At 66.8% G+C, this 115,343-nt stretch carries 87 protein-coding genes, 1 pseudogene and 1 riboswitch (2 of these 89 only partly in view); of the genes and pseudogenes, 49 read left to right on the top strand and 39 right to left on the bottom strand.

Going from position 1 to position 115,343, the window contains the following annotated elements:
* Together ACNJ7K_RS01990 and ACNJ7K_RS01985 are read left to right on the top strand one after the other, a co-directional pair.
* Positions 1-526, top strand: partial view of a DUF5602 domain-containing protein gene (locus ACNJ7K_RS01990; RefSeq protein ID WP_487041112.1) — the 3' portion only. It extends 275 nt beyond the left edge of the window; 526 of the gene's 801 nt are visible here — the last part of the coding sequence; its start codon lies beyond the left edge, outside the window; it ends in the stop codon at positions 524-526.
* A 75-nt stretch (positions 527-601) separates the two neighbouring features.
* Positions 602-1,057 (top strand): SRPBCC family protein, encoded by a 456-nt coding sequence (locus ACNJ7K_RS01985; protein ID WP_120281929.1) that lies wholly within the window; start codon positions 602-604, stop codon positions 1,055-1,057.
* Positions 1,058-1,106: 49 nt separating this feature from the next.
* Here the strand turns inward: ACNJ7K_RS01985 and ACNJ7K_RS01980 are convergent, their stop codons facing one another.
* From ACNJ7K_RS01980 to ACNJ7K_RS01965, 4 genes are all read right to left on the bottom strand, one after another.
* Positions 1,107-2,210, bottom strand: coding sequence for a glycosyltransferase (locus ACNJ7K_RS01980; RefSeq protein WP_487041111.1), 1,104 nt, complete (start codon positions 2,208-2,210; stop codon positions 1,107-1,109).
* Positions 2,211-2,213: 3 nt separating this feature from the next.
* Positions 2,214-3,371, bottom strand: a complete 1,158-nt coding sequence (locus ACNJ7K_RS01975; RefSeq protein ID WP_120281931.1) for a helix-turn-helix transcriptional regulator — start codon at positions 3,369-3,371, stop codon at positions 2,214-2,216.
* A 148-nt stretch (positions 3,372-3,519) separates the two neighbouring features.
* Complete coding sequence (locus ACNJ7K_RS01970; protein WP_120281932.1) at positions 3,520-4,716, bottom strand: FAD-dependent monooxygenase; 1,197 nt, start codon at positions 4,714-4,716, stop codon at positions 3,520-3,522.
* A 76-nt stretch (positions 4,717-4,792) separates the two neighbouring features.
* Positions 4,793-6,049: an MFS transporter gene (locus ACNJ7K_RS01965; protein ID WP_487041110.1), complete on the bottom strand. Its 1,257-nt coding sequence runs from the start codon at positions 6,047-6,049 to the stop codon at positions 4,793-4,795.
* A 48-nt stretch (positions 6,050-6,097) separates the two neighbouring features.
* Here ACNJ7K_RS01965 and ACNJ7K_RS01960 point away from each other — a divergent pair, with 48 nt between their 5' ends.
* From ACNJ7K_RS01960 to ACNJ7K_RS01945, 4 genes are read left to right on the top strand one after another with little or no spacing between them, the layout of a single operon-like run.
* On the top strand, positions 6,098-6,955 hold the full coding sequence (locus tag ACNJ7K_RS01960) for an IclR family transcriptional regulator (protein WP_120281933.1): 858 nt from the start codon (positions 6,098-6,100) through the stop codon (positions 6,953-6,955).
* 58 nt (positions 6,956-7,013) lie between these two features.
* Complete coding sequence (locus tag ACNJ7K_RS01955; protein ID WP_120281934.1) at positions 7,014-8,084, top strand: cupin domain-containing protein; 1,071 nt, start codon at positions 7,014-7,016, stop codon at positions 8,082-8,084.
* 5 nt (positions 8,085-8,089) lie between these two features.
* Positions 8,090-8,911, top strand: a complete 822-nt coding sequence (locus tag ACNJ7K_RS01950) for a fumarylacetoacetate hydrolase family protein (protein ID WP_159418842.1) — start codon at positions 8,090-8,092, stop codon at positions 8,909-8,911.
* A 13-nt stretch (positions 8,912-8,924) separates the two neighbouring features.
* On the top strand, positions 8,925-9,638 hold the full coding sequence (locus ACNJ7K_RS01945; RefSeq protein ID WP_159418841.1) for a maleylpyruvate isomerase family mycothiol-dependent enzyme: 714 nt from the start codon (positions 8,925-8,927) through the stop codon (positions 9,636-9,638).
* Positions 9,639-9,746: 108 nt separating this feature from the next.
* Here the strand turns inward: ACNJ7K_RS01945 and ACNJ7K_RS01940 are convergent, their stop codons facing one another.
* The 3 genes from ACNJ7K_RS01940 to ACNJ7K_RS01930 all read right to left on the bottom strand — a co-directional run bounded on the left by ACNJ7K_RS01940 (position 9,747) and on the right by ACNJ7K_RS01930 (position 13,082).
* Positions 9,747-10,127 carry an excalibur calcium-binding domain-containing protein gene (locus ACNJ7K_RS01940; RefSeq protein WP_120281937.1) on the bottom strand — a complete coding sequence of 127 codons (381 nt, stop codon included), beginning with the start codon at positions 10,125-10,127 and terminating at the stop codon, positions 9,747-9,749.
* Between the two features lie 191 nt (positions 10,128-10,318).
* The gene (locus ACNJ7K_RS01935; protein WP_159418839.1) at positions 10,319-12,202 is read right to left on the bottom strand and encodes a ketoacyl-ACP synthase III; all 1,884 of its coding nucleotides are present in this window, start codon (positions 12,200-12,202) and stop codon (positions 10,319-10,321) included.
* 46 nt (positions 12,203-12,248) lie between these two features.
* Entirely contained in the window at positions 12,249-13,082 is an 834-nt protein-coding gene (locus ACNJ7K_RS01930) for a 3-oxoacyl-ACP reductase family protein (protein WP_120281939.1), read from the bottom strand.
* A gap of 673 nt (positions 13,083-13,755) precedes the next feature.
* Here ACNJ7K_RS01930 and ACNJ7K_RS01925 point away from each other — a divergent pair.
* Positions 13,756-14,535, top strand: coding sequence for an alpha/beta fold hydrolase (locus tag ACNJ7K_RS01925; RefSeq protein WP_159418838.1), 780 nt, complete (start codon positions 13,756-13,758; stop codon positions 14,533-14,535).
* Positions 14,536-14,632: 97 nt separating this feature from the next.
* Positions 14,633-15,058: a hypothetical protein gene (locus ACNJ7K_RS01920; protein WP_174247062.1), complete on the top strand. Its 426-nt coding sequence runs from the start codon at positions 14,633-14,635 to the stop codon at positions 15,056-15,058.
* A 73-nt stretch (positions 15,059-15,131) separates the two neighbouring features.
* Here ACNJ7K_RS01920 and ACNJ7K_RS01915 read toward each other — a convergent pair whose 3' ends face one another.
* The gene (locus ACNJ7K_RS01915; RefSeq protein WP_487041241.1) at positions 15,132-20,609 is read right to left on the bottom strand and encodes an ATP-binding protein; all 5,478 of its coding nucleotides are present in this window, start codon (positions 20,607-20,609) and stop codon (positions 15,132-15,134) included.
* A 792-nt stretch (positions 20,610-21,401) separates the two neighbouring features.
* On the opposite strand from ACNJ7K_RS01915, the gene ACNJ7K_RS01910 reads away from it, so the two are divergent.
* From ACNJ7K_RS01910 to ACNJ7K_RS01885, 6 genes are all read left to right on the top strand, one after another.
* A complete protein-coding gene (locus tag ACNJ7K_RS01910; protein WP_487041109.1) occupies positions 21,402-22,604 on the top strand; it encodes a hypothetical protein in 1,203 nt (400 codons plus the stop codon).
* Between the two features lie 167 nt (positions 22,605-22,771).
* On the top strand, positions 22,772-23,215 hold the full coding sequence (locus ACNJ7K_RS01905; RefSeq protein ID WP_455408386.1) for a hypothetical protein: 444 nt from the start codon (positions 22,772-22,774) through the stop codon (positions 23,213-23,215).
* Between the two features lie 94 nt (positions 23,216-23,309).
* Positions 23,310-24,167, top strand: coding sequence for a ParA family protein (locus ACNJ7K_RS01900; RefSeq protein WP_268655403.1), 858 nt, complete (start codon positions 23,310-23,312; stop codon positions 24,165-24,167).
* On the top strand, positions 24,164-24,682 hold the full coding sequence (locus ACNJ7K_RS01895) for a hypothetical protein (RefSeq protein ID WP_487041108.1): 519 nt from the start codon (positions 24,164-24,166) through the stop codon (positions 24,680-24,682). Before ACNJ7K_RS01900 ends, ACNJ7K_RS01895 begins: the two co-directional genes overlap by 4 nt.
* Before the next feature lie 144 nt (positions 24,683-24,826).
* Entirely contained in the window at positions 24,827-25,552 is a 726-nt protein-coding gene (locus ACNJ7K_RS01890; protein ID WP_487041107.1) for a hypothetical protein, read from the top strand.
* 165 nt (positions 25,553-25,717) lie between these two features.
* Entirely contained in the window at positions 25,718-26,701 is a 984-nt protein-coding gene (locus tag ACNJ7K_RS01885) for a TauD/TfdA dioxygenase family protein (protein ID WP_487041106.1), read from the top strand.
* A gap of 72 nt (positions 26,702-26,773) precedes the next feature.
* Here the strand turns inward: ACNJ7K_RS01885 and fadD1 are convergent, their stop codons facing one another.
* From fadD1 to ACNJ7K_RS01870, 3 genes are read right to left on the bottom strand one after another with little or no spacing between them, the layout of a single operon-like run.
* Positions 26,774-28,342: a fatty-acid--CoA ligase FadD1 gene (gene fadD1 / locus ACNJ7K_RS01880; RefSeq protein ID WP_487041105.1), complete on the bottom strand. Its 1,569-nt coding sequence runs from the start codon at positions 28,340-28,342 to the stop codon at positions 26,774-26,776.
* Positions 28,343-28,395: 53 nt separating this feature from the next.
* Positions 28,396-29,304: an alpha/beta hydrolase gene (locus ACNJ7K_RS01875; protein WP_487041104.1), complete on the bottom strand. Its 909-nt coding sequence runs from the start codon at positions 29,302-29,304 to the stop codon at positions 28,396-28,398.
* Entirely contained in the window at positions 29,286-30,638 is a 1,353-nt protein-coding gene (locus ACNJ7K_RS01870) for a flavin-containing monooxygenase (RefSeq protein ID WP_487041103.1), read from the bottom strand. Before ACNJ7K_RS01870 ends, ACNJ7K_RS01875 begins: the two co-directional genes overlap by 19 nt.
* Before the next feature lie 267 nt (positions 30,639-30,905).
* On the opposite strand from ACNJ7K_RS01870, the gene ctaD reads away from it, so the two are divergent.
* Both ctaD and ACNJ7K_RS01860 read left to right on the top strand, forming a co-directional pair.
* Positions 30,906-32,654, top strand: a complete 1,749-nt coding sequence (ctaD, locus tag ACNJ7K_RS01865; protein WP_487041102.1) for an aa3-type cytochrome oxidase subunit I — start codon at positions 30,906-30,908, stop codon at positions 32,652-32,654.
* Positions 32,655-32,712: 58 nt separating this feature from the next.
* Positions 32,713-34,284: a flavin-containing monooxygenase gene (locus ACNJ7K_RS01860; RefSeq protein WP_487041101.1), complete on the top strand. Its 1,572-nt coding sequence runs from the start codon at positions 32,713-32,715 to the stop codon at positions 34,282-34,284.
* Here the strand turns inward: ACNJ7K_RS01860 and ACNJ7K_RS01855 are convergent.
* Positions 34,181-34,867 (bottom strand): TetR/AcrR family transcriptional regulator, encoded by a 687-nt coding sequence (locus ACNJ7K_RS01855; RefSeq protein WP_268655409.1) that lies wholly within the window; start codon positions 34,865-34,867, stop codon positions 34,181-34,183. The two genes, ACNJ7K_RS01860 and ACNJ7K_RS01855, sit on opposite strands and share 104 nt — an antisense overlap.
* A 173-nt stretch (positions 34,868-35,040) precedes the next feature.
* Between ACNJ7K_RS01855 and ACNJ7K_RS01850 the strand changes: the two genes are divergently transcribed.
* The 4 genes from ACNJ7K_RS01850 (at position 35,041) to ACNJ7K_RS01835 (ending at position 40,219) form a co-directional block, all read left to right on the top strand.
* Positions 35,041-35,889: an urea amidolyase associated protein UAAP1 gene (locus ACNJ7K_RS01850; RefSeq protein ID WP_268655410.1), complete on the top strand. Its 849-nt coding sequence runs from the start codon at positions 35,041-35,043 to the stop codon at positions 35,887-35,889.
* Positions 35,886-36,536 carry an urea amidolyase associated protein UAAP2 gene (locus ACNJ7K_RS01845; protein ID WP_487041100.1) on the top strand — a complete coding sequence of 217 codons (651 nt, stop codon included), beginning with the start codon at positions 35,886-35,888 and terminating at the stop codon, positions 36,534-36,536. Before ACNJ7K_RS01850 ends, ACNJ7K_RS01845 begins: the two co-directional genes overlap by 4 nt.
* A gap of 7 nt (positions 36,537-36,543) precedes the next feature.
* Positions 36,544-38,514 (top strand): 5-oxoprolinase/urea amidolyase family protein, encoded by a 1,971-nt coding sequence (locus ACNJ7K_RS01840; protein ID WP_487041099.1) that lies wholly within the window; start codon positions 36,544-36,546, stop codon positions 38,512-38,514.
* Between the two features lie 226 nt (positions 38,515-38,740).
* Complete coding sequence (locus ACNJ7K_RS01835; protein ID WP_059382892.1) at positions 38,741-40,219, top strand: high affinity choline transporter 1; 1,479 nt, start codon at positions 38,741-38,743, stop codon at positions 40,217-40,219.
* Positions 40,220-40,388: 169 nt separating this feature from the next.
* On the opposite strand, the gene ACNJ7K_RS01830 is transcribed toward ACNJ7K_RS01835, so the two are convergent.
* The 6 genes from ACNJ7K_RS01830 to ACNJ7K_RS01805 form a co-directional block, all read right to left on the bottom strand.
* Positions 40,389-41,282, bottom strand: a complete 894-nt coding sequence (locus ACNJ7K_RS01830; RefSeq protein ID WP_059383048.1) for a type IV toxin-antitoxin system AbiEi family antitoxin domain-containing protein — start codon at positions 41,280-41,282, stop codon at positions 40,389-40,391.
* 174 nt (positions 41,283-41,456) lie between these two features.
* Positions 41,457-41,768: an antibiotic biosynthesis monooxygenase family protein gene (locus tag ACNJ7K_RS01825; protein ID WP_059382891.1), complete on the bottom strand. Its 312-nt coding sequence runs from the start codon at positions 41,766-41,768 to the stop codon at positions 41,457-41,459.
* Positions 41,769-41,856: 88 nt separating this feature from the next.
* Entirely contained in the window at positions 41,857-43,581 is a 1,725-nt protein-coding gene (locus ACNJ7K_RS01820) for an ABC transporter ATP-binding protein (RefSeq protein WP_159418822.1), read from the bottom strand.
* Positions 43,578-45,350 carry an ABC transporter ATP-binding protein gene (locus ACNJ7K_RS01815; protein WP_085470369.1) on the bottom strand — a complete coding sequence of 591 codons (1,773 nt, stop codon included), beginning with the start codon at positions 45,348-45,350 and terminating at the stop codon, positions 43,578-43,580. The genes ACNJ7K_RS01820 and ACNJ7K_RS01815 overlap by 4 nt, the downstream gene beginning before the upstream one ends.
* Complete coding sequence (locus tag ACNJ7K_RS01810) at positions 45,347-46,792, bottom strand: MFS transporter (RefSeq protein ID WP_159418820.1); 1,446 nt, start codon at positions 46,790-46,792, stop codon at positions 45,347-45,349. The genes ACNJ7K_RS01815 and ACNJ7K_RS01810 overlap by 4 nt, the downstream gene beginning before the upstream one ends.
* The gene (locus ACNJ7K_RS01805) at positions 46,785-47,270 is read right to left on the bottom strand and encodes a hypothetical protein (RefSeq protein WP_159418819.1); all 486 of its coding nucleotides are present in this window, start codon (positions 47,268-47,270) and stop codon (positions 46,785-46,787) included. The genes ACNJ7K_RS01810 and ACNJ7K_RS01805 overlap by 8 nt, the downstream gene beginning before the upstream one ends.
* Positions 47,271-47,348: 78 nt before the next feature.
* Here ACNJ7K_RS01805 and ACNJ7K_RS01800 point away from each other — a divergent pair, with 78 nt between their 5' ends.
* Complete coding sequence (locus tag ACNJ7K_RS01800) at positions 47,349-47,981, top strand: TetR/AcrR family transcriptional regulator C-terminal domain-containing protein (protein ID WP_145708807.1); 633 nt, start codon at positions 47,349-47,351, stop codon at positions 47,979-47,981.
* Between the two features lie 135 nt (positions 47,982-48,116).
* On the opposite strand, the gene ACNJ7K_RS01795 is transcribed toward ACNJ7K_RS01800, so the two are convergent.
* Together ACNJ7K_RS01795 and ACNJ7K_RS01790 are read right to left on the bottom strand one after the other, a co-directional pair.
* Positions 48,117-49,145: an esterase/lipase family protein gene (locus tag ACNJ7K_RS01795; RefSeq protein ID WP_085470365.1), complete on the bottom strand. Its 1,029-nt coding sequence runs from the start codon at positions 49,143-49,145 to the stop codon at positions 48,117-48,119.
* An 86-nt stretch (positions 49,146-49,231) separates the two neighbouring features.
* On the bottom strand, positions 49,232-49,699 hold the full coding sequence (locus ACNJ7K_RS01790; RefSeq protein ID WP_145708808.1) for a MarR family winged helix-turn-helix transcriptional regulator: 468 nt from the start codon (positions 49,697-49,699) through the stop codon (positions 49,232-49,234).
* 78 nt (positions 49,700-49,777) lie between these two features.
* Between ACNJ7K_RS01790 and ACNJ7K_RS01785 the strand changes: the two genes are divergently transcribed.
* Both ACNJ7K_RS01785 and ACNJ7K_RS01780 read left to right on the top strand, forming a co-directional pair.
* A complete protein-coding gene (locus tag ACNJ7K_RS01785) occupies positions 49,778-50,695 on the top strand; it encodes an alpha/beta fold hydrolase (RefSeq protein ID WP_487041098.1) in 918 nt (305 codons plus the stop codon).
* A gap of 162 nt (positions 50,696-50,857) precedes the next feature.
* Positions 50,858-51,778 carry a phosphodiesterase gene (locus ACNJ7K_RS01780; RefSeq protein WP_145708809.1) on the top strand — a complete coding sequence of 307 codons (921 nt, stop codon included), beginning with the start codon at positions 50,858-50,860 and terminating at the stop codon, positions 51,776-51,778.
* Here ACNJ7K_RS01780 and ACNJ7K_RS01775 read toward each other — a convergent pair.
* On the bottom strand, positions 51,775-53,271 hold the full coding sequence (locus ACNJ7K_RS01775) for a stealth family protein (protein WP_059383046.1): 1,497 nt from the start codon (positions 53,269-53,271) through the stop codon (positions 51,775-51,777). The genes ACNJ7K_RS01780 and ACNJ7K_RS01775 overlap by 4 nt on opposite strands.
* 261 nt (positions 53,272-53,532) lie before the next feature.
* Positions 53,533-53,624: riboswitch (TPP riboswitch) on the top strand.
* 54 nt (positions 53,625-53,678) lie between these two features.
* On the opposite strand from ACNJ7K_RS01775, the gene ACNJ7K_RS01770 reads away from it, so the two are divergent.
* Together ACNJ7K_RS01770 and ACNJ7K_RS01765 are read left to right on the top strand one after the other, a co-directional pair.
* Positions 53,679-54,443 (top strand): 3-oxoacyl-ACP reductase, encoded by a 765-nt coding sequence (locus ACNJ7K_RS01770; RefSeq protein WP_059382882.1) that lies wholly within the window; start codon positions 53,679-53,681, stop codon positions 54,441-54,443.
* Positions 54,443-55,747, top strand: coding sequence for an LLM class flavin-dependent oxidoreductase (locus tag ACNJ7K_RS01765; RefSeq protein WP_487041097.1), 1,305 nt, complete (start codon positions 54,443-54,445; stop codon positions 55,745-55,747). Before ACNJ7K_RS01770 ends, ACNJ7K_RS01765 begins: the two co-directional genes overlap by 1 nt.
* Before the next feature lie 364 nt (positions 55,748-56,111).
* Here the strand turns inward: ACNJ7K_RS01765 and ACNJ7K_RS01760 are convergent, their stop codons facing one another.
* The 3 genes from ACNJ7K_RS01760 to ACNJ7K_RS01750 form a co-directional block, all read right to left on the bottom strand.
* Positions 56,112-57,392: a serine hydrolase domain-containing protein gene (locus ACNJ7K_RS01760; protein WP_487041096.1), complete on the bottom strand. Its 1,281-nt coding sequence runs from the start codon at positions 57,390-57,392 to the stop codon at positions 56,112-56,114.
* A gap of 139 nt (positions 57,393-57,531) precedes the next feature.
* Entirely contained in the window at positions 57,532-57,993 is a 462-nt protein-coding gene (locus ACNJ7K_RS01755; protein WP_064060096.1) for a DUF5994 family protein, read from the bottom strand.
* A 31-nt stretch (positions 57,994-58,024) separates the two neighbouring features.
* Positions 58,025-58,582 carry a DUF5994 family protein gene (locus ACNJ7K_RS01750; RefSeq protein ID WP_228044967.1) on the bottom strand — a complete coding sequence of 186 codons (558 nt, stop codon included), beginning with the start codon at positions 58,580-58,582 and terminating at the stop codon, positions 58,025-58,027.
* Between the two features lie 137 nt (positions 58,583-58,719).
* Here ACNJ7K_RS01750 and ACNJ7K_RS01745 point away from each other — a divergent pair.
* The 3 genes and pseudogenes from ACNJ7K_RS01745 to ACNJ7K_RS01735 form a co-directional block, all read left to right on the top strand.
* Positions 58,720-59,402 (top strand): annotated as a pseudogene (locus tag ACNJ7K_RS01745) (phosphatidylinositol mannoside acyltransferase); the annotation flags it as partial.
* Positions 59,403-59,563: 161 nt separating this feature from the next.
* A complete protein-coding gene (locus tag ACNJ7K_RS01740) occupies positions 59,564-59,866 on the top strand; it encodes a DUF5994 family protein (RefSeq protein WP_487041095.1) in 303 nt (100 codons plus the stop codon).
* Positions 59,867-59,974: 108 nt separating this feature from the next.
* Positions 59,975-61,021: a zinc-dependent alcohol dehydrogenase family protein gene (locus ACNJ7K_RS01735; protein WP_129978083.1), complete on the top strand. Its 1,047-nt coding sequence runs from the start codon at positions 59,975-59,977 to the stop codon at positions 61,019-61,021.
* 3 nt (positions 61,022-61,024) lie between these two features.
* Here ACNJ7K_RS01735 and ACNJ7K_RS01730 read toward each other — a convergent pair whose 3' ends face one another.
* The 5 genes from ACNJ7K_RS01730 to ACNJ7K_RS01710 are packed head-to-tail and all read right to left on the bottom strand — an operon-like array spanning position 61,025 to position 69,843.
* Positions 61,025-63,262 carry a glycoside hydrolase family 3 C-terminal domain-containing protein gene (locus ACNJ7K_RS01730; protein ID WP_487041094.1) on the bottom strand — a complete coding sequence of 746 codons (2,238 nt, stop codon included), beginning with the start codon at positions 63,260-63,262 and terminating at the stop codon, positions 61,025-61,027.
* Complete coding sequence (locus ACNJ7K_RS01725; protein WP_231782095.1) at positions 63,259-64,452, bottom strand: DUF3322 domain-containing protein; 1,194 nt, start codon at positions 64,450-64,452, stop codon at positions 63,259-63,261. The genes ACNJ7K_RS01730 and ACNJ7K_RS01725 overlap by 4 nt, the downstream gene beginning before the upstream one ends.
* Positions 64,453-64,463: 11 nt before the next feature.
* A complete protein-coding gene (locus tag ACNJ7K_RS01720) occupies positions 64,464-67,772 on the bottom strand; it encodes an ATP-binding protein (RefSeq protein WP_487041093.1) in 3,309 nt (1,102 codons plus the stop codon).
* The gene (locus ACNJ7K_RS01715; protein ID WP_033097366.1) at positions 67,769-68,368 is read right to left on the bottom strand and encodes a DUF4194 domain-containing protein; all 600 of its coding nucleotides are present in this window, start codon (positions 68,366-68,368) and stop codon (positions 67,769-67,771) included. Before ACNJ7K_RS01715 ends, ACNJ7K_RS01720 begins: the two co-directional genes overlap by 4 nt.
* Positions 68,365-69,843: a DUF3375 domain-containing protein gene (locus ACNJ7K_RS01710; RefSeq protein WP_230825962.1), complete on the bottom strand. Its 1,479-nt coding sequence runs from the start codon at positions 69,841-69,843 to the stop codon at positions 68,365-68,367. The genes ACNJ7K_RS01715 and ACNJ7K_RS01710 overlap by 4 nt, the downstream gene beginning before the upstream one ends.
* Positions 69,844-70,009: 166 nt before the next feature.
* Here ACNJ7K_RS01710 and ACNJ7K_RS01705 point away from each other — a divergent pair, with 166 nt between their 5' ends.
* The gene (locus ACNJ7K_RS01705; protein WP_487041092.1) at positions 70,010-71,812 is read left to right on the top strand and encodes a TerD family protein; all 1,803 of its coding nucleotides are present in this window, start codon (positions 70,010-70,012) and stop codon (positions 71,810-71,812) included.
* A 220-nt stretch (positions 71,813-72,032) separates the two neighbouring features.
* Here the strand turns inward: ACNJ7K_RS01705 and ACNJ7K_RS01700 are convergent, their stop codons facing one another.
* Both ACNJ7K_RS01700 and ACNJ7K_RS01695 read right to left on the bottom strand, forming a co-directional pair.
* Positions 72,033-72,392: a hypothetical protein gene (locus ACNJ7K_RS01700; protein WP_247848736.1), complete on the bottom strand. Its 360-nt coding sequence runs from the start codon at positions 72,390-72,392 to the stop codon at positions 72,033-72,035.
* A gap of 19 nt (positions 72,393-72,411) precedes the next feature.
* On the bottom strand, positions 72,412-72,999 hold the full coding sequence (locus ACNJ7K_RS01695) for a DUF3558 domain-containing protein (RefSeq protein ID WP_258913638.1): 588 nt from the start codon (positions 72,997-72,999) through the stop codon (positions 72,412-72,414).
* A 237-nt stretch (positions 73,000-73,236) separates the two neighbouring features.
* Between ACNJ7K_RS01695 and ACNJ7K_RS01690 the strand changes: the two genes are divergently transcribed.
* The 4 genes from ACNJ7K_RS01690 to ACNJ7K_RS01675 all read left to right on the top strand — a co-directional run bounded on the left by ACNJ7K_RS01690 (position 73,237) and on the right by ACNJ7K_RS01675 (position 76,912).
* Positions 73,237-73,998, top strand: coding sequence for an IclR family transcriptional regulator (locus ACNJ7K_RS01690; protein WP_085470354.1), 762 nt, complete (start codon positions 73,237-73,239; stop codon positions 73,996-73,998).
* Between the two features lies 1 nt (position 73,999).
* Positions 74,000-74,719: an IclR family transcriptional regulator gene (locus ACNJ7K_RS01685; RefSeq protein ID WP_487041091.1), complete on the top strand. Its 720-nt coding sequence runs from the start codon at positions 74,000-74,002 to the stop codon at positions 74,717-74,719.
* Positions 74,720-74,871: 152 nt separating this feature from the next.
* Positions 74,872-75,723: an alpha/beta fold hydrolase gene (locus ACNJ7K_RS01680; protein ID WP_016694251.1), complete on the top strand. Its 852-nt coding sequence runs from the start codon at positions 74,872-74,874 to the stop codon at positions 75,721-75,723.
* 16 nt (positions 75,724-75,739) lie between these two features.
* Entirely contained in the window at positions 75,740-76,912 is a 1,173-nt protein-coding gene (locus tag ACNJ7K_RS01675; protein ID WP_487041090.1) for an acyl-CoA dehydrogenase family protein, read from the top strand.
* Between the two features lie 44 nt (positions 76,913-76,956).
* On the opposite strand, the gene ACNJ7K_RS01670 is transcribed toward ACNJ7K_RS01675, so the two are convergent.
* Positions 76,957-77,760, bottom strand: coding sequence for an IclR family transcriptional regulator (locus ACNJ7K_RS01670; protein ID WP_159418807.1), 804 nt, complete (start codon positions 77,758-77,760; stop codon positions 76,957-76,959).
* Between the two features lie 259 nt (positions 77,761-78,019).
* Here ACNJ7K_RS01670 and ACNJ7K_RS01665 point away from each other — a divergent pair, with 259 nt between their 5' ends.
* Genes ACNJ7K_RS01665 through ACNJ7K_RS01640 form a run of 6 tightly spaced genes read left to right on the top strand, consistent with a single transcriptional unit; the run spans position 78,020 to position 83,514 of the window.
* The gene (locus ACNJ7K_RS01665) at positions 78,020-79,000 is read left to right on the top strand and encodes an ABC transporter substrate-binding protein (protein ID WP_487041089.1); all 981 of its coding nucleotides are present in this window, start codon (positions 78,020-78,022) and stop codon (positions 78,998-79,000) included.
* Between the two features lies 1 nt (position 79,001).
* Positions 79,002-79,880 (top strand): ABC transporter permease, encoded by an 879-nt coding sequence (locus tag ACNJ7K_RS01660; protein ID WP_229567655.1) that lies wholly within the window; start codon positions 79,002-79,004, stop codon positions 79,878-79,880.
* Positions 79,877-80,653 carry an ABC transporter permease gene (locus tag ACNJ7K_RS01655; protein WP_088896756.1) on the top strand — a complete coding sequence of 259 codons (777 nt, stop codon included), beginning with the start codon at positions 79,877-79,879 and terminating at the stop codon, positions 80,651-80,653. The genes ACNJ7K_RS01660 and ACNJ7K_RS01655 overlap by 4 nt, the downstream gene beginning before the upstream one ends.
* On the top strand, positions 80,653-81,453 hold the full coding sequence (locus tag ACNJ7K_RS01650) for an ABC transporter ATP-binding protein (protein ID WP_016694258.1): 801 nt from the start codon (positions 80,653-80,655) through the stop codon (positions 81,451-81,453). Before ACNJ7K_RS01655 ends, ACNJ7K_RS01650 begins: the two co-directional genes overlap by 1 nt.
* 10 nt (positions 81,454-81,463) lie before the next feature.
* Positions 81,464-82,642 (top strand): flavin reductase, encoded by a 1,179-nt coding sequence (locus ACNJ7K_RS01645; protein WP_016694259.1) that lies wholly within the window; start codon positions 81,464-81,466, stop codon positions 82,640-82,642.
* Positions 82,642-83,514: a VOC family protein gene (locus ACNJ7K_RS01640; RefSeq protein WP_487041088.1), complete on the top strand. Its 873-nt coding sequence runs from the start codon at positions 82,642-82,644 to the stop codon at positions 83,512-83,514. Before ACNJ7K_RS01645 ends, ACNJ7K_RS01640 begins: the two co-directional genes overlap by 1 nt.
* Positions 83,515-83,710: 196 nt before the next feature.
* Here ACNJ7K_RS01640 and ACNJ7K_RS01635 read toward each other — a convergent pair whose 3' ends face one another.
* The 3 genes from ACNJ7K_RS01635 to ACNJ7K_RS01625 form a co-directional block, all read right to left on the bottom strand.
* Positions 83,711-84,070, bottom strand: a complete 360-nt coding sequence (locus ACNJ7K_RS01635) for a hypothetical protein (RefSeq protein WP_487041087.1) — start codon at positions 84,068-84,070, stop codon at positions 83,711-83,713.
* Positions 84,071-84,095: 25 nt separating this feature from the next.
* Positions 84,096-84,683 carry a DUF3558 domain-containing protein gene (locus ACNJ7K_RS01630; RefSeq protein WP_487041086.1) on the bottom strand — a complete coding sequence of 196 codons (588 nt, stop codon included), beginning with the start codon at positions 84,681-84,683 and terminating at the stop codon, positions 84,096-84,098.
* Between the two features lie 197 nt (positions 84,684-84,880).
* Entirely contained in the window at positions 84,881-85,312 is a 432-nt protein-coding gene (locus ACNJ7K_RS01625) for a hypothetical protein (RefSeq protein WP_268655431.1), read from the bottom strand.
* A 537-nt stretch (positions 85,313-85,849) separates the two neighbouring features.
* Between ACNJ7K_RS01625 and acnA the strand changes: the two genes are divergently transcribed.
* Complete coding sequence (gene acnA, locus ACNJ7K_RS01620) at positions 85,850-88,648, top strand: aconitate hydratase AcnA (RefSeq protein WP_487041085.1); 2,799 nt, start codon at positions 85,850-85,852, stop codon at positions 88,646-88,648.
* Positions 88,649-88,672: 24 nt separating this feature from the next.
* Here the strand turns inward: acnA and ACNJ7K_RS01615 are convergent, their stop codons facing one another.
* Positions 88,673-89,584 carry a LysR family transcriptional regulator gene (locus ACNJ7K_RS01615; protein WP_037215803.1) on the bottom strand — a complete coding sequence of 304 codons (912 nt, stop codon included), beginning with the start codon at positions 89,582-89,584 and terminating at the stop codon, positions 88,673-88,675.
* A gap of 175 nt (positions 89,585-89,759) precedes the next feature.
* Between ACNJ7K_RS01615 and ACNJ7K_RS01610 the strand changes: the two genes are divergently transcribed.
* Both ACNJ7K_RS01610 and ACNJ7K_RS01605 read left to right on the top strand, forming a co-directional pair.
* Positions 89,760-90,965: a glutamate dehydrogenase gene (locus ACNJ7K_RS01610; protein WP_487041084.1), complete on the top strand. Its 1,206-nt coding sequence runs from the start codon at positions 89,760-89,762 to the stop codon at positions 90,963-90,965.
* A gap of 213 nt (positions 90,966-91,178) precedes the next feature.
* Entirely contained in the window at positions 91,179-95,588 is a 4,410-nt protein-coding gene (locus tag ACNJ7K_RS01605) for an AAA domain-containing protein (protein WP_487041083.1), read from the top strand.
* Positions 95,589-96,260: 672 nt separating this feature from the next.
* Here the strand turns inward: ACNJ7K_RS01605 and ACNJ7K_RS01600 are convergent.
* Positions 96,261-97,979: an alpha/beta hydrolase gene (locus tag ACNJ7K_RS01600; protein ID WP_487041082.1), complete on the bottom strand. Its 1,719-nt coding sequence runs from the start codon at positions 97,977-97,979 to the stop codon at positions 96,261-96,263.
* 111 nt (positions 97,980-98,090) lie between these two features.
* Here ACNJ7K_RS01600 and ACNJ7K_RS01595 point away from each other — a divergent pair, with 111 nt between their 5' ends.
* Complete coding sequence (locus ACNJ7K_RS01595) at positions 98,091-99,338, top strand: protein NO VEIN domain-containing protein (RefSeq protein ID WP_487041081.1); 1,248 nt, start codon at positions 98,091-98,093, stop codon at positions 99,336-99,338.
* Between the two features lie 94 nt (positions 99,339-99,432).
* Here ACNJ7K_RS01595 and ACNJ7K_RS01590 read toward each other — a convergent pair whose 3' ends face one another.
* Both ACNJ7K_RS01590 and ACNJ7K_RS01585 read right to left on the bottom strand, forming a co-directional pair.
* A complete protein-coding gene (locus tag ACNJ7K_RS01590) occupies positions 99,433-99,873 on the bottom strand; it encodes a hypothetical protein (protein ID WP_487041080.1) in 441 nt (146 codons plus the stop codon).
* The gene (locus ACNJ7K_RS01585) at positions 99,854-100,855 is read right to left on the bottom strand and encodes a hypothetical protein (protein ID WP_487041079.1); all 1,002 of its coding nucleotides are present in this window, start codon (positions 100,853-100,855) and stop codon (positions 99,854-99,856) included. The genes ACNJ7K_RS01590 and ACNJ7K_RS01585 overlap by 20 nt, the downstream gene beginning before the upstream one ends.
* A gap of 483 nt (positions 100,856-101,338) precedes the next feature.
* Here ACNJ7K_RS01585 and ACNJ7K_RS01580 point away from each other — a divergent pair, with 483 nt between their 5' ends.
* The 6 genes in view from ACNJ7K_RS01580 to ACNJ7K_RS01555 are tightly spaced (at most 42 nt apart) and all read left to right on the top strand, a layout consistent with a single transcriptional unit that may run on beyond the window.
* Positions 101,339-101,686, top strand: coding sequence for a hypothetical protein (locus ACNJ7K_RS01580; protein WP_258260378.1), 348 nt, complete (start codon positions 101,339-101,341; stop codon positions 101,684-101,686).
* Positions 101,683-104,433, top strand: coding sequence for a vWA domain-containing protein (locus ACNJ7K_RS01575; RefSeq protein WP_487041078.1), 2,751 nt, complete (start codon positions 101,683-101,685; stop codon positions 104,431-104,433). The genes ACNJ7K_RS01580 and ACNJ7K_RS01575 overlap by 4 nt, the downstream gene beginning before the upstream one ends.
* A 42-nt stretch (positions 104,434-104,475) precedes the next feature.
* Positions 104,476-108,051, top strand: coding sequence for a tubulin-like doman-containing protein (locus ACNJ7K_RS01570; protein ID WP_487041077.1), 3,576 nt, complete (start codon positions 104,476-104,478; stop codon positions 108,049-108,051).
* Position 108,052: 1 nt separating this feature from the next.
* On the top strand, positions 108,053-110,782 hold the full coding sequence (locus ACNJ7K_RS01565; RefSeq protein ID WP_487041076.1) for a magnesium transporter: 2,730 nt from the start codon (positions 108,053-108,055) through the stop codon (positions 110,780-110,782).
* 14 nt (positions 110,783-110,796) lie between these two features.
* On the top strand, positions 110,797-112,809 hold the full coding sequence (locus ACNJ7K_RS01560; RefSeq protein WP_487041075.1) for a SaeA-related protein: 2,013 nt from the start codon (positions 110,797-110,799) through the stop codon (positions 112,807-112,809).
* A 1-nt stretch (position 112,810) separates the two neighbouring features.
* Positions 112,811-115,343: the 5' portion of a GAP1-N2 domain-containing protein gene (locus tag ACNJ7K_RS01555; protein WP_487041074.1), read on the top strand. Its footprint extends 197 nt past the window's final position; the window shows 2,533 of its 2,730 coding nt (coding positions 1-2,533); the start codon lies at positions 112,811-112,813; the stop codon falls past the right edge of the window.

Genomic DNA, 115,343 nt, shown 5'->3' with positions numbered 1-115,343 from the left:
CACTGTGTTCGACCACGTCATGCTGAACTGGAATCCGCGTGGGCACGACCCGACCGTGCTGTTCGGGAAACCCCATTTCGACGTGCACTTCTACATGACCGACATGGCGGCGATCGAGGCAATCGACCCGGCCGCACCGGATTACGCCGCTCGCGCCGAACGATTCCCGGACCCGAAGTACATGCCCGGCGACTACGTGACTCCGCCGGGGATGCTCGCGTCGCAACTCGCGGTGCCGTTCATGGGTGTGCACTGGCTCGACATCACGGAAGGAATGGTTCCCGGTGTCTACGACTTCACCGAGACGTTCGTCAACGGCTCGTGGGACGGCGACTACACCTTCATGGAACCGATGATCACGCGGGAGTGGCTGCTGACCCGTCCGACGATCCGCGAACAGATCAAGTTGCCGGCCGCCTATCAGCACTCGGCCTGGTATCCCACCGTCTACAGCGTCGGATTCGACGAGCAGGCGCAGGAATACGACATCGCACTCGGTGGGATGGTTCCGCGGCAGGCGTCCTGACCGGGAAATCTGCGAAAACTGTTGCAGGGCATCAGGAAGAGTTTACTGCGACACCGATCCGAACGGAGGAAAGTCATGCCCGTAACCGAGGAATCCGTCGTCATCGACAAGCCGGTCGACGAAGTCTTCGCCTTCTTCGCCGACCCGGAGAACGCCCCGGTGTACATGACGAACGTGATGGACTACGAGCTGGTCTCGGGCGAGGGCGGCAAGGAGGGATCGCTCGCGCGTGCCACCGTCAAGGTTGCCGGGCGGCGAATCGAACTCACCGAGGAACTGGCCCGCGTCGAGCCCGGCAGAGCCCAGCACCGCCGCAGTGTGAAGAGCCCGATCCGGTACGAGACCGTCTATCGCTTCGAGCCGGTGGAGACGGGAACCCGCGTCACCTTCCACCAGGACACCGAGGACGTCGGGAGCTTCTTCGGCAAGTTCACCCAGCCGGTCGTGGAGAAGCTGTACGCGCGTGATGTGCGGAACAACCTCGAACACGCGAAACAGCTTCTGGAGGAGGGAGATGCGGTCGAAGGGTGATGCGGAGGATCGACCGGCACCCACGGGGTGCCGGTCCTTCGTGTGTCCGTCAGTGGTCGACGAGCGCCAGCACCCGGTCGGCCGCAGCCGACGCACCGTCGACGGTTCGGAGACGGGCGCCGAGTTCTGCTGCCGCCGTGCGATAACCGTCGTCGGTCAGCAGACTCTCCAGAGCTGCGCGTATCTGCTCGGGCGAAGCGGTCTTCCGGAGACGGATGCCCGCACCCGCCTTCGCGACCTCGCGGCCGATGATCGCCTGATCCGTGACCGCCGACATGGGCATGATCAGTATCGGAAGTCCGTGTGCGAGAGCCCGGAAAGCGGTCGCGTGCCCGCCGTGCCCGACGACCGCCGAGCAGGTCGGCATCAGTTCGTGGTGCGGAACGTATCGGTGGACGGTCGCATTGGGTGGTACGCGCAACCCGGTGGGGTCGATCGCCGGCCCGGTCGTGACGACGAACTCCGCGTCCATCTCCGCCGCGGCGTCGAAGATGTTCTGGTAGGTGCGGCGCTGACCCGGGAAGCCGGCGGTGCTCAGACTGATCAGCACGCGCGGCGGTGTTCGTCCGACCGCGGCAGCCGTCGCGTCGTGGATCGCACCGGTCCAGGTCAGCGAGTCGTCCGTGGGCCGGCGCGCGGCCGGGTCGAGCACTGGGTCCGAGCACACGAGTCGCATGTCGGCCTGTTCCCACAGTCGCTTCGGACCCAGACCGCGTAGTCGCGAACCGATCCCGAAAGGTCCGTGCCGGAAGGCGCCGTCGAATGCGGCGAAGAAGGAATGGAACAGCACCACGTGCGGCACCCCGGTGCGTGCCGCAGCGTCCTGGGCGTTGAACAGCATGCAATCGACGATCACCAGATCGGTCGGCTCCCTCGTGATCTCGTCCTCCACATCCCGCGCGACGGCGGGGTCGGTCATCATGGCGTAGGCCATGGTCAGCACTTTCGGGGTGCTCAGTTCTACGTGCGGGGTCCAGGTCGGCGAGTGCCGGTAGCCGCAGAAGACGAAGCCGGCATCCTCTGCGACCTTCCGTTGCGATTCGTGACCGAGAACCCGAACGTGATGTCCGCGGCGGTGCAACTCGCATCCGAGCGCTGCTTCGGGCGGGTAGTTCCCGCCGCCTTCCAGGGTGACGATCAGGATGCGTGCCACGGTTCACCTCTTCCGATGTGCACCGACCGGGACGTTCGTCGGCGCCGGCTTCTCGACGAACCACCCGTCCGGCCCGATCTCCGTACCGACCCGGGGGAGGCAGTGCGTGAAGAACAGTCGTGCGACGAGTTCCTGGCGACTGTTCACACCCGTCTTCGCATAGATGCTCTTCAAGTGGTCCTGTGCGGTGTACGGACTGATGAACAGTCCACGTGCGATCTCGGTGCGTGTCTCGCCCGCGAGAACGCGGGCGAGGACATCGGTCTCCCGTTCGGTGAGACCGTGAAGGGCAGCGGTCAGAGCCACGAGCTGACCGGGCTGCGCCGGTTCGATCGCGACGACGATCCGGGCCGATTCTCCTCGGCCGTCGAGCAACCCGGCCCGCAGGACGAGCCACTGACCGTCCTCCGTACGGGCACGGACGACGCGCGCGGCAGCCCCCTCGTAGCGGAAGCGGACGGCGACGACCACCGCGGGGAGCATGAAGGAACCTTCGGCACCGAGTCGCTCGAGATACTCCACCGCCTGGGGAGTGGCCGATTCGATCTCGTTGTCCGCGCCCACGACCACGACTGCGGGACCGGAACCGCCGGGCGATGCGTCCGCCGCGAGTCGAGGGGATTCGCGGAGCAACGACAACCGCAGTCCGTCGCTGATCTCGCCCACGCATCCCGCGAGTGCCGCCACGTCGTCGGCGTCGAAGCGTCGGCCGGGGCCGCGCATGAGAGTGCCGCCGCCCCAGACGCGCCCGTCACGGCCTCGGAAGACGAGGCGCACCTCGTCGTCCATCCCCTGCGGTTCGAGGATCTCGCTGTAGGGCAGGGAATCGCGGATGTCGCAGTCGATCGCCTCGCGGATCGTCTGGACACCGGTGCGCGTCCGGGCGAGCTTGCGGTAGGTGTTCGCGAAACGCGACGTGCCGTACTCGATGTGCGCCACCGTCTCCGCGGCACGTCCGGCCGGGGCGTCGGCGTCGAGCATGGTCACGGACGTGAACAACATGCTCGCCGGATCGACGAGAGCGATACATCCGATGTCGTAGCGGATGCGCCGCCGGATCGTGTCGAGGACGGCGTGCCGGAACTCGACCGGGTCGGCGGTTCCGAGTGCGATGTCCCGAACCTCGCTGCGGAGCGCCGACGCCTGCCGTGACGCGGTCATGCTCCCAGTATGTGCTGGTCACGGCCGCTTCGGCACCTTTCGGTGCAGGACGAACGACGCATATACGGCGAATGCCGTCCCCGATCGGTGGATCGGGGACGGCATTGTCCGGAACGGGACGAATTCCTCTGCGGCGCTGTGTGAGTTCTCAGCGGTTGCGATCGGAGCTGTAGCCCCAGAGCCAGTCCGTGTACTTGTAGCTCGAGGTGTCGCGGGTGCGGAACAGTTCGTTGCGGGCCTCGCGGCCGGCACCGTCGAGGTGCCACAGGTCGCCCCACATGCGTCCCGTGGTGAGGATGCGGTTGCAGCGCGGTGCGCGTTCGGCGTTGACGTCCCTCAGGATCTTCGGCCAGTTCGCGCTGTCGCCCTGCAGGTCCTCGGCGGCGTAGTCGGCGAAGCACTTCGCATCCTCGAGGGCCATCACGGCCCCGGAGGCGAGGTACTGCAGCGGCGGGTGCGCGGCGTCGCCGAGCAGGATCATGCGGCCGTCGACCCAGTTGTCGATGGGGTCGCGGTCGAACATCGGCCACCAACGGTCGGTCCACAGGTACTTCAGTGCGGCCTGCACGCTCTCGTGGCAGTGGTCGTAGGCGTGCGCGAGTTCGTCGGGGCTGCCCCAAATTTCCTCACCGCGGAGGAAGGCGGGGGACTGGAAGACCGCCACCTGGTTGAGCATCTCGCCCTGGCGCAGCGGGTACTGGATGAAGTGGCAGCGCGGGCCGATGTAGCCCACGACATCCTCGATCTCCTCCTCGAGCGGAACCTCGTTCATCGGGAAGGTGCCGCGGAAGGCGACGTAACCCGAGCCGACGGGCTTGTCGTCGGACAACTTCGGGCGCAGGTGCGAGTGCAGGCCGTCCATGCCGAGAGCGACGTCACCGACGTGCTCCTCACCGTTCTCCAGCACGACCCGCACGGTGTCGCCCTCGGTGACCACGTCGGTCACCGTCGAGTTCGTCCGCAGATCCGCACCGGCCTCGCGGGCCGCCTCGACGAGCACCGAGTGCAGATCCGAACGGTGCACCACGAAGTACACGCCGCCGTAGTGCTGCTGGTAGTCGTGTCCGAGATCGACCTTCGTGAGGATCTCCGCGGTCACGGCATCACGGAAGACGAGGTTCTTGGGCAGCACGCCCTTCGCGATGACTTCGTCGTAGACACCGAGCGACTGCAGGATGCGCGAACCGTGCGGGCCGATCTGAAGGCCCGCGCCCACCTCGCCGAACTCGGGAGCACGCTCGAACAACGTGACCTGAGCACCCTTCTGCGCGAGGGCGAGGGCATTGGCGACACCGCCGATGCCGCCACCGGCAATGAGAACTCGTGCGTCCTTCAGATCGGACATGACACTCCTTCGTATCGTGTGAAGCAGAGGGGAAGGTCGGGCGCGGTGCGATCAGTGCGCGGCGATCGCGGTGCGATCAGTGCGCGGCGATCGGGCGGAGCGAATCGTGACGTGCGGGGAACTTCTTCCAGACCACCGTCAGCAGCAGCGACGAGATCAGTGCGCTGACGCCGAAGAGGACGAAGTTGGAGTCGGCGCCGAGGCCGGCGGCAAGCAACCAGCCACCGATCTGCGGGGCCGCCACCGCGCCGATACGGCCGACACCGAGGGCCCAGCCGAGCGCGGTACCGCGCAGGTGGTCGGGATAGTAGGACGCGACCGCAGCGATGATCAGGGCCTGCGTGCCGTGGGTGCCCACACCGGCGAACACGAAGATCAGGTACACCGCGGCGACCGGAGGGTCGAGCAGCAGGGTCAGCAGCGCGACACCGGCGATCAGCGCGGCGATGATGCTGGTCGGGACCGAACCCCACCGCACGCCACCCCAGGCGGTGATGAAGGATCCGGCGACCGCACCGAGGTTCAGGGCCAGCGAGAACGTGAGAGCGTTGCCGAGGTCGGTGCCCTCACCCTGCATGAGCTTGGGTAGCCAGGTCCCGAGGCCGTACCAGGCGAGCAGTGTCACGACGGTGACGGCCGCGAACATGATGCTGATGGTGCGGAAACGGGACCCGAGCAGTTCCTTGAAACCACCCTGAGAGTTGTCCGGATGGGTCTTCGGCACGGCATGCGCGGGCAGCACCTTGAGCGCCAGCGGAACGAGGACGAACAGGGGGATCAACGCGAAGGCGAACATCGGACGCCAGCCCCAGTTGGGGATCACCGGGATACCGACGAGAGCGGCGATCGAGCCGCCGATCGGGACGCCCGACATCATCATCGTCGCGACCGCGGCGCGCCACTTGTCCGGCACCAGTTCGGCGGCAAGTGCGTTCGAGGTCGGCACGAGTCCGCCGAGTCCGATGCCGGCGACGAGACGCAGCAGACCGAAGATCACGGGGCCGGGCGCTACCGCGCACAGGGCGGTGAAGACGGAGAGGACGACGACGCACCCGATGACGGCGTTCTTGCGGCCGATCGCGTCGGAGAGTCGGCCTGCGAGGACCGCGCCGATCATCATGCCCACGAACGCGAGGCTTCCCAGTGTGCCGGCGGTGGAGGCGCTGATGCCCCATTCGTCCTGGAGGCTCGATATGACGTTGCCGTAGACGATGAGGTCGTATCCGTCGAAGACGACGAACAGCCAGCAGACGATCACCGCGATGACGTGGGCCCGGGGGAGGGTGATGTTGCCACCGGCCCGCGTCGGTGAAGCCTCGTTGGGGAGATGCATTCCTCAACGGTGGGCGCGCGCCACCCGGCGATGCAATAAAGTTCTGCTATGCAGAACAAGCCGATGGGCACGATCCGCAAGCCGACCTACATGCTCGAGTCGGTCGACAACGCGCTGCTACTGCTCCAGCTGCTCCGCGATGCAGGTGCGATCCGGCTCAAGGATGCGGCCGCGGAACTCGGGACGGCGCCATCCACCGCGCACCGCCTGCTCGCCATGCTCGTCTACCGCGGCTTCGCCGTGCAGGACGAGAAACGGATGTACCACCCGGGCCCGGCGCTCGGTGTCGGGCCGGCGAGTCAGGGGTGGACGCGGGACTTCACCGACCTCTGCCGCCCGCACATGGAAGCCCTCGCCGCGCTCGCCGACGAGACCGTCAACCTCGTGATCCGGGTGGGATCGCAAGCGCGCTTCCTGTGGACGGCAGAGGCGGCATCGATCCTGCGTGTGGGTGATCGCCGAGGTCAGGTGCTCCCCGCCGAGCTCACGGCGGGCGGACGCATCCTCCTGGCCGAGCTTCCTCGCGCGGTACTCGAACAGCTCTATCTACGGCCCGCGGACGAGCCCCACATCAGTCACGGGCCGAGCCCCGCCTACGAGACCGACCGCCGGATGGCGATCGGGGAGTTCGAGGAGTTCGCACACGAACTCGAGGCGGCACGGAAGCTGGGTTTCGCGGTCAATGTCGAGCAGACGGAGGAGGGTGTCGCGGCGCTCGGGGTGGTGATCCGCAACGGTCGGGGCGCGGCTGTCGGTGCCCTCACGGTGGCCGTGCCCATCAACCGCTACCGCCAGCATCTGCGCGGCAAATTGGTCGCGCAGATGCAGGCGGCGGTGCGGGGCATCGAGGTCGACGTCGCCGATATCGCCGGACCGGACGTCTCGAATTCCACTGTGCAGAAATAGATGGATTCCCCGGTTCCGGCGCCCCTAGTTTGGAGACAACGCCGGACAAGGAGATTTCATGACTGCCACCGAGCCTGTCGATCCCGAGCTCCAGAAGCTGTACGACGACTTCGAGACCGAACACCTGAACCCGTTGTGGACCCAGCTCGGCGATCTGATGCCGATGGCCCCGACATCCAAGGCGGTTCCGTTCGTCTGGAAATGGTCGACGCTGTACCCGCTGGCCCAGCGCGCCGGTGATCTCGTGCCGGTCGGCCGCGGCGGTGAGCGTCGCGCGATCGCGCTCGCGAACCCCGGCCTCGGTGGTGTCCCGCACGTCACCCCCACGCTGTGGGCGGCGATCCAGTACCTCGGCCCGAAGGAAACCGCTCCCGAGCACCGGCACTCCCAGAATGCCTTCCGCTTCGTCGTCGAGGGCGAAGGGGTGTGGACCGTGGTCAACGGCGACCCGGTCGCCATGCGCCGCGGTGACTTCCTGCTCACTCCGGGCTGGAACTTCCATGGTCACCACAACGAGACCGATCAGCCGATGGCGTGGATCGACGGCCTCGACATCCCGTTCGTGCACTACACCGACACCGGCTTCTTCGAGTTCGGCTCCGACGGTGTCACCGACGAGGGCACCCCGGACATCTCCCGGTCCGAGCGACTGTGGGTCCACCCCGGTCTGCGCCCGCTCGTGGGCCTCGACCGCAAGACCAGCTCGCCGATCGCGTGCTACCGCTGGGAGCACACCGACCGTGCGCTGAACGAGCAGCTCGCCCTCGAGGACGAGGGTTACGCCGCCACCCCGGAACCCGGCCACGCCGCCGTCCGCTACACCAACCCCACCACCGGCGGCGACGTCATGCCGACGATCCGCGCCGAGTTCCACCGACTGCGCGCCGGCGCGCACACCCGCGCCCGCCGTGACGTCGGATCCGTGGTCTTCCAGGTCTTCGACGGTGAGGGCCGCTTCCATCTCGCAGACAAGAGCCACGACGTCACCAAGGGCGACATGATCGTCGTCCCGTCCTGGGTCGAGTGGTCGCTCGAGACCGACAAGGGTGTCGATCTCTTCGCCTTCTCCGACGCGCCGATCGTCGAGCGTCTGCACTTCAACCGCACCATCATCTCCGAAGGAGCCTGAACCCCATGCGTCTCGCCACCCTCCGCCTCGACGGCGGCACCGCCGCCGTCCGTGTCGACAGCGACTCCAGCGCCACCGTCATCGACGGTTACGCCGATCTGTCCGCGCTGCTCGCCGATTCGAACTGGAAGTCGGTCGCCGAGCAGGCATCCGGAAAGACCGTCGACCTCGGCTCCGCCGACTACGCCCCGGTCGTCCCCGCGCCGGGCAAGATCGTGTGCGTCGGCCTGAACTACGCGACCCACATCAAGGAGATGGGCCGCGACCTGCCGGAGTACCCGACCCTGTTCTCGAAGTTCAAGGAAGCCCTCACCGGCCCCTACGACGATGTGGTCGTTCCCTCCTACGCGGGGTCGCAGCTCGACTGGGAGGCCGAACTCGCCGTGGTCATCGGCAAGCAGGCCTACCAGGTCTCCGAGGCCGACGCCGCCGAGTACATCGCCGGCTACTCCGTGATCAACGACTACACGATGCGCGACTACCAGTACCGCACGCTGCAGTGGGATCAGGGCAAGACCTTCGAGAAGACCAGCGGTTTCGGTCCCTTCCTCGACACCGACTACCAGCTCGGCACCGCCATCGAGACCCGCCTCGAGGGCGAGGTCATGCAGTCGTCGAACACCAACGATCTGGTGTTCACCCCGGCCAAGCTCGTCGACTACATCTCGCACATCGTGACCTTGCAGCCGGGCGATGTCATCATCACCGGCACCACCGGCGGTGTCGGCCACGCCCGCAAGCCTGCTCGCTACATCCAGAACGGTGAAATCTGCGAGGTCACCATCGAGGGCCTCGGCACCGTCCGGAACAAGACGATCATCAAGTAGGAGAAGCCGAACCGTGGGATTCAACGATCTCGACCTGTCCGAGCGGCTCCTCATCGCCCGGCGGGGCACGGCGTACCTGTCGCAGCGGCTCGCCGAGCTCACCGACGACGAACTCGACGGTCCCACCCTGCTCGAAGGGTGGACGCGCCGGCATCTCGTCGCGCACATCGGCTACAACGCCGCAGCATTGTGCCGCCTCATGGACTGGGCGGCGACCGGTGTCGAGACCCCGATGTACTCCTCCACCGAGCAGCGGGCGCAGGAGATCGCCGAGGGCGCGACGCTGAATCCCGCCGCTCTGCGGAACCTGTTCTCGCACACCGTTGCCCGCCTCGACGAGAAGTGGCGGCACCTGCCGGAGGCGGCGTGGCAGTCGCAGGTGCGCACCGCGCAGGGCCGGCTCGTGCCGGCCGAGGAGACCGCCTGGATGCGCACGCGCGAAGTGTGGATCCACGCGGTCGATCTCGACAACGGTGGACGCTTCGGCGACTTCCCGCCCGTCGTCCTCGATTCGCTGCTCGACGACATCGTCGGCATGTGGCGCAAGAAGGAGCTCGGTGCGGGCATCGCGCTCGAGGTCGAGGGACGCGACGCGGTCCGGGTGAACGGCGACGCCGAGACCATCCACACCGTCCGAGGCGATCTCGCCGGTGTCGTCCGCTGGGCGGCCGGTCGCGGCGCCGTCGGCGTCACCGGCGGAGAACTCACGCCGCCGCGCTGGCTCTGAGGTTTCTGCACGTACGAACGACGAAGGCCCTTCCATCCCCGAGGATGGAAGGGCCTTCGCCCTTCTGCGGGAATGGAAGAGCTCTCGTCCGTCTGCCGGACGGACCGATCAGCGCGGATCGCGCTCGCAGCCGATCCCGTCGTTGTCGCGGTCGAGACGCGGAGCGTATCCGGGGTCGTTGCGGTGGACCGGAGCAGCGCCCGCATTCCATGCCTCGGTGCAGTTCTCGAACCCACCGCTCGGTGCGGCCGGAGCCTGACGGGCCGGGGGTGCCGGCGCGACCTGCGGAGCCGCCTGGGGTGCCGGCGGGGCAGGGGGAGCCGGAGGTGCCGGCGGCGGAGCGAACGGATTGAACGATCCGCTCGGAACGAGATCGGCGATGCCCTTCGGGAGCAGGTCCACGAGAGGGAAGGCGGTGGCGGTCGACGGTGCGGCGACCGTCAGAGCCACACACCCCAGCGTCGCAGCGACGATGCGGCGGAACTTCATGCGCGAGGCCTTTCTGTACTTCGTCCGGATCCGATTTGCCGGATCCGATCGAAATGTCGGCCTGGGCGGCGCGGGTGTTACGTCGCCCGGTCGCAAACGACGATCGGCCCGCTCGCGACCGGATGTCGCGAACGGGCCGATGTACTCCGGGCCTGCCGGGGGACGGCCCGGATGCCTGTCGTACGCCGGGATCAGCCGGCGTCAGTCTCCTCGAACGGCACGACCACCTTCGGGTCGATCCGCATGACGGTGTACCCCGCCACCGCTCCGGCACCGAAGCCGGGAGCGAAGATGCGAACCGGTTCGGTGATGACCCCGTCGCGGACCGCGTCGTGGATCGCGAGCGGGATGCTCGCCGACGACGTGTTGCCGACCTTCTCGATGTTGAAGTACAACCGGTCGGCCGAGAGTCCGGCGTTCGCGGCGAGCTCGATGACCATCGTCTTGTTCGCCTGGTGGGGAACGATGAGATCGATGTCGTCGAGCAGCGAACGCTCGGCGTCGTCGGGGGACGGGAGGGCCTTGATCTCGTCGAGCATCTGCGTCAGATAGCGACCGGCGAGCGTCTTCACTTCGGGTCCGTAGACCGTGATGAAGTTGTCGAAGTCCGGATTCGGCCAGATGATCGAGTTGACCTCGCTCGTCGGTCCGCTCGCGTAGCTGTTGAAGAACTCGAGATCGGGTGCCTCGCCCTCGGCGGCCGGCGAGATCACCATTGCTGCGGCGCCGTCACCGAAGATCATGCGGGACGGCCGGACCGTGCCGATCTTGTCCGAGAACTTCTCGACGCACACCACGAGGACGGGACGCTTGACCTGCTGGAGGATGCGGGTCGCCTCGGCCAGGCCGTAGGGCAATCCCGCGCACGCCGCGATCAGGTCGAACGAGGCATGGGTCTGCCCGATGCCCAGTTCGCCCGAGATCCACGTGGCCAGCGACGGGATCAGCCGCCCGCTCGTGCACGTGCAGGTGATGACCGCGCCGATGTCCTGCGGGCCGACACCGGCGTGGGCGACCGCCTGCTTCGCCGCCGTCAGGGCCAGGTCCTCGAAGGTTCCCGAGGTGTACCGGCGCTGCTCGATCCCGGTCTTGGCCGTGATCTCGTCGGCCGACATGGGCGACCAGTTGTAGGCGGTGTTGCGGATCAGGTCCTCGTTGGTGCACACCTGGTCGCCGTGCGCGACCGCAATCGCGTCGATGCGGGGTGCGATCGCGAACTCCGAGCGCACGTCGACGGCCGGGTAGGGCGCAGACGGTGCCACCGGTTCGTGCCGCGTGTACGAGGTGGCCTTGCGGGTCTTGCCCGACATGACCCGGTTGATGAACCGCTGGACCTCGCGATTGCGCGGATGGGAGACCACGACGTAGTCGTCGTCCTTCAGGTCCGCGACCCGGACGAGTTCGGTTTCGCTTCCGTCCCAGGGCTGCTGGTTGTGCAGAACCATCGACCAGCGGCTCAGGGCCTCGAGTTCGGCGACGTCCTCGTGGCAGTCGAGGATCTCGTCGTATCCGAAGACGGGATGGTTCGGATCGTAGTGGCGAACACGCAGGGTGATGTTCTCCGGATCGGAGACCAGCTGCGGCACAGTCGGCTTGACCGTGGGCAGGTCGCCGGCGAAGTGGCGACGCGAACCGAAGACCGCGAAGAGCCGATCGAAGATGCGGTCCTCGGCGGCACTGTCCCACGCGCGGGGGAGAGCGCGGTAGGCCTCCTCGACCGCGCCCAGCCGCTCTTCGGCCTCGGGCCAGGGAGTCAGGCGCGGCATGTAGACGTCGTCGCGGTTGCGGGGCACGTCGCCCCAGCGGGTGACGCGCCGCTCGAACATCATCAGCGGGAAGCGGTCGGCCCAGAAGACGTTGAGGGCCATGTCCCGCATGATCTCGAACTTCGAACCGTACTTGCCCAGTTCGTGCCGGGAGAGGATCTCCGAGACCGTGGGTGCCTTGGTGTCGAAGTCGCGACGGATGACGGCGTCGAGGTGGTCGACGCTGCTCAGCGTGGAGAAGTCGAGTTCGGGAACAAAGTTGGAAGGGAAGACTATTCGGCCGTGCCGATTGAGCTCGAATGGCTGCATGTGCGAGGGGACCGTTCGATTCGAAGTAATGGGTGGGGAGGGCGGATCACATGTCCAGGCCGCCGTTGACGCCCCACACCTGACCGGTGATGTACGAGGAGGCGTCCGCGGCGAGGAAATGCACGACCCGGGCGATCTCCTGCGGGTCGGCGAGTCGCTTCACGGGGATGGTGTCGGTGATGCGCGCGAGAACCTTCTCGGGGATGGACTCGACCATCTCGGTGGCGACGAAGCCCGGGGTGACGGTGTTGACGGTGACGCCGATGCCGTTCGGGTCCAGTTTGTCGTTCTTGGCCAGATGGAAGGCCGCTTCCTTGGCGAGGGTCTTGGTGAGACCGAACAGGCCGGCCTTCGATGCCGCGTAGTTGGCCTGCCCGATGTTGCCGGTCTCGCCGATGACGGAGGAGACGTTGACGATGCGTCCGGTGCCGCGCTCGAGCATGTGCCGCAACGCGGCCTGTGCCAGGTAGAACGCGCCCGAGAGGTTCACGCCGAGGACGGTGTCCCAGTCCTCGTCCTGCATCTTCAGCACCGTGCGGTCGATGGTGATGCCGGCGTTGTTGACCAGGATGTCGAGGCGACCGTGCGTGTCGATGACCTCATCGATGGTGCGGCGGCAGTCGTCGGCGTTCGCGACGTCGCCGCGGTGCACCGAGTAACGGACGTCCTTGCGGCCCTTCTCGTTCAGGTCTGCGAGGAACTGATCCGCCTGAGCCGTGTTGCGTCCGTAGCCTGCGGCGACGGTGGCACCCTGGCTCGCCAGGCTGCGGCTGATCGCCGCACCGATGCCGCGCGTGCCGCCGGTGACGAAGGCGACGCGTCCGCGGAGCTTGTTTCCGCCGGCAGCGATCTGCGAAGTGGGTTCGATGGTGCTGGTCATGCTGATCTCCTCGCTGTGCGAGGGGGCGACGGGCGCGGCTGTTCGCCGACGTCGCACACACGCCCCCTGCGCGTTGATTTCCCTGTGGAGGAGCACGTTTCGAATCCCCCTGATTCGAACGCGTGTCCCCTGATACGGGCCTTCATCGGCTCGTAACTCCCTGCAGCAACAATCATGCACCACCTCGATCATGTTGTCACCAGGAACAATTCGAGCCTCGAATTTCGGCAATTTGTCCGAATAGATCGAGAATTGTTGTAGCGCAGTCGAATTAGGTGAAGATTCAGGGTTACTTCATGGTACGAACATGCTGAATGTTCGTACCGGTCTTGGACGTACAGCCTGTACGAATCAGATCGTTCCAGAATGGCACAACGTGCTACCGGGGAGTCAGGTACAACTGTGTGCACATGGCGTGGATGCGAATGGCCTTCGACGTTTATATCGAAAGACGTTGCAGGAAAATCAGTTCGGAGTCGATCGCCTGACAGGGGCGGCCGCTCGGCACCCGTCGCGGAGAGGCGCACTCCGTGCCGCGGAAGCTCGACCGAGGCGAGCCTCCCTGTATTCCCCTTTCGAAAATGCGCCACACCTCGCATCGGTGTGATTCTCGACACTACGGCGGGGGATTGTGTCGAAGCACAGTTCTTTCCGGTGGTGAGAGGATGGCCGCGTGAGCAACACTCGTCTTGTCGAAACACCGGTGGCCGAACTCGAGGTACGTCTCGACGGGGAAGGGCCGGCAGTCGTCCTGCTTCCCTCCCTCGGACGCGATTCCTACGAATTCGATCCGATCGCGAGCGACCTTGCGGCAGCGGGATTCACCGCTCTGCGACCGCAACCCCGAGGAATCGGCAGCAGCCGTGGACCCATGACCGGCCTCGATCTGCACGACCTCGCGGGTGACGTCGCCGCCGTCGTCGAGCATTTCGACGCCGCACCCGCCGTGGTGGCCGGCCACGCATTCGGGCACTACGTGGCCCGGGTGCTCGCAGCCGATCGGCCCGAACTCGTCCGGGGGGTCGCCGTGCTCGCCGCCGGTGCCCGCCGGTTCCCGGCCTCGCTGACCGAGCGTGTCGCCAAGTGTTCCGACCTCTCGCTTCCCGATCATGAACGACTCGTGCACCTGCGCGACGTCTTCTTCGCCGAAGGACACGATCCGGCGGTGTGGCTCGACGGGTGGTGGCCCGAGGCGATCGTGTCGCAACGGGCAGCGATGGCTGCGACCGACAAGGAATCGTGGTGGACGGTGGCGCCGTCACCTCTGCTCGACGTACAAGCAGGAGAGGACGTCTTCCGGCCCGCGGAGACCCGCGGTGAGCTCGTCGACGAGTTCGGGAGCGAACTCGTTTCCACGGCCGTCGTGCCGGGTTGCGGGCACGCCCTCGTCCCGGAGGCTCCTCACGAGGTGGCCCGGATCCTGGTCGAGTGGATCCGTACGCGTCTCGGATGAAGATTTCGTCATCTTCGACTCATCGACCCCTCATCGTCGTGCGCCAGAGTTATCGGCGACCAGGACGAACACCGAGTCGAGGAGAACGATCATGGCGATGAGCCGCACCGCATGGGCCGTGACCGCTGTGGCGGTCGCGATGACCGCCGGCACAGTCGGTTTCGTGTCGGCGAACCGGGGTGGGTCCGCTCCCTCCGAACCGTCGTCGTTCACCGTCGCCCGTGTGGCCGACGAGACGACGACCGGCGGCCCGGACGGAACCGTTCGGGCGGGCGTCGACCCGGCCCGGGATGCGCGGCCGGGAGAACTGCCCACCGACATCCCCTACATCGACGTCACGACGTGCGATGCGTGGTTCGAGGACTGGGACGACACGGTGCCGGACCACGTCGAGGACTTCTACGACGAGTGGGACGACCGCTGCGACGATCTGCACGACGACGACCACGACGACTGGGACGACGACCACGACGACGATTGGGACGACCACGACGACGACTGGGACGACGACCACGACGATTGACCGGCACGACGGCCCCACGACGACGAGACCCCACCGGAAGTGTTCCGGTGGGGTCTCGGTCCGTCTGCGTGGGTTACGCGAGCGTGCGTGCCATGCCGCGCTCGACGGCCGCAATGATCTGCGGCCGCAGCTCGACCGCCGGCACGATCGCGTCGACCGAGCCGACCTGCTGTGCGCGCTGGATGTTGTGGATCGCCTCGAACTCGGCTGCCACCTCACCGAGCTTCTCCGACCGCACCGCGGTGCGCAGAGCGGTGAGCTCGACACCCAGTCGCGCCTTGTCGCCGTCCTCGGCGGCCCGCAGCTGGGCCTCGAGTTCCACGACCCGCGGATCGCTCGCGGTGCGCTTGTTGACGTCACGGGTGAAGACCACCGCGGCCGCCGGAGCGCCACCGAGCACCGAGGCGAACGAACCCTCCACGGCGAGGACTTCCATGTTCTCGTTCAGTGCGCCCGAGAACACCACGAAGGCACCACCGTGGTAGCGGGAGACCACGACGAACACGATCGGACCGTCGAAGTTGACGATGGCCCGGCCGATCTCGGCACCGTACTCGAGCTGAAGGTTGCGCAGCGACTCGGGGGAGCCGTCGAAGCCCGACAGGTTGGCGAGCACCACGAGCGGACGGTTGCCGCTCGCCGCGTTGATCGCCCGCGCCGTCTTCTTCGACGACTTGGGGAACAACGTGCCCGAGGTCCACTGGTCCGGTCCGTCGGCCGGGAACCAGCCCTTGCGCGGGATCGCGCGGGACTCGATGCCGATGACCGTCACCGGGTTTCCGCCCAGGTGCGCGTCGAAGACGACCGAGGTGTCGGCGTCGGCCATGTCGGCCCACCGCTCGAGCACCGCGTGGTCCTGGTCGACCACCGAGCGCATCACCGTGCGGATGTCGAACGGCTTCTTGCGATCCGGGTTGGTCTCGGACGAGAAGATGTCGCCCACGGTGGTGAAGTCGCTGGACGGATGCACGTGCGGGTACACGCACACGTTGCGGTCGACCGGGTCGGTGGACGTGGCCTTGCGCGGGAAGCGCTCGCCCGGCGCGACGTAGGCGTGGGCATAGTGCGCGAACAGCGTCTCGATGGCGGCACTGAGGTTGGGAGCCCAGTACTGCGCCTGACCGTTGGGGCCCATGACGCGGTCGTAGCCACCGATACCGAAGTTGTCCTCGGCGGAGACGCCACCCGAGTAGTCGAGCGACTGCTTGCCGGTGAGCACCATGGCGCTGTCCGGGGTCATCACGAGGATGCCCTTGGTGTGCATGAGCATCGTCGCCTCGGCGTTCCAGTACGGCTGCGCGCCGACGTTGATGCCGGTGACCACGACGTTGATCTCGCCGCCGTTCTGCGTGAACGTGATGATGCGACGCAGACCGCGCGACACCCAGTCCATGTTCTCGGTGCCCGAGTCCATGGAGATCGTCGCGCCGGACGACAGCGCGAACCACTCGACGGGGGCATCGAGGCTCTCCGCCAGGTCGATCGCGGCGACCACGCGGGAGCACTCGGCCTCCGCGACGGTGCCCAGCGCCTTCGTGGGATCACCGAACAGCGCGACGCGCTTCATGCCCTCGGGGTAGCGCGGGGTCGGGGTGTCGACGACACCGACGATCAGACCCGCGGTGTTGCGGCCGTAGGGGCGGTCGACGGGCACGAGGGCGCCCTGCTCGTCGAAGTCGTACTCGACGAAGGTGCCCTCGCTGCCGGTGAGCAGCGGGATCAGCTCGTACGGGTAGACGGTGCCGCGGGCACGGGACCGCTGGACCTTCTGGGTGTACTCGTCGAGCGGCTTCAGCGGCTCCTTCGGCGGCTCGGTGACCCGCACGATGACGCCCGCACCGGAGCGGTACGAGAAGCGCAGGGCGACCTCGCGTGCCGGCTCGTCCTGACGATCACGCCACGACCCGATGACGGTGATCTCCTCGAGACCGGCGCCCACGGTCAGCGGCGCGGCGTTGCGGCCGATGCGGCGCAGATCCTCCATGTCGAGATCGACGGCGGGCCACACGTAGAGCACCACGCGGTTCGCGTCGAGACGTCGCCCGCCGCGGGTGGCCTGGGCGCGGCGCATGCCGTCGAGCGAGCTCGCGAGAGCACGTTCGAAGGCCGGCAGTCCGACGATGCGGCCGGACTCGTCGCGCTGCGGCGTCAGGTCGCGCACCTCGGCGAGGGCGATGAACCGCTCGTCGGACGGATTGTCCTGCGACACCAGGTGATACAGGTAGGTGTCCGGGTTGGCGGGCAGGCGGGTGCCGTCGAAGTTCTTCAGGCGCCAGAGATCCAGACGCTGACCCGTGAGCGGGTGGATGTCGCGGATGTTGGCCTCTTCCGCGTACCCGGTCTCGTAGGGGCGGAAGGTGAACACGTGCTCTTCTGCCGTGTCGGTGTGGCAGACCGTCACCGTCACGCGACGGGCCGCACCGGTCACCGGGCGAGCGGCGAGTTCGGCGCGCAGCGCGTCGGCCTGGGCGTCGGCATCGGCCGGAGCGTCGTCCCACGCGAGGTACAGGTCGATCACGAGGTTCTTCGTGTCGGGAACCGAAGCCGCCGACTCCTCGACGGCGTCGAGCAGCGACGCGAACTCCGCCTGCGGAGCCTCCGCGGACATCAGGTACAGACGCGTGCCGCGCAGATCGAAGTTGCCGGTGACGAACTGGTGCCCGCCGACCGTGCACGAACGCACGTCCTCGAGGGTGCGGATCTTGTACGCCCGTCGGACGATGACCTCGAGCAGCGGGCCCGGAACGGACTCGGGACGCGTGATCTGCTGTGCGAGAAGGTCGATCAGCGGCTCGGGCGTGGCGACGAGCGAATCGATGCGCTGCGCGTAGTCCGTCGCCTGCGGATGCTCGGCGAGGTACGCGAGCGAACCGCGGACCCCGTCGTAGGCCTGCTCGCGGGCCTTGCGGATCACCGGCTCCTCGAAGTAGCGGTACCGCAGGTTGCGGGCGGTGTCGCCGATGACCGGGAAGCGGACCTGGGTCGCGACGATCAGTCGGTCGAGGACCTCGTTGAGCTCGTGGGAGATCCCCACCTCGGTGTCGTCGCGCTCGACCCAGCGGTCGAGCAGCGAGGTGACCACGGGGACGTGGGCCTCGATGCGCTCGAGCGCGAGGAACAACCGGTAGACGGCCTCTTCGAGCTCCGGGGTGCGATCGAGTTCGAGGACGTCGTAGTGCCGCAGGGCGCGGGCGAGGCGCGCGCGGAAGCTGTCGGGCAGACCCCCGACCTCGACGTCGAGCGACTGCAGGTAGCCGTGGAAGAACTCGCGGGGGCTGTGGACCCGGTCGTCGCTGTTCTTCTCCTCCTCGGTCGGACGGTTGCGCGACAGTTCGCACACGTCCGCGAAGGTCGTCAGCAGCGCGAGCTCGGCGCGGACGAGCGCGCACGAATCGACGGAACCGGAGAGACGCTCGTACTCGGCGAGCAGCGCCGCGGTGCGCTTGGCGGACACGTCGTATCCGGTGACCAGAGCGGCGAGCGAGTCGAGGCGGGCGAGAGCGTCGGCCGCGACGTCGTCGCTGACCGAGGGCGCCGGTGCGGCGAACTCGACGCGCTCGACGGTCTCGGTGACGACCTCTTCGACGATCTGGTCGACCCGCAGGAGCGGGGCGCCCGCGTCGACCTGCGCGTTGACGACGCCGAGGATCTCGCGGACCTTGCCGGCGAAGGGAGCGCGGACCGCGGTCTCCATCTTCATCGACTCGAGCACGACGAGCGTCTGACCGGCCTCGACCTCGTCACCGACGGCGACGGGAACCGCGACGACCACGGCCGGGGCGGGCGTGCGCACCACGCCGGCCTCGTCCTGGCTGATCTGGTGGCTGATGCCGTCGACCTCGACGAGGAAGTGGGCGGGACCGGCGATCGACACCACGTTGTGGCGGCGTCCACCGAGGGTCAGGCGCGACTCGTAGTCACCCAGCCGCTCGACGTCGACATCGAACTCGGCGGATCCGGTGTCGACCCGGTAGCGGTGCGGGCCGACCTGGCCGACGACGAGTTCGTAGGCCTGGCCCTGGTAGCTGAGCTCGATCTTGCGTCCGACGGCGTGTCCGGCACGCGGGCGACCGCCGCGGGCCGAGGCGAGGAAGGCGGAGCGCTCGCGGGCCTCGTCGGTGTCGTAGACGTCGACGGCGGTCGCGATCAGAGCGACGTCGGCGACCTTGGACGGACCGGTCTCGGTGCCTGCGCCGGTGCGGTCGAGCCAGCCGGTGTCGGCGGAGGCGTCGACGACCTCGGGACGGTCGAGCAGATCGAGCAGGAACGACTTGGTCGTCGTGCCACCGTCGAGGACGACGGTGGTCTCGCGCAGAGCGGTGCGCAGGCGGGCGAGTGCCTCGTCGCGGTCGCGGCCCCACGCGATGATCTTGGCGACCATCGAATCGTAGTCGGGCGGGATGACGTCGCCCTGGGCGATGCCGGTGTCGACACGCAGACCGGACCCGAGCGGGAACTTCAGCAGCTGCACGGTGCCGGGGGCGGGTGCGAAGCCGTTGGCGGCGTCCTCGGCGTTCAGGCGGGCCTCGACGGCGTGGCCGAACTCGGAGGGGCACTCGCCGGGCAGCTTCTCGCCGGAGGCGACGAGGATCTGCAGCTTCACGAGGTCGATGCCGGTCGTGGCCTCGGTGATGGGGTGCTCGACCTGGAGGCGCGTGTTGACCTCGAGGAAGGTGAAGATCTTCAGGTCGGGCTGGTAGAGGTACTCGACGGTGCCGGCACCGGCGTAGCCGGCGGCGCGGACGAGATCGGCCGAGACCGCGCGCAGGTGGTCGGACTGCTCCTTGGTGAGCAGCGGCGAGGCGGACTCCTCGATGACCTTCTGGTTCTTGCGCTGGATCGAGCAGTCGCGCACACCCGGGGCCCACACGTTGCCGTGCTTGTCGGCGATGACCTGGACCTCGACGTGGCGCGCGTCGGTGACGAGACGCTCGATGAACACGACGGGGTCGCCGAAGGAACGCTCGGCCTCACCCTGGGTGCGCTCGAGGGCGAGCTCGAGCTCGTCCTCGGCGTAGACCTTGCGGATGCCGCGGCCACCGCCACCGGAGCGGGCCTTGATGATCAGCGGGTAGCCGATGGCCTGCGCATGACGGCGCGCGTCGGCGCGGGAATCGACCGGTCCACCGGACCACGGTGCGACGGGAACGCCGACCTTCTCGGCGAGGATCTTCGCCTCGACCTTGTCGCCGAGCAGACGCATGGCGTCGGCGGAGGGGCCGATGAAGGTGATCCCGAGGCGGGCGCACAACTCGGCGAAGGCGGGGTCCTCGGCGACGAAGCCCCAGCCGACCCACACGGCGTCGGCCTTCGCCTCGAGAAGCGCGCGCTCGAGTTCTGCATGATCGAGGTAGGGGGTCGCCGCCGTCGTCGACGGACGGAGGGTCACTCCTTCGTCGGCCTGACGGACGAACATCGCCCGTCGTTCGGCGTCGGTGTGCAGAGCGATGGTCCTGATGTCGTAACCGTGCTCGGAGTTGAGCTCCCGGACTGCCCGGATGAGGCGTACGGCCGCCTCACCACGATTGACCACTGCGATCCGCTTGAACATACTCGTTGCCACCGTTCTCCATGGTTTGTGCACGCACCGGGCGCGCGTCTCGAAGCTCCACCCCAATGAGGAGGTCAAACTAACCGGTCCTACGTCCCACGTCTCGGGTTGGCGACGCGAGCGGGAACATGTAGCGGTCGGCTCCTCGTGGTTGGCATGGGCATGCGTGTTCGTCGTCGATCCACCGGGCAACATCCGCGGTGTCCGAAGGACCGTTTCGAACAGGTCTCCGCAGCTACGGCCGTCGGTTGTGACGGTCACGTCCCCCTGGGCGAAGGCTCCGTTCGGATAACAGCATGGAGGAAACATGAGGGTTTGTCACGTTTTGCTTCCATGCGGGGCGATCGGCGGCCTTCTCGTGACCGGCTTCTCCCACAGGTATTCGCGCGCAGAGGCTTTCGCTCGGGAACGGGTGTCGGGGCGGGGATCTCCGGTTCCGGGCGCCGCCGGTACTGTGCAGTAACACCGATCGGTAACTTCCGGAGGTGTCAGGGACCCGTCTTCGACGACCCCTCGTTTCTGCTGGTACGCACCGTTTTTCGCGCGCCTCGGATCGGGCGCGAGCCGGGATCGGGCAAAACGTTCCGAGCTGCCTCGACAATGCTGTGACATCCGTCACGAGGCGCGAAAAGGTGAAGGTCTCAACCGAACCGGAGCGCGGTCGTCGACGCGTCGGATCGGGACCGTCGAGCGCGCGGTATCGGGGCCGTTACCGGGCATTTCTCCGAGTCCGCGCGGAATCTGGAACAGTGGACAGCACATGCCTGCGGACGAGCCGCGAGGAGGATCCCCGTGTCCGAAGCCGATCGACCCCACCTCCCGGGGCGCGACGACGCGCCCGGTCAGGACTCCCCGTCGGTGGACCGGCGGACACGTATCGCCGGGCAGGTCCGCCGGTGGTGCGAGACCGGCAGCATCGAGGGCGGGCACGCTCCGCTGTCGGATGCCGCGGCGGTCGCGCTGGCCGCCGGCCACCTCGACGAATCGGCGCGTGCGGTGCTGGCGAACCGCCGACGGGTCGGCCGCCGGCTGCCCGCGCTCGACGGATTCGGTGAGCTGCGCCGACTGTCCGACGAGCACGCCCGCCTCCGCGCCCGCATCGACGGTCTGCGCCCCGGTGCCGCGCGACTCGCACTCGAGTACCGGGCCAACGAGCTCGGCAAACGCATCCGGGCGGCGCGGCAGACCGTCGTGCACTCCCCGCTGCACTACGCCCAGGGCGTCCGCGCCGTGCGCCGCGACCGGCGCGACGGACTGCACCTCGAGATCGACCAACGCGAGGCGCTGTTCGCCGCGCTGCAACGCACCCCCGCGCCCCTGCCCGTCGCGCCCGTCGAGCAGGCCCGAGGGATGGTGCTCGGTGTCGCCGTCGACCGAGTGGGTCGCTGGTCCGAGCGCACTCCGCTCGCCGACGCGGGTCGTCGCGTCGCCGAGCGGCTCGGACGCGAGGTGCCCTCCGGTGACGACCGCTTCGTCGACCGCTACGACACCCTGCTCTTCCTCGCCGGGTCCCTGTACGACCGCATCGAGGCGTCGGCGGCATGGCGTTCGGAGTACTTCGAGGTTCAACGAGCCCAGCTCGACCTCGCCGAGGAACTCACCCAGATCGCGGTGGACACCGTCGCCCTGCGCGACCTGCTCGACGAGCTGCAGTCCGCGATCCGATCGGCGCCCGAGGCGCGGTCCGGTCTCGAATCCCGTGTGGCAGCTCTCGAACCGGTATGGGATCAGATCCTTGCGCGTGTCACTGCGCTCGCACGCATCGGCGACCTGCTCACGCGGGCGGAGGACCATCTGCATCTCGCGCACATCGCGCAGCGCACCGCGAGTCTCGACCAGCGGATCGACGATCTGATCGGCAGGTCGGGTGCGCGCGAGTTGTCCGCCGAGAACACCGATTTCGTCGGCGACCAGCTCGGTGCTGCGGCCGAACCGATGGTCGCGCTCCGCAGCGCTCTGTGGACGGACATCGCCGAGCTCACCGCGAAGGAGTAACCCGGAGTTACTGTCATCGGTCACATCGATTCGGCTGCGCTTCGGGCCGGATCCCCGAACTCGCGAAAAGTGATCGGCTTCACTGGTGCATTTGTCCGAACCGGTGGTAGCTTCCTCGCGTCCGGTCGGGGGTCGATACACAGGGGGACGCGGTGGCGTCGCGGTTCGTGCGTACGGGTTTTGCGCTGGCTGTCGCTGCGGCGCTGGGGGTCTCGGGTTGCTCGGAGGCGACGAGCGTGTCCGTCGTCGACGACCCGAGGCTCGAGGCGGAGTTCGAATCGGTGCTCGTCTCCGGACGGTCCCGAACGCTCGGGGAGGTCGCGGCCGCAGCGGGTGTCGAGTCGTGGGACCGGATGTACTACTTCCGTGTCCCGGTGTTGATGAGCGAACTCAACCGCGTGATGCACACCCCGGGAACCACCTGGCGGAACATGCCGGGATCCGATGCCGAAGGGCTCATCGTCTTCGTCTCGGAAGGGCAGATCGTGCGCGCGGTCGCCGACCGTGAGCCGCCACTGTACCTGAGCGGTTTCGCGACCTCCGATTCGTACGTCACCCCCGATGAACTCGCCGGCATGCCTCGTCTCGCGGTCGAGTCGAGGGGGCGTTGACCCGGCAGCTGCCACCCGGCTGCCCCGTATGTCCGCCTTCGGGTAGTTTGCTCGCAACAACGAGTAGTGAATTTCTTTCCCGAAGAGGTGTGGGGTGGCACGGGTAATCGCGACGATCAACCTGAAGGGTGGAGTCGGCAAGACCACGACGACGGCCGCTCTGGGCGAATTCATGGCGGCGGAGTTCGGGCAGCGGGTGCTCATGATCGATCTCGACCCGCAGACCAACCTCACCACGATGATGGTGGGGGAGGAGCGCTGGCGCGAACTGAACGAGCTCGGTCTGACTCTCAAGACGCTCTTCAACAAGGCGATCGCGCCCGACGCCGACGCGTTCGACATCGAGAAGGCCGTCCAGAAGGGCGTCTCGCCCGTGAGTGCGGTGCGCGATCTGGACTTGCTCGCGTCGTCGCTGGATCTCATGGACATCCAGGAGGGCCTCACCCACCAGCAGTACGCCGATCCCGGCTCGCATCGTCCCGTCGAGGTACTGCTCTCCGCTGTCCGGCCCATCGCCGACCGGTACGACTACATCCTCGTCGACTGCCCGCCGAATCTCGGGATCCTCACCCTCAACGGGTTGCGTCTCGCCGACGGCTATCTCATCCCCACGATTCCCGACATCCTGTCCACCTACGGAATCCCGCAGCTGCAGACGAAGATCCAGCAATTCGCGAAGCGGACCGGGCACACGGTGCGGGAGATCGGCCTCGTCATCACGAAGTACCGCAGTGCCTCGAATCTGCACCGCACGATCATCGAACAGCTCCAGCGCGACGAGCGAATCGCGAACGTCGTTCCCGCCTGGGTGCCCGAGGCCAACCAGATCGCGGCGTCCGCCGAGTTCGTGCCCTACGGCACCCTCAAGCGCAAGTACGGCAACACCGGTCAGTACGACGCACTGCGAATCCTCACCGAGACGATCATGATGAATGCGCAGGTGTACTTGTGACGAATCCCGGCCCCGATATCGACATGGCACAGGCGCGTCTGCGGGTGCGCATCGGCGAGGCGAGCTCGGCGTTGCTCCGTCTCGACGAGGCGGCCCCCGGCACGGCCGGCGCGCTCGTCGCTCTCGTCCAGGTGATCGCCGACGAGGCCGCACGCACGCCGCGCTTCGCGAAGGCACTCGCGGGAGCGCTCTCGGTCACCGCAGACCCGAGTGCCCCGACACCCGTTGCCGCTCCCGCTCCTGCTGCGCGCCCCGCCGCAGCCCGGACGTCTGCGCGTCGCAGCCGTCGCGCACCCGGGGCCTTCGATCCGTTCGTGGTGTTCCGCGAGAGCGGGGAGGCGACTCTGCGGGAGCAGCTGTCGACCCTCGGGGTCGAACAACTCAAGGACATCATCGCCGAGCACGCCATGGACTACGACAAACTCGCGATGCGCTGGCGTACCCCCTCCAAGCTGCAGGACCGCGTCGTCGAACGGGTCAAGGCGCTCACCACGAAGGGTGATGCTTTCCGGTGATCGGTCACAGACGGTTCTTCTTCTGCTTTTAGCAACGTATGGTCGCACCATGCCTCCGGTCTCGACGAGACTGCGCAGGCGTGGGCACATCGTGCGTCGATCCCGAGTCGCCGCTCGATGTGTGCACCGAGAAGAGGAGTCGATATGGGGGACATCGTTCGACAGGGAGTCGTGGCCTTCGTGGCCGAGGTTCTGGCGCGCGGCGGCCGGGCCGAACCGATTCCCGGACAGCGGGACGTGCGCGTACACGGCGCGGACGGATCCGAACGTGTGGTGCGGGTGTGCTCGACGGCGAGCGGTCCGTGGCTCGCGCGCCGCCGCGACGGGGTTCCCACTGTCGACGGTGCGGGCGTGTCTCACTGGGTCTTCGTCGATCTCGCACCCGCGGCACCGGAGTTCTACGTGGTGGACGCGGACGACATCGAAGGGGGAATCGAGGAGGAGGTCGCGCTCTGGCTCGCCGACCGACCCGGCCGCACCCCGACCGGCAGCCATCCCATCCAACGCAGCAACGTCGTTCACGGTCACGATCATTGGGATCTGCTCGGTCTCGACACCGTCAAGGATCCCGGCCACGACGCGGCGCCGGTGCCGGCAGCGCGGGTCCGCGCCGAACGTCCGGCCGTACGTACGGTCGCGGAACCCGAGGTCGTCGACGAGCGGCGCGCAGTGGTGGCGGACATCGGCGGGTATCGCGTGCAGGGGCGCCTCGATCCGGCCTCGGGGACGCTCGAGATCACCCGGGGACCGATGGAGGGGCGCCGATTCCCGGACGCCGCGACAGCTGCACGGGCGCTCGTCACCTTCTTCGACGACCACGAGACCGTCCCCGACGGCGACACCTTCTGGCGGAGCGAGATCCTCAGGTGAGAACGCACTCCCGATAGCGACTTCGGCTCGTTTCGATCTCCCGTAAGCGAGCTCGGCTCGTTTCGATCTCGCTGACCACAACCGTCGACTCTGTCGACGGATGGCGGTGAACTGAACCGGCGAAAGCGACAACGCCAGGTTCAGATCATCGAAGGGGGAGATCGCATGACCATCACCGAACTCGATCGCGACACGACCACCGCCGAATCCGTCTACACCGCCGGGGGCGTCGTCGTCACCAAGCTGGGGGAGCACATCGGTGCGCGGATCGACGGGGTGCGGTTGTCCGGCTCGTTGGCGCCCGAGACCGTCGAGGCCATTCGCTACGCACTCGCCGTGCACAAGGCGATCGTATTCCGCGACCAGCATCACCTCGACGACGAGCAGCAGTGGGCCTTCGCCGGCCTGCTCGGCACGCAGACGCAGTCGCACCCCACGGTCCACTCGAAGGGCAAGCGGCTGCTGCCGATCGAGGGTGCCGCGAGCAGCTGGCACACCGATGTCAGTTTCGTCGACCGCATTCCGAAGGCGTCGATCCTGCGGGCGGTGACCTTGCCGCCGTACGGCGGTGCGACGACGTGGGCCTCCACGACCGCGGCCTACGAGCAGTTGCCGGACGCGCTGAAGGCGCTCGTCGACAACGTGTGGGCACTGCACACCAATCTCTACGACTACGCCGAGAAGCTCGACGCGGGCAGCTCGGATCCGGCGCTGACCGAGGAGCGACGCCGCTACCAGGACGAGTTCCGTCGCAACACCTACGAGACGATCCACCCGGTGGTGCGGGTCCATCCCGAGACGGGTGAGCGCACCCTGTTGCTCGGTCACTTCGTCAAGGAGTTCGTCGGCCTCGAGCCGTCGGAGACCGCTGCGCTGCTTCAGCTCCTGCAGAACCGGATCACGAAGCTGGAGAACACCTTCCGCTGGTCGTGGGAGAGTGGCGACGTCGCGATCTGGGACAATCGCGCCACGCAGCACTACGGCATCGCCGACTTCGGCGACCACACCCGCCGCCTGCACCGCATCACCCTCGCCGGCGACATCCCCGTCGGTGTCGACGGCGCGCGCAGCCGGGTCGTGCAGGGTGACGCGAGCGAGTACTCGGTGGTCGAGGAACCGTCGCGACTGCCGGGCTTCGACGAGCGCTGAGACAGCAGAGCGCGAAACGGTCGTAGGAGCACGAAAAATCCCGCGCCGACGACCGCTTCGCGCTCCGCGGCGTCAGGCCACGACGTACTTCTCGTTCTCGCGGACCCACAGCACGCCATCGCCCGCTGTGGGTCCTTCCTTCTCGAGTGCGCGCTTGAGGATCTTGTTGGTGGCGGTGGTGGGCAGATCCGCAGCGATCCGTACGTATCTCGGCCACGCCTTGGGGGAGAGGTCCGCCTGCTCCGAGAGGAACTTCTCGAATTCCTCGGGGACGAGCGACGTCTCGTCGCGCAGTACGATTGCGGTCATGACCTGATCGCCCACGTGTTCGTCGGGCACACCGTAGACGGCGACGCGACTCAGCTGCGGCAGCCGTTGGAGGATCCGCTCGATGGGGGCGGCGGCGAGGTTCTCACCGTCCACGCGCATCCAGTCGGCCGTGCGGCCGGCGAGGTAGATCCAGCCGTCCGCGTCCTTGTAGGCGAGATCGCCCGACCAGAACATGCCACCCCGCAGACACTCGTCGGTGGCTGCCTTGTCGTTGTAGTAACCGGTGAAGAATCCGGCGCCCTGCGTGTTCACGAGTTGACCGACGGCCTTGTCGGCGTTGATCAGGGCGCCGTTGTCGTCGAACTCCGCGTGGGCGCACGGGGTGAGGGTCTCCGGATCGTAGACGTCCACGCCCGGCAGTCCTCGGCCGATCGATCCGGGTGGGGTGCCCGGGTCACGGGTGATGATCACCGCGGCCTCGGTCGACCCGAAACCGTCCCAGACGGTGCAGTCGAAGCGCCGGCCGAACTCCTCGATGTCGCGGTCGGTGGCCTCGTTGCCGAACGCCACCCGGAGCGGGTTGTCGGCGTCGTCGGGTCGTTCGACGGTCGCGAGGATGTAGGCGAGGGGTTTGCCGACGTAGTTCATGTAGGTCGCGCCGTAGCGGCGCACGTCGTCGAGGAAGTGCGAGGGGGAGAACGACGCCGGTGCCATCGCTGCGCCGCTGCACAGCGACACGCACCACCCGGCGAGAATGGCGTTGGAGTGGAACAACGGCATCGACAGGTAGACGACGTCGTCGCTCGTGATCGAGAACCGCGGGACGAGCGTGCTGCCCGAGAACAACACCATCATGTGGGCGAGCATCACCGGCTTCGGATCTCCGCTCGTTCCCGAGGTGAAGATCAGCATGAACGGATCGGTCGGCCCGACCTCCCGGTACGGCTCGAGCGGACCGGCCCCGTCGACGAGCGCCCGCCACTCGGGGCTCGCGACGTCGAAGACGGTGACGTCGCCGAGATCCAGGCCGTCGAGCAGAGGGGCGTGCTCGGCATCGGTCAGCAGGATCTGGCAGTCCGCCCTCAGGATGTCGCGGGCCAGACCCTCACCGCGTCGGGTGTTGTTGATACCGACGAGCGGGAACCCCGCGAGCCCGGCCCCGGCGATCGCGTGGAGGAAGGCGGGGGTGTTGCCGAGCAGCGCACCGACGTGCACCGGCCGTTCGCGGTCCATCAGCGACAGCAGGGCCGCCGCCTGAGCGGACGCCTCCTGCAGGTGCTCGCGCCAGGTCCACCTGCCGGTGTCGTGGACGATGGCCGCGGTGTCGTTCTCGAGCAGGTCGCGGAGTGACTGCTGGACGGTCTCTGCCATGGCTACCTCGGATTCGCGAAGGGAAGGGATCGGCGAAGACGGATCCCTCGGGGTTACTGCGCAGCGAGATGTCGGGTCAGGAAGTGGATCTGATGCTCGACGGCCCGGTCGAACCAGTCCTTGCCGGGCCAGACGTCGAAGTGGTCGCACGGATAGTGGCGTACCTCGGCACGAGCGCGGAAGGCTGCACGCGCCGCGGCGTGCGGGGGAGCGCTGCGATCGAAGTCCGCGATCTGCACGAGGACGGGACATGCGACGGACGACGCGTGTCGCGCGGGCCGGTAGGTGCCGAGCGACAACACGACGTCGGCGTCGATCTCGTTGCGCCAGGTCGGGCCGGCCAGGGAGAGATAGTCCTCGTGGTAGCCGTCCAGTGACAGGGCGGCGACCGTGCCGGGTGGTCCCACGATCGGGATGGTGGTCGACGAGCGCCGCGCAATCGATCCCACCCGGCTGCGGAGACCTGTCGCCGTCGAACGGGCGAGCGCAGAAGGCGCGTGATGCCGTGCGGCGAGAACCCCCGCAGCCGGTCCGTCGACGAGCGGTGTCACGGACACGACGGCCGCGACGTCCCGGTCCTGGGCCGCGACGGACAGGACGTGGCCGCCCGACAACGACACGCCCCACAGCGCGGCGCGACGGGGATCGGCACCGTTCAGTCGTCGCGCAGTCGCGACGGCTGCGCGGTAATCGGCAATCTGTCCCGCGACGTCGACGCGTTGACGGTCGGTGCCTCCGGACTCGCCGAATCCTCGGTAGTCGAAGGCGAGCACGTGCATGCCCGCGGCGGCGAGCCGTTCGGCGAACGGCACGAGCCCGGAGTCCTTCGTCCCGCCCAGACCGTGGGCCATGACCACGACCGGCGCCCCGTCGGCGCTGTCGAGCACGCCGGATCCGGGAGTGAAGTGCCAGGCGTGGACCGTCTCACCCTCGGAGGGGAAGGTCAGTGAACGCGGGTGCACGAGGCGTCCTCCTTCGATGCCCGGCCGGCGCGGGCGATTCCGGCGGGCATCTCACGCGTCCGGATGTCGAACTCGTAGGCGAAATAGTCGAGCTGTTGCGTGTGGCGGGGACGGTCGAGCATGTGTCCGGTGAACTTGCGCTGGTCCTCGACGATGATGCGGTGCATCTCGTCCTCGGGCGGAAGTGCGTAGCGGCCGATCGCATAGGCCGCGATCAGTCGCGCCTGGCATTCGACGAACGGGAACAGGGTGGGCGTGGCCTGGGCGAAACCGGCGAAGGCGAGATCGGGGATGCCCGGCGCGAAGATCCGCTTGTACAGCGCGATGTGGTTGTCGGGAGCGCTGATGAACTCCGGATCGAAGAACGGGAAGGTGATGTTGTAGCCGGTCGCGTAGATGACGACGTCGAACTCCGCCGACGTACCGTCCACGAAGCGGACCGTGTGGTCGTCGAACCGTTCGATGTCGGGTTTCGCGACGATGTCGCCCGAGCCGAGGCGGAGCGGCAGTTCCACCGACTGCGTGGGGTGCGCCTCGAAGAACTTGTGGTTCGGAGTGGGCAGCCCGTACCGCTCGGGACGTCCCGACAGCAGCGGCTGGCCCCACTGCGCGATCTTCCGCTGCCACGACATCGGTATGTAGGGGACGGTGCGGTAGAACTTGTCCGCCGGCCGGCCCGCGATGTACTTCGGAACGATCCACGCGCTCGACCGGGTCGACAGCGTCACCTCGGTCTGCAACGCCTTGGACGACAGCTCCACGGCGATGTCGGCTGCGCTGTTGCCGAGCCCCACCACGAGGATGCGCTTGCCCGCGAAATCCATCGGGGTGCGCGGGTCGATGTAGTGGTGGGAGTGGAGCGACTCGCCGGCGAAGTGCCCGGGGAACTTCGGCACACGGGGATCCCAGTGGTGACCGTTGGCGACGACGAGGAACTCGAACGCGCGCGTGCTGCCGTCCTCGAGATCGAGCTCCCACCCGCCTTCGGACCGTCGCCGCGCGTGGCGGACGCCGTTGCGGAACTCGATGTTCCCCCGCAGACCGAAGGCGTCGGTGTAGCCGTCGAGATACTCCTTGATCTGTGTGTGGTGCGGGAAGTCGGGATAGGACTGCGGCATCGGGTAGTCCTTGAACGACAGCTGGTGCTTCGACGTGTCGATGTGCAGCGATCGGTAGGCGCTGCTGTGGCCGTTGGGATTGCCGAACGCCCAGTTGCCGCCGATGCGATCGGAGCTCTCGAAACAGGTGTAGGGCACCCCGTAGTCGCACAGCATCTTTCCGGCGGTCAACCCGCTGATACCGGCGCCGATGACCGCGGTGGTAGGTGCCGACATGGTGTCCCTTCGAGGCTGCGATGCAGGTGCTCGGAGCGATTTCCTGCAGTGACGACGGTCACAATGTAGAACAGGTTCTCTTCCGTGTACACGGGTTGTTCCGGTCGCCCGTCGTCGCGTCGCAATTCGGTCCGCGAACCCGGTGCGCGTGTGAGGTGGAACGCCTACTCTGAGTTCACCTGCAGCATCGCGGGTGGTGATCGCCGCGCGCCGTCGATCCCGTCCGCGCCGCACCGTTGTCGCCTCACGGCGGCTCGAGGAGGCCCGATGAACGCGGTTGTCGCTCCCGTCAAGCCCACGCGGCCGTATCCGCCGCGGTTCCACTCCAAGGGTGCCGTCCTCTACGACCTGATCACCACGACGGATCCGAAGAAGCTCGGGCTGATGTACATCTTCACATCGTTCGCGTTCTTCCTGTTCGGTGGTCTGCTCGCTCTGCTGATGCGCGCGGAGCTGGCGGTGCCCGGCCTGCAGTTCCTGTCGAACGAGCAGTACAACCAGCTGTTCACCAACCACGGCGGCATCATGCTGCTGATGTACGCGACGCCGGTCGTCTTCGGTTTCGCGAACTACATCCTGCCGCTGCAGATCGGCGCCCCCGACGTCGCCTTCCCCCGTCTGAACGCCTTCAGCTACTGGCTGTTCCTCTTCGGCGCACTCACCGTGGCGTTCGGGTTCATCACCCCGGGTGGTGCCGCCGACTTCGGCTGGACGTCCTACATGCCGCTCGCCGACGAGATCCATTCCCCGGGTATCGGCGGCAATCTCTGGTTCCTCGGACTGGTCGTCATGGGTCTGGGCACCATCCTCGGCGGCGTCAACATGATCACCACCGTGGTGTGTATGCGCGCACCGGGCATGACCATGTTCCGGATGCCGATCTTCACGTGGAACATCTTCATCACGATGCTCCTCGTGCTCCTCGTCTTCCCCCTGCTCGCCGCGGCGTTCATGGGCGCCTTCGTCGACCGGGTGATCGGCGGGAACATCTACGATCCCGCCACCGGCGGCGTGATCCTGTTCCAGCACCTGTTCTGGTTCTTCGGTCACCCCGAGGTGTACGTCATCGCGCTGCCGTTCTTCGGCATCGTCTCGGAGATCTTCCCAGTCTTCTCGCGCAAGCCGATCTTCGGATACAGCGGCCTCGTCTACGCGACCATCGCCATCGCGGCGCTGTCCATCGCGGTGTGGGCGCACCACATGTACGCCACCGGCGCCGTGCTGCTGCCGTACTTCTCCTTCATGACCTTCCTGATCGCGGTGCCGACCGGTGTGAAGTTCTTCAACTGGATCGGCACGATGTGGAAGGGTCAGATCACCTTCGAGACGCCGATGCTCTTCGCGGTGGGCTTCATCGTGACCTTCCTCTTCGGTGGTCTGACCGGTGTCATCCTGGCGAGCCCGCCGCTGGACTTCCACCTGCACGACTCGTACTTCGTGGTGGCGCACTTCCACTACGTGCTCTTCGGCACCATCGTGTTCGCGACCTACGCCGGCATCTACTTCTGGTTCCCGAAGATGACCGGCAGGTTGATGGACGAGCAGCTCGGCCGCTGGCACTTCTGGCTGACCTTCATCGGCTTCCACACCACCTTCCTGGTGCAGCACTGGCTCGGTAACGAAGGCATGCCGCGTCGTTACGCCGACTACCTGCCGTCCGACGGGTTCACCACCTTGAACACGATCTCGTCGATCGGGGCCTTCGTCGTGGGCGCGTCGACGCTGCCGTTCGTGTGGAACGTCTTCAAGAGCTACCGTTACGGCCAGGTCGTCACGGTCGACGATCCATGGGGCTACGGCAACTCGCTCGAATGGGCGACGACCTGCCCGCCGCCGCGGCACAACTTCTACGAGCTGCCGCGGATCCGCTCGGAGCGTCCCGCCTTCGAACTGCACTATCCCGACATGGTCGAGCGGATGCGAGCCGAGGCGCACGTGGGTCCCGGTAGCGACAAGCACGAGGTGAATGTGCTCGAAGGTGCCGACCGCACTCCGGGCGACGTCCCCCGTGAGTGATCGACCGGAGTAGCTCCGCGCGTCGAACGAACCCGCCGAGGGACGGAGTCGAGCGAACATGACCGCAGTCGAACCCGGCGGGAGCGTGCCCGCCGAGGTGGATGTCCTGATCGTCGGCGCCGGTATCTCCGGCATCGGCACGGCCTACCACCTGAAGACGAAGAGACCGGGGACGAGTTTCGCGATCGTCGAGGCACGCGACGCGCTCGGCGGCACATGGGACCTGTTCCGATATCCGGGCGTGCGCTCCGACTCCGACCTCCACACCCTCGGGTACGAGTTCAAGCCGTGGCGGAAGAAGCACGCGTATGCCGGAGGTAGCGAGATCCTCGGCTATCTCCACGAGACGGTGGACGAGCACGGACTGCGTCCCTATCTGCACCTCGGGCACCGCGTCGTCGGCGCGTCCTTCTCGTCCGATACCGGCAGGTGGACGGTCACGCTCCTGCGCACGAGCGACGACACCACGCTCACGGTTACCTGCTCGTTCTTCTTCTCCGCGACCGGCTACTACGACTACGACGAGGGGTACAGCCCGGAGTTCGAGGGCAGCGACGACTTCCGCGGCACGATCGTCCATCCCCAGCACTGGCCCGAGGATCTCGACTGTGCGGGCAAGCGCGTCGTCGTCATCGGCAGCGGCGCCACCGCGGTGACGCTCATTCCGGCGCTGGCCGGGGTCGCCGAGCATGTGACGATGCTGCAGCGTTCCCCGTCCTACGTCCTGGGATGGCCGAAGGAGAACAAGGTCGCCAACGCGTTGCGAAGTGCTCTCCCGACATCAGCGGCCGACCGCGTCGTCCGCTCCCTGAGCATCCGTCTGCTGCACGAGATGTACCGGACGAGCCGACGAGCGCCGAACCTCTTCCGTCGGCTGCTGCGTCTGCGGATGAACAGTGTGCTGCCCGACGACTATCCCGTCGACGTGCACTTCAACCCGTCCTACGATCCCTGGGATCAACGCCTGTGCGTCGCGACCGACAGCGATCTCTTCCATGCCATCGCCACCGGTGAGGCGTCGGTGGTCACCGATCGGATCGTCCGGTTCACACCCACGGGGATCGCCCTCGAATCGGGGCGCGAGATCGAGGTCGACGTCATCGTCACCGCGACCGGGCTGAAGATGGTGCCGTTCGGGCGGGTCGCACTCGACGTCGACGGCGTCCCGGTCGACTGGCACGAATGCATCACCTACAAGGCGTCGATGCTCACCGGCATACCCAACTTCGTCTTCGCTTTCGGCTACGCCAACTACTCGTGGACTCTCAAGGTCGACCTCACCGGACATTATCTGTGCCGGTTGCTCGACCACATGGACGACCACGGCTACGACGTCGTCACCCCGGTCTGCGACGATCCGACCGTTGGTGGGGGACCGTTCTGGGACCTCACGTCGAACTATCTCCGGCGATCGGCCGACGTGTTCCCCACGTCCGGGGAGGACGGCCCGTGGTCGATGGAGCAGAACTACTATCTCGACCGCAGACGGCTGCGCCGCGGACCGGTCGACGATCCCGCCCTGCGCTTCACGCGGGTGGCCGAGACGACGGGGCCATCGAGCCCAGCAGGTCGCCGGGAACCCCCACCACGAGTGCCCGAGCAGCGCTCGTCACTGCCGCAACGTCGCTGACACCGAGAACCGTCAGTGACGCCGTCGCGAGCGCCTCGGGTAGCCCGGCATCGACGTCTCCGTCGTCGGCCCGCATGCCGATGACCGATTCGACGATCCGGAACGGCAGGTGCGCGCGGGGATCGCCGTCGCCGACGATCTGCGTCGCGAGACTTCGGTAGCGCTCCATCAGTTGCCGGCGCTCGTCCCGGAACCTGTCGAACGGCTCGGTGCGAATCTCCGGAAGATGGTACAGGGCACCGAGATTCCATCGGCCCGCGGATAATTGGGCCGTGTCGAACCAGGCGAGTGCGCACAGGCGCACCTCGGGCGGCAGCGCGTCGTCGAGATTGTCGTCGAAGTCGAGGGTCGGTTCGACGGTGTCCTCGAGCAATGCCACGAGGATGTCGTTCTTCGTCGCGAAGTGGTTGTACAGCGATGCCTGTCGGATCCCCACCGCCTCGGCGATCGTGCGTGTCGACGTGGGGGAGAACCCGCGGGTGGTGAACAGCTCCGCGGCGGCGTCGAGGATCTCGGCACGCGCGGTCGGTCCGGGCCGTCGCGGCGCGTGGAGGCGGGGGCGTCCTGGTCCTGCATGGGTCACCCCTCCACTGTGACACGACGAAAGACGCTGCAGCACCACGGTCTTCGGGCGTGAAGTTTTCGTCACACGGACGAAACACACGTCACGGACTCGTTACGCCGTGGACATTCCCCGAAGATGCGCGATCGGAAAACTGTCGATCGACAGTTTCCCCGACCGCCGATCGGAGCACCATGACCGAGACCCTCGCGACCGCCACCACGCACGCTGCTCGCGCCCATGCCCGAGCGCAGGCAGGAACCGTCACCGACGCCATGCCGATCGTCCCGGCATCCTCGTGGCCGGCTCCGCCCAGCGGTCGCGCGGCGTCGATGACCTGGGCCGAGACTGTTCCCGGTGGCCGTTACACCAGCAAGGTCCTCGCCCGCGGCACCCGCCTGCGCCTGCGGGACGTCCACGGCTCCGCCTGCGCCAACCTCCTGTTGTTCCGCGCCGACGCCCCGCACGAGCGGCTCAACGTCGCCGACACGGTGAAGGTGCCGTGGCAGGCCTATCTCGGTGTCGGGCACCCACTGCTCTCCGATCAGGGCCGCGTGCTCGCCACGATCGTCGCCGACACCTCCGGTCGCCACGACGCGCTGTGCGGCACGACCCACCTCGCGGGGAACACCGCGAAATACGGTGAGGGATCGCTCCATTCGAGTTCTCCTGCGGGTCGTGAACTGTTCACGGTCGCCGCGGCCAAGCACGACCTGCAGCCGCGCGACCTGCCGCCCTCGCTGTCCTTCTTCCACGGCGTCCGCGTCGAGAAGGACGGCAGCCTCGTCAGCACCGGCAACGCCGGTCCGGGCGCCGTCGTCGACCTGCTGATCCACTTGCCGGTCATCGCGTTGATCGCCAACACCGCACACCCGCTCGACCCGAACCCCGAGTTCACCACCGGCAGCCTCGAAGTCCTCGCCTGGCGGGCGCCCGGCGAACTGAACTCGCTGCCGAACACCGACCCCGAATACCAGCGCGCCGTGCTCAACACCGACGACGCCTGGGCCGCCGCCACGTCCGAAACGGAGATCCGCCGATGACCATCACCGCCGACACCGCAGACCTCGCCCTCGTTCCCGGTCGCGTCGTCCTCGACGAGATCGTCGGACTCCGCGGCCCCTGGTCGGCCGTCGTCGCCGCCGGCGACATCCTCACCATCGTCGACCTGCACGGCAACCAGGCCGTCGACACCCTCGTCTACGACGCCGCCGACCACACCCGCCGCTACAGCGCCGCAGCCACCGTCTCCGCCCAGCAGAACCTCTTCATCTCCACCGGTTCGGTTCTGCGCGATGCCGACGGTGAGCCGCTGATGACGCTCGTCGCCGACGAGGTGGGCAGCCACGACACCGTCGGCGGTGCGTGCTCGCAGGAGTCCAACACTCTGCGCTACGGCCACCACACCAAGCACCAGCACGCCTGCGTCGAGAACTTCCTCATCGAGGGCGCCAAGTGGGGACTCGGCAAGCGCGACCTCGTCTCCAACATCAACTTCTTCATGAACGTGCCGGTCGAGGCCGACGGCACCCTCGGCATCGTCGACGGTCTGTCCGCACCTGGCAAGCGACTCGCGATCCGCGCCGAGCGCGACGTGCTCGTCCTCGTCTCCAACTGCCCCCAGATCAACAACCCGTGCAACGGTTTCGACCCCACGCCGGTCCGCATGATCGTCACCCGCGGGGAATGAGGTAGTCATGACCACCAAGATCACCGTCGAGCGTCCCGGAATGCTCACCACCGTCCAGGACTATCCCGGACGCGCCGGTTACTGGCAGATCGGTGTGCCACCCTCCGGCCCGATGGACGACCTGTCGTTCCGCCTCGGCAACGTCGCCCTCGGCAACGACGAGGGTGCTGCCGGCCTCGAGACCACCATGGCCGGCCCCGCCCTGCGGTTCACGGAGGCGAGCGAGGTGTGCGTGACGGGCGCACCCGTCACCGTGCGCGTCGACGGCGTCGTCGTCCCGCAGTGGCGCCCCGTCACCGTTCCGGCGGGCGGCCTGCTCGACGTCGGAGCGGTCTCCGGGCCGGGGCTGCGCGTCTACGTCCTCGTCCGCGGTGGTCTCGACGTCCCCGAATTCCTCGGCAGCGCATCGACCTTCACTCTCGGCACGTTCGGTGGTCACGAGGGTCGCACGCTGCGCGAGGGTGACGTCCTCGTCGTGGGGGAGAATGCTCCCGGTACGAGTGCGCCGGTCCCGTCCGAGCACGTGCCCGCACTGAGCACGCGCTGGGAGATCGCGGTCACCGAAGGTCCGCACGGCGCACCGGAATTCTTCACCCGCGCCGACATCGACGCCCTCTACGCCACCGACTACGAGGTGCACTTCAACTCCGACCGCACCGGCGTGCGGCTCATCGGCCCCAAGCCCGAATGGGCACGCACCGACGGCGGGGAGGCGGGCCTGCATCCGTCGAATATCCACGACAACGCGTATTCCGTCGGCGCACTCGACTTCACCGGCGACACCCCGATCCTGCTCGGTCCCGACGGTCCCAGCCTCGGCGGGTTCGTGTGCCCGGTGACCGTCGTGGCCGCCGACCGCTGGAAGCTCGGGCAGCTCGCTCCCGGCAACACGGTCCGGTTCGTGCCCGTGAAGTCCCAGCACACCGCCTCCCGTCGCGAACTGGGTGTCGCGCGTCGCGCCGGACTATCACTGGTCACCTCGGCCGGCGGCGACGGCGACGACGGGGTGCTCACCCGCCGTGACGGCCACACCGCCGTCACCTACCGCCGCAGCGGCGACGACAACGTCCTCGTCGAGTACGGCGACATGACCCTCGACCTGGCGCTGCGGGCCCGCGTGCACGCGCTGCACCAGCGCCTCGAAGCAGACCGCCCCGCCGGTCTCCTCGAACTCACCCCGGGTATCCGGTCGCTGCAGGTCAAGGTCGACCCCGACGTCCTGTCCGTGACGACCCTGCTCGGCCTGCTCGGCGAGGTCGAGGACACCATCGGCGACAGCGACGAACTCGAGGTCCCCAGCCGACAGGTGCGACTCCCGCTGTCCTGGGACGACCCCGCCACCCGCGAGGCCATCCAGCGCTACATGCACGGCGTGCGCTCCGACGCCCCGTGGTGCCCGTGGAACATCGAGTTCATCCGCCGCATGAACGGCCTCGACACCGTCGCGGACGTCTTCGACACCGTTTTCGCCGCCGACTACATGGTCCTCGGTCTCGGCGACGTCTACCTCGGCGCACCGGTCGCGACGCCGCTCGACCCGCGGCACCGCCTCGTCACCACCAAGTACAACCCCGCCCGCACCTGGACTCCGGAGAACGCCGTGGGCATCGGCGGCGCCTACCTGTGCATCTACGGTATGGAGGGCCCCGGCGGCTACCAGTTCGTCGGCCGCACCACCCAGGTGTGGAATCACCGGCACCCGCAGCCCGCCGGCCCGTTCGAGGACGGCACCCCGTGGCTGCTGCGCTTCTTCGACCGCATCTCGTGGTACCCCGTCGACCCCGACGAACTGCTCGATCTGCGAGCGGATCTCGCTGCGGGTCGCGGTGGGGGAGTGGAGATCACCGACGGCACCTTCTCCCTGGCCGAGCACCGGAAGTTCCTCGCGGACAACGCTGCTTCGATCGGCGAGTTCCAGGCGACGCAGTCCGTCGCCTTCGGTCAGGAGCGCGCGCGGTGGAAGGCGAACGGTGTCTGACGGGAATCGTGCCGAAAACCGTTGATCCGAAGTACATCTGACCGAAGAGATCTTTACAGCGACGTCACATCGGGTGCGTAAGGTTCCCTGTGAACGGTGTTCGTCACCCCGTCGCCTCGCCGGGGCCGAGATCATTCGGCTCGGCCCCGCACAAGCCCTCTACTCGCTCGGACGCGAAGCACAACGAAGCGCTCCTGCCGTCTGACCCTCTCCTTACGGAGCTGCCATGATCATCACCGGTGTCGCCGTGTGCCTCGTCGTCCTTCTCGGGGCCGGCTTCTACTCCACCCGCAAGGTCCGCGGGGAGGCCGGGAACTTCCTCCTCGCCGGCCGTTCCCTGAGTGCCCCCGTCCTGGCCGTCCTGCTCATGTCCCAGGTCGTCGACTCCAACGCGACGCTCGGATCCGCCGACCTCGCCGCAGGATTCGGCTTCTGGGCGGGCGCGGCGATGCCGCTCGGCATGGCCGTCAGCATCCTGCTCGTCGGAGTGTTCTTCGCGAAACGTCTGCGCGCCACCGGCGTCGTGACGCTGCCCGAGTTCTTCGCGCGCCGCTTCGGCCGCGGCACCGAGATCACCGCCTCGGCGCTCACCGTCGGCAGCTTCGGCATCCTGCTCGCCGGCAACCTCGTCGCCCTCGGGTACCTGCTGCAGTACTTCCTCGGCCTGAACTACACGGCCGCGGTGCTGGTGATCATCCCGTTCGTGCTCGCCTACACCATGGCCGGTGGCATGTTCGCCAGCGTCTACACCGGTCTCGTGCAGTTCGCCGTCATGGCGGTCGGCATCGTCTCGCTCCTCGCCTGGACGGCCTTCGGGCCCGGCTTCACGCACGGCGAGGGCCTGGGCATCGGCGATATCGGTCAGCTCACCGATCCGGCGCAGGGGGCCGCGATCAACTGGGCGACCATCACCGCCCTCGGTCTCGGCAACCTCGTCGCCATCGACTTGATGCAGCGCGTCTTCTCCGCCAAGTCCCCGGCCGCTGCCCAGCGTGCCTGTTTCGGTGCGGCGACCGGCATCCTCGTCCTGTGCGTGCCGCTGTCCTTCGTGGCCCTCGCTGCGGTGTCCATCGTCGGCGACACGGCGGGTGCGCCGATCCTCTACGTCCTGCTCGGTGAGTACACCCCGAAGGTGCTGTCGATCCTGGTGCTGTCCGGTCTGGTGACGGCCTCGCTGACCACCATCAGCGGCGTGCTGCTGTCCACCGCAACGGTTCTGGTGCGCAACGTCTTCCGGGTCGGCGGCGAGAACGCCGCGATGTCGTCGGACGTCATGAAGGCCACCCGCCTGCTCATGCTCCCGATGGCCGCCTTCGGTGCCCTTGTCGCCCTGCGGGTCCCGCAGACCGGCATCCTGCTCACCCTCACCTTCGACCTGCTGCTCGCCTCGCTGGTCGTGCCGTTCATCCTCGGACTGTTCTGGTCGCGCGGTGACGGTCGCGCCGTGGCCGCCGCAGCGATCGCCGGCATCACGGTGCGCGCCGGCTTCTTCGTCCTCACCCCGACGATCTACGGCGTCGACAACACCCTGCTGTACATCCCGAACTCTCTGGTCACTTCGAGCGTCGACGGCTGGACGACCTTCCTCGGCTTCCTGGTCTCGCTGGTCGCATACGTGACCGTCGCGCTGGTGCGCCGTCCGGTCCCGACGATCACGGTGCCGGAACCCGTCGTCGTCCCCGCGAAGCAGCCGGTCGCGGTGTAGTTCGCGCGCCGAACCGGGGCTTGCTACCGCAACACGCGGGGCGAGCCCCGGTTCATCGCGTCAGCCTTTGTGCGGGATCTCCACGTCGGAACCTCGATCCGTTTCCGTCGACGGTCGTCCGCACGCCGAACCGGGGCTTGCTACCGCAACACGCGGGGCGAGCCCCGGTTCAGCGCGTCAGCTTCGCAGCGCGACGCGCAGCCTGCCGGAGTCTCTCCGCCACGACGTCGAACCGCTCCAATTCCGCCCAGGTCCAGCGCACCACTTCGTAGCCTGCGTCGCGGATCGCGTCCTGCCGGAGCTTCTCGTCGAACACATCGCGCGGATCGGAATACTTGATCCGCCCGTCGAACTCGCCGACGACGCCGTTCTCCCAGAAGAAGTCGACGCGGTAGCGTCGCCCGTTTCCGCCCACGATCTCGTACTGGAGGATCGGTCGCGGCAGTCCTGCTTCCGCAATGCGTAGACGCGACAGCGATTCGCCCGCACTCTCGCTGCGACCGTCCAGGAACGGCACCACCGTGCGGGCGCGGGCGAGTCCGTGGCGAGTGCGGGCATCGACCAGCTCGCGTGAAACCTGTTCACGCATTCCGGGATGCAGACGAAGCGCGGAATCACCGGCAATGACGGCCTGCTCCTTCGGGAGCGTGCGTGCAAGGTCGACGACGGTCCGTGCGACCGAGGTGACGGACACTCCGTCGACGACCGCCACGTCACCGAGTTCGGTCGGATGCACATGGATCTGAGAAGTGACGCGACCGCGCCGCGTAGCGGGCCGGGAGATGTGGACGAGATCGAGCGGGACATCCCAGAGTTCGAGGCCGTGCAGGGCTGCAGCCGACGTGTGGCTGAGTGCTTCTTCGGGGCCGAGGGTCGCTCCGACATGTCGGGCACGGACACGGTGGACGCCAACCGGCCCGAGGGCGTCGACGTCGCAACGGTGCAGATAGCAGCCGCGCCCGACCCGTACGAGTGCGCCGGTGCGAACGGCAGTGCGGATGTCGGTGTCCGAGAGACCCGCGACGGTGAGCGAGGTGTTGGTGAGGATGTTCGGATCTGTCACGACGACGATCCTGCGCGGGACGACACCCACCGAACCCGCCACGACCTCCCGATCCGGCGCACCTGTGGATCGATCGTGGGGTTGGGGACAAACCGGAGTTCGAAGGGCGTCGACGCGCCGAACCGAGGTTCGCGCGTGCTACAGCGGCGGCGAATCCCGGTTCGGCGCGTTTTTCTACTTCTCGAAGACGATGTCCTCGATGAGCGTGTGCTGCTCCACCGCGGAGGGTGCCTGCATGCCCGGCGCCTGGTCGTCCGAGTGCGACGCCTTGAACGAGTCCGAACGCAGCCATGCGAGGAAGTCGTCCTTGGAATCGAACTCCATGGTGGACACATAGGGCAGGCCGTCGGCTGCGGGACGCATCAGCGTCGTGCGGTTGAGGCCCGGCACTCCGTCGAGCGTCGAACGCATGCTCTCGACGAAGACCTTTTCGAATGCTTCGGTGGTGTCGGCAGGAACGTCGATGCGGTTGGTGATGACGTACACGGTGACCCTTTCTGAGAAGTCGTGGCGGACCCGGGAGCCCTCGGAAATTATAACGACACCCTGTCGAGAACCTGCGGTCCGTGCCCGCTCACGATGCGCGGACCGGTGAAGCCACCCCGACCGACATCTCCCAGAACTGCGCGTAGCGACCGCCGCGACGCACCAGTTCGTCGTGGGTTCCCTGCTCGACGATCCGTCCCCGGTCCAGGAACACGATCCGGTCGGCGTCGCGCACGGTGTGCAACCGATGCGCGACCATCAGCACCGTCCGTCCCGCAGTGAGTCGTTCCAATCCGGCGCGGACGACCGCCTCGTTCTCCGGGTCCAGGGCGGACGTCGTCTCGTCCAGCAGGACGATCGGCGCATCCTTGAGCAGCGCTCGCGCGATCGACACCCGCTGCCGTTCCCCACCGGACAACATCGCGCCGCCTTCACCGACCCGCGACGACCAGCCGTCGGGGAGGCGTTCGATCACCTCGTCCAGTCCCGCGGCGGCGCCGGCGGCGCGCACCTTGTCGTCGGTCGCATCCGGACGTCCGAGTCGCACGTTCTCCTCGAGGGTCCCCTCGAACAGGTAGACGTCCTGGAAGACCACTGCGATCTGCGACATCAGCACGTCGGTCGCGATGTCCCGCACATCCACACCGCCGATGCGCACGGAGCCCGCATCCACGTCGTGGAACCGTGCGAGCAGTTGCAGCAGCGTGCTCTTCCCGGCGCCGGACGGCCCGACCACCGCGAACCGCCGGCCCTGCGGCACCGCCAGCGACAACCCGTCGATCACCGCGCGACCGTCCCGACGGAAGACCACCGAGTCGAACTCGATGTCGTGACCCTGCGGTCGCATCGGACGAGCCGGCTCGGGGAGGGGAGGGGTGCTCAGGAAGGCGTCCAGTCGGGTCAGTTCGCCGCGGGCGGCGCGCAGCTTCCCGCCGATCTCCGACAGTGACAACAGCGGTTCGGCGCAACAGCCTGCGAGGACGACGAGTGCCAGCATGTCCGGCACTGCGAGGTCCCCGCCGATCGCGAGATAGGTGCCCAGCGCCAGAAGGGCGGTGAACGCCGTCTGCACGGTCACCGTCGTAGCGACCATTCCCGGCACGGCTGCGATCGTCGATCGTCGCGATGCGCGCCGGATACCGTCGAGAGAGTCGTCGAGCAGCCGGAAACGTTCGGCGGTTCGTCCGCCTGCACGCAGAACGGGCTGCGCCTGGAGGTATTCGACGACGCGAGCGGTGGCCTCGTGATCGCGTGCGGCCCGTTCGGCATCGGTCGCCGCGGTGGCGCGTGCCGACCACAGCTGCACCGCCGTCACCACGGGGATCGCGGCAGCGGCCGCCAGACCCATCCGCAGGTCGTAGGCGGTTATCACCACCACGATGGTCAGCGGGGTCAGGCACGCCGAGACGAACGGCGCGAGCATGTGGGCGATCACGCTCATCGATTGCAGGACACCGCGACTCGCCGTCGCCGACAGTTCGCCGACCCGGTCGGCGCGATACCAGCCGAGCGGCAACCGTACGAGTTGGTCGCCCAGTCGGTGATAGACGCCGCGCAGCAGGGAGGTACCGACGCGGAAGCCCGACAGGTCGCTGACGTAGCGCAGCACCGCGTAGACGGCGACCGACGCTCCGAATCCGATCAGCCAGGGTCCGATGTCCGAGGGGGTGTCCCCGAACAGGATGCGCAGCACCGGGACGAGGAAGGCGTACGACAACCCCTCGGCGATCGCGCATCCCACCATGAGCGCAAGAGTCCGGCGCAGCGGGCCGGCGTGTTCGCGTCCGAGTGTGCGGAACAGTGTGGTGATCATCGTGCTCTGCTTCCTTGCAGGTCGGAACCGACGGATGGGTACAGGGAGCCATTACGGACGAGAACGTCCTCCGGTGATCCCTGTTCGACGATTGCCCCGTCCTCGAGAACCACGACCGTGTCCGCCCCGGTGATCGTCTCCGAGCGGTGCGTGACGGTCAGGATGGTCCGGTTGCCGCGCAGACGGGCGAGGGCGGCGTGGATCGCACCTTCGGTCCGGGGATCGGCGAAGGCCGTCGCCTCGTCGAGCACCAGCACCGGTGCATCGGTGAGCAGTGCCCGAGCGAGCGACAGGCGTTGTCTCTCCCCGCCGGACAGTTCGACCTCCTCGCCGAGGATCGTGTCGTATCCGTGGGGCAGTTCGACGATCCGTTCGTGGATGTCGGCCGCAACGGCTGCGCGGACCACGTCGTCGCGGTCGGCGTGGGGCACGGCCAGGGCGATGTTGTCGGCGATCGACGCGCGCAGCAGGCGAACGTCCTGGAAGACACACGAGATCGTGCGGTAGAGCGTCCTGCTTCCGACCTCCCGCAGGTCGACGCCACCGAGGGTGATCGTGCCGTGGGTCGGGTCGAAGAAGCGCAGCAACAGTTTCGCCAGGGTGGACTTCCCGCTGCCGGACGGACCCACCAGCGCGGTGACCGTCCCCGGTTCCAGGGTCAGGTCGATGCCCCGGAGGACCTCGTGCGCATCCGGATAGCCGAACCGGACGTCGTGCAGGTCGATCCGGTGCCCGGTCGGCGTAACCGGCCGCTCGGGTTCCGGCACCGGTGGCACGTCCAGCACCTCCCGGATCCGCTCGACGGCGCGCCGGGCGGCCAGGATGTCGTCGAATCCGTGGCCCAACGCCGCGATCGGGGCGGTCAGCCCCACGCCGAGGAGCACGAAGGGCAGCAGATCCGCCGCGGGCATACTGCCGCCCGTGATCAGGATGGAACCGCCGATCAACACGGTCAGGAGCACGAACGGCGGTGAGAGGGCGAGTTGCATTCCCGCTGCCACGCCGGACACGCCGCGGACCCATCGGGTGAAGGTCGAGACGAAATCGTCTGCCGCCGAGACGAATCTGTTCCGGGACCGGCGGGCGTTCCCGAAGACCTTCACGACCGAGATGCCGTTCACGAATTCGACGACCACATCGGCGATGCGTCCCATCGCTTCGTCGAACTCCTCCTGCTCCCGGCGTCGGGTCGCCGTGGACAGCAGGGGAACCAGCGACATGGCCAGGACGATCGGGATCATGGTGATCAGCGTCAGCCGCCAGTCGACGGTGAACAGGTAGACCGCCGACACGGCCGGAACGAGGAAGGCGTTGACCATCTCGCCGGGCGTGTGCGCGATGAACGGGTGCACGGCGGAGACGTCGTCGCCGACGACCTTCGCGAGTTCGCCGGTCCGGCGGCGGGAGAACCAGCCGATCGGGACCCGGCCGAGGTGACGTGCGAGTTCGCGGCGGAACGCCAACTGCACGGAGCCGTCGAGGCCGTGTGCGAGTCCGGATCCGATCGATGTCAGGACGAGCCGGGCGAAGAGTCCGAGTGCGCCGACAGCGACGGCGGTCCACGCGCGGGACTGGTCGACCGGTCCCGGCGCGAGGAGGGTTCGGCCGACCTCGGCGACGGCGAGAAGTGGAACGAGACCCGCGATACCGCCCGCGGCCTGTAGGGCAACGCTCGCGGTGAACCTGCCGACGAACGGCCGTAGCAGCGACGACAGTGTTCGCCGCGATGCCGAGTCCCTTTCGGAGAAGGATGTTTCGGTGGATGTCATGATGTCCGCGCTTTCGTCGGTCTTCGGTTCGGGGCGACGTCGCCGGTAGGCTCGGCGGGCGCGCCGGTCCGGGGGAGAACGGTGAATGCGATCACGGCAGCGACGACGAGAAGCACTGCACCGAAGGCGAATCCGAGTGCGTAGCCACTGTTCATGCTCTCGGGCGTCGCGAGCGTACCGATGCGGTGGTGTGCAGCGGTACCGAGAACGGCGAGTCCGAGCGACGCGCCGATCTGCCGCGACGTGTTGAGAAGTCCGGAGGCCGTGCCCATCTCGTGTGTGGCCACCCCCGAAGTTGCGACCGATACCACCGGACCGAGGCAGAGTCCGAAACCGATGCCGACGACGACGGCCGGTCCCAGAACGTCGGTGACGAACGATCCGTCGGCGCTGATCAGACCGAACCATGCGAACCCGGACGCGCTGACGAGTCCACCGGCCACGAGGAGTGTGCGTGCTGCCACGCGGTAGCCGAGCTTGACGGCGACCACCGATCCGGCGATCACGCCCACGGCCACCGGCAGGGTCATCAACCCCGTGGCGGCCGGGCTGTTGCCGAGCACCTGCTGCAGATACAGCGAGACGAAATAGAACGCCGACCCGATGGTGGCGCCCACCAGCAGGTTGAAGGCGTTCGCCCCGCTCACCGACCGATTGGTGAAGAGGCCGAGCGGGATCAACGGGTCGCGGCGGGTGGTCCGCTCGACGTGGACGAACACCACCAGGAGGGCGATCGCCGCGGCGAGGGTGACCAGCGTGATCGTCGAGGTCCACCCGTGGTGGTCGGTGCGTACGAGTGCGAACACCAGGGCTGTCGTTCCTGCGGTGCCGAGAATCGCGCCGAGCACGTCCGGGCGACCGCGCCGCGCGGGTACTCCGTCGGCTCCCACGCCCAGACAGGTCAGTGCGAGTGCTGCAGCCGCCATGGGCACGTTGACGAACATGACCCACCGCCACCCGGCGTATTCGGTGAGGACGCCGCCGAGGACGAGACCGAAGGCGGCACCTCCGGCGTTCATGGCGCTCCATATCCCGAAGGCACGGACCCTGGCGCGACCCTCGGAGAAGGTCGACGACAGCAGTGCCAACGCGGCCGGCGCGAGGGCCGCAGCCCCGACACCCTGCATCGCTCGTGCGGCGACGAGGTGGCCGGGTACCGCAGCGAACCCGCCGAGCAGCGAGGCGAGGCCGAACACGCCCAGTCCTACGAGGAGAGTGCGCTTGTGCCCGTAGAGATCGGCCGCGCGTCCTCCGAGGAGGAGCAGACCGCCGAAGAACAGTGCGTAGGCGTGGATCACCCACGTCGCGCCCACCGGATCGAAGTGCAACCCCTCGGTGATCCGGGGGAGTCCGATGTTCGCAACGGACAGATCCAGCGACACCATGAACTGCACCGTTGCGACGGCTGCAAGGGTGTATCCGGGCCTCGTTGCGTCAGTCATGCCGGTCGGCCCTTTCGGTCGGGGGCAGGACCCAGGCGGCCATGACCGCGGTGATCCCCGGCAGCAGTGGGATCACCAGCAGGGTGACGCCCAGCCACAGCGGGACGATCGGGTCGTAGTGTTCGCCCGCGTATCCGACGTCGAACAGCAGCACGCACGTTCCGACCACGAACAGTGTCGTCACCACCGCGCGGACTGCGACGTCCTTCTTCGCGCTCCACAGCGCGCCGAGCCAACCGGCCAGGCCGAGGACGCCCACGATCACGAGGTACCCGGCGATCGCGTTCCGGTCGAGGTTCACATTGTCGGGTCCCCATTCGGGATATGCGTTCTGTACGTGTTGTTCGATCGATCCGATCATCCACACGTCCAGCAGTGGGAGTGCGATGCAGAGGATCTGCAGGCACGCGCCGATCGTGAGGGCCTGGACAAGGTTGGGCCGGCGTTTCGTCGTACGAATTTCGGTATGGACGGTCATGCCGGACTCCTCTCTTACGGTGTATGACTTACGTCGGCGATGCTAGTCTTACGGCGTAAGAGTGGTCAAGGAGGTTTCGTGGGACCGACGCGCGCACAAGGTCGACATGCCGGGCTGACCCGGCAACAGGTGCTACATGCAGCGGTGCAGATGGTCGACCGGGACGGTGCGGCCGCGCTGTCGATGCGGAAGCTGGCACGTGAGCTGGACGTGGAGGCGATGACGCTGTACCACCACGTGAAGAACAAACAGGGACTCGAGGACGCCATCGTCCAGTACGTGATGGACGAAGCGTTCACCGGAGCCGAAACCGATGCTCCGTGGCGGACGGTTCTCGAGGGTTACGGCCGGGCCTTCCATCGTGGCCTGCTCGCGCACCCGGGGGCGGTGCCGTTCTTCGCGTCCCGTCCGGCGATCACCCCGGGCAATGTCGTGCACCTGGAGAAGATGCTCCGGGTGTTGCGGGACGCCGGATTCGCACCGCAGGATGCGCTTCTCGTGATCCAGACACTGGCCGCCGTCGTCCTCGGTCAGCACAGCGCGCCGCCGGCAGACGACGGCGATCCGGGTATCGATACCGAAGCCCTCGCCGAGTTCCCGCTGTTCGTCGAAGCGATGGGGTCCGGTGCGCCGTCCGTGGAGTCGCGGGTGGAGTTCGCGCTGCAGGCGTTCATCGCAGGGCTGAAGGAACCGAGCGGCGCCGCAATATAGTTCGCGCGCCGAACCGGGGTTCGCTACCGCAACACGCGGGGCGAGCTCCGGTTCGGCGCGTCGGCTTCGTGACGTGGCCACACTCGGCACAGAGTTGTCTGGGATGGGAACCGCGACGTAAGAGGATCGAACGGCTCAGGCGCCGGGGCGACTCGCGACCACAGCGTCCTTGGTTGTGGGATTGCTGATCGTCGGATCCGGGCTCCAGCCGAGGATCGGCGGCACGAAGACGCACTCCAGCGGCCCTGCCGAACTCGGGTCGAGCGCGTCGAGGACGAACCATGCCGCGTTCGGATCGTTGACGATGCCGGCATGCTCGACGAAGTCGTTCGCACAGTGGTCCTGCAGCACGATGTTCGTCGCGTTGGGTGCCTCGTGGTAGCCACTGGTGTACGGGAGGACGATCTCCTCGTAGCGGGTCATGATGTTCGTGTACGTCACCTCGTCGGCATAGATGCCCGCCTCCTGGATCGTGTGGATCCAGTCCGATCCGGCAAGAACCTGCGGGCACGCACCGCATCCGAGGAAGTGGACGAGATTCTCCACGTCCTGCCGCACACCGACGTGCTCGAACAGTTCGAACGACGCCGCGAGCAGGAAGGCGTGGCTGCCCTCGTAGACCGGTCCGAGCGAGACGTAGTCGTCGACCTTCTCGTTGCCGCCGAGGAACTTCACGTACCAGACGGGCATCAGGGTGCCCTGCGAGTGACCGACGAGGTCGACCTTCTCCGCACCGGTCGCGGCAAGGACTTCGTCGACGAACTCGGAGAGTTGCTGTGCGCTGTCCTCCATCGGCAGCAGCCCGCCGACGGAACTCAACGGCCAGGGGAGGTCGGCGTGGTTGCCGTAAGTGAGGGCGAAGACGCAGTAGCCCTCGTTCGCGAGGAGAGGTCCGAGATACGACCAGTTGTTGTGACGGTTGAGCACCGTGCCGTGGACGAGCACGACGGGATCCGGGTGTTCCTCCGACGGGACGCAGTCCCAGTCGTTCGTGCCGACCGCGCTTCCGTTCGGGTCGCCGAACTCGTGGGCGAAGCCGTCCAGGAACGTCTTTCCGACGGGCAGGGGAGGAGCGGGCTCCTCCGCGGCTGCCGTTCCCGCCCCGACCACAGTGAAGGCGACCGCGAGTGCCGCGGCGGCCCATGAACGTATCTGCATTCCCATCCCCCCGAAGTATGTGGATGGGCAAGGAAGTTAACAGAAATTCTCCCCGCTGGGGAGTGCGTTTCCCGCGCGGGGTCGGGACCGCGTCAGCCCTCGGTGTCCTCCGGGGAGCGGGCGGCTTCCACTGCGGCAGTCATGGAGCCGAGGAATTCCCGCACGACGTCCAATTGCGGCTCGGAGAAGGACTCGAGCGCGGCGGAGGCCCGGGCGAAGAGCGGGCCGAAGAAATCCCAACCGAGTTTCTCGGCGGCCGGGGTCACGCGCAGGATCACGCGTCGCCGGTCGTCGCTGTCGCGATCCCGCCTCACGTGGCCGGCCCGTTCGAGCCTGTCGACGAGTGCGGTGACCGATGCCGTGTTGAGCCGCAGGTGCTCGGCGAGCCAGCCGGGTGTCGCGATCTCCCCGGCCCGCTCCCGGTCGAGAAGTCCGATCAGTGCTCGCAGATCGGTGGGGTGCAGCGCGTGTTTCTGTGCGAATTCGGCGCCGAGCAGATCGAGTTGCACCGTGAGCGCGCGCAACCGGTGGATCATGTCGAGTCTGCCGTCGTCCGTCATGTCACCTCCGCCTCTCGACAGACTCTACTCGCCCACCTAGTATCTCGATCATCGAGATATTCGACGGTGGAGGTTCCGATGCTCCGGTCACGACGCAGATCGTTCGACGAGTCCGACGAGGGCCGCGCCTTCCACGCCGCGTACGACGCACTTCTCGCGAAATGGCCGCACGGCACCGTGATCCACGATCTCGACTCCCGTTTCGGCACCACCCGCGTCACCGAGTACGGCCCGCCCGGCGCACCGCCGGTCCTGCTCCTCCCGGGCGCCGGCGCCACGTCGATGGTCTGGTTCGCCAACGCCGCGGCACTGGGGGAGGCTCACCGGCTACTGGCCGTCGACATCATCGGCGACGTCGGACGCAGCGTCACCGGCGGTGATCCCGTCCGCAGCGTCGACGATCTGCTCGAATGGCTCGGCTCCGTCGCCGATGCCCTCGGAGTGACGCGGTGTGCGGTCGTCGGTCACTCGTACGGCGCGATGATCGCGCTCGCGGCAGCCGTTCGCGCATCCCACCGGGTCGACCGGCTCGTGCTGCTCGATCCCAACTCGTGCTTCGCCGGGATGCGGCCCGGATACCTCCTGCGGGCGCTTCCCGTCCTCCTGCGGCCCACGGCCGCCCGCGAACGGGCATTTCTCGGGTGGGAAACCCGAGGGGCACAACTCGATCCCGACTGGATCACCTTGATGGCGCTCGGCGCGGAGCATTTCCCGACCGCGAAGACGATCGTGCCCCGGCGGCCGTCACCCGAAGAGCTTGGGCGGTGCACGGCCGAGACCACGGTGGTGCTCGCGCCGTTCGGGCGCGTCCACGACCCCGACGAGGTGGGCCGCGCAGCGCGGAAGGCGCTCCCGTCCTGCCGGGTCGTCACCCTCACCGCCGGTACCCATCACACCCTGCCGATGTCCCCGAGCGACGAGATCGACACCGTGCTACGGGATGCGCTGGGGACCGGTGCTCCCGCCGATCGGAATTGTGATCCAGATCACCGATGAATGTCGGATTGTTCGTTTCCGCAGGTCACCACGTAGTAACGGACTGTTCGCCGCAGGTTCGGGGTCTCGATGTGAGCCGGAAGTCGTGGAGCCGTAGAAACACACTCGCTACGGTTGAAGGCGACGAAGTGCCCCGAAACGGGCGAATGGAAGTGAGAGATCATGGGCAGTTCTCCGGCCCCTGAGCGAATTGCCGAATACCCCAGACCTTCGCACACGCTGCTCCATCTCACCGACACCCATCTCGTCGGTGGAGACGAACTCCTCTACGGCACCGTCGACGCCGACACCCGCCTCGGGCTGATCCTCGACGACATCCGTGCCTCCCGGGTCCGACCCGACGCCCTGGTGTTCACCGGCGACCTCGCCGATCGCGGCCAGCCCGATGCCTACCGCAAGCTCCGCGGACTCGTCGAACCACTGGCCGCAGCACTCGACGCCGAGATCGTGTGGGCGATGGGCAACCACGACGACCGCGCGACCTTCCGTGAAGAGCTGCTCGACGAAGCGCCCCTCGGCGCACCGATCGACGCCGTCCACGCCGTGGGCGGACTTCGGATCGTCAGCCTCGACACCTCGGTCCCGGGCCACCACCACGGTGAGGTGACCGACGACCAGCTCGCCTGGCTGGCCGACGAACTCGCGACACCCTCGCCTTTCGGTACCGTTCTCGCACTGCATCATCCGCCCGTGCCGAGCGTGTTCGACATGGCCGTCCTCGTCGAACTGCGCGACCAGGCCGGTCTGGCCGAAGTACTGCGCGGCACCGATGTCCGCGCCATCCTCGGCGGTCATCTGCACTACTCGACCTCGGCCACGTTCGCGGGCATCCCGGTGTCCGTCGCCTCGTCGACCTGCTACACGCAGGACCTGAACGTCCCGGTCGGTTCGCAGCGCGGGCACGACGGCGCGCAGGGTTTCAACCTCGTGCACGTCTATCCCGACACGATCGTGCACTCCGTGGTGCCCAGCGGAAGCTACGCCACCGCCGGGCAACCCCACACGGCCGAGGACGCGGCGCGGTGTCTGGCCGAGGCCGGCATCCGCATCCCCGAGAACCCCGACCTCACCGTTCGGATCTAGCCGACGTCCGGTCGGCCCGGGTGGTCGGTCTCCCAGGGCGCCGGAATCGGGTAGTACCGCTCCAGGAACTGCGTGACCTTCGCGGTGCGCAGCTCCAGGTCGACCTCGGGCGTGCTGCCGTCGTTGAGGCAGAACAGGTCGAGATTGCGACGCGCCAGGATCGTGTCCAGATGTCGCAGACCGGACTTCACGGTGGTGTCGACGTACTCCACCTTCGCCGTGGTCTGCTGCACCGCGCGGCCGGTCAGCAGCGTGTAGTAGTGGTAGAAGGAGTTCGTCACCGAGATGTTGTCTGCCGCCCGGAACGGGCTCGCCGCCGTCGCAGCGAACTCGTCCGCGAACTCGCGTTCCATCTCCGCCATGATCGACCTGCGCAACGGGACCGGCGTGTGTTCGAGGTGCCGAGTGATGGTGACCCCGAAGCGATCCTGCAGGAGCTTGCGGTTCATGCGGGCGGAGTTCTCGAATCCGCTGCGCGACGGGTCGTTCCGGCCGAGCCCGATCCGCACGTCGCACTCGATGAACTTGCTGACACCCCCGCCGGAGAAGAACAGGCTCGGGCTCACCCGGCGACCGAAGAACATGTCGTCGTTCGAATACAGGAAGTGCTCGGACAGCCCCGGGATGTGGTGCAGTTGCGACTCGACCGCCATCGAGTTGTAGGTGGGCAGCGCCGACGGGTCGGCGAAGAACTCCTCGCTCCGCACGAACGTCACACGCGGGTCGTCGGCGAGCCACGCCGGTCGCGGCGAGTCGGTGGCGACGAAGATCCGCCGCACCCACGGCGCGTACATGTGGACCGAACGCAGGGCGTACTTGAGTTCGTTGATCTGCCGGTAGCGCGCCGGCGAGTCGTCGCCTTCGCCGACGACGTAGTTCTGCATCAGCTTCGCGCGCTTGGCCTGGAACGACTTCGACGACCCGTCCACCCACGAGAACACGAGGTCGATCTCGAACGGGATGTCGCCGGGGTGGCGGTCGAACATGCCCTCGATCGTGGGCCACAGCTGTCCGTACCGCTCGACCGTCGTGCGGCGCATCTCGTCGCGCAGGGCGACCGTGCGGGTGAGGGCGTTCGGGCGAGGCATGATCACCTCGTCGTCGGTGTAGGTCCACAGTTCGATGTCCACACCGTTCGACGCGCCGTACCGCATCCCGCTGGTCAGTTCGACGCGCGGGCGGAACAGCCGGAACACACGGTCCTTCCTGTCGCGTGAGAGCCGTCCGTCCGACACCGGGACCGGGCGTCGCTTCGAGCCGACGGCCTTCGAGTAGAACGGCTCGTCGGCGCACCCCTCGGCGAGCGCGGCACGCAGCCTCTTCCGATCGGCGCGGTCGATCGCCAGGATCGGGCGGTCGCTGTCGTCGCGCACGAGCAGGTAGTCGATGTGCGCCCGATCGAGGACGCGGCGCAGGAACAGCACGTCCTCGATCTGCGCTTCGTCGGGCGTCGTGGTGGTGATCGGGATGGCGTAGCGATCCTCGAACCACACCACTTCCTGGTGTTTCGCCGGCCCGCGGACCGTGGAGCGGCCGAGGGGAGGAGCGTCTCCGAACTGCGGAGAAAGGGAGACGTAGGGAGCGTTGTGGGTGGCCGGCATGTGCGTCGGAATCTCCTTTCACGAGTCGGGGACGAGAACGATCATTTTAACGTCGATCTGAGCTAAGTTCTCGCGTAGGCGATGTGACGATCCTGTGAACGCCGACCCTGCCGGCTCTCGAAGGCCGAACCGGTGCCGTGTAGCCTGTCCGCAGGACTCGACACGGGGTGCCGGAAACGGCTGAGAGAACACCCGTCGAACCTGATCTCGATTATGCGAGCGAAGGGATGCCGAGCCGGCGCCGGGCCACAGGTCTGTCGCCCTCACGCACCCTTCCCCACACAGGGAAGGCACAGAAGATGTCATTGCAGAACCAGGTCGTCCTCGTCACCGGCGCCGGTCGCGGCCTCGGCCGCAGCATCGCGCAGGCGTTCGCCGACGAAGGAGCCGCCGTCGTCCTCGACTACCGGCGCAGCGGCGAGGGCGCTCACGAACTGGCCGACAAGATCGGACCCGAGCGGGCGGTCGCGCTGAAGGCCGATGTCACCGACCGCGCCGACGTCGAAGCGCTGTTCACCCGGGCCCGCGAGCACTTCGGACGTCCCGTCACCACGGTCGTCAACAACGCCCTGCCCGATTTCTCCTTCAACGGCGACGCTCGGCCCAAGGCAGACGAGATCGGATACGACCGGTTCGGAGCCCAGTTCGACGGTGTCGTCGGCGGCGCGGTCAACATCATCCAGGCGGCTCTGCCGGGCATGCGCGAGGCCGGTGGCGGCAGCATCGTCAACATCGGCACCAACCTGTTCCAGCACCCCGTCGTCCCGTACCACGACTACACCGCGGCCAAGGCCGCGCTGCTGTCGCTGACCCGCACCTTCGCCGCCGACCTCGGCCCCGACGGGATCCGCGTCAACATGGTCTCCGGCGGTCTGCTGCGCACGACCGACGCATCGTCGGCGACCCCCGAAGCGGTGTTCGACCTCATCGCGTCGTCGACGCCGCTGCGGAAGGTCACCACGCCCGAGGACTTCGCGGCGGCGGTGCTGTTCTTCGCCTCCGACTGGTCGCGGGCCGTCACCGGACAGAACCTGGTGGTCGACGGGGGACTGGTGATGAACTGATGGCCGGACCACGCACCCTTCACCTCAACGCCTTCCTCTACGGCGTCGGGCATCATTCGTCGGCGTGGCGGCATCCCGACTCCGCGGCCGGACGCATCGGCGACATCACGTATTTCGAGGAACTCGCCCGCACCGCCGAACGGGGATGCCTCGACGCGGTGTTCTTCGCCGACGGTCACAGCGTCAACCCGAAGTACACGGCAGGCACCACCTGGTTCCTCGAACCGCTGACTGCGCTGTCGGCGATGGCGCGCGCGACCGAGCACATCGGTCTCGTCACCACCGTCTCCGCGAGTTTCTTCACGCCCTTCCATGCCGCACGGATGCTCGCCTCGCTCGATCACATCAGCGGGGGACGGGTGGGCGCGAACATCGTCACCTCGATGTTCGACGAGGAAGCGCGCAACCACGGATTCGACGCCCTGCCTCCGCACGCCGAACGGTATGCGCGGGCCGAGGAATTCATCGAGGTGCTCTGCGCTCTGTGGGATTCGTGGGGTGACGGCGGTGTCCTCGTCGACCGGGCGGGTGGCAGCTTCCTGGACTCCGACGCGATCCGCCCGATCCATCACCGGGGCAGTCATTTCCGCGTCGACGGTCCGCTGACCGTGCCGCGGTGCCCGCAGGGTCGTCCGGTGCTGTTCCAGGCCGGCGCCTCGGAGACCGGACGCAACCTGGCGGCCCGTCACGCCGAGGCCGTCTACTCCGTCGCGTGGGACATGACCGCGGCGCTCGAGTACGTCACCGACCTGCGTGCGCGGATCGCCGCGGCCGGCAGGGATCCCGGGACGGTCGCCATCCTGCCCGGACTCGTCACCTACGTCGGTCGCACCGAAGCGGAGGCGTGGGCGAAGAAGGCCGAACTCGATGCGCTCCTCGACGTCGACGCCGCCATCACCCAGCTCGGCGTGTTCACGGGTCAGGACTACACCGGTCACGACCTCGACGCCCCCGTCGCCGACCTGCCGCCCATCGAGGAGTTCAGCGGTCCGCAGGGTCGCTATGCGACGGTGCAGCGCATCATCGAGACCCGTCGTCCCACCCTGCGCGAGCTGCTCGGCTACCTCGCCGCGGGTGGTGGTCACGCGACCATGATCGGCACCGCCGAATCCGTCGCCGACAGCATCGAGGAATGGTTCACCGCGGGCGCCTGCGACGGTTTCAACCTGATGTGTCCCGCCTATCCGGATTCCCTCGACGACTTCGTCGACCTCGTGGTCCCGGAACTGCAGCGCCGCGGCCTGTTCCGGACCGAATACCCCGGGTCGACCCTGCGCGACTCGCTCGGTCTGAAGGCGGTGTAACAGAGCGCGAACCGGTCATCGGAGCGGGTTGTAGAGCGCACCGATGACCGTTTCGCGCTCTGGAGCTCCCGACGACGGTACGAGCGAGCGACGTGACGCGCAGACCGTCCACGTCGACGACGTCGCCGCCCAGGTCGGCGGTGTGGATGTGCAGATCGTCGCTCGCCCGGCAGCTGCGCGTCGGCGGACGCGCGACGTGGATGCGGCCCAGCGGCGCGTCCCACACGTCGAGGCCGTGGACGACCGCGGCCGTCACATGACCGAGCGCCTCGTCGGCGTCGAGACGGGAAGCGACGAGGCGTGCCCGGGCGAGGTGAACTCCGGCGGGGCCGAGGCCGTGCCTGCCCACCGGACGCCGGTACGATCAGCCTCCCGGCGTCGGCGCGGGTGCGCTCTCCTCTGCGTCGGGAGCGCGTGCCGGATCGCCCGGCGCCTGATAATCGGAGCCGTAGAAGATCGGCAGGATGCCCTTGACGAGGGTCAGCGCCGAACCTTCACCCGACGGCACCGTCGACAGATTCGTGGCGATGACGATCGTCAGATCGGTGTCCGGGTCGTGGCCCATGAAGGTCATGAAGCCAGGAAGCTGCCCGTCGTGTCCGAGCAGCGGACCGAACCGGGCCATGCCGAGCCCGTATCCGGCGGTTCCCCCGCCCACCGACTGCACGCTGTCGAGCCGGGTCTGCTGCATCTGTTGGTCGAGCAACCCACCGTCGACCAGCGCCTTCACATAGCTGGTCATGTCGTCGACGGTGGAGATCGCAGCGCCCGCCGTCCACGCCCAGGAGGGATTGTCGTCGGTCACGTCGTTCGGCTTCAGTGTTCCTGCGACCACCGCGGCCTGCTGGTCGTCCGGCAGTTCGAAGGTGTCGATGGTGGAGACGTTGGTGCCGAACATGTAGCCCTGCGGATGCGGATCCGGGATCGACGCGTCCTCGATCGCCGGGAACGAGGTGTTCCCGAGTTCGAGCGGAGCGAAAATGCGCTCGTCGAACGCATCCGCCACCGGCATGCCCGTCAGTTCCTCGATGACGAGTCCGAGCAGCACCGTATTGGTGTTGCTGTATTCGAACTGTTCCCCGGGCGGGAAGTTCACGGGTCGAGAGAACGCGATCTGCAGCAACTCCTCCTGCGTCCACGCTTTCTCGGGTTCGCGGTCCAGTGTCGCGTTGAACTCCGGGTCGAAGGTGTAGCTGTACAGGCCGCTCCGCATCTCGGCGAGCTGAGCGATGGTGATCGTGTCGCCGTTCGGGACACCGTCGATGTACTTCGAGACCGGGTCCTCGAGCGACATGCGACCTTCCTGCACCAATTGCAGGATGGCGGTGACGGTCATCGTCTTCGTGTTGCTGCCGATACGGACATGGTCGTCGGCGGAGATCGGATCGTCGGTGTCGAGGGTGGACGTGCCGAAGGTACCGGTCCAGTCACCGCGGTCGGGGGAGCTGATCTGTATCACCGCGCCGGGAATGGCGTTGTCGCGCATCAACTGGTCGATGGTGGATTCCAACTCGGCCACGTACGCGGGTTGCGCTTGATCCGCCGGGGTGGAGGAAGGATCCGTACCGGACTCGGTGTCGCCGGAGCTACACGCCGAGGTTGCCAGTAGGGCGACCGCCGTGATCGACGCTGCGAGTGTCTTCATAGGTCGTCTGCTTTCGGGATCTGGGGCCCAGAGAACGGGGTTTCTGTGACGTTGTCACGGAATTCGTGTATTTCCCGATGTGGAGACGAATTTTCACCCTCTCGAAGGAGGGCGGTCGATTTTCGAATGCGGAGAGCGATCAGATCTTTCCGAGATCCGGTGCCACGGCCTTCTGCATGTCCTCGTACGCGCGGTCGGCGTCGAGCGTGGGCGCGATGATGAGCAGGCGGAGACGGAGTTCGCCGCTGCCGTAGACGTACATCAGGCCGGAAGGTTGATCCGGAGCGGGGCCGACGATGTCGATTCCGTCCGGAGCATCGATGCCTCGCTGGGACACGCTGAGCGCATTCCAGTCGAACGCGATCCGCTCGGTTCGTCCCAGGCGTGGGGTCAGTGCGGACACCAGATCGTGCAACTCGGCGGTGAGATTGTCGCCTCGCGGCCACCATGCACCGTCGACGCCGGGGGAGTGCTCATCGGGGTCGCGGAGAAGCAGACGCACCGTGCGAGTCGGGACGTCGAAGGGCTGTCCGCCGTCGGCGGCGGCCTGGAAACGTCCCAGGCCGCGGCCGGTGAACGGGTGTCGTGGGCTTTCTGTCATGTCACACTCCGGTGCGGGAAACGGATCGAGGTCAGTAGAGGCATCCGATGTCCGCTTCGGTGGGTGAGGCGTGACCTCCCTCGCTGTCCCAACTCTGCAGTGCTTCGGAGGTGCCGGAGACGGCTCGGCTCGCGGCGGTCAACAACTCCTCCGCAGTGAGCATGTTCGACCGTTCCGACGCTCGATAGAGCAGCGCCCGAGCGGATACGGGGTCGGTCTCCGGCGGTACGACCACCAGAATGCGACGAGTTCCGTCCAGGCTGCGGACACCGAGTGTGCCGACGGACTGGTAGTGATACCCGTCGAGACGGACGGGATGGTCCTTGACGCGTCTGCGCCCTTCGATGGGCTGCCACGCAGTCATGCAGTAGGTGAGACGGGCGAGTACGCCGGCTCGGCCCGCCAGCAGCGTTTCGAGTCCGTCGAGTTCGGCGGACAGGTCGTCCGAGTGCGGCCACCAAGCCCCGTCCACGGGACCCATGGTCGGGTGCCCGGGTGTCAGCGACAACCGCGCCGGAGGCGTGGATGCGTGGTGAGAGGGCGAAGAAATGGGTCGATCCGAACGGAGTCGGTCGTGGTGCAGCGTCATGGCGACGCTCCTGACTAGGCCGCTCAGCGGCCTGCTCATTGGACGGTGACGACGAGAGCGGATGGTCTCGTGCTCACCGACATCTCCCAGCCTACCCGCGTCGCGATCGCGAGCGGTCGGTGCATGCTCGAACATTACGGTTGCCGTCGATGGATCCGTGCAGCTTGCCGAGACCATCGACTCTGCAGCCACCGGACTCGACCACATCCACGAAGCGGCCGCTCGTGGACGCGGCATGGTGCTGGCGTTGCTGCACAGGCGGTAACTGGGACCTGGCGGGAGTGTGGATTGTCCAGAGGGCCGGCACACCGACCGTCGTGGCCGAGCGGTTACAACCGGAATCACTGTTCCGGCGCTTCGTCCGGTTTCGTGAAGGCCTGGGATTCGAGATCGTTCCGCTCACCGGTGGCACACTGCGCCACCGTTGGAACAGCTGACCGCCCGGGTTCGACAGGGACGGATAGTCGGGCTGCTCGGTGAGCGTGATCTGTCCGGAACCGACGTGCCGGTTTCCTTCTTCGGTGAACCGGTGTGCATGCCGCCCGGTCCGGCTCGGCTTGCGATCGACACCGGTGCGCCTCTGCTCCCCATGCGCTGCTGGTTCACCACCGACGGGTGGGGGTTCCACGTCGACGCGCCGATTGCGACCGTCGGCGGTGTGCAGGCCACGACCCAGGCCCTGGCCGACCGGTTCGCCGCCCATCCGGCCGACAGACGCATGCTGCAACCGGTATGGACCGCCGATCGGCGTGTCCACGGCGATGCGCGATCCGGATCGAGTCGATTCTGCTGCACTCCGGTCGCGTACACGGAGGCGTAGGCTCGGCTGTATCCGACGGCATCATGCGCAAACCACCCAGTTGCGCCATGCCGGAGTCGACGAGCCGGTCTTCCCGGAGGCCACGACGGGAGCGTCCCATGACGCCAGCACCTCGGTCCACGCCATCCCTACCGCCGCGCACGCCTACCCCGACCCCGCGAGTGCATCTACGTACGGACCCGAAGGATTACATCGACGCCACCTGGTGGCCGCGAACGAACAACCTTGCCACCGAACTTCCCGATCTGATCACCGCACTGCAGCTACGGACAGGCCCGATATCCCGCGTCGTCTACGACCCGAGTGCCTGGTCTCCTACCGACTCGCCGTTGATCGTGGGCGAGCGCCGCGTCCGCCTCGACCCGTACCCGTTCGAGTTGTCCGACACCGTGTATGTCTACGGAGTCAACGGCAGGGTGATGGTGCTGCAGGCCGTTCGCCCGATCGGCTCGATCGAATCGTAGCCTCCGAAGGCAACGGCCGGAGATGCTCGTTGCCCCGAAAGGTTCCGATCCCTGTATCGCTCGTGGCACCCTGAAATAGGACCGAAACCGTCGGCGAAAGGCCTGACTGTGAAGGCACTGGTATTTCACGGACCGGGAAAACGATCGTGGGAGGACGTTCCCGCCGCAACCATCCAGGACAGTACCGACGCGGTGGTGCGGGTCGACGCGGTCACCATCTGCGGCACCGACCTGCACATCCTCGGAGGGGATGTGCCCGAGGTGACCGACGGCCGGATCCTCGGCCACGAGGCCGTCGGCACCGTGGTCGAGGTGGGGGACGGAGTGCAGACACTCGCTCCCGGCGACCGAGTGCTCGTCTCGTGTATCACCGCGTGCGGTACGTGCCGCTTCTGTCGCGAGAGCCGGTACGGGCAGTGCCTCGGAGGCGGCGGCTGGATCCTCGGGCACCTGATCGACGGCACCCAGGCCGAACTGGTCCGAGTTCCGTACGCCGACAATTCGACCCACCGCATTCCCGACGGCGTGAGCGACGAGCAGATGCTCATGCTCGCCGACATTCTGCCCACCTCCTACGAGGTCGGCGTACTCAACGGCTGTCTTCGACCGGCCGACGTCGTCGTCGTCATCGGAGCCGGACCCATCGGACTCGCCGCGATCCTCGCCGCACGACTGTTCAGCCCGAGCCGCATCGTCGCCGTCGACCTCGCCGACAGTCGCCTCGACGCGGCGAAGGCGTTCGGGGCTAACGTCGTGGTCAACAGCGGTCGCGAGGACGCGGCGGCCGTCGTCCGAGATCTCACGGGAGGTCTCGGCGCCGATGTCACCGTGGAGGCCGTCGGCTATCCCGAAACGTTCGAGCAGGCGGTCGCGCTCGTCAGGCCGTGCGGACACGTCGCGAACATCGGCGTGCACGGCAAACCTGCGACCCTGCACCTCGAGGACATCTGGATCAAGAACCTGACGATCACCACCGGCCTGGTCGACACCTACTCGACGCCCACACTGATCGGTCTCGTGAGCAGTGGTCAGCTCGACACGTCGCCGATGATCACGCACCGGTTCGCGCTCGACGAGTTCGAACAGGCCTACGACGTGTTCTCCCGTGCCGGCGAGACCGGTGCGCTGAAAGTACTCCTCACGGCCGGGTCGTGACGCTCATTCCTGCTGATCGGCGATATCGAGAAGCTGCTGGATCTGCTCCGGCTCGACCCCCGGAGCGAACCCGGCGAGACGACCGAGCGGCATCGACGCCGCCATCTTCAGAACACTCTCGTCGACCCCGACCTCGCCGCCGAGCGAACCGAACGCCTGCAGGACGATCTCGGCGGCCGCGGGGTTCTGGAACAGTTCTCCGAGAGACGACTCCATCGTCAGCGGAATTCGCACCGCGTCGCCCGTCATGTCGACGGTGAGCGTCTGCCGGATGTCGCGGCTCGACGCACCGATGTCGATGCTGTACGTGCCATCTTCGACCACCCAGGAATCGACGCGGGTGTCCCAGTAGGCGAGGTCGTCGCGTCGGATACTCACGGCGACACGTTGCGATTCGCCGGAATCCAGACGGACCTTGGTGAAGCCCTTCAACTCTCGCGGCGCCCGCGCAACGGACGAACCGGGTGCACCGGCGTACACCTGCACGACCTCGGCGCCCGCACGCCCACCCGTGTTGGTGACGGTGACGTGCACCGTGAGATCGCCGTCGGATTCCACAGCGGCATCGGAGTATTCGAACGTCGTGTACGACAAGCCGTGACCGAAGGGGAAGGACACGTCGAGGCGACGCGCGTCGTACGAGCGGTATCCGACGAACAGCCCTTCGCCGTACCGTACGTGGCCGTGCTCGCCCGGGAAGTTCGTGTGTGCCGGGGTGTCCTCGAGACGGATCGGGACGGTCTCTGCGAGTCGCCCACTCGGATTCACCTGCCCGTAGAGCACGTCGGCGACCGCACCGCCACCGGCCTGCCCGAGCAACCACCCTTCGACGATCGCAGGAACACGATGGGCGAAGCCGCTCAACCGCACGACACCACCGTTGGACAACACGACGACGACCTTCGGGTTCGCCACCAGCACCGCGTCGAGCAGTGCGATCTGGCTGTGCGGGAGTTCGAGATCGTCACGGTCGAAGCCCTCGGATTCGAGTTCGGCGGGTACACCGAGGAACACGACCGCGATATCGGCGTCTGCGGCACGCTTCACCGCCTCGTCGACGAGTGCGGCCGAGTCCGATCCGTCGAGCGCGTAACCGGCGGCGAAGGGAACGTCCCGGCCGGACAGCGACCGGATCTCGTCGAGCGCGTTGTCGAGGCGCGTCGGTTCGATCCGGGACGATCCGGCGCCCTGGTAGCGCGGCGTGCGGGCCAGTTCGCCGATCACCGCGATGTTCGCGTCGGTGGCGAGGGGAAGCAGGTCGTTCTCGTTGCGGAGCAGCACGATGCTCTGCCCGGCCACCTCGCGTGCGAGGGCGTGATGGGCATCGGCGTCGAAGGTCGCGCGGGGATCGGACGCAGCGACGGCCTTCTGCACCAGTTCGATCACCCGCGCGGCTGCCGTGTCGAGGACCGATTCGTCGACCGTGCCCGCCCGTACCGCCGCGACGATCTCGGCGTCCGTACGACCTCCTGTGGACGGCATCTCGAGATCCAGACCTGCCGCGAGGGACGCGACGCGGTCGTCGACAGCACCCCAATCGCTCACGACCAGACCCTCGAAACCCCACTCGTCGCGCAGGACGTCGGTGAGCAGCCACGGGTTACGGGACGAGTACACCCCGTTGATCCGGTTGTACGAGCACATCACCGTCCACGGCTGCGCGTCGCGCACGACCCGCTCGAAGGCACGCAGATAGATCTCCCGCAGTGGCCGCGGGTCGACGTCGGCGGAGACCCGCATCCGGTCGGTCTCCTGGTTGTTCGCCGCGAAATGCTTGAGCGACGCACCGACACCCTGCGACTGCAGGCCGCGCACGAGCGCGGCGCCCAGAACACCGGAGAGCAGCGGGTCCTCAGACAGGTATTCGAAGTTCCGCCCGCACAGCGGGGAGCGCTTGATGTTGATACCGGGCCCGAGCAGGACACCGACCTGCAGTGCACGGGCCTCCGCGCCCAACGCCGCGCCGACGCGCTCGAGCAACTCCGGGTCGAAGGAACACCCCAGCGCGACGGCAGGCGGGAAGCAGGTCGCGGGCACGGACGAGTGCAGACCGAGATGGTCGCCCTCGGCGGTCTGTTTCCGCACACCGTGTGGCCCGTCGGTGAGCATGATCGAGGGGATATTCTCGCGCGCAATCGGTTCGGTGTGCCAGAAGTCGAGGCCGCTGGTGAGCGACGCCCTCTCCTCGACGGTCAGTCGCGCCACGATCTCGAGGGGTGAGCGGAGGGCCGGTTCGGTCATGAGACTCCTTCTCCAAGCGCGGTCGGATCCATCCTGGTCGAGTCTCGATCATGTCCGATCGCGCCGGTGAAGGCGCGGGCAAGTTCCTCCATCACGTGCGGCCACGGAATCCGCTCCTGCTCGAGGCGGAGTCGTTCCACGCGCAACCGCGTGAAGACCTCATTTTCCGCGGGCGTCAGTCGCATCGGCACGTGCGAGCTGGGGGACGGTTCCTCTACCGCGAGAGCACTCCACGCTTCCAGGGTGTGGAGGTCCATGAGGAAACTGCGCACGTCAGGCAGGTAAGCGCGGAAACGGTCGAGAATCACGAAGCCGTGCGTGTCGAGATCACCCCAGTAAACGACATCCGAGTCGGCGAGCCAGGATAGTGCGGCCAGTTCGTGCACTGCGTAACCACTGCCGTGTACGGCCACGGTGCCCGGCAGATCAGGCAGCGCATGGAGGCCCTCTTTGTTCTCGAGGACCAGTATGCGCTCCGGGTGGAGCGGCAACTCGGCGAGCTCGTCCAGCGGCGCTGCACAATGTCGCGGTGCCGTGGGTAGCAAGGTGCGGTCACAAACCGCAATTTCGCACAATCGAGGCACCGAACGCACACCGAGGTCACGATTCCCCACAGCGCCTTCGAGAAGTACCTCGACCAGTCCGCGATGCCGCGAAATCCACTTGGTATCCACACCGGGCACCGGAAGCTGCCGAATGAAAACGTCCGAAGCCGGATGGTCGGCCAGCCACCGGACCACGCCGACAAGGCGCACGAAGTCGGCTTCGCCGAGTTCGAGCCACCGTGAAAGCGTCGAGCCGATCGCGTCGGCAAGCGCGGGGGTACCGGGTGCCAGAATCTCCACCAACTGCACCCGCCGGGCGGTGAGCCTGTGCCATTCGGACATCCGGCCTGCCGCGGCGGCAATCTCACCGGGACCTGCAAACACGACCCGCACCGGCACATCCTGCGTGCCGAAGCTCGGCCAGCGCCGCGTCTCCCAGTGCACGCGACCGATTCCGCGGTGCATCTGCCAGGCGCGCACCCATGCGACCACGGCGTCGGGATCCTCCGCGACCTGCCGTTCCGAGGGTGGGTGCAACGCAATCGACAGTGAATCGGATTCGGCTGCAATTGGATCGGCCACCCACTTGCTGCGACGATTCCGGTAGGCCGTCTCTGCCCTGGTACTTACGGCTGACGGCGGCACGCACACTGTACTCACTCGCGGGGCTCCTCCGCGCTGCGGATCGGCAACAAGGCCAGCTGCGAGTACTTCTTGTCCCTGATGCTCACCGCGGCCACCCCATCAATGTAATCGTCGAGGGTTTGCAGCAACTTCAGCGGCGTCGCGAGCACCATATGGAAACCGAATCGGGTGAACACGTCGAGTGCTCGCCGCGTGTACGCAGGATCTGCACGGTCGAATGCCTCGTCGAGGATCACCGTGCCGTAGCGCGGCAACTCTTCCCCCGATGCCGCCAGCTGATAGCGCAGGGCGGCGGCGAGACAGAAGAACACCAGTTTCTGGGCCTGCCCACCCGACAGGCCGGAGCTGGAGTCGTGGAAATTGACGTCCACGCCCTCCCCGTCGACCTCGACTCCGATGAAGCCGACGTGCAGGCGGGTGTCCAGTACCAACTGCCGCCAGCGCCGGTCGGCGGGTTCGCCCGAGTCGAGGCGTTCGAGGATCCGCTCCATCTGTTCGAACCGTTGCTCGGCGGCGACCCGGTCCTCTTCCTTGAACGAGCCGCTGACAATGCGCTGCAGTTCCGCGAGGAAATCGGCCGCGGCAGGCGAACGCCGATCCTTCACATCGATCCGCAGAGTCCGGTCGGTGTCGAACGGAGAACGCCGGAGCGATTCGTTCACCGGCTCGATACGGGAACGGATCTCGCCCGGTGCCCTGCGGATCGCGCGGGCCAGCTCTCCGATGTTGCGGCTCGATTGGTCGTTGAGTAGCCGGAAGAACTCGTCCTCGTATGCGGGTAATCCGTCGTTGCGCAGTCGAGTGAGCACCGCGAGAGCATCGTCTACGTACTCTGCGTCGGAGCGCATCTCGGCGCGTCGTGACTCCCATTCGGCGAGATAGGCGGTGAGGATCGCGGTGATGCGCCGCTCGGCGTCCGTGGTTCTCGTGAGCGCCGCACGGTGCTCGTCCGTGATGGTTCGTCCGACGGTATGCAGCAACCGGTCGATGTTCTCGCTCGTCGGTCGACGTGCGGCAGCATCGAAGCGTGCGCGGATGCGCTTGTCGATCCCGTTGGGAACCGCCGAATCGGCGTGTGCTTCCACTTCTGCAAGCCGCTGCCGAGTGTGCTCCACATCGCCACGGTGGCGTTCGAGACCGGATCCGGCTGCGGTATACGCTGCGCGGGCCTCCTTCTCCTCGGTTTCCGCACGGGCAAGATCGAGCGTGAGCGAGGCGTACTCGGCATTGCCCTGCAACCATCCCTCGAGTCGATGCTCGATCGCGCCAACCGCTGCCTCGGCCGCTTCGACGTCGATGTCGGCCCAGGTCGTGTCGAGGATGATCTCCGCCGCGTGTCGACGCTGCTGTACCGTGCACTCTGCGTGCTCGAGCAACTCCTGCCGACGTTGCAGGCGGGCGATCTCGGATTCGACCTCGCCGATGCGGCGACGCAGATCGGAGAGCTTGGTTTCGTTGTCGAACCCGAGCGCCCATCGGCTGCGGTCGTCGACGCGGTACCTGTCGTCCTTCTCGTGCCGCTCGCCGCCGTGCTTGACCTGACCGGCCCGGGTCACGCCGCGCGGCACACCTCTCAGGTCGTCGACGGTCGCCACGCACGCATAGTCGAAACGCTCGGCGAGGTGGTGCTGCAGCCACGCTGCGAGCGGTCCCGGCCGCACGTCCAGTTTTCGAACCAGCGATTCATCACCGCTCGCCGGGGTGGCAGGTCGGCCGGAACGAGTACGCACCCGGCGGTACACCAACCGGGTGCCGAGATGCTGCGCGTCGACCACTGCTGCAACGCGTGAATAATATTCGTCGGGTACGAGCATCGTGCGAGCAAGCCCGCCGAGTACGCGCTCGATGGGGCCGGTCCACTCGGCATGCTCGGAGCGCACTTCGAGGAGTTCGCCCGCGAAGTGCAACATGTCTTCGCTGAGACCAGCTGCGGTGCAGACCAGTTCGCGTATCCGCAGTAGAGCGGGATCGAGATTGGAGCGTCGCCGGGCGAGCAGCTCTCGGTCGGCGATGAGTTGTCGGTGTTCGGAACGCAGTGTGCCGAGTGCTCGCACCACCTCGTACACATCGTTTCTGCGTGTACCGACTGTCGCGTCGAGCTCACGCAACTCCGTTTCGAGCTGGGCTCGCAGATGCGCGAACTCCTCAGCGGTGGTCGGTGCCTCTGCTTCCCACGATCCGACGGCGGTGTCGAACCTGCTCCGTGACTGTACGGTCCGAGTCAGGTCGGCTTCCGCCGCGTCGCGTTGCAGCCTGAGAGTGGACAACCGTCCACCGTCGGTGGTTTCGAGCCGCACCCGCAGATCGAGGGTGCGCTCGGCCGCGCGCTCGGCTTCCACCGAGGTCTTGTCGACGGCAGTCTGCAACAGTCCGATCTGTGCGTAGGCCTCGTCGAGCTTCTCTCGCAGCAGATCCACCGTCATCCGGGCATGCACGGCGTCGAGGTGGTCGTTCTCTTCCTGTAGTTCGCGTTGTTGCTGGAGGCCTCGGCGGCGAACCTCCGCGAGACCGACAAGGGGATCGAGTGCCTCGACTTGCCGACGCGCGTCGACGACGACACGGTGCGCCTCGCGCAGGTCGCGGAACTGGGACGTCGCGCGATCGGCCATCGCGAAGGTGTCGGGTTCGTCGAGCATGTAGTCGCGCAGCAACTGATCGAGACTGTTCAGACTCTTGGCCGACAGTGTTCGGTGCAACAACCGTTGGGCCGCCTCCGACGAAATGCCCAGCTTCGCGCGGAAGGCGCGAGCGAACGGCGTGTAACTGGGATTGACAGTAGCCCCGGGCCAACGCTTTCGGATGCCCCGGGTGTCGATACCGCGGCCGGCGAACGGCTCGAGATCGATCAGGTCGAAATCAAAATCGAAGATCAGATGCAGGTGAGAGACATCGTTGTTCGCGTTGGCTCCACGCCGCAGGTGCATGAGCTTGACGAGCGTCACGGGCGCGGCACCGTCGCCGGTGCGGTAGGTGAGCGCGACGGCACTCCAGGTGGCGCCCGTACGTAGATAGGAAGCGGTCAGGGAGTCGGTATCGACATCGGCTTCGCGCCGCCACGCACCGCGGATGTAACTGACGAAGTTGCGCCCGGAACCGGCCGCGGATTCCTGCGCGGCCGCGTTGAATCGGACACTGCCGCCCGGCATGAGCACCGTGGAGATCGCATCGATGAGAGTGGATTTTCCGGATCCCGACGCGCCGGTGATCAGGAAACCCTTGCGCGCAATCGGAATGTCGTGGTGACCGTGTAAGGTTCCCCAATTCACCACCTGCACGCGGGCAAGCCGGAACTGGGACGGGTGGGGAGGGGTGGCCGTCACGGCTGACTCTCCGCGACGATGTGCCGGAACTCCGCTTCCACAGCAGCAACCTGATCGGCATCGAACAACTGCCGCAACACCGGAGAGACTTCCATCCGACCCTCCGTCGACGTCGACGCGAGAAGGCTGTACTTCTTCAACTTCTCCCACGAAGCGTTGACCCTGCGCCGGAAACCGGCCGGGTCGGTACTCGTGGCCGCACGGTACATCTCGAGCTGCCCGGCCATTTCGTCGAAATCGACAATGACCCGATCACCGGGTTGTGCGCGGAGGAGCAGCTGCCGCAGCGACAACAGCATCACGGTGTCCATGAATGTCAATCGCTCGGTGCGCAACACTGCGGGGGCCTTGTGATCGCCGGTTTCGGCGGGACGGGTGAATGCGAGCTGTTCGTCCTCGTCGACGACGAGATCGAGAAACACATCGGCCAACCGAGAACGCAGCACGCGCTCGTCGCGGATCACCGTCCGCCACACCTCGGGATGCTTGCCGGCGGTAATGAGCGGACCCTTGAGGAGCTGGACCAATGCGCGCCGGGTGTCGAGTTCGAGTTCGCCGGTGTCGCCGGGATACAGCCCGGTCGTGGTGTCGGTCATAGGCTGTCCTGTTCCAAGGTGGTGAAGGCAGGATCGGTGGGATCGAACAGATGCCGGCGTACCGTGGCCACCCGTTCGACGCCGGATGGGGAGCTCCAGCAAATCTCCTCATCGCCCTCCACGCGGTGTCCGTGCTCGGCGGCGAGAACCAGAAGCCCGATGGCGCTTGCCAACCCTTGGGTTGCGGGATGTTCGCGCAGGACCTCGCCGATCGTCGCGCTACCGCGCACGCGCAGTGTGGCCGCTATGCTACCGACCAGCTCGTCCATGTCGATTTCCGATTCGCGGACGATGCGCCGCAGATCGTCGAGGTCGACCTCACCTGGCGTCTGCGACACCACCGGTTCGGACACCAGATCGTCTGCGGGATTGTGCAACTGTAATGCCGCGACCGATTCGATACTCATGCCGATCCGCACCAGGTCGAGGTCGAGCGGTTCATAAGGCTTGCGGTGGGGTGCCACCTGCAGAGCGTGCTGTTGCGCCGAGCGCAACAGACGTTGCAATCGGCGATGTTCCTCGTAATGGCGGGACTGCACGAAATGCCGCAGTGAGCGTGACAGCGACGTCATCGTCGCATGCACTTCGCCACCTGCGTCCTCCATCTCGGTGAGCAAGGATCGGAACCGATGACGTTGCTCGGGAGACAGGCTTCGGGCGAACGGACGAGTCAGTACCGCCTCGATCCAGTCGTCGAGCTGTGCAGACCGTTCAGGATCGATGATCATGTCGTAGAACCCGGTGAAGCTGCGTCCTGCATCGGAACTGCCGATGAGGTCGACACCTCGGAAGACCTCGCCCAGAGTGTCGCCGCGGTCGCCTTCGTCGTCGAGGATCCGTGCGCGCAACTCGCGATTGAGCCCTTCGAGTGCGGCCCGTACTCGTGCGAAATCCCCGGGGATCTCGCCGGCAAGCGCGAGGATCTCCGACACGCGTTCCGCGGCCCGTGGGCCATCGAGGACAGGGAAGTCGCCGGATTCCACCGCTGCGATCTGCCGGTCGAGTGCGTCGCGCTCGGCCCGCAGCGTTGCCAGACGGGTTTCGCTCCGTGGGTCCGAATCGCGAGCCAGCGCCTGCAACTGGCTCGACAGGGTTGTCAGTCGTGATTCCGTGATCGAACTGGTGTCGGTCGTCAGTTGCGCAACGAAATTCAGTGCGACGAATGCGGACTCGGTCGGCTCCAGCGTCTCTTCGCGCGAGCCCGTATCGGCACGTCGGAGCAGAAATCCGGCGCGCACCCAATCTGCGCAGTAGGCCTGGGCGGTGCGTGGAAGGTCGAATCCCTGGTCGCGGAGGTCCTGCAGGTCTGCGTCGAGGCGGGCGAACAGTTCGGGGGCGGGAAGTCGCCGGGTTCCCCGATCGAAGTGTCGTCCCAGCATCCCGAGGATTGCGGGGGCGTGGTCGGCGCGCAGCAGCGTCCACGCGGCGTGCTGATCGCGCAGCCGCGTCAGGCGGTACAGGTCGGCAGTCGACACAGCTTCCCTCTCGCTTCGATCGCGCCCATGGTGGCACACGCCTACGACAACCGTCTCCTACGGGATCGGCTCGGTGTCGGGGCGGTGACGACAGTGTCGGTAACAAGGGCCACAATGTCCGACCGTGTCGGTTTTCGTCGGGGGATGAAAGCGATCGGAGGATGACGTGATCGAAGTGCACGCACCCGCGGAGGGCGCCGTGACGTTGCCCCGCGACCATCGATGGGTGGTGGTCGACGTCGAAACCTCGGGTGTGCGGTCCAACGCCCACAGGGTCCTGAGCGTGGCCGCCCTTGTGTTGCGCGAGGACGGCTCTGTCGAGCAGGAGTTCTCGACCCTCGTCGACCCCGGCTGCGACCCGGGACCGGTGCACATCCACAACCTCACGCGGGAGCGCCTCACCGGGTCGCCGCGCTTCGAGGACATCGCCGGTGAACTGGCCGGGATTCTCGACGGCGCCACGATCGTCGCCCACAACGCGTCGTTCGACTACGGATTCCTCGACGCCGAGTTCCGTCGGGCCGGCACGTCGCTGCCGGCGGAGCACCGTCTGTGCACGCTCGCGTTGTCGCGCCGACTCGAACTCGACGTCCCCAACTACCGGCTTGCCACGCTCGCGCAGCACTGGCAGGTCCAGCAGCTGCAGGAGCACGACGCCTACGACGACGCGCGGGTCCTGTCGGAGATCTTCCTGCGCAGCGCCGCGATGGCCGACAACCTGCAGTTGCCGTTGCCCGTCGTCAACTGTCGCAGCCGCAAGTCGGTGTATCCCGCCTCCGTCCCGCGAGTCGCGTGCGAGTGGAAGAACCCGGGTCGCCTCGGCGACGACGGCCTCGTCCAGGGCATGAAGGTCGTGATCAGCGGTTCCACCGTCACCCCGCGGGTCGCGCTCGCGAACCGGCTGACCGAGGCCGGACTCGACGTCATGAACAATGCGAGCAAGCAGACCAGCGTCGTGGTGTGCAACGACCCCACGGTGCAGACCGCCAAGGTCCGCAAGGCGATGGCCGAGGGCATCCCCGTGATCAGCGAACAGCAGCTCGAGAATCTCCTGACACGGGTGCGGCCGGGTGAACCGAAGGTGGCGACGGTCGTCGACATCATTCCGCCGCCGGAACCGCAGGTCGCGGTGGCGCCCCCGGTCCGGCCGTCGACCGGACAGAAGCCCAAGCTGTGGACCGGACGCAAGGTGCTGCTGCTCGGTGGCACGCACCTGCAGGCGGTCATGATGCGCTCGCGTCTCACCCAGCTCGGTGCCCGCCCGGCCCTCAACTTCACGGCCGCCGTCACCGACGTGCTCGTGCTCGACGGGGGAGAGGCCGACAAGCGGATGGCGCGGGTCGCGGCGCGGGAGCTGCCCGTCCTCCGGCCCGACGACGTCGATGCCGCGGTGGAGAAGGGCGTCGTGCCCCCGCACATGCGTGTGGAGTCGTGGCTGACGGCGCCGGTGCTGTCGCGCGGCGAGGTGATCGACCTGCCGTCCGACAGTCACCGCTGGGCGGTGAACGTCGCGTGGAAGGCCGAGACGGCCGGCGACGAGTTCGACCTCGACGTCGTGGCTTTCCTGCTCGGCGCCGACGAGAAGGTCGACACCGACGACGATTTCGTCTTCTACAACAACCCGCTCTACGACGACGGCGTCGTCGAACTGACCATCGACGGTTCGAGTGAGCACTGCATCCGCGTCGACCTCGCGGAGCTTCCCGCCGATTGCGAACGCATCGCGATCGCCGCGGCCATCGACGGCAACCGCACCTTCGGCGAACTCGGCGCGGTGTCGGTCGGAGTCGACAGCGACAGTGGAACCGCCGCGACGTTCGTGCTCGACGCCGGCACCACCGAACGCACCATGGTCCTCGCCGAGATCTACCGCCGCGCCGGCAAGTGGCGGCTGCGCGCGGTGGGGCAGGGGTACGACGACGACCTCGCGGCCCTCGCACGCCGATACGGGGTGGATGTCGACGACTGACTTCTGCTCCGCTGTCGGGTTCGGTGTCGGTGCTTGGGGCACCTTCTCAATGCATCCGCTCGCGAAATTGCTATCTGCACCTGCCGTAACCGTAGCGAATGACGAACCTGCGAGCGGATGGAAGTCGAATCAGCTGCGCCCCTTGCCTATTCGGCCCCGATCGATTGTCGGCCGACACCAACACAACTGCTCGAACGCGCGAAATGGTCATCGGTGCGCGTTATTGCGCGCTCTGATGACCATTTCCCGCTCCGCTGTCGGGGTCGGTGGCGGCGAGTTGGCGGGCCCAGTCGGATTCGGTGTCGAGGAAGGCTTCTCCGCCGGTTGCGAAAGCGTCGCGGAGTTGGGTAAGCACTTCTATGAATTGCTCGACGCGCTCTTTGGCCGACTCGGGCATTCCAGCTGCCTTGCGGCGATATCCGGCGGCGAGCTGCTGTGCGGAATCGAAATCGCCGAAACCATGAGTTGCACTCAGGGCGTCCGCTGTTCGCCTCGTGCTCCGGAACTCGGAAAGCATGACGTTGCAGATCCTGACAATCTCGTCGACAACTTCTGGTTCAAGCCTTGTGAAGTCGGGCATGCGCACCTGCCAGTCTTGTTCAGTTCTGAATGAAGGGCTCGATCGTAGAAACGGTCTGTTCGAATCCGTCGCACCATTCGGACTGCGGTACCGGTCCTGAATGGTCTTTCTGGTAGAGCCTGCTCAATATCACCATGCCGAAGTTTGTTTCGAGGACGTACCTGCATGTTTCGACATTGCCCGGATCGACCTCGAGTAATGCTGGTCGCCCGTTGATAGTGGTTGGTACGGCCGCATGGCCGTTCTTGTCACGTTCTTCTTCCAGCGTGACATTGCCGGATAGGACGTTCAGGTCGTAACGAGCCAGGACCCCGGGGACGCTGACAGTTCCTTCATAAGCGCAGCCGAGGAATGTGTACGTCCCCATCGGCATGTCCGCGAGCTCCTTCTTCCCCGCGTCGTACCCGGCCGCGTTCATGACGTCGTCGGGGATGTCGTAGCAGGGGTCGAAGGTGACCGGTGGTCGGCCGGAGTCGTCGGTGATGCGCGGGGTGCGGGTGGTCGACGTGGATGCTTCGTCGCTCATCACGTCGTCTGCAGCGCTCGGGCTGCACGCCGTCGCCACGACCGCGAGTGCTGCGAGCGCGACTGTTCCCCACCTACCCATGCGACCCCCCGATCGATTCGTCGGGAGACGCTAACACAACGGATCGGTCGGGCACTCCGGCGCGCGAAGTGGTCACAAGAGCGCGTTGTTGCGCGTTCCGATGACCGATTCCCGCTCCGCGCGCAGACAAAGCAACGGTGCTGTGCTTCACAAGATCAGTTTGATTGTGACTGCAATCGCATCTACTGTCTGCATCGTTCCGAATAGTAGAACGACGTTCCGAACTGCGAGGCCGCTATGACCCACTCCGCCGCTGTCACCACCGACGAGAACCGTCGATCCGTCTTGGGGCGCGCATTCGACATCCTCGAGTGCTTCACCGACGCCGAGCCGGAGCAGACGATCGGGTCGCTGTGCGCGGCGACCGGTCTCCCGCCGGCGACCGTCCACCGGATGCTGGCCAGCCTCGTGGAGTGGGGAGCCGTCGAGCGCGCGGCACGCGGCAAGTACCGGTTGGGTATGCGCCTGTGGCGTCTCGGGTGGGGTGTCCCCGGCGCGCGGACCCTCAAGGACGTCGCACGCCCGCACCTGGTCGACCTGCACACCAGCACGCGGGAAGCCGTTGCCCTGGCCTCCCGCGACGGGGACAGTGTGGTGCTGGCCGATGTCATCGCCGGCAGCTCCACTCGCACGGGTCGGATCCTTCCCCGGCGCCTGGACCTCGTGAACTCGGCGCCCGGATCGGTCTTCATGGCCTACATGTCCCCGGACGAAGTGTCGGAGCTGACCGCCCACACCCAGCACGACCACAACGACGCCTTCCGCCTGCGGCAGGAACTGTGCGAGATCCGGCGCACCGGCGCAGCCGTCGTCCAGAGCGCCGACGGTATGTACTGGATCGCGTCGCCGGTCTTCGCGAAGCCCCGGGAGGTGCGGTCGGTCGTGTGCATCGCGGTGCATCGTCCTCGGTTCAACATCGGTGCGCTGGTCCATGCCGTGGTCGACACGGCGCGCGCCGTCAGCGACGGTCTGCCTCCTTCTCTCCGTTCGGTGGGCTGAGGTGTCCGTTCTCGACAAGGCCGTGCAGCTCGTCGACACCCTCGGTCGCGCTCCCGGGCCGATGCGTCTCGGGGCGCTCGCCGAGGAGATCTCCATCCCCAAGTCGTCGGCGCACCGGCTCCTCGTCGAACTCGCGCGTCACGGACTGGTCCGCAGATGCGGCGACGGCGAGTACACGATGGGGTACCGGCTGGTCGAGTGGGGGAGACTCGCCGACCGGTCCGTCGGAATCCGCGACATCGCCGCACCCGTGATGGCGACCTTGCGCGACCAGGTCCGCGAGAGCGTGCACCTCTACGTCCGCGACGGTGACTCGCGGGTCTGCGTCCATGCAGTGGAGGGCCCGCACGCGCTGCGCCCGGTGGTAGTCCTGGGCAGAGCGTTGCCATTGGGCTACGGGGCGGCGGGGAAGTTGCTCCTCGCCTATGCCGACGACGCGACCGTCCGCAGAGTGTCTCAACAGTTCCCGGTGCACCGCAACAGAACTCTGCCCACGTCCGACGATCTCGCGACGATCCGGGCAGGAGGGTGGTCCGTGTCCGTCGACGAGATGGAAGACGGACTCACCTCTCTCGCCGCGCCCATCTCCGCACCTGGTGGGGGAGTACCAGCGGCGCTGGCCATCGCCGGCGCCACCACCAGGATCGCGCCGGAGAGATACGACGAGGTGCGCGACCTCGTTGTCGATGCCTGCCGCGAAATCGCCTTGTGCAGCTCCTGAATGGTGTCGCCGGAACAGATTTCGGCAATCTTTCGAAATGTGCCGCATATCGGAACGATCCGATGGAAGGGCTTCGGCAGGGATGTGACGCTCCTTACCAAGAGCCGCGCACCTCTTCTTGCGGCACACAAGCTGAGACGAAAGGGGCAGTCATGCCAGCCCACCTCTCGGAGGCCGAAACCAGCCGGTACATCGACACTCCCCACGGGAAGATCCACCTGCATCAGGCCGGTGCGGGACATCCGATCGTGATGCTGCACGGCAGCGGCCCGGGGGCCACCGGTTGGAGCAACTTCAACCCCAACATGGCGCAGCTCGCCGAGGACTTCCAGGTCATCGCGCCGGACATGCCGGGCTGGGGCAAGTCCGATTCCGTCACCTACGAGGATCGCGACCACGTCACCTCCGCGATCCACCTGCTCGACGCCCTCGGAATCGAGAAGGCCGCTTTCGTCGGCAACTCGATGGGCGGCGCTACCTCGTTGAAGGTTGCTGCGCGCCATCCCGATCGCGTGTCGCACGTCGTCTCGATGGGTGCCGGCGCCCCGGGCCCGCGCATCTTCAGCCCCGGCAACGGCCCCTCGGAGGGTCTCAAGGTTCTGCACCGTGGCTACCTCGATCCGTCGCCGGAGACGATGCGCGCGCTGGTCGACATCATGACCTTCGACAAGGAGTTCGCGACCGAGGAGCTGGTTCTGCAGCGCTCGGAGAACGCCCGCGCACGTCAGGACCACCTCGACAACTTCGCTGCCGGACTGGGTCGCCCGCGCCGCGGTGAGGCGTCGATGGACGAGATCGCGTCGATCAAGGCTCCCACGCTGGTCATCCACGGTCGCGACGACCGAGTGGTGCACTTCGAAGCCGGCCTCCGCCTGGTGTCGATGATCTCCGACTCGCGTCTGCTGCTCCTCAACCGGTGCGGCCATTGGGCGCAGCTCGAGCATGCCGACGAATTCAACCGCGTCGTGCGCGATTTCATCCTCAACACCGCCCCGAACGCCTGAGACCGGAGAGACAACGATGAGCGAACTGGTGCAGCGGGTCGAGGAACTCGCCGACTTCTTCGAATCCCAGGCCGAGGAATCCGACAAGATCGGTCACCTCACCGAACCCACCCACAAGACCCTCCGTGAGGTCGGCATCGTCCGCGCCTTACAGCCCAAGGACTTCGGCGGATCGGAACTCCACCCGCGCGAGTTCTTCGAGGCCGTGCTGGCGGTGGGAAGCCGCTACGCGTCTGCCGGATGGGTCTCGTCGGTCGTGGGCGTCCACTCCTTCGAACTGGCGCAGGGAACGCGTCAGGCCCAGGAGGAGATCTGGGGCGAGGATCCCGACACCTGGGTGGCCTCGCCGTACGCTCCCATCGGGCGGGCACGTCGCACCGAGGGTGGTTGGATCTTCTCGGGCCGCTGGCCGTTCTCGTCGGGCACCGACCTGTGCGACTGGGTCGTCCTCGGCGGCATGCTCACCGACGACGACGGCAATGTCCGTCCGGACGGTCTGCGTCACTTCATCATTCCCCGCAAGGACTACACGATCCTCCACGACTCGTGGGACGTCGTCGGCCTCAAGGGCACGGGTAGCAAGGACGTCGTGATCGACGGCGCCTTCGTGCCCGACCACCGGATCATCGACCCCGAGGATCTCGGATCCGGAGCAGCCGCAAGCCAGGCAGGCCGCGGCGACGTGGCGCTGTACCGGATGCCGTTCCACTCGATGTTCAGCGGGGCCATCACCGCCGGCACCCTCGCTGCCGCCGAAGGCGCTCTCGCACACTGGATCAATTACACGCGGACCCGCGTGTCGGCGCGCGGTGTCACCGCTGCGACCGACCCGCGTCAGCTGCACGCACTCGGCGAAGCGGCATCGGACCTGCAGGCCAGCCGCATGCAGTTCCTCGCCGACATCGACCGCCTGTACGAGGTGGCGCAGTCGGGCAAGCCGATCGACATCGCTCTGCGGGCCGAGGTGCGACGCAATCAGGCACGCGTGTCCCGACGCGCGGGTGCCGCCGTGGACAAGCTCGTCTCCCACGCGGGCGGCTCCGCGATGCGCATGGACAACCCGATCCAGCGGTTCTGGCGCGACATGCACATCGCCCTCGGGCACGGCGCGAACGTCGCCGAGCCGATCTACGAGGCCGCGGGCACCGTCACCTTCGGTGGCGAACCCCCCAAGAACGTCCGGATGTGACGAAGCGGGGGACGGTGCGCACCGTCCCCCGCCTCGAGAAAAGTTCAGATCTGTGAGCTCGCGTTCCGACCGCGAGCAGCCGAGATATCCGCTGCGGCACGACGAACGAGCATCTCGGTCCGGTCCCACCGGACACCCGCGGTCGGTCCGGACACCGACACGGCCGCTTCGATCGTCCCGTGAACGATGATCGGGGCAGCGACGCAGACGAGTTCGCGCGAGAGCTCTTGACGGTTGTAGGCGACGCCCGATTCCCTGATCCGTTTCAGCTCGGACATGAAACGACGAGGGTCGGTGATCGAATGCGGCGTGAAACGAGGCAGACCGGCGTCGAGCGCGGTACGGACGCCCTCGGAATCGCCGAAAGCGAGAAGTGCCTTGCCGAGTGCCGTGCAGGATGCGGGATGGCGTTGGCCCGGCATCGTGAGAACCACAGGGTTGTTCGGGCCCTGGACCTTCTCGACATGCAGGATCTCGGGACCGTCGAGGACAGCGAGATGAGCCGTGAGACCGGTAGCCGTGTGGAGGTGACTGAGGAAATGACTTGCCGTGTCGCGCAGACCGTTCGGACGACACATGCTGTAACGTGCGCCGAGTTCGAAGCAGGACAGTCCGAGCCGGTATTTCGTACCGTTGCGGGCGACGAAACCGGACTGTTCGAGCTCGGCGAGCAGACGGAAGGCCGTCGACTTCGGCACATCGGCGCGACGCGCGAGTTCGCTCAGACTCATGTCGGCGCGTGCCTTGCGGAATGCGTCGAGCAACTGCAGGGCCTTCGCCACCGACGTCATCTGGCGGCCGGCCCGCTCCTCGCGGGCCCCGTTCGGGGTGTCGTCGAGAACGGTCAACGGTTCCTCCACTCAGCGATGGACACGATCGAATCGCTTGCCATGCGGTCCACGTTAAGGGGCGGCCCACCCGGATTTCGTGGTTGCAATCACCCAATGGAATTTCGGTTCCCCCGCCGCCCCGGCCCTGGCAGATTCAGCAGCATTCGTTGCGGTGCTGCCGGTGCCGACCGGGCCTGATGTCGACGAACGGACGAGCAGTCCCGCCCCCTCGACGCCCGTTCCCCACCTGTACAGCGACTTCTTCCCAAGGAGCCCCATGAACATCACGAACTTCCCGCGCCCGCTCAAGGTGCTGGCCCTCGGTGCACTGGCCTCGCTCGCGCTGACTGCGTGCGGCGGATCCAGCGACGCCGACACCGCCGGCGACGGCACCGTGCGCGTCGCCGTGTTCCCGAGCTTCAACGCCCTCGGACCGCGCACCGCCGATCTCGAAGGAGTCTTCGACAAGCACGGCCTCGACGTCGAGCTCGTCACCGTCGCGACGCCCGGCGAGGCCACTCCTCAGCTGCTCGGCGGGAAGATCGACTTCGCCCTGATGGACATGGTCAGCCCGATCATCGCCAAGACCGAAGGCGTCGACCTCGTGATGGCCGCTCCGGGTGCCGTGGGCGCCCCCGCGAAGGACGACGGTCTGACCAGCGGTCGCTTCTGGGTCCGCGCGGACAGCCCCATCCAGAGCGTCGCCGACCTCGAGAACGCCACCTTCGGTATCCCGCAGACCAAGGGCCAGCTGTGGCTCGACGTGCGCGAGGCCATCGACAACGCCGGTGGTGACTCCTCGAAGACCGAGTTCGTCGAGGTCCCCAACACCCTCGCCGCACTCCGCTCCGGCAGCGTCGACGTCGTCACCACCGCGGAGCCCTCCGGCACCGCCACCCTCAACGATCCGGATCTGCGCGTCCTCGACCACTTCGTCAACGCCGGCGGCGACCTGTCGTACGCCTACGTGACCACCCCGCGCTACGCCGCGGAGAACGCCGAGAACGTCGAGAAGTTCCGCGACGCGGTCGTCGAGGCCAACACCATGCTCGCCGAGCAGGACGGTCTCGCCGCCGAGGTCGCCGCGACCTACATCGAGGTCGATCCCGCGATCCTGTCGCAGGCCATCTACCCGAAGTTCCCGACGACCCCGATCACCGAGGACAACATCAACTCCACCCTCGACCGGATGGTCCGTTACGGCCTGGTCCAGGAGGCGGACGCTCCCGCTCCCGGCGACATGATCGTGGGTGGCTGACATGAGCCCCACCGCCACCGCGAATGCGCCCGGGGCAGCTCGGGAGGTGACCCCACCGCGCCCCGCCGGTTCGATCGGACGTGCCGCAGCACGCAAGCGCAAGACGATGTCCGCGCGGCTCACCTCCGCTGCCGGCAAGCTCGTCGCCCTCGCGATCGTCGTCGTCGCCTGGCACGTGTTCGTCACCGGACCGGGCAAGGCCTCGGGCATCCCGACGCCACTCCAGCTGATCGAGACCGGCGCCGACCTCGTCGTCACCGGCCAGTACTGGGACGCCGTCGGCAACACCCTGCTGACCGCCCTGATCGGCTTCGGGCTCTCCGTGCTGATCGGTGTTCCGCTCGGTTTGGTCAACGGCACCTACCGCAAGGTCGAGCAGAGCACCTCGTTCGTCGTCGACTTCGGACGCACGATCCCCGGTGTCGCGATCCTGCCGCTGGTGCTGCTGCTGTTCGGCGGCACCCGCACCATGGCCGTCGTCCTGGTGATGTTCAGCGCCGTCTGGCCGATCCTCGTCCAGTCGACCTACGCAGCACAGCAGCTGTCGTCGCAGATGAAGCAGGTGGCCCGGGCGTTCCGCCTGTCGCCGGCGAGCCGCATCCGGGACATCTACCTCCCGTCGTCGATGCCGTTCCTCATGACGGGTCTGCGTATCGCCGCGACCATCAGCCTCCTGATCACGATCTCCGCCGAATTCCTCGGTGGTGCGGACGGCATCGGCCAGCGCCTCTACCAAGCCCTGACCGTCGACGACACCCAGCGGATGTTCGTCTACGTGTTCACCGCCGGTGTACTCGGTATCTGCCTGAACCGTCTTCTCGTTCTCGCACAGAGCCGCGTGCTGTGGTGGCACCCGTCCGAAAGGGTGAACAAGCCGTGACCGTCGTACGCCGCCTCGCATGGGAGCTGTGGCTCCCCGTCCTGCTCATCGCACTGTGGGCAATCTTCAGTGCCACCAGCACCGACCCCTACTTCCCGCCGCTGTCGGAGATCCTCGACAAGTTCGCCGACGTGTGGTTCTTCGAGGGCATCCGCACCGAGATCTGGCCGAGTCTCCAGCGACTGTTCGTCGGCTTCGCACTCGCCTGCGTCGCCGGTGTCGGCCTCGGACTGGCGCTCGGCGTCATGACCCGCGTCGACAACGCGGTGCGACCCATCGTCGAATTCCTCCGTGCCACACCGGGCGTCGCGATCCTTCCCGTGATGATCCTGCTGCTCGGCCTCGGTGACTCGATGAAGATCGCCATCATCGCCCTCGTCGCGACCTGGCCGATCCTGCTCAACACCATCGACGGTGTCCGCTCCGTCGAACCCGTCCTGCACCAGGTCACCGCCAGCTACCGCATCACGCTCGCGGACCGGATCCGCTTCGTGATCCTGCCCGCCGCGTCGCCGCAGATCTTCGCGGGTGCACGCACCGCGCTGGCGATCTCCATCGTCGCGATGGTCGTCGCCGAGATGGTCGGTACCCCCGGCGGCATCGGCTACTACATCCTCGACGCACAACGTGGATTCAAGATCACCTCGATGTGGGCGGGAATCATCGCGCTGGGGATCCTCGGCTACCTGCTCAACAAGCTCTTCGCGCTCGTCGAGCGTCGCGTGCTGGCCTGGCATGCGGGCATGACCGCGCACAACCGTGGAGGCAAATGATGACCACTACCGAAGCGACCAAGCCCGAGACCCGCACGGGTACGGTGCTCGAAGTACGCGGTCTCGGACACAGCTACGGCGGACCGCAGATCTTCGAAGGCCTCGACTTCACCGTCGGCAAGGGTGAATTCGTGTGCATCGTCGGCCCGTCCGGCGTCGGCAAGAGCACCCTGCTGCAGTGCCTGACCGGACTCATCCGCCCCAGCGAAGGCGACATCCTCTTCGAGGGCAAGCGCGTCACCGAACCCCCGGAAGGCCTCGCGATCGTCTTCCAGGACTACAGCCGGTCGCTGATGCCGTGGCTGTCGGTCATCGACAACGTCGCCCTGCCGCTGCGCTCGGCCGGCGTCAAGAAGGCCGAACGCCTCAAGCAGGCACGGCAGGCGCTCGTCGAGGTCGGCCTGAGCGACGTCGCCCAGGCGTACCCGTGGCAGCTGTCCGGCGGCATGCAGCAGCGCGTCGCCATCGCCCGCGCCCTCGCGTCGAACCCGCGCGCGATCATCATGGACGAGCCGTTCGCCTCCGTCGACGCGCAGACCCGCGCCGACCTCGAGGACCTCGTGCTGCGTGTCCGCGACCATCTCGGACTGACGGTCATGCTGGTCACCCACGACATCGACGAGGCCGTCTACCTCGCCGACACCGTGCTCGCACTGTCCGGTCGTCCCGCGCGCGTCACCGCGATGCTCCCGATCGACCTGCCGCAGCCGCGCGACCAGCTGTCGACGAAGGCGCTGCCGGAGTTCGCCGACCTGCGCGCCGAGGTCTACACCCTCATCCGCAACCCGGCGACCGCGTAGGGGAGAGGTCATGCAGATCCACGGCACGATCGACCCCGCGCGCTTCCGCCAGACCCTCGGGCACTATCCGACCGGCGTCGCGGTCATCACCGCGATCGACGCCGACGGGCAGCCCGTGGGCATGGTGGTCGGTTCGTTCACCTCGGTGTCGCTGGACCCACCGATCGTGGCGTACCTGCCCACCCGCGAGTCGCGCACCTACGCGCGGCTCCGCACGAGCAGCCACTTCTGCGTCAACGTGCTCGCCGCCGACCAGCGTGAACTCTGCGGGCGGTTCGCCGCCCGCGGCGACGACAAGTTCGCGGGTGTCGAGTGGACGCCGGCGCCGTCGGGATCCCCCATCCTCGACGGAGCCGTCACCTGGATCGACTGCGAGGTCGCCGACGAACTCGAAGGTGGCGATCACTTCATCGTCATGGGTCGCGTGCAGGATCTCGACGTGGCCCGCCCGACGCTGCCGCTGCTGTTCTTCCAGGGCGGATACGGAAGGTTCTCCCTCCCGACCTCCGTCGCACCCGCCGACCCGGAACTCATCCGAGGCGTGCGCATGGCGGAGGCGGCCCGCGACGGACTCGAAGCGCTCGCCGCCGGCGTCGGCGCGGACTGCGGTGTGCTCGCACGCGTCGGCGACGAAGCGGTCTTCGTGATGACCGAGAACCATTCCGGTGATCCCGATGCCGTCGAGATCGGACAGCGGATTCCTCTGATCCCGCCGCTCGGCACCGTCTTCCACAGCCAGGCCTCCGACGACGAAGTGCAGCAGTGGCTCGGCCGTGCCGGAAGGAACGACGACACAACAGCTTTCGTCTCGAACCTCGAGAAGGTTCGTGAACGCGGCTACTCGATGTCGCTCATGCCCGAAACCGAGCTCGCTCGCGTGTCGGTGATGAACGACTACTCGGGATGCGACGTCCTGCCCGAGCACGACCGCCGGATGAAGCAGATGATCTCCGGCACCGCGTCGCTGTACGAACCCGACATCGAACCCGACGGCACGTATGACCTGCACTCGGTCGTCGTCCCCGTCCCCGACCCTGAGGGACGCACCCGCATCGCACTGCGACTGTCCCGGCTTCCGCGCGCCGCGTCCGGTGACCAGGTGCTGCGCTGGATCGACGACCTACGATCCGTCGCCGCCGACACCGCCGAGGCCCTCGCCGCGCGCACCCCATCGACCAAGGAGAAATGATGAACGCTCGAGTCAGGGCACTGGGATACGCGGTCGTCCGCGCGAAGGACCTCGACGAGTGGGTTTCCTTCGGCTCCGAACTCCTCGGCCTGCAGGTCGCCTACCGCGACGACGACCGGATGCTGATGCGGATGGACGAGTACGCCTACCGCCTCGACGTGCGACGCTCCGACGACCCGGGTGTCACCGCGCTCGGCTGGGACGTCGGTGGACCGGAAGCGCTCGAGGAGTTGTCCAAGCGCCTCGTCGATGCCGGCTACCACGTCGAGTCGGTGGACTCCTCGGTGATCGAGGAGCGGCAGGTCATGGACCTCGTCCGCTTCCGCGACCCCGAGGACGTCCTCGACCACGAGTTGTTCTGGGGTCTGCGCAACGCCATCGACAAGTTCGTCTCGCCGACGGGCGCGAACTTCGTCGCGAGCGACATCGGTTTCGGGCACGCCTTCCAGGCGCTGCACGGCGATGCGAAGGTCTACGACCGTCTGTTCCGCGACATCCTCGGTTTCCGGCTCAGCGACCACATCGACATGCCGGGCTCGGTGGGCACCTTCCTGCACTGCAACCCGCGCCATCACTCGTTCGCGTTCGCCCATGCGCCGCACCGGAATCAGGGCATCGGGCACCTGATGTTCGAGATCGACGACCTCGATCTGCTGGGTCGCCAGTGGGACAAGGTGGAGGACAGCGACATCCCGATCCTCTCCACCCTCGGCAAGCACACGAACGACAAGATGATCTCGTTCTACGTCCGCAGCCCTTCGGGTTTCGGCATCGAGTACGGCGTCGGCGGCATTCTCATCGACGACGAGAACTGGCTCCCCACCCGCTACGGTTCCGCCCACTACTGGGGTCACCGCCGTCCACAGGGGTAGCTGTGCAGTTATAGGAGCGTGAAATGGTCATCGGTGCGCGTTATTGCCTGCGCTGGTGACTATTTCGCGCTTCGCTGTTGAGGTCGGTGGCGGCGCGGTCCGCGGGCCTCGGACTGCACCCCGTCGCTGCAGCCGGGCTGCACGGCGGGAGACGCCGGGTCAGTGCTCCGGAGCGCGAATTGGTCAGAGGTGCGCGTTATTGCGCGCTCTGATGACCATTTCCCGCTCCGCTGTTGGGGTCGGTGGCGGCGAGTTGTCGCGCCCAGTCAGATTCGGTGTCGAGGAACGCTTCTCCGCCGGTTGCGAAGGCGTCGCGGAGTTGGGTGAGGGCAAGAGTGAATTGTTCAATACGTTCAACTGCGGATTCAGGGGTGCCGGAGGCTTTGCGTCTATAGCCGGCGGCGAGTTGTTGGGCGGACGCGAAGTCGCCGAAGCCGCGAACGTCAGGGAGCTTTGCTGCTGTTGTTTGGGCGTCCTCGAACTCCCGAAGCATCACCTCGCAGATGCGGACAATCTCATCGACGACGTGTGGTTCGAGCCTGGCGAAGTCCCTCATCGAAGACCCTTCGAGTAGTTGACGGTCACGCAGAGATGAAAGGTTCGATCGAGGTAACAAGTTCCTCCAAGCCTGTGCACCATTCCTCGATCGGAGCAGATCCTGGGTAATCCGTGTGATAGATCCGGGTGAGCATGACGAGGCCGAAGCCAGTCTCTACGACGTACTTACAGGTGTCGTCACGATCTGGATCGACCTCGAGGAGAGCACGCCTGCCATTAATGGAAACTGCTGTGGCGATGTGCGCGTTGTTGCTGAGTTCTTCATCGAGGGTCACGTTTCCAGCAAGGATGTTGAGGCCATATCCACGTCTGATGCCAGGAACTTTGTTGTCATCGCGATATGTGCATCCGAGGAAGGTGTACGTCCCCATCGGCATGTCCGCGAGCTCTTTCTTTGCCGCGTCATACCCCGCCGCGTTCATGACGTCGTCGGGGATGTCGTAGCAGGGGTCGAAGGTGACTGGCGGTCTGCCGGAGTCGTCGGTGATGCGTGGGGTGCGGGTGGTCGACGTAGTCGTCTCGTCTTCAGCGGCGTCGTCCGCGGCGCTCGGACTGCACGCCGTCGCCACTACCGCCGCTGCAGCGAGCGCGACTGTTCCCCACCTGCTCATGCGACCCCCCGATCGATTGTCGGGCAGACGTTAACACAGCGGCTTAGGGCGGCACTCGAGCGCGCGAAATGGTCATCAGAGCGCGTTATTGCGCGCTCTGATGACCGTTTCCCGCTTCGCTGTCGGGGTCGTAGCGACCGCGCGGATCGTCATACTCACCGAACCGACTAGCGGGACGCGAGGCTCAGTGGTGCGCGTCAGTACGCAAAGGCGTAGTTGTATCCGCCGTAGCTGCTGTGGTTTTCGTCCCTCGCAACCAGGGTGTAGTTCGGCGGTGCGCCGGTGCTACCCGAGAACAGGGGGTAGGAGACCGAGTAGACGGCGGCGTAAACGTAGTGCGCACGCTCGTTCTTGATCATTGCCGACACGTAAGAGTCGGACTCGATGCCCACCTCGATGACTCCACAATAGGTGCCGTCCTGCGCCTTCGCGGGAAGGCTGACGATCTTGCTGACCTGGCCGTAACGATCCTCGTACGAGATCTGGTTGTTGTGCTGGTTGGAGCTGCAGAACACGTACTTCACCCCGCTGCCGGAGATGGTCACAGCCTGAGCGACCGGCGTGGTGAGCGCTGCCGAGCCTGCCGCGAGCGTGGCAGCAGCAGCGAGCGTTCCGATGAACTTCTTCATTGAATCCAATCCTTGTGTGAATGCTGTCGGTCGAGCGCACCCCGCCCTGGATGTGGGCTGCAGTCCGTATGTGGACGGGGCGTGGAGGTCTGGGATGTAGCGGCTTATGGCCGCGGGTCGTCGACTTCTTCCTGAGGTCGCGCTTCCCAACACAGATGGTTGCGCACGAAGATCCGTCCTCGTCGACTCGAGGCAGGCCGAGGATGACGCGGCCGCGAGCCGGCGGGCAGATTCAATGCAATGTCCGTTCTGTATGGAATGACCGTATGGGTGTCGCGCCTGCCTCCACCCGCGTTACACAGCACCCGGAACAAGAGCGCGAAATGGTCATCGGAGCGCGCAACAACGCGCACCGATGACCATTTCGCGCTCCGCTATCGGGTCAGTCCTGCTCCCCCCTGCGCTGGAACTCAGCCGCAGCATCAGCGAGTCGCCCTGCCCGCACGACCACCTGAACCCTCCCCGTGATTGCCGCGCGACGGAACGGGCTACCCATCCGGGTAACCACCGGAAACATCGCAGTCGGGAGGCACGTTCATGAGTGACGACAGTTTCGGCGCACGCGACACCCTGAAGGTCGACGACACCGACTATCGGATCTATCGCATCGACAAGGTCCCGGGCTCGGAGCGGCTGCCCTACAGCCTCAAGGTCCTGCTGGAGAACCTGCTGCGCACCGAGGACGGGCGACTCGTCACCCGGGAGCAAATCGAGGCCGTTGCGGGATGGGATCCGAAGTCGACGCACAACCCGGAGATCCAGTTCTCCCCGGCACGCGTCCTCATGCAGGACTTCACCGGCGTGCCGTGCGTCGTGGACCTCGTCGCGATGCGCGACGCCATGACCCAGCAGGGCGGCGACCCGAAGCGCATCAACCCCCTGATCCCCACCGAGCTGGTCATCGACCATTCGGTGATTGCCGACGTCTTCGGCACCGAGGACGCCTTCCGGATCAACACCGACCTCGAGTTCCAGCGCAACCGCGAACGTTACGAGCTGCTGCGCTGGGCACAGGGAGCGTTCGACGATTTCAAGGTGGTCCCGCCCGGCACGGGCATCTGCCACCAGGTGAACCTCGAGTACCTGGCCCGCGTCGTCTTCACGCGGGAGGACGAGGACGGCGGGCTCGTCGCCTATCCCGACTCGCTCGTCGGCACCGACTCGCACACCCCCATGATCAACGGCCTCGGCGTCGTCGGCTGGGGTGTGGGCGGCATCGAGGCCGAAGCGGCAATGCTGGGCCAGCCGGCGTCGATGCTGATCCCGCAGGTCGTCGGCTTCAAGCTCACCGGCGAACTGCAGGAGGGCACCACGGCTACCGACCTCGTGCTCACCGTCGCCGAGATGCTCCGCAAGACAGGCGTGGTCGGCAAGTTCGTCGAGTTCTTCGGCCCCGGCGTCGCCAACGTGCCGCTCGCCAACCGCGCGACCATCGGCAACATGAGCCCCGAGTACGGCTCGACGATCTCGATCTTCCCGATCGACGACGCCACCCTCGACTACCTGCGCCTCACCGGTCGCGACGACCAGCAGATCCGTCTCGTCGAGGCGTATGCGAAGGAACAGGGCCTGTGGCACGACCCCGATCGCGAACCCGACTACAGCGAGGTCGTCGAACTGGATCTGTCGAAGGTTCGGCCGTCCGTCGCCGGCCCGAAGCGACCGCAGGACCGCATCCCCGTCGCCCTCGCGCCCAAGGCCGTGACCTCGCTGCTCAACGGCGAGGAGGTGCCCGACGTCGTCTCCCGCGTCCAGGACTCGGGTGTCGACGAGGGCGTGCTCGAATCGTTCCCCGCCAGCGACCCGGTGTCGGTGCGCAGCGAGGACTCCCGCGACGAGCCGCGCGACCCGGTGCCCGACGAGGCCGACACCTCGGCGCCACCGTCGAAGAAGGTTCCGGTGCGCGTCGGGGACGGCGACGAGTTCGAACTCGACAACGGGCACGTGGTGATCGCGGCGATCACGTCGTGCACGAACACGTCGAACCCGTCGGTGATGATCGGCGCGGCGCTGCTCGCCAAGAACGCCGTGGAGAAGGGGCTGCGGAGCAAGCCGTGGGTGAAGACGTCGCTGGCTCCGGGGTCGCGGATCGTCACCGACTACTACGAACGTTCGGGTCTGACGCCCTATCTCGACAAGCTCGGCTTCAATCTCGTCGGTTACGGCTGCACGACCTGCATCGGCAACTCCGGCCCGCTTCCCGACGAGATCGCGGCCGCGATCGACGAGCACGACATCAACGTCTCGGCCGTCCTGTCGGGCAACCGCAACTTCGAGGGACGCATCCATCCGCAGACGAAGATGAACTTCCTCGCGTCGCCGCCGTTGGTGATCGCGTACGCGTTGGCCGGGTCGATGCTCGTCGACCTCTTCAATGACCCGCTCGGCACCGACTCCGAGGGCAACGACGTCTACCTGCGCGACATCTGGCCCACGACGCAGGAGATCCAGGAGGTCATCGACGACGCGGTGCGCGCGGAGATGTTCGAGACCGGCTACCAGGACGTCTACACCGGCGACGAGACGTGGCGGAACCTCGACGTGCCCGACAGTGAGGTCTTCGAGTGGAAGGACGAGTCGACGTACGTGCGGCGTCCTCCCTACTTCGAGGACATGTCGTCGGAACCCGAGCCGCTGAGCGACATCGAGGGCGCGCGGGTGCTCGCGCTGCTGGGCGACTCGGTGACCACCGACCACATCTCGCCGGCCGGTGCGATTCGACGCGACAGCCCTGCCGGTCGCTACCTGCAGGAGCACGGAGTCGAGCAGGCCGACTTCAACTCCTACGGGTCGCGACGTGGCAATCACGAGGTGATGATCCGCGGCACCTTCGCCAACATCCGGCTGCGCAACCAGTTGGTGCCGGACGTCGAAGGCGGCGTCACCCGCTACCTGCCGAGCGACGAGCAGATGAGCATCTACGACGCCGCGCAGAAGTACGCGGAGGACCGCACCCCGCTGGTCGTGCTCGCGGGCGCGGAGTACGGGTCGGGCTCGTCGCGTGACTGGGCCGCCAAGGGCACGCTGCTGCTGGGCGTGCGTGCGGTGATCGCGCAGTCGTACGAGCGCATCCACCGCTCCAACCTCATCGGCATGGGCGTGCTGCCGCTGCAGTTCCCGGAGGGCGAGTCGGCGCAGAGCCTCGGCCTGACCGGGGAGGAGGAGTTCACCATCACCGGACTCGCGGACAGCGACGAGATCCCCGGGACCGTGCACGTGAAGGCGGGGGACACGGAGTTCGACGCGACGGTGCGCATCGACACCCCGGCCGAGGCCGAGTACTTCCGGCACGGCGGAATCCTGAAGTACGTGCTGCGTAAGCAGCTCGCGCAGTAGGCAGCGACAGGCGGGGGCTCGTGGTTACTGCGCCGCGAGCCCCCGCTCCGCTGCGGCGGTGCGCACCGCGTCGATCACGAGGCGCAGCGGGGGCCGTTCCGACGCGATCCCGCGATGGGCGATCGAGATCGTGCGGAAGAGCGGTTCGGTCAACGCCACCACCTCGACTCCGGGCGGGCTCAACGTCAGCCCGAGATCCGAGACGAGCGTGACGCCCAACCCCGCAGCGACCATCGACAGCGCTGTCGCCTGCTCGCCGACCTCGTGATTGATCCTGGGCTCGAACCCCGCGCGCTGACACGCGAGGCTCACCGCGCGACCGAAGTGCGACTTCGGACCGGCCAGCACCCACGGATGTTCGGCAAGGTCGGCGAGCGCGATGGTGCCGGCCGGCACCGTCCCGGGCGGCACCGCTGCGTGCAGGCGCTCGACCGCGATCACCACCTTGGTCAGCTCCGGATCCCACAACATCGGGTAGCCGGAGTATTCGATGACGAACGAGAAGTCCAGCGAACCGTCCCGCACGGCGCCGGCGGTCTCCTCGGGGGCGAGCTCTCTCGTGCGGACCTCGATGCCGGGGTGCTCGTCGGCCAACAACGCCAGCGCACTGGGGATCAGAGTGGATGCGACGGAGGCCCACACACCGGCGGTCAGGCGCGCGCTGACCCCGTCGCGGGTCTGTTCGAGCGCGGTGGTCGCCCGCTCCACCGACTGCAGGATCTCCTCGGCATGTTCGGCGAGCAGCACGCCCGCCTCCGTCAACTGGACCCGACGTCCCCGGCGCTCGAAAAGCTTTGCGCCCACGTCCCGTTCGAGCTGGGTGAGCTGTTGTGAGACCGCCGAGGTGGTGTAGTGCAGGGCGAGCGCGGCGGCCGTGACGGTACCTCGGCGATGCAGTTCTCGAAGCATCCGTAACCGGCGCAGGGACAACTCCATGCCGTCAGCGTAGGGCGCGTCCGGGGACCTGCAACCGCTGTGAGCTCGCGTTGTGTAGAAATCGTGAACTCTCACCTTCGAGTTTCGTAACTGGACGCCCCGCGCTACCCCCGGGCACGCTGGCGTCACCGGCCGAATCGACGTAACGACGGCTCTGACGAACGGGGGACCGCATATGACCACCATGGCAGCACGCGTCGACGCGGTGGATACCCGCAGGGACGAACCTTTCATGCGTCTCACCTGGACGGACCCGGTGACAGGTGCGCACGGTTATCTCGTCGTCCACACCCTGGTGGGCGATCTGGCGACCGGCGGCACCCGCATGCGGGCCGGGTGCACGATGTCGGAGGTCGAGGACCTGGCGCGCGGCATGGCCGCGAAGACCGCGGTGTTCGACCTGCCGGTGGGCGGCGCGAAGGGCGGGATCGATTTCGACCCGAAGGATCCCCGTGCCGTCGACGTGCTGCAGCGCTTCTGCCAGGCGATGCGTCCTTGGTTGAACGCGCACTGGGTCACCGCCGAGGACCTGGGCGTTCCCCAGCATCTCCTCGACGAGGTCTTCGAGCGGCTGGGATTGCATCAGTCCTTCCACGCCGCGATCAGCCGTGCGGCGGACCCGGCGATCACCCTGGACCGGGTGCGCACCTCCCTGAATGCGCCGGTCGACGGCGGTTTCCTGCTGGGCGACGTGATTGGTGGTTACGGCGTCGCGCAGGCCTGCATCGCCACCGCGAACGCATACCGCTGGGCACCGGCCGAGACCACCGTCGCGATCCAGGGAATCGGCACGATGGGAGGCGGCGCCGCCTGGTACCTGCACGAAGCGGGCATGCGCGTGACCGCCGTCGCCGATGCCGCCGGAACACTGTATTACGCTGACGGACTGGATATCCCGGCACTGCTCGACCTTCGCGACGAGTACGGGGAGATCGACCGGTCCCGCGTCCCGTCGCACGTCGAACAACTGCCGCGCGACGCGGTGATCGGCATTCCCGCCGACATCTTCGTCCCCGCCGCCATCTCCTACGCCATCACGGCGGAGAACGTCGACCGGGTCGCCGGACGGGTCGTCATCGAGGCCGCGAACTCCGCGACGACACCGGACGCCGAAGCTGTGCTCACCGCACGGGGTATCCCGGTGATCCCGGATTTCGTCGCCAACGCCGGCGCGGTCGCGTGGGCGTGGTGGGTGCTCCTCGGGTGGGTGGGGACCGATCCGGAGGATTCGTTCCAGCGCCTGCGCACCGAGATGCTGACCAAGATCACGTTGCTGGTCGAGCGGTGGGCGCTCGATCGGGTGCCGCCGCGGCAGACGGCACGCGAACTCGGCGCGACCAACCACGCGCCGACGGCCTCGCGCACGGTCACCATCCCCTGATACTGTCACCTCACTTATTTCTGCAGGTCAGCGCCTTTTCGATGAGGATCGGCGGAAATGCCGGTGGACGTCGTCCGGGTCCGGAAACGCGCATGTCGACCAAGACTTCTAAGGTGGACATGCCCGTCTCCGTGGACGGGTGGAAGGACGTCCGCAAGGGTGAGTGGAGTGCAAGTGGAGTCAGGCGAGAGCGAACCCGAATTGAGGGATCGCGTGCAGCGCCTGCTTGCCTTCCTGGCCGAGCTCGTCAAGGCCCGCAGCGCGCCCGTCCGCGTCGTCGACAAACACCGCGCCGTGATGTCCCTCGAGGAGGGAAACATCAGGGCCGGCCTGCGAGCTCATGCCGCATCGGGCGACATCGTCCTGCGCGCGCGTCGCGTTCAGCTCGAAGAGCCCCCGCGCCCGCCCGCTGAGCTCGCGAAGTACGTGCACGGGGACATCGCGGATTCCGCCGTCGAGCCCGAACTCGACCCCCAGGCCATCGGCATCGACGGTCTCGACGCCTGGCTGACGGAATGGCGGATGTGGGCGGTCGTCGATCGCGAACGGCAGGCCGCCTCGCATCTGTATTCCTTCTTGCAGCGAGCCATGCTCGACCTCGAGGATCAGCCCGAATCGCTGGAGCTCGTCGTCGCGTCGGGTCTGCTGCACCTCTCGGAGGGTGTGGCGGGCGCGCGGGTCCACACGCACCTGATCACTCAAGCCGCGCTCATCGAGCGGCAGGGCGATTCCGGCGACCTGGTGGTGCGGTTGAGTCCCAGCGCCGGACCGTCGCTCGAAGACGTCCAGCTCCTCACCGGTCTGGAGGTCTTCGACCCGACGAGTGTCCGTGAGCTGCACGACGCCCTCGTCACCCAGGTCGCGTCGCCTCTCGACCCCGCGGCTCGCGCGTTCCTGAAGAGTTGGGCCGAGCGTGCGCTCACGGTGCCGGTCGACGTCGTCGATCGTGCGGACGAAGCGTCGTCATCGGACGCGTTCGTGACGCCGTCGCCGGTGCTCGTGCTGCGCAAGCGTGGCGCGCATGCGCTCATCGAGTACTACAGCCGCATGACCGAGGCGGCCGCCGACGAGTCGAATCCGGTGCCGCTCGGGTTGGCGCAGCTCGTCGAAGCGATCGAACCGGCCGACCGGGTCGCGTGGCTCGACCGCATCGGCACGCCCTCGACCGAGTTCACCGGCGAGCAGCTGCTGCCGCTGCCCGCGAACGAGGAACAACGCGACATCATCGACCGGCTCGCCGGTGACAGCGGTGTCGTGGTCGAGGGACCTCCGGGTACGGGCAAGACCCACACCATCGCCAACATCGTCGCGGCGCTGCTCGCGCGTGGGCAGCGTGTGCTGGTCACCAGCGAGAAGGCGCAGGCGCTGCGTGTGCTCCGGGAGAAGCTCCCGTCCGAGCTGCAGGAACTGTGCGTAGCCGTCACCGACCCGGTGCACGGCGGCACCGTGGAACTCACCCGCAGTGTCAGCGAAATCGCCATCCGCAAGGCACAATTCAACGTTCGACGCGCGCAGGAACGCATCGACGAACTCACCACGCAACGCAACGACGCCCTCGAGCGTCGCGCGACGCTGATGGAACAGATCCGGCAGGCGCGCGCGGAGGAGACCGAGGTCCACGCCGATGTCGCCGCCGGCTACGAGGGGACGGCCGCGTCGATCGTCCGGCGGGTCCGCGCGAACGAGGCCAAGTACGCGTGGTTGCCCGCGCCTCTGCTCACCGACACCTCGCCGCTGACGGTCGACGAACTCGTCACCCTCCACTCGCTGCATCAGCGGTCGAGCGTCGAGCGGGCGCGCCGTCGCCAGCAGCGCTTCCCCGAACTGTCGCTGCCCACCCAGAGAGAACTGCAGTACGCGTGCGCCGCCGTCTCCCAGGCGTCGAGCGGCACGACCAACGGCGAGACACAGGGGCTGCTGCGGATCCTCGAGGGTGCGTCGCTCGAAGCACTCGGCCGCATCCGCGATCTGTGTGAGCAGCTGCAGGGTGCCCTCGAGGACGCGGATCGACTCGACGCCCGGATCCAGCGCGTCGCCGACGACGTCCTGTCGGGCCGCGCCCAGCACCTGTGGGGGAAGACCGCCGAGCTCGCCCGGCTCGTGCAGGCCGCGCAGGAGGCCGACCGGATCGTCGGTGCCAGTTCGGTGGACATCTCGGTGACGGGACGACAGGCATTCGAGGCGTACGACGCGCTCGCCCGCAAACTCGAGGCGGGTGACACATGGCGCAGCGGTTTCACCCGGTTCCGGCGCAGCGACGAGCAATCCGCCGTCGAGGCACTCGGGGAGATCGCGACCGTCGACGGTGTCGCCGCCACCACCGCCCAGACGGCGCGCGTCGTCGCCGAACACCTGCGTGCGCTCGAGGCGATCCGGGTCGCGCGGGTCGTCCTTCGCGACCTCGGTATCGACATCGAGCTCGACGAGTCGCGCAGCCGCGCCGTCGGCACCCTCGCCTTCCTCGACCGCGACCGCGCCATCGTCGACAATCTCGTGGCACGGGTACACGACGTCGAATCCGCACTGCGCGACGTCCATCCGGGAGCGCCGCGGATCACGAGCATCGAGCAGGCGCGGTCCACCGCCGAGTCGGCACGGACCATCGCCGCCGCGGGCACGGCGGAAGCGAGCAAGAACTGGCTCGAATCCATCGGAATGTACGTGCGGGGTCAGATCTCCGGGGGAGCGTCGCCCGAAGGACGCGCGCTGGCACGGGCCTTCCAGGAGGCCGACTTCGACGCCATCAATGCGGCCCTGGACGCGTGGGATCGAGCGGCCGGAGAGCAGCGCGAGGAGCTGGAACTCGTCTCCCTGCACGCGCGCCTGACCACCGCGGCACCGGCGCTTGCTCAGGCGCTCGCGGAGAATCCGTTGAGCCTGGCCTGGCCGGCTCGCCTCGCCGACATCGACGAGGCGTGGGCGTGGCGACGTGCGGACGAGTGGGTGCGTCGTTTCCACGAGCGCAGCGACGACGGGCAGTTCGAACGCGACCTCGACGCACTCGAGACGGACATCGCGCGCCTCACGACGGAGCTCGTCGAAGAGAAGGCGTGGAGCGCATGTCTCGACCGCACCACGGCCGAGCAGGTGCAGGCACTCCATTCGTACCGCGATCACATCGCGAGCATCGGTAAGGGCACCGGCCGCTATGCGGAGCGTTATCGGGCGGCGGCACGCGAGGCCATGCAGGTCGCGCAAGGAGCGGTGCCGGCCTGGGTGATGCCGTTGCAACAGGTCCTGGCTTCGATTCCGCCCGAACAGAATTCGTTCGACGTCGTCATCGTCGACGAAGCGAGCCAGACCGACATCAGCAGCCTGTTCCTGCTGTGGCTGGCGCCGCGCGTGATCGTCGTCGGCGACGACAAGCAGTGTGCACCGAGCGCGGTGTCGCTGGGTGCACTCGACGGAGTGTTCAGCCGTCTCGACTCGTATCTGCCCGACATCCCGAACTACCTGCGCGACAGCTTCACTCCGCGATCGAGTCTGTTCTCGTTGCTGCGGTCGAGGTTCGGCAGCATCGTCCGGTTGCGCGAGCACTTCCGGTCGATGCCGGAGATCATCGCGTGGTCGAGCGACCAGTTCTACGCCGACGACCCGCTCGTGCCCATGCGGCAGTACGGCTCCGATCGTCTGCAGCCGCTGCGCACCACGCTGGTCGAGGACGGCGCCGTCACCGGGCAGAACTCGACGCTGACGAACTACGCCGAGGCGCACGCCCTCGTCGACACGCTCGTGAAGTGCGTCGAGGACCCCGCCTACGACGGCAAGACCTTCGGTGTCGTGGTGCTGCAGGGGCAACTGCAGGTCGACATCATCCAGAACGAACTGCTCGAGCGACTCACCCCGGAGCAGTGGGAGGAACGCAGGCTCCGCGTCGGCACGCCCCCGGACTTCCAGGGCGACGAACGGAACGTGGTGTTCTTGTCGATGGTCGTGGCGCCCGAACAGAACATCGCGGCGTTGACGCGGACCGAATACCAGCGACGGTTCAATGTGGCCGCCTCGCGTGCCCAGGACCAGCTGTGGTTGTTCCACTCGAGGACCATCGACACGCTGCGTCGCACCGACCTGCGGTACTCGCTGCTCACCCACATGCGGACGACGTCCCCGCGGCCGGCCGAACCGATGCCCGACGGCGTGACGCGCGACGAGCGGCACGAGGCGTTCGACAGCCTCTTCCAGCAGGACGTCTTTCTCGACATCGCCGTCCGCGGCTATCACGTGAATCCGCGGGTCGAGGTGAACGGCCATTTCATCGATCTGGTCGTGACCGGTGCGGCAGGCAAGCTGGCAGTCGCGTGTGACGACGAGCAGTGGCACACGAGCCCCGACCGACAGAGTGCCGATCTGGAGCGGGAACGCGAACTGCACCGCAGCGGCTGGAAGTTCTGGCGGGTCCGGGAATCGGAGTACTACCTCGACCCGGCCTCAGCCCTCTCGGGACTCTGGGAGGAGCTGGAGCGTCGCGGAATCACGCCCGGTCGCGTGGATACTCCTGCGCCCGAACTGTCCCGGCCGTCGATCGAGTTCCGGAGCGACGGACAGTCGCACGAGTTCATCGAATCCGCCGGTCGGACGGACGCAACGGTTGTCGGTGAATCTCCGATGTGGGGACGCGAATGATTGCGGGGCCGGACGACTACTGAATCGACTCGGTCACATCGTTTCTCGATCGGGAACGTTACAGTGCGTCTTTTCACGCGCTTTCTTCAGCGAAGTACACGGGTTCCTGATATTTATTGATGCGCAGCGAGTCTCGTTGCGCGTAATTCCCCCTGTGACAGGAGTCCCCCATGGAAGAACTTCAGACCCTCATCGAGCTGGCGAAGCTGCTCGGCCCGTTCATGGAGCTCATCGGCAGCATCAGCAGCCTCAGCGGCCAGTAAGTCCGCGAGCGACGAAGAATCCCCGAAGGCATTGTCTTCGGGGGTCTTTCGTGTATGTGGTGTTGGGTTCGGCGCGCTTACCGGTCCTGGCTGGATGGACCGATCCACACCACTCACGTGCACATGCGCGACACCTCTCCGCGGGGGTCCGCGTCGATGAATTTCCGGTACCCGTGAATCGACGTACTCGGGTTCGCATTCCTGTGTCGATTCACGAGCAATATCGAGGTTCTATCACGGCGTGGTGCGAGAAACGCGGAGGAAACTCGGTTCGCCGGATTAAGAATGAGGGTGAATTTGTGTCGTCACCCGCCCGACGACAATGCGTCGAAGACCGCCTTCGCGCGCACCTCGTCCTCGATTTCGAGAATGCCGGCCCAGAAGATCCTCGAGCAGCGTGCCGTACTGGCTACTCGTCCGCGGTGTTCAACTGCTCGACGGCCTCGGCGATTCGCTGGGAGTCGGCGAGCGTCCACCCCTCGGGGGACGTCACGGCGGCCCAGCCGTAGGGGATGAGGTCCTCGTAGTTGTGGCCGTGACCGACGGGCGGCGACGTGCCGACCATGATGTCGGCCGCGACCTGAGCGAAGGTGACGATCGGGTACCACCGCATCGACGGTGAGCGATCCGCGCCCGGAGGTTCGGCGAGCCAGTCGGGTCGCTCGAACAGCAGTCCCGGTCCCCACCACACCACCGGATCGGACGCGTGCTGCAGGTACAGCACCCGCGGGCCGTTCCACGGCCCTTGCTGGTCCTCGAGCGTCTGCAGGTCGGAGGCGAACCGCACCGCGACGCCGTCCTCGTAGACGGGCAGGACCTCAGGGCTGCCGGGATCGCGACGGTCGACGATGCTGCGCCACAATTGGTTCGAGTTCGGCGGTCCGACGAACAGCGCGCCGTCGATCTCGCTGCGCATGTCGGCGAGGTCGTCGAAGGCTGCCTCGGCGGACTGCGAGCCGAGGCTCTCGCCGTAGACCACGAGCTTCGGTCGCTGCTCCTCCGGTAGTTGCGACCAGCGTTCGTGAACCCCGTTGATCAGTGCGTTGCCGGCTGCCTTGGCCGCCGAGCCGTCGACGAGGAAGGAGATCCAGCTCGGCAGGAAGGAGTACTGGATCGCGGCGATCGCCGAGTTGCCGTTGTAGATCATCTCGATCGAGTCGGCGGCGAACGGATTCACCCACCCGGTTCCGGTGGTGCCGGCGACCACGAGGATTTCGCGTTCCCACGCCTTCGTACGGTCGAGTTCGTCGAGGATCAACTGCACCTGCTCATCGGTGGTGCCGTCCGCTTCGAGTCCGGCGTACACCCGTATGGGTTCGAGTGCGGGAGCGTCGTTCAGTTCGGTCAACTGCTCGGCGTCCATCCCACCGGCGACGAACGTGCGCCCCTGACGTCCGAGACTCTCCCACGTCGACGGCGACGCTGGGCTTCCCGACCGCTCGGGAATCTGAGGCTGCTCCACGCCGGGGTCGGTGCTGTTGTTGTCGTCGGCGAAGACGATGCGTGCTGCCATTGAGCTGCTCGCGAGCAGAACCTGGTCGACGAACACGACCACCGCGAGCACGAGGATGACCGGTGCGAGGACGCCGGCCGCGGCGACCGGAACACGCAGGCGGGTCGCGAGGAACTCCGCGAAGCGTCGTCCGACCCACCGCAATCCGCGCGCGATGTAGAGGAGGGCAGCGAAGATCGCGACGCTCACCAGACCGGTGCGGAGATACGCGAAGCCCGTTGTGGTCTCGATGCCCATGAGCGCACGGACTTCGTTCTGCCATTCCGCCGCGGCGAGCAGGCTCCCCAGAAGTGTCCCTACCGCGATGAGGGCCACCACCACTTCGGCGATGCGGCGGACCGTGTGGCGCCGTCGCCACCACGCGAGGCGCGGCGCGATCCATCGTCGTGCAGGAAACGCGACGAGCACACCGATGCCGTACCCGACGATGCCCGTCACACCGCTGATGAGTCCCTGGAAATACCACTCGCGGGGAATGAGGGAGGGGCTCAGACTCCACGCGAAGAAGAACAGGGAGACGACGAGGCCGACGAAGTCGAGGCCGAAGACGGAGAGGTGGCCTCGGGTGTTCTTACTCGACTCGTCGATTTCGATCTGCGTGGCAGGAGCGGTCACGGTGCGACGATATCTGCATTCAGGGCAATGGGCGGATTACCTCTTGTAGGCGTGAGTCGGCGAGTCCAGGTATGCACACGAGTGGCATTCAGCTCGTGTCACACTCGCTTCATGGTGGTGAACATCAGGTTGCAACGTCGGCGGGAACTTTCAGAGGACGAAGTTGCGTCGGACGCGTTGAATCGACGATGGGTCGGTTACGATCCGCGGGTCAGCGAACGAGAGTTGTGGAAGCACAACAGGGGTCGGTGGTCCCTGTCGGAACAGCGACTGCAGGACGAGCAATTTGCATCATTTTCTGTAGATGGTCTCGTCGTCGCGGTATACCGAATCGATGACTTCGAGCGAGTCTCGGACCCAAGAAGAGGATCGAAGATTGCGCTCATCGGGCGGCCACTGCCGCGCGATAGTCGCGTCAGACGGGCGCTGATAGGTTCGCCGGTTCCAGCGGCAGGTCGAAACCCGATCCAGTACCTACCGGATCCCTCAGTCGAAGATGCTGATGTTCTTGAACATACTCGCCGGGCGTTCTTGCTTACATGGAATCCGTCGCGAGCCGGATGGAACGATTACGATTCGGTGATCCAAGGGGCACGCGAGGGGACTCCGATAGAGCATGACTGGTCTACCGGCTCGAGGGTGGGCGGAATCTCGTTTGGGGACCAGGTATTCATGCTGATGCAGGGGGCTGCGGGACGAGGAGTTGTCGCTAGTGGCACGGCTCTCAGTGAGATTTACCAGGATGATCATTGGGACGAGGAGGGTGGTACAGCGAACTATGTGATGGTTCGTTGGGATGTCGCAGTCGAACCAGACCGCTGCTTACCGACCGAGGCGCTCGAACGGCGACTTCCGAATCAACATTGGTCGCCGCAGAGTAGCGGTACTGAATTGAAGCCCGACGTTGCGCCCCTTTTGGCTGAGCTATGGTCGCATCATCTCGCGAAACCCGGTCGTGGTGGGCAGGGGCGCGAAGTCGACGTAAAGCGCCGCCGACAAGTGGAGGATGCAGCACAGCACCGACTTATGGAGACGTACCGTTCCCAGGGGTGGACAGTCCACGACACGCGGTACGGGAACCCGTTCGACGCGGTCGCCGAGAAAGACGGGATAAGACTTTACCTCGAAGCGAAGGGGACCCAATCGAGCGGAGAGTCGGTCATAGTTACTCGCGGCGAAGTCGATTTTGCCAGGGCAAATCCCGGGCGTTGCTTCATGGGAATTTGGTCTGGAATCAAGTTCTCCTCGAATGGAGAGCTGGATCAGGATTCCGGCTCTTTCGAGATTATCAAGTTCGAGCCGAAGTGCGATGATTTGCAACCGATCTCGTACACCTGGGCGCACCGCAGCTCCCGATAGTGCGCGGGGGTGGATCGGTGTGTGTGCCGGTACTCAATCATCGGCACACACACCGCTCACGGGGTGCTTCCTCAACGCTGCACGGTGCTGCGACCTACAGGTCCCACACCTGATCGGGATCATCGAGCGCCGCCCGAATCTGTCCGAGATCACCGAGATCAGCGAGGGGAGAAGTCTTGGCGATGTCGACGATCCCTCGCAGGACCTCGCTGATCACTTGTGAATTCTCTTGCTCCAGTGCCTGATCCAGTCGGGAGAACAAGGCATCGAAGATTGTGCGGCGTTCGGCGAAGGACTGCTCGAAGTAGTCCCTGACGATGGACTCGGCTGACTTGATGCGCTGAACTTCCGCGGTTGCGTATGTGTGCAGACGGGCGCGTTTCGTTTGTTCGACGGCGTGGATCTCGATGCATTCCTGCGCGGCGGTGACCAGCTGCGATAGCGCTGCGAAACCGTCGACCGCAGCAATATTGCGTTTCACCGAGCCCAATACCTCGCCCTCGTGCACTTTCCGGTCAGCCTTGTTCGGCGCCACGGTCGTCTCCTTCGGTCATCGGGCGGTACCGCACGGTCAGATTCGCGCTGTTCTCGGTCAGCTCGCCGTCTTCGTCGAGAATGGGGGTCGCGGCGACGTCCCGAACGGCTACGGACAGCGCCATCGCCTTTTGGAAGCGCGACGCATGAGCGCGTGCATCGAAGGGCTCGGACTCGAGTACGTCCAGGGCTGCGACTGCTTTGACAGTCAGTGTGCCGAGCACGGAGCGCAATTCGTCGATGCGGTGGTCGACAGCGGTCAGGAGAGTGTCGGTGGTGCCCAATTCGGCATTCGCAATGTCGATCTTGGCTTGGAACTCGGCCGCTTCGGTGAGTGCCTTCTGGCCTTGCCCCTTGATGACGAAGCCGCTGATAAGGAGAGCGGGGCCGATCGTCACCACATTCAACGCTGCCGCGCCGAGTGCCACACCGCCACCACCGGCGGACAGCGCGCCTCCGCCGAGCCATGCCATTGCGGCGCTCTGTGCAGCTGCTCCCGAGAGACCCGATATGGCGGCCCCTGTGCTTGCAACACCGAAGCTTGTGGCGGCCGCCGATACTGCGGATGCGGTGCCGACACCGGTCGCAACCGATGCCATGGCTCCGCCGAGCCAACCTCCCAGATTCAGATCGAGGCCGTTCGGTCCGTCGACCTGCGTGATGCCGGCCTGGAGACCGTCGGCCAGCAGCCGCTCGTTCTCACGTACCTGCTTCTCGTGTCGACGCAAGAACTCCGCCATGCGGATGACAACGTCGGTCAACGCCTGTTGCTGCTGCCCGCCCAGCGCCTCGAGTTGGGCGTTGGTCTTCCCGACTCGTTCTACGATCGCGTCGCGGCGCTTGGTGTATTGCTCGTGAGCCCTGCGCAGTTGGTCCGCTGCCCTCTTGCGGTCGGCGATGCCTTTGCCGCTGAGCGCGACGCCGCCGCCGCCCGTCACGGCACCGATGGCGATCAGCGCGGCCGGAATCAGAGGTAGGACCATGGGCTCTCCTTAATGTGGTCGGCACAGTGTGCCACTCGACCCGGACAAATCAACCACCGGTCCCGTCTGGATGGCATGGACGGTCGGATTGGGAGGAGAGGGGCGCATCGTCGAGATCTCAGCGTCCGCAGGGACCAAATCCTCTGCGTCGATGGGACCAACTGCGCACGATATTACGTTGGGGTAACGATCCCATTAGCACTCGTAACGGGCTATGAGTGTCCCCCGATTGAAGGAGCAATAACGCCGATATCTGCCGGGATGTACTCGCTCAGGAATCGGTCCGAAGCTAGCCCCCGAGAGAAGCCTGTGCAGTCACCGTCCGACCCGTTCGATTTCAGCGAGTACTCGAGTTCGCGAGACGGGATAGACACACCATCGACGACCCCGAGCGGACCTGCATGGGGGAGCGCTCCAACCTTCGGTTCCCACCCGGACCCGTTCGGGCCGCGAGCGTCCTCGCCGGCATTCGCGTCCACCGATGTGTTCGCTTCCGACCAACCGGTGCGTTCGTCCGGATTCTCGCAGGGCAAAACACCGGTAGGACGCGTCGCCGCGGCGTGCGCGGTCGCCGTCGTGGGCTTGGCTCTGGCGATCATCGCACTCGCGCTCGGCTCCGCGGGTTTCGCTGTCGCAGGCTGGGCCCTCGCCGGACCCATCGCCGCTCTGCTCCTCGCCACGTACATGATCGCGGACACGAAGCAACGTGCCCTTCCGGTCTATCAGCCGTCGAAAGCGGCACAGGTCATCTATTGGGTAACCGTCGCATGCGCGGCGGCGGGAGTGCTCCTCGGCGCATGGCAGATTGCGGATTGGTTCGGTCGACTGTGAAGAAGCTTGCAACCGTCATCATCGTTCTCCTCGGCTGCCTGCTGATCGCGCCAACGGCGTCCGGCCAACCCCGTGAGACCGCGGTGGCCGACTTCGGTGGCTGCTTGGCGTCGCAGCGCGAGGGCGACCTGCTCCTGATGATCGACGAATCGGGCAGCCTGCAGCAGTCGGACCCCGATGCCGCCCGCGTCGAAGCCGCGAATTACCTTCTCGGCCAGCTTGCTTCCTTCGGTGCGTCCGCAGGTGTCGCGCTCGACGTTGCCGTGGCGGGCTTCTCGTCCGAGTTCACGATGCATGCGCCGTGGACCCGTCTGGAGCCCGGAACGCTGGGCGGACTGCAATCCGAGGTCGATGCGTTCCGCTCACGGACGTCCGGGCTCGACACCGACTACTGGCTCGCGCTCGACGGCGCCCGAGGCGCACTGGCGGAGCACTCGTCCGGAGGCTCCACGTCGTGCCAGGCCATTGCCTGGTTCTCCGACGGCAAACTCGACTTCACGGCTCGCGATGGGGAAAAGCCCTATGCGCCGGGTCTTTCGCTGTCCACCGACGAAGGTGTCGCCCAGGTCGTCGGCGCGGCGCGCGAATCCATCTGTCGTCCCGCAGGCGTCGCCGACCAGCTGCGGTCGTCCGGTATCGCGACATTCGCGGTGGGCCTCGCCAACGGCACCGCCCAGGCCGCCGATTTCGACCTGATGCGCTCCATCGCGACAGGCGAGCCCGTGGCCGGTCAAGCGTGTGGTGCGCGCACCGAGCCCACGCCGGGAGACTTCTACCTCGCACAGAACATCGACGACCTGCTGTTCGCATTCGACGCCTTCAGCAGCCCCGGTCAGGCTCCGCTCGAGAACGAGACGGGCGTGTGCGCCTACGAGGTGTGCGAGGAGGCGCAGCACCGCTTCGTGCTCGACGATTCGATCGGCTCTGTCACGGTTCTCGGTTTCGCCGATGCGGAAGGTCTGGTGCCGACGCTCGTCAGCCCGAGTGGCGACGAGCTTCCCATGGCCTACACCGCGGCAGAGTCCGGTTCGTCGGTCGACGGCGTCGCGGTCGATTACCGCTGGCTCTCCGATCGCTCGGTGTCGTTCACGATGGAACAGCCGGAGAACGCCGCCGGCGAGTGGCAGGGTATGTGGGCTCTTGTGTTCGTCGACCCCGACGGGTCCGAGCCGGGTGCCCGTTCCAAGTCGAACATCCACATCTCCGGAAACCTGTTCCCGGCGCTGCTCGGTCAGGACGTCACCGCCATCCACGCCGGTGAGGTCACGTCCGCGGTTCGGCTGGGAATCGTCGATTCCGACCGCGAGGAGATCGATCCGTCCGAGCTTCTCGGATCCGCGTATCTGGGCGTGTCGCTCACCGATGCGGCCCAGGTCGATCACACCTTGGCGTCCGGGGTGTCCAAGGACGCGATCGGTGAACCGATCGAGCTGGACCTGACGAACGTCGCGCCCGGTCAGGCGACACTGCGTCTCGTCCTCGAAGTGACCACCGCGGATGCCACCGACGAGTCGGGCTCCGTAATCGCTCCCGGCACCGACCTCACGCCGCAGTACGTGGACGTGCCGCTGAACCTTGCTCCGCCGATCGGCTACCCGACGATGCCCGGCCGGATCGACTTCGGGCAGGTGGAAGGTTCCGGTACTTTCCCCGGCGAGCTCGTGATCCAGGGGCCCGGGTGCGTGTGGGTCGACCCTGCCTCGCCCGTCCGTGTCGACGCAATTCCCGATGGCGTCGGAAATGCCGCACTCACCGTCGGCGGAGCCACTTCGCCGGAGAACTGCCTCACCATCGAGGAAGGAACGAGCGGCACCCTGCCCCTCGAACTCGCTGTCCCCGAAGCGAGCAACGGTGCCTTCAACGGGGCGGTCCGTCTGATGATCGCCCCCGAAGGCGAGCCCGATCGTGCGATGCCCGTCGACGTTCCGTTCACGGCGGATTTGCTCAAGCCGCTCGACACCACACGTTTCCTGCTGGGTTTCCTGGCGGTGTTCCTCCTGGGCGTCGGAATCCCCTTCGCCATCCTGTATGCGCTCAAGTGGTGGGCGTCTCGAATCCCGGCGGAAACCCTCAAGTCGCAGAGCTTCCTTGTGCGAGTGTCCGACGGTGGGCTGTTGCGTGACGGTCGACCGTTCACCCTCAACGACAACGACCTGCGAGAGATCGTCCGCAACCTCGACAAGCCGGCTCGAAACCTCGACGTCGACGGAGCTCGCCTCGAAGCCAAGATGGGTATGTCGCCCGTCGGCGCCGGTTACGTCCTCGTGCGGGCCGACGGCATGCTCGGTGCTTCGGGTGCGACTCCCGCTACCGATCGCAGCACCGGCCAGGCACGTCTGCCCCTCGCCGTGCACAACAACTGGGTCCTGCTCCACGACCCCGAGGGACCCGTCGACGAGGCGGTCCTGCTCCTGCTCGTCGGCGCCAATGCGTCGAACGAACGGGTACGGGGACTCGTGGACGAGGCAGGTCGGCGAGCACCGCGGATCATCGACGACCTGCGGGCCCGCGCACAGGGTTCCGACAGCAGCACCCCACAGAACCCGACCTCGCCTCAGCCGGCAACGGCAGGTGCCCCCGCGTCTCCGTTCGATCCGTTCGCGGCACCCGGGGCGCCTTCGGCTCCCACCTTCGGTGCTCCGCCGCCGTTCACCGGTGGCCCCGGCTTTGGCGGCCAACCGCCGACCAGTCCCGGCTCGACACCGCCGGGACAACCCTTCGACCCGTTCCGTCCGCCCGGTTCCTGACGGCCGCGCAACAACTCTCTATCTCGATTCGGAAGGACCGCAATGAGGCGATTTCTGGTAGTTGGCTGCGGCGGATCCGGTGCCGTCACCCTCGCGTACATGATGGACCAGCTCCGGTCCGATCTCGCTGCCGTGGGCATCGACAAGATCCCGGGCGGCTGGCAGTTCGTCAGCGTCGACGTGCCCACCGCCCCAGAGGCCGGCCCGGACGGTCTGGGCAACGTGCGCGACCAGGGCGGCTACTACTTCGGTAGCGGCCCGCAGGGCGACGCGTATGCCGTGCTCGACAATGCGCTGAGCAACCAATTGGGCGCACGGAACAGCCTCCACGAGATCGCGACCTGGGCACCTCGTGACCCTTCCGCGGTGACGGTGCCGATCGGCTCGGGCGCCGGCCAGTATCGGGCACTTGGTCGCATGATCACCCTGAGCAAGGCCGGCGGCATCCGCGACACGCTGCAGCAAGCGTGGGACCAGCTGTTCACGGTGCAGACGGCGACCGAGATGTCTGCCATGAAGATCCCCGGTGGCGGAAGCTTCGAGCAGGAGGAGTCGCCGATCGTCCTGGTCGTCTCGTCGATGGCCGGTGGTGCCGGCGCATCGATGGCACTGGATATCTGCCGACTCCTCACTCTCATCCCCAAGCTCGACCCGCGCCTGATGGGTGTGTTCATGGTGGCTCCCGATATCTTCGACGGTCTCGGTCGCAGCGCGACGACCGGTGTGCGCGCGAACGCGCTCGCGATGCTCGGCGAGATCGTCGCCAGCCAGCTCGGCTCCGCGCGCGAACACGACGTCGAGATCCTGCGTGCCCTCGGCCAGCAGGCCGGCGAAGGTGAGAAGGTGCCCTTCGCCCGCGTATTCCCCGTCGGTCGCCGCGTGGGCGTCGAGGGTGCACCCTTCGGTGACGGCTCGCAGAAGGCGATCTACCGCGGTCTCGCGCGTGGTCTCGCCGGCATGATGATGAGTGGCGCCGCGACCCGCCAGTTCGTGCAGTACGACCTGACAAACGGCGCGGGTCTGTCCGGCCAGCGCGAGAACATCGGCTGGGGTGGCCAGTGGGACAACCTGCCGTGGGGAACCTACGGGTTCTCCAGCCTGAGCATGGGACGCGACCGCTACGCCGAGTACTCCGCTCAGCGACTGGCACGCAGCACCGTGGATCGCCTGCTCGACGGCCACCGCAACGCGGCCAGCGTCGCCTCCGACGAGGACCAGGTCAATGCGATCCTCGACAGCCAGTGGCAGACACTGCTGACGAACATGGGACTGCCGGTCATGCAGAACAATCCTGCCGGAGCGCAGGTCGGTGTCGGACCGTGGTTGACCGACAGCGTTCTTCCGTCGGCGGAAGCCCAGCGGATGGCGCGTCAGATCGTGGAAACCGAGCTGCGTGCCTACCTTCCGTCCGGCAGTGGCCTGAGCGCGTCGCAGTGGGTTCCCGAGGTCCGGCGAGCACTCGCGGCGCGTCGTCAGGCACTGGTGAACTCGGCCGAGCAGCATGCGCTCGGTCACGCCTTCCAGTGGCACCGAGGACTGGCGCAGCGCATCGAGCAGCAGGTGGCCAAGGCGGTTGCCGACCTCGGACTGCCCTACGCGACGGCAGTGGTCAACAGGCTGTCGATCCTGGTGAAGGACCAGATCCGGGCCGGTGCCGAGGAACTCTCGCGCCACGCGCCCGAGGACATCACCGTCCAGTCCGCCGACACCCTGCAGATGCTCTCCGCGCTCAAGGGCAACATCGAGAGCGACGCCGACCTCCTCGAGCGGGTGATCTCCAGCTGCAGCAACAATGTCTACCGCCAGCTGTACGCATCGTTGTCCGGCAAGGTCTCCGAGGTCGCGGCCGCACTCGTGCCGGAAATCCTCAAGCCGCTGCTCGACGCCCTCAACGAGTCCCAGACGGCGCTGCGCAAGGCGCGGAGCAAGCCGGCAAGCGACGTCGGCCTCGCCCGCCTTGCCACGGACCAGTACGGTGCCTGGCCGGCCGACAAGAGCGATCGCGTCCCGAAGCGTTTCGCCGAGGCCAACAACGAAGTGATGCTCACTCCGTCGGCCGACTTCATGGACCAGTACCGGTCCGACCTTCCGCTCGCAGTGGCGTCGGACGGTCTGGGCACTCCGCCGTTCGAGGAGGCCGTCAATCGCGCGGTCGCCGAGGTGGTCACCGGTATCTGGACCACAATCGACGGCAGCCGGCCGCCGGGGGAGGAGCACCCGCTGCTCGAACGCACGTCGGCGTGGCGCACCCGTGCCTTTCCGTTCGATCCCGGTACCCGTGAAGCTCTCGTGCCCTCCGCCGCGCGGTTCGACGTGCACGTGCGACCGGCCGAACTGCTCGAACGCGCAAGGCAATTCGTGGCCAGGACGGGGGAGTCGTTCGACAGGTTCTGCCGGGTCTCCCTGCGTGAGTACATCGAGGACATCTCGGTGCCCGAGTACGCACTCGACGAGCGACGCGAGCGTCTTCGCTCCAAGTTCGTCGAGGCGCTCTCGCTCGCTCGACCGTTGGCGAGTGTGAACCAGCAGGCCCTCGAGGCGCTGCATCCCGGTCAGCAGATCGAGTACCGCTACAAGTTCACGTCGATCCCGTTCCTCAATCTCCCTGTGGCGGATGCTCTGTCGCAGGTGTTGCAGAAGAACCCGATGATCGATCACGAGACCCGGTCGGAGTTCGTCCGGTTGCTGTCCGAGGAGGACAAGCTCACCCGCATCGACATCTTCGGCTCGTATCCGAACTACTCCCCGCTGGCATACGATTCCGTGCTTGCTCCGGCCGCGAAGCAGTGGGCGGATTCCACCCCCGCGCAGCAGGAAGCGTTCTGGCAGTGGCGTCGTGCACGTCCGCTCGCCGCATCATTGCCGATGCATGAGAGCGAACGGCGCGCGATGACCGCCGGGTGGTTCCTCGGTCTGGTGACGGGTCGACTGCGTCTGCCCTCCGAGCCCTACGACGAGCCGGTCCGCGTGTGGGACGGTGCCACGTCGAGTTGGGTGGATTTCCCGAACCCGTTGCTGACGCCGCCGGCACGGTTCCTTGCGAACAACGACTGGCTTCCCGCCGTCATGGAATCGGTGTTGATCGCGATGGCTCGCTCGCACGAGTCGCCCGTGATGTCGTCGATGGCTCCCTACCGCGCGCTGCGAGGGATCTACGACGCGTCGGCGGAGAAGCCGGCGAGCGGCATCCTCGAGGTGTCGGCCAAGTCCGTGCTCACCGACTGGCTGCGCACCGGCGACACGGGAACCGGTTGGCAGTCCCAGGTCGCCGACACCGGCGCGGGTGTCTCGATCGATGCGCGCGCGAAGAACGTGATCGCCTGGCTGACCAAGGTTCGTGATCTGACCGGCCAGCACTACCTGGCACCGGGTCGGGAGGGGGCGCCCGGCGGAGGCGTGTTCTCGACCATTACGGTGCGTGAGCAGGCGTCCCAGACCCCGATCTACCGCGACATCGCTGCCGATGTGTACTGGGCGACAGGCGAGCTCATCGCGTTGGTCGAGGAGTGCAAGACTCGCGCCGAGCAGCCCGAGAACGTCGACACCGTCACTCCCGCCGTGAGCACCGCGACCACCTCGTCGCAGACCTTCCGAATCCCGGACATGGGGCAGTTCTGAGATGGCGACGGAGAGCAAGAGCGTTCTGACGGTCTTCGTCGGCTCGGTCGGTCCGGCCGACGGCGTTCGGGACGTCCTGCGCGACCTCTCGACAGCGGAACTCGTGGGTTCGTTCGTATGGGTGGACGACTCCGAGATCGATGGCGCCGGAACCCGGGTGCCGGCCGTGGAGACCGAGCGAGGAACCTCCCAGTCGGTCACGCTTCAGGACGTCTTGGCCTCACGTCACTACGACCTGGTTCGACTGTGTGTCCTGGTGCCGAGTGGGCCGGGCGCTGTACCGGTACGTCTGGCCACCGAGACGATGCTCGCCGAGCTGTTGTCGTCGAACTCCGGAGGCGCGCGGTGCGTGCGACTGCGGGTTCTGCTGCGTCGTCCTGCCGACGAGCAGCCTGCTTCCGCGATCCCCGCTCTGGCCGGCTGGCACAACCTGCTCGTCGCACCCGAGGATTCCCGTGGACCCGGCATGGGCCACGAGTCGCTGACGGCAACGCACGATCCGGTGGATGTGGGCCGCCAGGCCGCACCGGTGATCGCCGGCATCACCGGGTTGTGGACGGACATCGAGCACACCCCGTTCGACGATGCTCCCGTCCTGCCTGGCAACTCGCTGCGCGTGGTGCGGTCCTTCTACCGCCGCCTCGACACGTCGCACGCCGAACACCGGTTGCACTCCGAACTGCTGGAGTTCGACGGACAGCTCCCGCTTCCGCGCGACGCGGGCACCGCGGTGCTCTACGCCGATGATGTTCCGGCAGCGACCCGGCAGATGGCACGTGCCGTGTGGGTCAAGCACGGACACTTGCTGACCAGCCCGCGAAAGAGCGCGCCCCCGAAGCGGGACGTCCGCACCATCACCTTCATGGACGCGGTGCGGATGACCGGACGTTTTCTTCTCGCGGTGCTGAAGAATGCTCCGTCCATCCTCATCACGCGGGCGATCCACCGAGCCTCGACGTCGGTGGCCTCCGCCGCGCAACGAGCACTGTTCGGATCGACGCCCGGTGCATACCGGGTTCTCGTGGGTGGTGTCGACGCCGACGGTCAACGCGTGTCGTGGACCGAGTACGAATCGGCCTCGCGCCAGCTCGGTGCGGTACTCGACGAGGCAAAGGGGACGCCGCAAGTGGCGGCACCCGATCTGTCGGCCCTGTGGCGGGACTACGCCCGCGGTGCGCTGACCCTCGCCGACGCCAGTGAACGATCGGCGGGTCTGCCCCCGATCCAGGTGGGTGCGCATCGTGCCGTCCTCCGGTCGGCAGCGGACATCGTTCCGGGACCTGACGACGACTTCACCGACATCCCCGGTGTCGTCTCCGCCACGACGCAGCTGCACGTGGCTGAGGCCCCCGACATCCTCGGTGTCGAGGAGCTCCGCACCACACTTCGTGGTCTCGAGCAGGATCCGGTGATCGGTCTCGACGCGCGACGCACCGGCGCAGCGATCCAGACGTGGGCTGCCAAGCGGCGCCACAGCTTCGCGGTGTCCTTCGGCTCCATTCTCACCAACCGACTCAGCGCGGACATCACCGAAGCGGGAACACTGCTCGAGCGGATCAAGGGTGTCGAAGCCCTGCGTGACCCTGCCGAGGAGAGCGCCGAGGTTCAGAGGCGGATGTTCTGGCGCGTGCGCATCGCAACGTTGATCGCGCTCGTGCTGGGCGTGCTGGCAGGTGTCCTCGCGTGGAAGGAGTTCATCTCCTGGTGGGCGGGCGGCCCGATCATCGCCCTGTGTGTCATCGGGTGGGCCATTGCTGTCACGCTGATCTGCCAGAAGGCGCAGCAATACCTCGAGGATCTGCTGGCGAGCCGCGAAGCCATCACCGCCGCCAACGAGGCCGACCGAGTGAATCTTCGTGCGGCTCTGCGCGAGATCGAGGTTCTGACCGGTGCCTACCGGCAGTACCTGTCGTGGAGCCGCGCGCTCGGCGCCTTCCTGGCCCGGCCCCTCGGTGTGCCGAAGCACGTCCTGACTGCTCGCCGGCGGATCGACTGGGGTCTGCCGCGCAACAGTGCCATCGGATCCGGCAGTCCCGACGACGACAAGATCGCTCGCGTCGCCGATCAGCTACGGCAGGATCTGTTCACCGTCGGATGGCTCACCGAACCATGGGACACGGTCTCGGCAGGAGCCGGTGTGGCTCTCGGCGGAGTAGCACACGACATCACCCGCGACCCGAGCCTGCTGACCACCAAGGCCGGTGCCGGCTCGGGCTCTCCCCTCGACGAATGGTCGCTCATGTTCTACCGCGGCCGGGTGCAGTCCACCGGTGCGGCAGTGCTCTGGCAGCGGGCGATGAGCGAACTCACCGGTCCTCGCACCGAACTCGCTCGTGACCTTCTCGACGTCATCGAGTACCGCACCGACGGCACCGTCCATCGCTCCGGTATCGACGACTTCCTCGCCGGGGTCGGGGTGCCGACCGAGGGTGGCTTCCTCGACCGCGCGGCCTTCACCGACACTGCGACGATGCGCGGTGCCTCGGCGGTGGCCGGTGAGCTCTACTCGCGGACACGGGTCGGTTGCGGACTCGTCGCGGTCACCACCCAGTTCACCGAGGGTGTCTCCGCAGAGGATCTCGCCCGACCGACGTCGAAGCATGTCCGGACCGAGGAGATCCACGAGATCCCCGATATCGATCTGCGTCCCGCGCAGCGCGAGGAAGCACCCGCCGACAAGTCGGGTCGAACTTCGTACATCGCGCCTGCCGTCGACGGCATCAACTTCTGAGAGCGAGGATTTCCGTGTCGGAAGGTGTCATCGAAGCGCTGCAGCAGTGGCGGCAGACCGAGATCGACAAGGGTCGACTGCGGCCGGGACTGATCAAGGACACCCATCTGCAGCAGATCGTCCGAACCAATCGGCGCACTGTCGCCGAGATCGAGTCGATGCTCCCTCGCCACGCGAAGCCTCTCGTCGAGGGTCTCGTCGAAGCGCTCACGTCGGCCAGCGCGCAGAGCCCCGACACCGCTCCGTCCGAGACGACGTCCGCGACACGGGAGCCCGAACCGGAACCGGTAGTCGAACCGGTCGAACCTCTACCTGGCAGCGAATTCCTGGTCGACCTCGGAACCGAGGACTTCTGCGAGTATCTGCACGGCGAGTCGGAGTACGAGGTCGGTCCGCTCACCATCACCGCTGAACCGCGAGGTGGGCACCGCATCGAATGGACACCGCTGCCCGGGCGGTCCGGAACGACGGTGCTGTATCGAGTGGTGTCGGGCGAGACCCACCGGGCCTACAAGCCCGAAGCAGGTCGACTCGTCGGCGTCACCCGGGGCTCGATCATCATCGATATCGAACCCGCGGCAGCAGCGGTACGTCATCTGCAGGTGTGGGCACACATCGGCAGCAACGAGCGCGATGCCGCGCAACGCCAGCCGGTGCTCATCGCCGAAGGACACGTCCTGAGCGCCGTCCAGGATTTCGTCGTCATCGAGGACGACGGTGCGGTGATCGGCCAGTGGTCGGTGTGGCCGGGAGTTTCCCGCGTCCGGGTCCTCCGCATCCCACTCGACGGCCGCTCGCCCGTCACGAACGACCCGCGCTACCGGATCCTTGCCGATCAGCCGAACTTCGGTGGGTTCGTCGACCGTGATGCGTTGCGTGGTCACCGCTACCTCTACCGCGCGATCTGCGAGATCGAGGTGGACGGGCAGACACGTCTGTCGCCGGCGGCGCAGGCCGAGGTGCTCGTCTCCGCCGTCCTCGAACCGGTCACCGATCTGCAGGTCACCACTCACGAGCACGACGACGGTCTCCATTTCGACCTGGGGTGGACCCCGCCGGACATCGGCAGCGTGGTCATGTACCGCACGGAGACCGCGCCGAAGGCGGGCATCGACCGGGAACTCCTGGAAGCGAGCGCCCTGGACGTCTCCGGTGGGCTTCCCGCGTCCGCGCGGCTCGTGCACCCGGTCGTCATCGATTCGCAGGGCCGCCACAGCATGGCCAACGTGTCGTGGCCGCGGGGGTGGGTGCGTGCCTACTTCACTCCGGTGACCGTTCTCGACGGGCAGGTGCAGGTGGGTCGTACCGTCATCGCGACCCGGCCGCTCCCCGCGCTCGAGGGGGTTCGCATCGTCGAGCGGTGCACCGAGCAGGTGGTGATGTTTCCGTGGCCGGACGGCGCCGCGTCGGTGTCGGTCTACGTGAGCGCGGCACAGGTGCCTGCCGAACACGCCATCGAGCAGCGACCGGTCGCGGAGATCTCCCGTTCGCAGTACGAGCGGGACGGTGGGCTGCATCTGCGGGATCGACTTCCCGAGCAGGGGTGCGCCGTGCATGTCGTCGCCATCGCTTACACGGCGGGCGAACGCATCGTCGGTAAACCGTCCACCGTCGACTATCCCGGACTCTTGCGAATCCAGTACACGATCGAATCCCGGCCTGCTCCGGGTGGAGGACTGGCCCTGGCCATCCGGTTGGCGTCGGAGATCGAATTGTCCACCGCACCACCCTTCCTCATCGTGCACAATCTCAGGCGGCTGCCGCTGAGTGCGCGGGACGGTCAACCGCTCGAGGTCCGCGGAGGCAGTGGCACGCAACCGGGAGCGCGGAGCTTCCATCCGAACGGCCTGCGTCGCGAGTGGTCTCAGCCGTGGATGGTCGACGTGAGCGACCCGAGGGGATTCGTGCGCGTGTTCGCGGATGTGCGACCCGAGAAGGCGCGCACCATCGCCTTGCTCGACCCGCCGGTGGAGCAGATCAACCTCGATCTGATCGACCGGCGTCCGATCGACGATCCGCTGGAGTGACGTGAGCGCCCACGACACCGAACGCCCGAGGTTCGGCCAGCTCACCTATACCTCCTTCGACCGTCCGGGTACCGCGACCGCGGGAGGTTGGCAGGTCAAAAACACTACCGGCGACCTCGACGCGGACGAGAAGGAACGGCTGCGAGCGGGGATCGTGACCCGATTCGACGCGATACCTCCGATCCCTCGTTTCCCGAATGCGGAGGAGCTTCGCAATCGCCCACGACGGTTGATGTACGCGCCCGGGGCAGGTCGTACCGGTATGTACTGGCACACGGTTCCGGCCGGTGCGGATGCGTCGGGACGACCCGGAAATGTCTTCGCGCACTGTCTCATCGATCGTGTCGGTGGCGAAGCGGCCGATGGTCGTCCGATCGAGCGGTGGGGTTCGTCGGGTTGGCTCGTGCCCTACGGTGCGGACGAGGTCGCTGCAGCAACTCTCGGTGCCACCGAGCCGGAACCGAGCGATCTCGTCTCCCACGACGCCGTGCTGGAGTTCCTGCTCGATCCGGACACATGGCGCGTCGGTGTCTTCAGCGTTCTTCTGGATGCAGTGGCACGAGCGCTCGAAGGCGGGCCGCCGGTGGTTCTCGGTTGTCGGGATCCGCACAGAGCAGCGTTGTGGATCGCCTCGGTCTCGCACTTCATGTCGCCCGGCACGAGCCGGCGGTTCGGGTGGTCGACGTTCGATCGACTCCATGCGGTGGACGACGCGGTCGCGTGCGGCGCACACCTGATCGCCGTGCCGCTCGACGATCTGCCCGGAGATACGCCCGGATGCGTCGTCTTCGGAGAAGACGAGTCGCCCGATCTCGGTGAACTCGACGGCGAACCGCACTGTGTCGACAACGGTGATCTTGTGCCGGTGACTCCGTGGTCGCTGCTCGCCCAGACGATCTTGGTGGAGGAAGAACCGGCGCGACGTGCGCTTGCCCGTCAGGACGTGATCGCAGCGGAAGTAGGCGACGACGGTCTCTCAGCGATGTGGCCGTTGGCGATAGCTGTGGTGTCGGACGACGAACTTCACGACGCTCTCGACGAAGCGACAACGATTCTGTTGGAATACAGTCCGGAGACGGTCGCAGGTACGGAATGGGCGGCACTGATCGCCAACATTGCGGAACACAACCTCGGCGACAGCGCCGAGGACGCGGCTCGAGGACTCGATCGCTGGTCACGCGACGACACCCTGGCGCCAGCGGTGCGCACTCTCGCCGCCTTGGTCTTTGCGCATCGCGCATTCGCCGAGGTCGGATGGATCGCGAGTGCCGACCCGACGCGCCGCGAACTCTTCGATCACTGTGATCGTGCACCGGAACTCGTCACCGCGGCAGAGCGCGCAATCGACCGGCTTCGACACCAGGTGGGCGTGGGAAGCAACCGCATCGACGTCACTGTGGAAGCTCTACGCACGATCGATGTGGTGGTGCGAGCAGGACTCCTCACCGCACGCAGTGAGGATCGCGTTTTCGAGATTCTCGAACTCGCGGTCGTGCCCGTCCTGTGCGATCCGAAGGCAGGACCTGCGGTCGTCGCCGAAGTCGGGGAGGTGGGGGAGAGCACCTGTGTCGACTTCGTGCAGCCGGCGGTGGTCACGCATCCCGACTTCCTCGCCCGACCACTGGGGCGCCGGTTGGAGCGTTCGGTCTTCGCATGGGTCGCAAGCAGCCTGAGGGAGCGGCCGGCATTCGACGAGCTCGTGGCGGACAGTTCCGTCGTGACGTCCCCGGTGAGTGTCCTTGTTGCCGAGGGTGTTTTCGGGCTCACTGCCGACGGTGGACGTGTTCGCAGCGATCTGGCGACGGTTGCGTCGTGGCGTGCCTTCTTCGAACTCGAAGACGGCGCTGCGAGTGTCGACAGCCTGGATGAGGTGGTCGCAGCCCAGAAATGGACTGTCGTTCAATGGCATCAGGCGATCGAGACGTTTCCCCGGGTGGTCGCGCCGCGATATCTGCAGGACGCTGTCGTGTGCAATTCATGGGCGTCGGATGTCGAAGCTGTCGCCGCTCACCTGATCCGAGTACGTCGCGGTGAGCTGAGGGGACGCTGGCATGGGCATCGGTACCTCGATGACCTCGCAGAGAGCTGGGCCGCGATCCGTTGGCAGGAGAGTTGGTCGACGGTCGGAGGGCTCGAGTTCGATCGTGCCTGGCAGCAGGACGGGCTACCGGTACTCACCGATTACGCCCGGCACTACGCAGCCGAGCTTCCGAGCGATGTGCTCGCGCGACTTGTCGTCTTTCTCCTGGGAGCACTTGCCCGACCGCACCGAGATCCGTTGGCGGAACTCGACCTGCCGGCGACACACCAGGACGCACTCGTCGACGCAGTTGCGACCGAAGCGAGATATGCCGTCGAGTCGATCGTCGAACTCGTCGAATCCGGTGTCATCGAAGTCGAGTGGCTGATCGCGCACGCGGTGTTCAGTTCGCCCCGAGCACCGAGGGCGGGTGGACTATCGGCGCAGACCGAGTTGCTGACTCGGCTCGTGATCGAGTCCGAGGGTGGCCGGCAAGGACTGCTCGACGAAGTTG

The organism is Rhodococcus shunpengi (assembly GCF_048381395.1).
Lineage (GTDB): Bacteria > Actinomycetota > Actinomycetes > Mycobacteriales > Mycobacteriaceae > Rhodococcus.
The sequence above is the reverse complement of the archived record's forward strand: the minus strand, read 5'-3'. Positions and strand labels throughout refer to the sequence as shown.

What these genes read in the sequence shown, in the direction of transcription:
- ACNJ7K_RS01810 (WP_159418820.1), bottom strand. Translation starts at nt 46,792, where the DNA reads ATGACTGACGCAACGAGGCCCGGATACACCCTTGCAGCCGTCGCAACG.
- ACNJ7K_RS01770 (WP_059382882.1), top strand. Translation starts at nt 53,679, where the DNA reads ATGTCATTGCAGAACCAGGTCGTCCTCGTCACCGGCGCCGGTCGCGGC.
- ACNJ7K_RS01955 (WP_120281934.1), top strand. Translation starts at nt 7,014, where the DNA reads ATGACTGCCACCGAGCCTGTCGATCCCGAGCTCCAGAAGCTGTACGAC.
- ACNJ7K_RS01690 (WP_085470354.1), top strand. Translation starts at nt 73,237, where the DNA reads ATGACCCACTCCGCCGCTGTCACCACCGACGAGAACCGTCGATCCGTC.
- ACNJ7K_RS01695 (WP_258913638.1), bottom strand. Translation starts at nt 72,999, where the DNA reads ATGGGTAGGTGGGGAACAGTCGCGCTCGCAGCACTCGCGGTCGTGGCG.
- ACNJ7K_RS01950 (WP_159418842.1), top strand. Translation starts at nt 8,090, where the DNA reads ATGCGTCTCGCCACCCTCCGCCTCGACGGCGGCACCGCCGCCGTCCGT.
- acnA (WP_487041085.1), top strand. Translation starts at nt 85,850, where the DNA reads ATGAGTGACGACAGTTTCGGCGCACGCGACACCCTGAAGGTCGACGAC.
- ACNJ7K_RS01835 (WP_059382892.1), top strand. Translation starts at nt 38,741, where the DNA reads ATGATCATCACCGGTGTCGCCGTGTGCCTCGTCGTCCTTCTCGGGGCC.
- ACNJ7K_RS01820 (WP_159418822.1), bottom strand. Translation starts at nt 43,581, where the DNA reads ATGATCACCACACTGTTCCGCACACTCGGACGCGAACACGCCGGCCCG.
- ACNJ7K_RS01975 (WP_120281931.1), bottom strand. Translation starts at nt 3,371, where the DNA reads ATGACCGCGTCACGGCAGGCGTCGGCGCTCCGCAGCGAGGTTCGGGAC.
- ACNJ7K_RS01610 (WP_487041084.1), top strand. Translation starts at nt 89,760, where the DNA reads ATGACCACCATGGCAGCACGCGTCGACGCGGTGGATACCCGCAGGGAC.
- ACNJ7K_RS01790 (WP_145708808.1), bottom strand. Translation starts at nt 49,699, where the DNA reads ATGACGGACGACGGCAGACTCGACATGATCCACCGGTTGCGCGCGCTC.
- ACNJ7K_RS01965 (WP_487041110.1), bottom strand. Translation starts at nt 6,049, where the DNA reads ATGCATCTCCCCAACGAGGCTTCACCGACGCGGGCCGGTGGCAACATC.
- ACNJ7K_RS01860 (WP_487041101.1), top strand. Translation starts at nt 32,713, where the DNA reads ATGACCGCAGTCGAACCCGGCGGGAGCGTGCCCGCCGAGGTGGATGTC.
- ACNJ7K_RS01890 (WP_487041107.1), top strand. Translation starts at nt 24,827, where the DNA reads ATGGGGGACATCGTTCGACAGGGAGTCGTGGCCTTCGTGGCCGAGGTT.
- ACNJ7K_RS01985 (WP_120281929.1), top strand. Translation starts at nt 602, where the DNA reads ATGCCCGTAACCGAGGAATCCGTCGTCATCGACAAGCCGGTCGACGAA.
- ACNJ7K_RS01615 (WP_037215803.1), bottom strand. Translation starts at nt 89,584, where the DNA reads ATGGAGTTGTCCCTGCGCCGGTTACGGATGCTTCGAGAACTGCATCGC.
- ACNJ7K_RS01845 (WP_487041100.1), top strand. Translation starts at nt 35,886, where the DNA reads ATGACCATCACCGCCGACACCGCAGACCTCGCCCTCGTTCCCGGTCGC.
- ACNJ7K_RS01780 (WP_145708809.1), top strand. Translation starts at nt 50,858, where the DNA reads ATGGGCAGTTCTCCGGCCCCTGAGCGAATTGCCGAATACCCCAGACCT.
- ACNJ7K_RS01665 (WP_487041089.1), top strand. Translation starts at nt 78,020, where the DNA reads ATGAACATCACGAACTTCCCGCGCCCGCTCAAGGTGCTGGCCCTCGGT.
- ACNJ7K_RS01645 (WP_016694259.1), top strand. Translation starts at nt 81,464, where the DNA reads ATGCAGATCCACGGCACGATCGACCCCGCGCGCTTCCGCCAGACCCTC.
- ACNJ7K_RS01650 (WP_016694258.1), top strand. Translation starts at nt 80,653, where the DNA reads ATGACCACTACCGAAGCGACCAAGCCCGAGACCCGCACGGGTACGGTG.
- ACNJ7K_RS01970 (WP_120281932.1), bottom strand. Translation starts at nt 4,716, where the DNA reads ATGTCCGATCTGAAGGACGCACGAGTTCTCATTGCCGGTGGCGGCATC.
- ACNJ7K_RS01635 (WP_487041087.1), bottom strand. Translation starts at nt 84,070, where the DNA reads ATGAGGGACTTCGCCAGGCTCGAACCACACGTCGTCGATGAGATTGTC.
- ACNJ7K_RS01885 (WP_487041106.1), top strand. Translation starts at nt 25,718, where the DNA reads ATGACCATCACCGAACTCGATCGCGACACGACCACCGCCGAATCCGTC.
- ACNJ7K_RS01795 (WP_085470365.1), bottom strand. Translation starts at nt 49,145, where the DNA reads ATGGGAATGCAGATACGTTCATGGGCCGCCGCGGCACTCGCGGTCGCC.
- ACNJ7K_RS01815 (WP_085470369.1), bottom strand. Translation starts at nt 45,350, where the DNA reads ATGACATCCACCGAAACATCCTTCTCCGAAAGGGACTCGGCATCGCGG.
- ACNJ7K_RS01675 (WP_487041090.1), top strand. Translation starts at nt 75,740, where the DNA reads ATGAGCGAACTGGTGCAGCGGGTCGAGGAACTCGCCGACTTCTTCGAA.
- ACNJ7K_RS01935 (WP_159418839.1), bottom strand. Translation starts at nt 12,202, where the DNA reads ATGCAGCCATTCGAGCTCAATCGGCACGGCCGAATAGTCTTCCCTTCC.
- ACNJ7K_RS01785 (WP_487041098.1), top strand. Translation starts at nt 49,778, where the DNA reads ATGCTCCGGTCACGACGCAGATCGTTCGACGAGTCCGACGAGGGCCGC.
- fadD1 (WP_487041105.1), bottom strand. Translation starts at nt 28,342, where the DNA reads ATGGCAGAGACCGTCCAGCAGTCACTCCGCGACCTGCTCGAGAACGAC.
- ACNJ7K_RS01765 (WP_487041097.1), top strand. Translation starts at nt 54,443, where the DNA reads ATGGCCGGACCACGCACCCTTCACCTCAACGCCTTCCTCTACGGCGTC.
- ACNJ7K_RS01595 (WP_487041081.1), top strand. Translation starts at nt 98,091, where the DNA reads ATGGTGGTGAACATCAGGTTGCAACGTCGGCGGGAACTTTCAGAGGAC.
- ACNJ7K_RS01630 (WP_487041086.1), bottom strand. Translation starts at nt 84,683, where the DNA reads ATGAGCAGGTGGGGAACAGTCGCGCTCGCTGCAGCGGCGGTAGTGGCG.
- ACNJ7K_RS01930 (WP_120281939.1), bottom strand. Translation starts at nt 13,082, where the DNA reads ATGACCAGCACCATCGAACCCACTTCGCAGATCGCTGCCGGCGGAAAC.
- ACNJ7K_RS01915 (WP_487041241.1), bottom strand. Translation starts at nt 20,609, where the DNA reads ATGTTCAAGCGGATCGCAGTGGTCAATCGTGGTGAGGCGGCCGTACGC.
- ctaD (WP_487041102.1), top strand. Translation starts at nt 30,906, where the DNA reads ATGAACGCGGTTGTCGCTCCCGTCAAGCCCACGCGGCCGTATCCGCCG.
- ACNJ7K_RS01960 (WP_120281933.1), top strand. Translation starts at nt 6,098, where the DNA reads ATGCAGAACAAGCCGATGGGCACGATCCGCAAGCCGACCTACATGCTC.
- ACNJ7K_RS01700 (WP_247848736.1), bottom strand. Translation starts at nt 72,392, where the DNA reads ATGCCCGACTTCACAAGGCTTGAACCAGAAGTTGTCGACGAGATTGTC.
- ACNJ7K_RS01940 (WP_120281937.1), bottom strand. Translation starts at nt 10,127, where the DNA reads ATGAAGTTCCGCCGCATCGTCGCTGCGACGCTGGGGTGTGTGGCTCTG.
- ACNJ7K_RS01680 (WP_016694251.1), top strand. Translation starts at nt 74,872, where the DNA reads ATGCCAGCCCACCTCTCGGAGGCCGAAACCAGCCGGTACATCGACACT.
- ACNJ7K_RS01715 (WP_033097366.1), bottom strand. Translation starts at nt 68,368, where the DNA reads ATGACCGACACCACGACCGGGCTGTATCCCGGCGACACCGGCGAACTC.
- ACNJ7K_RS01760 (WP_487041096.1), bottom strand. Translation starts at nt 57,392, where the DNA reads ATGAAGACACTCGCAGCGTCGATCACGGCGGTCGCCCTACTGGCAACC.
- ACNJ7K_RS01640 (WP_487041088.1), top strand. Translation starts at nt 82,642, where the DNA reads ATGAACGCTCGAGTCAGGGCACTGGGATACGCGGTCGTCCGCGCGAAG.
- ACNJ7K_RS01565 (WP_487041076.1), top strand. Translation starts at nt 108,053, where the DNA reads ATGGCGACGGAGAGCAAGAGCGTTCTGACGGTCTTCGTCGGCTCGGTC.
- ACNJ7K_RS01840 (WP_487041099.1), top strand. Translation starts at nt 36,544, where the DNA reads ATGACCACCAAGATCACCGTCGAGCGTCCCGGAATGCTCACCACCGTC.
- ACNJ7K_RS01750 (WP_228044967.1), bottom strand. Translation starts at nt 58,582, where the DNA reads ATGACGCTGCACCACGACCGACTCCGTTCGGATCGACCCATTTCTTCG.
- ACNJ7K_RS01730 (WP_487041094.1), bottom strand. Translation starts at nt 63,262, where the DNA reads ATGACCGAACCGGCCCTCCGCTCACCCCTCGAGATCGTGGCGCGACTG.
- ACNJ7K_RS01870 (WP_487041103.1), bottom strand. Translation starts at nt 30,638, where the DNA reads ATGTCGGCACCTACCACCGCGGTCATCGGCGCCGGTATCAGCGGGTTG.
- ACNJ7K_RS01920 (WP_174247062.1), top strand. Translation starts at nt 14,633, where the DNA reads ATGAGCCGCACCGCATGGGCCGTGACCGCTGTGGCGGTCGCGATGACC.
- ACNJ7K_RS01570 (WP_487041077.1), top strand. Translation starts at nt 104,476, where the DNA reads ATGAGGCGATTTCTGGTAGTTGGCTGCGGCGGATCCGGTGCCGTCACC.
- ACNJ7K_RS01585 (WP_487041079.1), bottom strand. Translation starts at nt 100,855, where the DNA reads ATGGTCCTACCTCTGATTCCGGCCGCGCTGATCGCCATCGGTGCCGTG.
- ACNJ7K_RS01850 (WP_268655410.1), top strand. Translation starts at nt 35,041, where the DNA reads ATGACCGAGACCCTCGCGACCGCCACCACGCACGCTGCTCGCGCCCAT.
- ACNJ7K_RS01805 (WP_159418819.1), bottom strand. Translation starts at nt 47,270, where the DNA reads ATGACCGTCCATACCGAAATTCGTACGACGAAACGCCGGCCCAACCTT.
- ACNJ7K_RS01755 (WP_064060096.1), bottom strand. Translation starts at nt 57,993, where the DNA reads ATGACAGAAAGCCCACGACACCCGTTCACCGGCCGCGGCCTGGGACGT.
- ACNJ7K_RS01625 (WP_268655431.1), bottom strand. Translation starts at nt 85,312, where the DNA reads ATGAAGAAGTTCATCGGAACGCTCGCTGCTGCTGCCACGCTCGCGGCA.
- ACNJ7K_RS01660 (WP_229567655.1), top strand. Translation starts at nt 79,002, where the DNA reads ATGAGCCCCACCGCCACCGCGAATGCGCCCGGGGCAGCTCGGGAGGTG.